Source organism: Calothrix sp. NIES-2100, from assembly GCF_963875285.1.
Classification (GTDB): domain Bacteria; phylum Cyanobacteriota; class Cyanobacteriia; order Cyanobacteriales; family Nostocaceae; genus Aulosira.
In genome coordinates this window covers 8,173,476-8,288,818 of the sequence record NZ_CAWNLA010000001.1, presented here as the reverse complement: position 1 = coordinate 8,288,818, position 115,343 = coordinate 8,173,476, and the positions used below count along the sequence as shown (strand labels likewise).

Sequence of the window (115,343 nt, the reverse complement as noted above, 5' to 3'; positions counted from 1 at the left end):
AGGTAATAGGTCAGTTCCCTAGAAGTAAAATCCCACTTCCCCTCTTCTGTAGCAATACATCTACTGACACTCATGCCTAGTATTTTAAATAAAAGTTTACGTTTTTCTCCTGGGATAAAAGCGTAAATTTTACCTGCCCAGATCAGGAAAGTAGATTGGCTAGAATCTAGAGAAGAACGTGTTTTCACCCAATGCAGGGCATCTAATTCTTGACTCATCAGAAAAATAATCTCACATTTATACTTTCAGCCTTTAATGTAATTTAAATGCTCAAAAAATGCTTCCAAGTCTGATTTTCAGTGTTTAGTCTCAAGATATGAGCCTTGTTTTATACAAAAAAACTAATCCCTTTCCCAACTCCAATTGTTTGAGAGCGATCGCACCCAACGCCATTAGCTTTGTAATATAACTGGTTTTGGATGCCAAACTCTCAGTTGGCTTTATTCGATACCTTTGACAAAGATTCCTGAGTTCAGGAATTGTTAACACTCTCAAACCCTTACCAAAGACGAAGGACTTTTGACAAATGACGACATTCACTAGTAGTTTCAGGCTACCGACCTACTAAAGTGATTCGGTCCCATCATTTTTACGCAATTCTGCCAGCTTCAGAAACTGTTTTCCGTTGGGAGACAGCAGATTTTATCAGAGTTGTCAAAAATGCTGCCAATCAGGCTAACTTAACTGTTATTGGTGAGCTTGCTTATGCATTCCAGCCACAGGGAGTTTCAGCGGTTATCCTACTGGCAGAATCTCACGTAGCATTACATTTTTGGCCGGAGGAAGCAAAGGTAACCATCGATATTCATATATGTAACTATCAACAAGACAATCAACAAAAGGCGAGGTTGTTAGCCCAGCTATTAACGATACAAATTACTGAATCTGACAGTATGTGTCACTGGAATTACTTATATATCAGCGGATAAACCAGAATTCTGGTTTTTTGTAAATAGTCTATGGGCATTGGGCATGGGGCATTGGGCATGGGGCATGGGGCATTGGGCATGGGGCATTTGTCCTCCTTGTCTCCCTTGTCTCCCTCATCGCCCTCATCCCCCTCATCCCCTCATCTCCTCTACCTTATTTTCCACAGTATTAGCCATTGTTAGAGAAATCGAGTTCTGGGGTGATGAATCTAGCAGTGGTGGTTGTGGCGATCGCTCAATCGTGCGATCGCTGAGGTAAGATCCCACAATCTTGTCGTAGTTTGAAGCTACAGCTAAAAAAGCCCCACCCAAAATATAAATAGGTAATGGCAGATTAAATTCCTTTACCCAGTCAAACAGTTCTGCCAAAGCAAACAACACAAAAAAGCAAGCTAGCCAAACCCTCATTTTTTTCTCTCCCTTGCACAAGTAACTCTACTACTAGGGTAGAGTTGCTTGCATGATACTTGATTTTTTAATTTAACGTACTAAGTAGAACAACGTGAAAAAACCAAACTCATTAGAGAAGTCCAAGAAAACGGAAGTATGTCACGAATAATCCAGTTGCTTCAAATTTCTCTAAAATCTAGCTGAATATCAATCTCTGCGTCTCCTGCTTTGAGCATCAGAGGATCATCATCTGACAACGGACTATGTCATTTGACGGCAATTTCATCTTCCTAAAGTTATAAATGCAGAAATAACTAATTTATTAAAATAGCTTACTGCTAGCTAATAAACAGCAGTTATCTAACTGATATATCCTCACTCTACTGCAAGCACTATTGTGCTGATTGACGTTATTTAAATATGACAGTTTAACAACTGGTGTAAATGTTTATGACAGCAAGTTACAACATCTGATTACAGTGTTGTAGTGAAGATGGTAAGATTTGGGTTCGGAAACGCCAAAATAGCAACTATTAGCTGATTCTTCTAGAGCTTACCCAGAGCCAACAGATGGAAAAGCGATGGCGAATCTTTTTAATTTGAACTCCTTGATTGAGTTTATCAATTTGTATTGATGCTTTTCTTGGCAAAATTGCAAGCTGATGACCAATAAGTAGCAAATTAATGTAATCTAATGGAATAGGCAGCAAAAAGGATGAACTTGAGTTCAGCCGCAAATTAGCATTTAGTCTGTCATAATAAAATTCTTTATTGAAAGACTAAAGAAGCGAGCGATTAATAACCTGTGCTTAATCTTACTCTCCTAGAGCAGGTGGGTAGGGTGCAGGTAGATAATTATTGTATAGATTGAGAAAATGTATGCATTTTATGTTTTAATTTGCATACGTTGTTTGTCTGGCAAATTTAGGTTGCTCAAGAAGTGTGTGGGAATATTGATAGTTAGGATAAGCCAGAAGCCATAAGGGAAGAGGGTTTGAGATTCCTTCAGTTTTTCACATCCTGGGGTTTATTTGTGCATACCGACTTAAATTGTGGACTGCCAAATCTGCCAATGCATTAGCTGTCTTTTGAAAAATCCTGCCAACTAGATGTCTACATTCGACGATAGCCAAATTGTCATAAAAACACCATCGATTTTTGAAAAGTTACATCTTCTGATAAGATGCTGTAATAACCAGGTACTGAAAATTTTTGGAAAAAAACTAGTATTAACTAGAGATTGATGAAAGCCTAGATGGCAAGAAATTATTAGTATTATGCTTTGAGTTCTAAGAATTAGAAAATCACATAAAAATAGGGGTTTCAGTAACGTCATGTTTGTAATTAGGAGAAGTATGATGCCTAAAAAAATCGGCTCGGTTTGATAAAAAACCTTAAATTGACCAAAAAATCTTTGTTGTTCCTTGATGCCTTCCGATGACATCTAAAATTTCATGGTTGAGGCATAATAGCCTCTTATGTGCATTTTTTTCTTTGGGTATAGTGGCTTACGAAAGCATTCCCACTATTGCTCAAATACCTGTAATCAGAAATACGGCTGGTGCAGGAGCAAATGGTTTGCCAAATCGACAGTCAAACGAGGTCAGATTAACTGCTTCTCAAGCTGTTTTGGAAATTATTAAAACAGGTGACAGATCAGCCGCAGAACCAGGTGACACAGTAATTTACCGCCTGACTATCAGAAATACTGGTCAAGGCCCAGCGAGGAATCTCAGCATTACAGATAGGCTACCTTTAGGATTGCGATTTATCTCCAAATCGCTAACAGGTTCGATTGGTAATACATCCGTATCCTTAACTGCTAATGCTGGTAATAATCGGGCGGTAACAATTTCCCTCAACCCGACAACAGAGTTACCAGCCAAGGGAACCTTGAATGTTGCTTATGCGGTTGAGGTGACACCAGATGCGGTTCGGGGAACTGGGAGAAACTTAGCGCAAGCCCAAGCTGGTACTTTGACGAGTAACCAAGCCAGCCATGTGTTGCGAATTCGTCCAGGGATTCTATCCGATTGTGGCACTATTATTGGGCGGGTGTTTGTTGATAAAAACTTTGATGGCGAACAGCAACCGAATGAACCGGGTGTACCTAACGCCGTAATTTACATGGATGATGGCAATCGCATCGTTACTGATGCCAATGGCTTATTTTCTTTAGCGAATGTCATATCCGGCTATCGGTCAGCAACATTGGACTTGACTAGTTTACCAGGATATGGATTAGCACCAAACAATTACTTTATTGAAAGAAATAGCCAATCACGGATGGTGAAATTAGCACCGAGTAGTTTGGTTCGGGTCAATTTTGGGGTTACACCTGCATTTACAGGGGGTAAGCGATGATATCTAAGAAAAATTTGGGTATGGTGGGCAAAACCAGAAGCGGCTGTCCACAAGGAGTTGGTATTCAAAAGCAGCAATTATCTATTTTGCGCTTGGCGGGGAAAAGCAAGGGTAAAAGAGTGATGTTCCTGGCGTTTTTGGCATTCATAGCACCAACTTTTGTTGGTATCAAAGCCACTAACAACCAAGCCTTGGCTACAGAACCAGAAAACAGTCAGCCCCAAATAACACCAGAGGAACAAGAAGAGGAGCAGATAGTTGCTCAAATCTTCCCCTCAGCCACCTCATCTCCTGAAACAGATGGTGCGATATTTTCCGAAAATCCAGCAAGCCAATTTCAGCAAAATTCCCCTTCTTTAATTGCGCAACCAACACCGCCAATCCAAAACCCGACACCAACGAGTTTGCCTCAGAATGCAAACAGGAAGGTAAAAATCGAAATTTTACCAGTAGGTGACCCAAGAGTCCAAGCGGATGGACGCTCGACAATCAAGCTACAAGGGCAAATTACCGATGAACAAGGGCAACTGCTGACGGAGGATTTAGTAGTAACTTTAACCAGCAGTGCAGGTAAATTTGTCGGTGCAGATCAAGATAAAGACCAAGGCGGGTTTCAGGTACGTGCCATTGGTGGGGAATTTACTGCAACTCTGCAATCAGATATTAAACCACAACAAGTGAGAATTCGGGCAGCAGTAGAGAACATCAAAACGCGATCGCCCCAAATCAACCCAGGCGAATTAGCCTTTCCCCAACAAACCGACACCTCAATTCTCGACAAGGTTGGGGAAGCACCAATCGAGGCTTACACCCAAGTAGAATTTACTACCTATCTTCGTCCTTCACTGGCAACAGGGATAGTCAATTTACGCATTGGGCCTGGTGGAACCAATTATTGGGGCAGTTTTCGCGACTTTCTCAACCCCGACAAAACAGGGGGAACAGAAGTAGACTTAAGTGCGGCTGTCTTTGCTACCGGGAAAGTTGGGGATTGGTTATTTACAGGTGCATTTAACAGCGAACGCCCCATCAACCAAGACTGTGAAGGGAGAAACCGCCTGTTTGGGGGAGTTCAATTTTGCGAACAGCAATATCCCGTTTACGGTGATAGTTCCACAGTTACACCCACTACCCCCTCAATAGATAGTTTTTATGCTCGCTTTGAGCGGACTGCCGCCATCCCCGGCGCAGATCCAGATTATGTCATGTGGGGGGACTACAATACCGAAGAGTTCTCGCGATCGTCCCAACTGTATACAGCGACATCCCGTCAGCTACACGGCTTCAAAGGTAACTACAACTTCGGCCCCTTACAAATTACTGGGTTATACGCCAACAACATTGAAGGCTTCCAACGAGATACGATCGTCCCCAACGGTGTTAGTGGTAATTACTTCCTTTCCAAGCGGCTGTTAGTTCCTGGAAGTGAAACAGTTTATTTAGAAGCTGAGGAAATTAATCGCCCCGGTACAGTAATTCAGCGTCAACAATTATTTCGCGGCCCCGATTACGAAATTGACTACGATCGCGGCACACTTTTATTTCGCCGTCCCATCCTCGCCACAGAACTCAACCCTTTTGGCGCTACCTTAGTCAGACGAATCGTCGTTACCTACCAAAACGAAGGCGGACAAGATTCTAAACTCTATGGTGGACGACTGCAATATAATATTTCCCAAGATTTAGCCAGCAAATCATTTTTAGGTGCAAGTTACCTCCAAGAAGACCAAGGAAGTCAGAATTTTCGCCTATTTGGTGCAGACTTTTTACTATCTTTAGGCGATGCTGGGAAAATTATCGGGGAATATGCCCGTTCTAACGGTAACTTTGTGGATGGTCGCGATTTTAACGGTTCCGCTTATCGCTTAGAAGCCTTGGGCAAAATTGGCGAGAGTTTTTTAGGTCAAGCTTACTACCGCGCCGTCGAACCCAACTTCAACAACAACTCCACCTTTAGCTTTACACCAGGACAAACACGCTACGGCGCATCAGTGCTGGCGAAAATTACTGAAACCACTAGCTTTACTGTAGGCTACGACTTTGAAGAAAACTACGGTTCGGCGGCTACTGGGATAAATAGCACCCTAGGCTTTTTTGATTTATTCGATCCTCAACCCCAAGCCCGTCCGGGAGAAGCAATCAACAATACCCTCAAAACCTTCCGCGCCGGGATATTGCAAAGATTTGGGCCAGCGGATGTGAGTTTAGAGTATGTCAACCGTTCTCGCCAAGATAGAATTAGCGATCGCTTTAGTGGGACTGCGGATCAATTAGTCTCCCGTTTGAAATTCCCCTTAACTGAATCATTAACCTTTCAAGGGCAAAACGAACTAAATTTAAGCAATAGCGATCCTCTATATCCCAACCGCACCACCTTAGGATTGGACTGGAAAGCCTACCCAGGAGTGACATTAAGGCTAGCGCACCAATTTTATGATGACAGCAGCTTAATTCCTGGTAACTCCATCACAACCCTAGATACGATCCTCGATCGCAAATTGTCAGAGGATACGAGTTTGATTGGGCGATATTCGGTGCTATCAGCATTTAACGGTTTGCAAGGACAAGGTGCTGTTGGGTTGAATCATCGCTGGGCGATCGCACCGGGATTAAGGGTGAATGTCGGTTACGAATATATATTCAAAAACATCTTTAATGGTACAGCGGCTGGTTCCCAATTTGGTCAATACTATGCAGTAGGGCAAACAGCTTCCTCATTGGGGCTATATTCTGGTTCCGTTTATAGTGTAGGATTCGAGTATACCGATAATCCCCAATTCCAAGCCAGCACCAGGTTTGAGTATCGCGATGGAGATGAAAGTAATAATCTCGTAATTTCGGCGGCGGCGGCGGGGAAACTCTCACCAGCAATAACCGCATTAGTTCGGTATCAACAAGCCGGTGAAGCCAACGTCTTTCTTCCCTCGACTGTGGGTGTGGTTGCAGAAGGAGTCAGATTCCAAGAACTAGGAGATACTTCTAACCTGAAACTTGGTTTAGCCTACCGCGATCCGAGTAACGACAAATTCAACGCCTTACTCAAATATGAATGGCGGCAAAATTATGACTCCATCCCCGAAACCCAATTAACCGGGAGTACAGCTACAGGACAGATCTTTTCCGCAGAAGCCATTTATGCGCCTAATTGGCGCTGGGAATTTTATGGTAAATACGCCCTGCGAAATGGGGTAACTTTCTTAGATGGCGATCGCTATGATGCTGATGTGAATTTAGCCCAGCTACGGGCGACTTACAGACTGGGTTATCGTACCGATTTAGCTGTGGAAGGGCGCTGGATTGGGCAAACCTCCAATAGCGGTACTAATTACAACGAATTTGGCGTGGCTGTGGAGTCTGGGTATTATTTAACTCCGGATCTGCGAGTGGGTTTAGGCTACAGCTTTGGTAGCGTCGATGACCGAGATTTTACTGGTTACCGTTCTGAAGGTGGTATTTACGTAAATATCAGCTTGAAGTTGAATGAACTTTTGGGCGGCTTTGGATTACAAAAACCTGTACCTAAGCAAGAACAGGAATCGGAGGTAGAACCGCTAGCCCTCTTCCAGCCTACATCCCAGAGTGAACTGATTAAGCGTCTCAAACAGTTAAAAGCGATGAAGTAGCAGCCCTCTTTCAAGGTGTAAAGGAGTGAGTGATGTCTAGGTTGAAAGAAAAAAAAGGGAAAATTGAACCGCAGAGGACGCAGAGGACGCGGAGAAAGGAGAGTTTTTTCAGGTTTTCGGGTATTTGGCCTTTGACTTTTTGTCTTTTAGGTTCTGAGGTTGCTGTTAGTCAAACATTACCTGCTGCGCCAGTTTCTTTACGGGTAGTAGTTAACAGTAATCAAGATGGTAATGTCCAACCTGATGAACAGATAACTTTGCGGGAAGCTATTGAACTGGTAAATGGTACGCTAACAGTTGCCCAACTTAGCAGTGCGGAAAAGGCGTTAGTCCAACCGCTGACTGGGGGCGGTTCGCGAATTGAGTTTAGTTTGCCTGCAAATGCAACGACGATTCTGTTACAAACACAATTACCAGATTTGGCGAGTCCAGGGTTAGTGATCGATGGAGCGACTCAGCCAGGATATGATGCTGCAACTTCCGCGACAGCAGAAATTGCCATTCCGATTCCAGTGGTAGCGATCGCACCTGCACCAGATAAAGAAATATTTCGCGGTTTAACTGTTGTTGCTGATGGTGTGACGATTCGTGGCTTGAGTCTTTACGGCTTCAATGCCAGTGCCATTAAGCAGCAGTTAGGAAATATTTTAATTTACGATGGTGTCCCTAAACCTGTAACTTTAACTACACCACCAGGGGATATTGTCATTTCCCATCGGTTACCACCGCCCAATACTACCCAGCAGCAACCGCCTAACAGCAATTTTCCTTTCTATGAAAAGGATGTGCCACCAAAAAATGTGGTGATTGAAAATAACTGGTTAGGGTTGACTACAGAGGAAAAAGTACCACAAACAACATCTGCTTTCGGGATTTACGTATTTAATTCCCAAGGTACAACTATTCGCCGCAACCGAATTTACTACCATGATGGCAGTGCAATTATTACCTCGGTGCGGGGGGAAAATACTTTAGTTCAAGAAAACATCATTGTCGGTAATGGGATTTCTGGGATGCCTGATGCCTTAAGGATAGAAGGTGTGGTGAGCAAATCCCGCATTACAAGTAACTTAATCTGTGCCAATGATGGGGCAGGGGTGTATTTATTCAAACCCCAAGGTGATGTGCAAATCCGTGATAACCGCATTACCTATAATGGCAGACGTTTGCGGCGGGCAGCAGTTTACTTGATGGGTAGTGACCATCAAGTAACAGGTAACGAAATTTCCTATCAAACTGGGCCAGGGGTAGTGGTATCAGCTTTTCCCCAAACCGAACGTAACATTATTCAAAATAACTCGTTTGTGGCGTTAGAAGGTTTGAGTATTGACCTCAACGCCCAAAGAAATTTAGATGTGAGTGACTTCCAAAGGGGAGACGGGCCGAATCCTAAACGCAACTCAGGAAATCGCCGCCTAGATACAGGTAACGGTGCGATTAATGCCCCAGAATTCAAAACGCGGGAATTTTTGCCTAGTGGTAATAGCGTCACCTTAGAAGGTAAAGCCGATCCGGGTTCGGAGGTGACAATTTATCGCCTAGAAGATTATCAACAAGGTAAACAAGCACTTTATGAACCTGGTTATGGTGCTTTGAGCCAACCATTAGCCAGCGCCCCTGTTGATGCCAGCGGGAATTTCACCATAAATGTGGCAAATGTGCAAGCAGGAGAGATAGTCAGTGCGATCGCCACCGATCCGAAATATGGGACATCAGAACCAGCGATCGCGGCTTTTATTGGGCCGAGAAACACTTCCCCAAACCTCACACCCAAAAACCCGCGTTCTACACCAATTCCCCAGTGTACTTCCCGTCCAGCGCCACCCCCACCGCCCACACCACCCACACCACCGCCACCAGAACCCCCCACACCATTAAAGATTAGGGCACCAAGAAACGTTCACTTTGCCTTAGATAAATCCTTTATTAGTCCCGCGAGTGCGATCGTCCTAGATCGGGTAGCACAAGTATTAAAGCAATATCCCGTGATAGTCATCGAAATCCAAGGACACACTGACCCAAGAGCGAGTAATGAATATAACCTAGCCCTAGGCAGAAGAAGAGCCTTAGCCGTGAGAAATTACTTATTGCGTCAAGGCGTAGCCCCAGAACGCATGACAATCCGCACCTTAGGTGAAAGTCAGAGAGTAAGTGAAGGTAGTAACCGCGTAGATTACGCACGCGATCGCCGTGCCGAAATCATTTATAAAGATGTCAGAGGCATAGACATCACCATAGAAGGCCAAGAACAAGACCTGCAATTAGAACCAGAAAGACGTAGATGAGGAAGCAGGGGAGCAGGGGAGCAGGGGGGCAGGGGAGCAGGGGCGATAAGGGGACAAGGGGGACAAGGAAGATAAATAAGGAATACCCAATGCCCAATGCCCAATGCCCAATGCCCAATGCCCAATGCCCAGTTAATCTTATTTAGGAAGCCAGTAATGAAACCTTTATTTAAAAATCTAGTTAGACCCTTCAGAGGTACATTCCTGACGCTGCTGTTTACCGTACCCCAGGTTCCTCTAATAGGAAGCCTTTCTAGTCAAACAGCCTTAGCACAACAGACCCCTAGCTGCCCAGCAGGTACAAGATTAGAAAATCTCAATTGGCAGGGCGAGAATTTTCAGCCAGGGAATTTCAATCAGACTCTTAATATTGGTGGTGCCAATGTTAACTTCAGAATGGTGGAAAATCCACTAGGGATCATTAAGGATATAAGCCCCGAGAACAGCCCTGGCGGTCTTGGTGCTGTGCCCTACGGGATTGCTCCAGGCCCCTATGGTGGCATTAATAAACCGTATTTACGCTGGGGGATCGACGCTAGGGGTTCAAACCTGGGAGGTAATGCCACATTGATTATTACTGCCGATCGTCCAGTTATCTTCGGATCTCCTCTACTGTTTTTAGACGTAGACAGAGACAGAGCCAATGAGCTAGAGGAAGGACGAAGATACCAAGACCAGATTACAGTCACAGCATCCAACGCAGGTGTAAATGTACCCGTTACCCTGGTGCGTGGTAATAATATTAGAGATGATGTTAACGTCCCTCCTCCCCCCAGTGTTACCGAAGTTGTTGGAAATGTGGCGCGGGGGCAAAATCCTAGAGTTGAACCGGGAAATGTACCCCCCTCAAATTCGGGGGGTAATGTCGCCGCTACATTCGCAGGTCCAGTTACTACCATCCAAATTATTTACGAATCGGGTCCGCTATACAAAAGCCCTAATCCAGGTCCAGGACAGGATGAGACAATTGGTCTTGCCACCGATATCGGTGTCTGCGTACCAACGGCCTTAGGTTCAATTGGCGATACTGTTTTCAATGACATTAATGCTAATAATGTTCAAGACTCAGGTGAACCGGGAATTGGCGGTGTTGAAGTCAAGATCAGAAATAGCACCGGACAAGAATTTGTCGCTACTACTGATGCTAACGGTAAATACAGCTTTCCTAATTTAATCGCAGGTCAATACACAGCTACTGTTTCTAAACCACCGAGTGGATTTACTCCTACTCTCACACAACCCAATCCCATTACCCTAGGTGCCGGACAGAATTACTTAGACGCTGATTTTGGTTTTACACAACAACCACAAGGTAGTTTGCGGTTAGTCAAACGAATTACTGCGATCGCTAGAACAAATGGTCAGCGCACTCAATACAATGATGTTATCGATGACCCCAACGATCAGAATGATAATGCGCTCAACCCTCCTCCTGTTGGTCAATTTGATGTCCAAACACCGGTGCAAAGCGGTGATGAAGTTGAGTACACAATTTATTTCCGCACAGAGCAGTCATTAGAAAATATTAACTTATGTGACTTAATTCCTACGGGCACAACCTATGTACCCAACAGTATTTCTGTAACAGGTGGCGGTACTGGCGCAGATCAGGGAAGATTTTTCTCTCCCCTAACACCGATAGATCAGATTCCTGAAAGTAGTGTTTGCGGAGATCGCACTAATCCCAACGGTACAGTGATTGTCAAATTGGGCAATATTCCTACTGCTCAATCTGGATCTGTTAGCTTCCGCGTCAAAATCGATTAACTCAAGTATGAAATTACCCTATGTGTAGCTCGCACAAAAGCTTGAAAAATTCCTTGATGATTTGGATCGTTAGCTGAAAGCTCCGGATGCCATTGTACACCCAGCGCCCAAGGATGATATTCGCATTCTACTGCCTCAATTACTTCATCTTCTACAGCATGAGCAACAACACGCCAACCAGGAGGTACTTTGTTTACTGCTTGATGATGCCAGGAAACTACAGAAATGTGAGTATTTTGGACACAGTTAGCTAACCGGCTTGTCTTATCTATCCTAACTGTATGTTCTGTCGGCAAACGCCTTCCCGGTTCAGGTTCTAGACGATGTAAGACTGACGTACCATATACCTCTGGTAAGTGAGGAATGAGCGTACCACCACAGACAACAACGAGAATTTGTAAACCCCGGCATATACCCAACACAGGTAAATGACGCTCTAGGGCAAGCTCGGCTAATTGTAGTTCAAAAGCATCACGCTCACAATCTACAGAATAAATACTGGGGTGGTCACAACCGTTGTAGCAAACAGGATCAATATCTCCACCACCGGAGATAATTAAACCATCCAGCGGCTCTAAGAGTATGCTGGGGTCAGTTTCTCCTGGTGGTAATAATATGGGAGTACCGCCTGCTGCGCGGACTGCATCTAGGTAATCTCTTGCTAAAGAAAATGGTAATGCTCCTTGCCGACCGCAGGTAGTAATACCAATCAATGCTTTTTGAGATTTTCTACTCATCGTTATTCCTTTTTCACAAATCTAGCCGAAAATTTTAATCGGCTTTACCCTCCTTCAACATTTGATCTAAAAGTTTTCTTGCAGGTTGTGCTTTAGTCAAAGCTGTTTGATGATCGCTATAAGCACGAACAAGGCGAGTTAGACCGTTCACACCTACCTTCAGTTGCTCTAGATCTTCACCCGTAACCAGTTCTCCATCCAGCATCCGCCCAATCAAAGGTTTGATGTCACCCACTTCCTGCCGTACTTTTTGCAGCTTTTCTAAAGCACTCAGTAAGCTTTTGAGTGAGTTGACAATCTCATCAATATTCTGAGTATCTTCTTCCACTAGTGCAGAAGAATCTGTAACTGTCGCCCCATCTTCATTGTCTGAAACCTCAGGTAATTCCTGTGCAGAAGTTTCACTTTTAACTGCGTTTGGCTTTGCCATTAACTCTTCCTCAAGAAATTTACCCCAGTGTATCGTGGTTATTGGTCATTGGTCATTGGTCATTTGTCATTGGGCATTGGGCATGGGTAAGAAAACTCCCCACACTTCCTCATCTCCCGGTTGGTGAGCGAAGTCGAACCACATCTCCCTAACCCCTAGCCCCTAACCCCTAGCCCCTATCTCTGGTATAGCTTCACCCTCATGTAAGTAAACAATAAAGTTCTTTACTGCCAAAGGCTGAAAGCCTTGTTATAAGGTAGTCTATATTTTCCTAAAGTTCTTTACTAGACGAGAACTGGTACATCAGACGCTCTGGATTGCAAACAATAAAGTTTTTTACTGTCACACAGGTATAAATGCTCATTCGGTCTATCATAATAAAGGCGATCGCTTCACTTTGTTCTGTGATGATTTTAGCTATGGCGTATGTGAAAATTAATTTGATACAAAGCAGCGCTCTAAATTGCTCATCTAAATGCATAGTAATGGTACAGTCAAAATTTTATTTTTAGCCGCAGATCCCAGTGATGCTGCGCGATTGCGCTTGGGTCAAGAGTTACGAGATATTCGTGAGAAATTGCAACTCGCAAAAGAGCGAAATAGATTCATTCTCGAGTCCCGTGAATCTGTACACCCAGGGGATATCAGCCAAGCTATATTCGATGTTGATCCGCAGATTGTACATTTTTCTGGACATGGAAGTAATACAGGTGAGCTTTGCTTTGAAGATTTACTTGGAAAACTGCAACCTGTACAGCCTGAGGCTCTAGCAGCACTCTTTGAACTGGTAGCTGACCAAATTAACTGTGTAGTCTTGAATGCTTGCTATTCCGAAGTTCAAGCCAAAGCTATTGCAGATTATATTCCCTATGTTATTGGCATGAGTCAAGCCATAGGAGATAAAGCTGCGATCGCTTTTGCTGTTGGTTTTTATAAAGCTTTAGCAGCAGGACGAACAATAGATCAAGCTTATAAGTTTGGTTGTGTTGAAATCAGATTACAAGGCATTCCAGAACACTTGACTCCTGTTATATATTGCCGATCAACATCCAATCAGGTGGAGCATACACCCTCACCTCCTCCAAAAAATTTGTCCTCAGCTAGTTTAACTGCTAAACAAAGACGAACCTTACAGGAAATTGATGACCTTCAGCAACAGTACGATTTATTAAGTGAAAAATTAAGTCGCCTGCGGCGAGATTTCACCATTGAATCCAGTACGTCTGTGAAGTTTCAGTTAGAGAAGGAAATTGAAAAGACTCAAACTGAGCGAACTCAAATTAGTCAAAAAATCGAAGATTTAGAAAATAGATTGTAATAATAAATAGTAATTACTCAATAGTTGGGTATTAAATTAAACCTCACAGATGTCATCAGTTCGGCACTTACAGCAAAAACTGAAAGAACTTCAACTACAGTATGATCTCCTGAGCCAGAAGATTGAAAGCTTACGGAAAGATGCTGCAATTCAAGCAGGGACTTCAATCGCTTTTCAGCTAAAGAAGGAAATTGAGCAAAATGAAGCAGAACGCGATCGCCTGCTCACGCAAATTGAGAAGATTGAGAAATCTTTTGAGAGTGAGCGCATCCACGGTGAGTTGTTTCGTCTCAATTACACAGCACAGGTACGCTTCTTTCGAGAAGTTATTGCCCAGAAACGCATAGGAGCTTTCCTGGTTCATGGAGAGCCAGAACATGGTCAAATCTGGCTACTGAAACGACTGTTGCAGGGAATTCCTGACAGTACAGCCAATCCCATGATTCAGTTTCACCTTTCACGTAGGGTATTGAGGACTGATATTCAAGCCTTATGGAGAGAGCTAGGTCGTCACATGGGTGTAAAAGATTACTCATCAGAACAGGAAATTGCCCGAAATGTTGTGGCTCAATTGAAAACTCAACATATTATCCTGGTGTTTCACGATCTGGACTGTATTGATGACACCTACGTACATGAATTAATGCGGGATTTCTGGTTGCCCCTGGTAGACTCATCCCAGATAATTGACCCCAGCCATGAATTTTTTCTACTCATGTTTTTAGTTGATCAAGATGGTTGTGTCAGCACTTGGAATCTGGAGTTTGTAGACGAGATCGATTCAGCTTGGAAACCCCATACTCCCATTCGCTTACCGATGATTGACCCTTTATGTGAGCGAGTTTTAACGAACTGGATGGAAAATGCAATTGATGTACTACCAATCCAGATCACTAAAAAAATTGACTATACAGTGCAGGTAATTTTGGAGAAGAGTGAAGGCGTTCCAGAGCGTGTGTTTGCCCAAATTTTTAGTTTGTGTGGCTGTAAGTGGGAGGAGGAAGAAACCCGGTGGCTAGAACTTTAGATAGAAAGAATCTGAAATACACAGGTAAGAAGCAACCCCAACCAGGAGAGAAAGATCCACAGACAGGGCAAATATTGTATCCTTACCTACCAAGTCAGAAACTAGTAGAGGCTGTCAATTTAGCGATCGCTCTCGAACGTCCTTTGCTACTGAAAGGAGAACCGGGTTGTGGTAAGACTAAATTAGCTCGTGCTGTAGCTTACGAATTGGGTTTACCTTATGAAGCTTGGTATATAAAATCTACCAGTCGAGCCAAAGATGGTCTGTATACTTATGATGCTGTTGGCAGGTTGCGGGATGCTCAACTGGCTGCTGCTAAAATCGATGAAGAAGCCACAGCCAAAGCAAAAGATGCTGATGCTTACGTAGAATGGGGGCCTTTAGGACGCGCCTTTGACAACGAGCAAAAAACTGTGTTGTTGATTGATGAAATAGATAAGGCTGACATTGATTTTCCTAATGACTTGCTGCTAGAGCTTGATGAGAAAAGATTTGAAGTTACAGAAGTAAAACAAAACAGCCCTATTAAAAAAATTCAGGCTCAGGAAACACCAATTGTTTTCATTACTAGTAATGATGAAAAAGACTTACCGGATGCTTTCTTGCGTCGTTGTTTATTTCATTACGTTAAATTTCCTGAGCGTCAGCAATTAGTAGAAATCGTCAAAGCTCACTTTGCGTTTTCACAAGTGGAAGTAGTGAACGCAATTATTGATCGCTTTTTGGAACTACGGGAACAGATGCGGCGAGACAAAGGTGAAGCTGGTAAAAAGGTCAGCACTAGTGAACTCATGGATTGGGTGCGGATTCTTAAGGATCATCCAGATGATGAAATTTTAACTAAATTGAAAACAGAACTTTTGTATCCTGGGGTGTTGCTGAAGAGTTGGGATGATTACCGCCGTTATGGTGAGCAATCAATATCAAACACAGAAGCTTAAATTATGAAAGCTCCCCAAGAAGAACTACCACTGCTGGAATTATTTACACGACTACGGGAGGCAGGCTTACCTTTAGGTATTGATGAATACTGTCTGGTTTTGAAAGCTTTACAGCAAGGCTTTGGGACGGCCGATCAAGAAGCCTTGGCAGAAATGTGCTGCACCTTGTGGGTGAAGTCTCCAGATGAAGAACATCTGTTTAAATATCATTTCCAGCAGGTAATGAAAAACCAACTTGATGTCAAGCCTGCTGTTGTTAACGAAGAGACAAGGAATCAAACTACTGTTTCTGATAATCCCACAGTCTCAAAGTTAGAAAGTGTAGATCAGCAATTACCTGAACCATTGAATAGTACAACCACCTCATCAGAACTGATGCAGGTAGAAGATGAAATCCAAGTGGCGGGAGCAGTACAAATTACCACTCAAAATGCTGAAGAAATTGCTGTAAATCGCTTCAGCCAAACTGATGAATATTTTCCCGTGACGCGGCGACAGATGAAACAAAGCTGGCGACATCTACGCCGTTTTGTCCGCCAAGGTTTACTGACAGAATTAGATATAGAAGCAACTATTGAGCAAGTTGGACGACTGGGGATATTGATAGAACCTGTCGTAGTTCCCAGTCGAATTAATAAAACTGAACTATCATTGCTGATTGACCACAAAGGATCAATGGTTCCCTTTCATGCTTTATCTCAGCGTTTAGCGGAGACAGCCTTAAGAGGTGGACGCTTGGGCAAAGCTAGTATTTACTACTTTCATAACTGTCCTACTAATTATCTTTACCATGACCAGACACGCCAGCAAGCTGAAACTGTCACTGATTTTCTGACTCAACTACGTCCAGAGCGTTCTGCTGTCTTAATTTTTAGTGATGGGGGAGCTGCACGAGGCGGTTTCAGTCTGGAACGGTTGGAATTAACCCAAAAGTTTTTAGATCAATTGAAACAGCGAGTTCGTTATATTGCTTGGCTCAATCCAATGTCAACAGAACGCTGGTTTGGTACAACAGCCGGAGAAATTGCCAATTTAGTACCGATGTTTGAAGTGAGCCGTCAGGGGTTTGATCGAGCGATCGATGTGTTGCGAGGGCGGGGAAGCCATGCACAATTAAGGTAGGGTAAGTCATCCATTTAACTGGGAGTATTACAAGGGTAGAAAGCATGAAGCCAGAAGTTGCTAGCCGTCGAATTAAATCTTTTGGTCAACGTTTCGGAGAAGCACATCTTTATCTGGCTTATCATGCTGCTTTTCCCTTGGCTCTGACTCCCGATTTACTCTACCATCTGTGGGCAAATTTTCAACAAGATATTCATGGTGAATTGTTGAATATCCCCTGGCTAGCTGTGGCGGATCTGCTGCTTTCTGGCCTATGTGATGAAGTCGGCTATGAACTCTATGAAATGAAGACAACAGTAAGAGATTTACTGTTAAGAGAATTGAAATCAAATTCTCGCTTTGGTGAAAAGCGGATTAATGAGTTGTCTGATTTTTTGCTTACTTATGTACGAGAACAGATTGATAGTCACGATCCTGATATACGCGATTTTGCTCAAGCTCAACGATGGACAGCATTAGCATATACACAACCAAATGAAGCTGCGCGTGAATTAGCATTAACTCTGAAAAAATTGAACTTAGAAGAGAAAGCAGAGTGGGTTCGTATAGCATCTATGCTAGAAACTTTTGCAGAACCCTTAGCAGGATTTGCACCTCTGATGACTTATGCTCGTGGAATGGCTAGCTTGGTCTGCGGAAATCAAGCAAAAGCGGTCAATGAGTTCAGTCAAGTGACTAACAAAGGGGAAAATCTAGAAGTTGCAGGGGTAGAATTATTAATTCCTAAATTGCTGCCCAGAAAAGCAGTTGTTTTAGAAAATCCAGAGGGGCAAGTTCCTTTAGATTCAGCTTACTATGTTGAGCGTCCACCGATGGAAACAGATTGTTACCAAACAATTCTGCAATCTGGTGCTTTTATACGGATTAAAGCACCCGGACAAATGGGTAAAAGTTCATTAATGTCACGTATTCTTGACCATGCCAGAAAACACGACTGTCAAGCTACGTCTATCAACTTCCAGTCAGCAGGTACAGAATTTTTGGGCGATTTGGATCTATTTTTACAGTGGTTATGTGCCATTATTAGTGATAACCTAAATCTTCCAGAGAAGATAAGTGACTATTGGAAAGGTGTTTTAGGGAGTAAGACTAAGTGTACAAATTACTTCCAGAGATATTTGTTAGTGAAAATTGATCGTCCCCTCGCCTTGGGTTTAGATGAAGTGGATGCAATTTTTAAACATCCCCAAATAGTATCAGATTTTTTCGGGTTGCTGCGTTTTTGGCATGAGCGTGCTAAAAATGAATCAGTGTGGAAAAAACTCAGGGTAGTAATTGTGCATTCTAAGGAAGTGTACATTCCTCTAAATATCAATCAATCACCTTTTAATGTTGGTTTACCTGTAGGGTTACCAGAATTCAATCAACAACAAGTCCAAGATTTAGTGCAGCGTCATGGATTAAGTTGGTCTAATTCGCAGGTACAAAAGTTAATGATGTTGGTGGGTGGACATCCTTACTTAGTGAGAGTGGCACTTTATGAAATTGCACGCGAGAGGATAACTTTGAACCAACTCGAACAAATCGCACTCAAAGAAGCCAGCCCCTATAGTGACCATCTACGCCGACACCTATTAAATTTACAAACAGATGTCCAATTGCTAGAAGCACTTAAAGAAGTTGTAATAGCAGATGAGCCTGTCGATGTAGGAACAACAGCAGCGTTCCAACTCCACAGTATGGGCTTGGTGAAATTCCAAGGAAATAAAATTATGCCTTCGTCTGATTTGTATCGTAGATATTTTTGCGATCAGCTATTTGCAAACTTACAATAAAACATTAAATACAATAATAATAATAATTTATTAAGTAAAATATAGTAGCAAAAATTAGCTATTTGATAAGTTAATTCGTAGATTAAATTTTATCTCGAATCGCAAATACCTTAGATCATAATTGGAATTAGTAAAAATTTTGAATTTTTCAACAATACGAAAACGCGCTCACGCCCTGAAATCTCCGAAAGTGATCGCTTCGATTGTCCATCGCAGATCCGACTTTGGTATTTCTCCATAAAGCGATCGCACATTGCACACAACATAGCCCTGCCTAAGCTAAAAAAGCGATCGCTTCACTTTACTTATTCAAGAATCAGGATCACTTAAATATTTTGACCTACTGAAGATACTCAATTAGACTTCATGGTTAACTTTTTTGTTGAAGATAAAGTAAATTAGCGCAAGACTCTAAAGCAGAGTTAATAGCATTCTGAATTAATGGCAACTCTCTTGTTTGTGGATCTAGACTGGCACGATACACAAGTTGCCATCTTTTGGGATAGACATTTTCCTTACAAAACATATTTGCCGCCCACATAACCCTTCTCACTGCAAACTCTTCTTTTGTTTCGACCAGTTCAGCTAATAATCTTGCTGTCAACGGTAGTTGTGAGAGGTGTTTTTTAACCCAGGAACTTGTAGGATGTTCTAAACAATTAGCGATCGCTGTTTTAGTAATCCACGTAGGACGTTCATCATCTTCTTTCAATTGCTGTGCCGCCATCTTGACAGCTGCCATTGTTTCCAAATCTCGCCTATACCAATCCACGATAGGGCTACCATTGTTTGATTGTAGTGGAGGCAAATGCTGTTTTAGCCACTCTCTGTCATATTTATATAGATGACTATAAACTGCTGGTATCTTGCTTCGTAATTTTGTTCTTCCTACACCAGGATTTGCAGCCATTATATCCAACCATTGCTGACGGTGGTATTCTGAATTATGTATTGGGGTAAGAATAGGTGAAATTATAGAAGTCTTAAGTGAGGGATATACCTCATTCATTTTTGCCATAATATTAGGTCGAGGCAAGGTTAAATTTAACCTATTTGCTTGGCGAAGTACTGTTTTGACGGTAACTCCGAGACTTTGGCTGATGTCTTTGAGAGTAATTGAAGGATCTACCCAAAATTGTTTTAACGACTCTTCCCAAACAGAACCGTAAACCTTGATTTTCGAGAATCGAAACTGATCATCTAATGGCTTATCGGAAGCTGTTCTGTAATAAACAAAACCACAGTTACAAGCAAATGTAGCAGTTAGTTGAGAGTTTTTATGATTATCTGTAATTTCATATTCCCTTATATGTAGTTTTTTGAAGTGTTTACAAACAGGATTAAGGCATGGCCAGGGAGCATTTCCAAAGGGTTTATGCGTCTGTTGCAACTGCAAAAATTCTTGTGCTGTGTATCCCAAAAATTGAATGAATAGCAGATGCCGTAAAGGGTGATGAACCATTTGAGGGTAGCGTACTAATTTAGCCAACCAGTGATCGCGGCTTTTCTCATTTAGGGGGCATTGAAGCGAGTTGATAATTATGGCAGGGTAGTAGTTTTTAAAGATTCTCAATAATTCTTGAACACGAATCCTACCTGTATAAGTCACTAATTCTCGGTTATTTTTTACAATAGAGAAATATTTTTGATATAAGGCTTCTAAGCCAGGAACAAAACGGCAATCATTCAGAAGCCACTCTATATCCCTAGCGATCCTCAACAAAACTGTGTGTGTGTTATTGGAGGGGTCTACTGGTCGAGGAGATACCGCCTGAATTTTCTGTTCTAAGGAAACGAATTCAGATATGCGTTTGCGATTGTGAGTAAGTACGTTACTTTCTTCTAAAAAAATTCCATGAGTTGGACAAACCTCCACACCTGGTAATTGATGGAGACGATGCCAATAGCACTCACCAAACTGCTTCTGATCCTTTTCCATACACACTGGACAAAAGCGCAAGTAAGAAGGCATTTCAATAAACCCAGCGACAATTCCCAAGCGTGTATGAATTTTGGAGCCGTTATTCCCAGACATCTCTTGCCGAATCAGTTTAAGTCTGTCTAATGGGAGGAAAGGGCTGTAAAAAGGCAATAGAGTGTGATTATCTATTAATTGATCAACGGTGTAAGCATGTCCTGGTGGTAAATTATTAATCAGCCTTTGTAATTTGCTTGGTAAGTCAAAGATGGCAATCGCATTTTTTGTTTTAAATAAATCTAGTACAGTTGCAGTTTGGCTAGAGTCGTTCATTTGCTCTTGATAGCGGGCGCAAATACTATATAACAACTCATCTGGGTATGGTGTAGGAAAAAAGCCAAGCATTGAATTAACTAGATTTATGTAATTAAGTTTTACAATGTAAATTTAAATAAGTAGCTTGGCGATTAATGGTATCCTCATTAACGCCAAGTTCCTGCGCAATTTCTGAAATATTCATTAATTGATTGTTCCAAAGATTCTTCAATGCGAATTCCCAATAATTACTATATTTAACTTTAATTTTTTTTACTGGTAATACATAATTACTAATATCTTTATCTTCAACAGGAAGCTTGAAGAAATTTTCAGATGTGTATCCTAAAAATGTAATTAATAACAAGTAATATAAAGGATTGTTTATTTTACCATCAAAAATAAATATATCTATAAGCCAACAATTTATTGATTTATCTGGTAATTCACAATGAAGAGCTTCTAAAATTTCAGGAGAGTAGAAATCTATAAAATCATTCAGAAATTTCTGTAAGAAAACTTTATTTTTAAAATCCAAGCTTTTATATTTAGAAAAAACCAAATTCAGACAACGTTTTCTCATAGAATCTCCAAAGGAAATTAGATTACTTTGTTTTAATAGCCAATCTGCATTTTTGGCAAGATTTATGAATATTTTATAATTGTGATCTGATAATTTTGGAGAGTGTTTTATATCCGTAACTTTAGCTTTATCTGCCAATATTAATAATTGATTAGAATAAAAAGTTGCAACTTGACTGGTTGCCAAAATAACTCCGTGAATATGGCAAATTTCTACGCCTGGTAATTGATGTAATCGATGCCAGTAGGATTCACCAAATTGTTGTTTATCTTCTATGAAACATTCAGGACAAAATCTGAGATAATTATGATGTGTTATTCTTGGTTTGTAAAAAGTAAATTTTGTATAATCATTTTTAATTTCTTCCCTAATCTTTTTGATTAAGTAAGGTGCATAGAAAGGACTACAGAATGGCAATAATGTATGTAAATCAATTAACAAGTCTGCTGTATAACAATTTCCAGGTGGTAAAACTTGAATCAAATAATCTAAATTGTTTGCCATATATACCTTTATAGAACTAAGCATTCTGCCAAAAAGTTCTTTAGATGTATGTGATGCATTTGGATAACTCATCCGGTCAAAGTACCTTGCAAACATACTATAAAATAGTTCATCGGAATAAGGATCTGGGAACCATCCAATCATTGTACTATTTCCTATAATTTGTATTCAGTCGGAGATTTTATATAACCTGTTTGCTTCAAAGCTTCATATGCTGATATGCCTTGGGAAGCTTTCTTTTCAATCATTTCTGTTAGAGTATATTGACAATTTATTTTTTTATTAATTGTCTTGGGATTTTTACCTTTTTTGATATTGGATATATGGTCAATATCATTTTGCTCTTTATTGATTTCTAAATTATTTAATTCAGATATTTCTTTTACCTGCTCAAATTGCTGATTTTGATTTACATCGATACCTATTTCCGGTTGATTATCATCAACATGATTGTATATGATTCTATTTTCTGAATCTGCTATTTCTTCGAGAAATGGTTCAATATCAATTGGCGTAACATCATCACAATCCATGAGTAATCTTAGCCTATTATCAGTATTTTTCTCTTTCAAAGCATTTAAAACTTGTCTAGCCGTACGAAGAGAATCTTTGGCAACTGACTGAATAATTGAAGGTGTAATTATCTCTCTACCAGTTGAAATTGCCCGCACTTGTGCTAGCATATAAAGTTTAGCAGCAAAGTCAGTAATACCTTGAGATTCGTAATAAAGGACATGGCTCAATTCTGGAGTGAGTGGGCAAGGTTTTTTCACGTATTGATATCGCCACAGTGCTTTAACAAAAACTTGCCAAGTATCATCTTCCTTCATGGAGTCCCAAACCAAGTCACCCTGACCTGTGCCTCGACGAATTTGACGAAATTCACTGTTTAAAACTGACCAAGCTTTATAGGTTCCTACTAAAATCACAGGTAAGCCAATTGTATTAATTAGTTGTACAAAAAAACTGAGCATTTTTTGAGAACCACCGCTTTTAAGACGACTAAGGTTTTGAACTTCGTCGATTACAAGTAATCCTAAAGATTGGATTGATGCTATGCGTGCAATATTAAGAATCATGTCATCTACAGTTTGCTGTCGTCCATTAGCATACCTTTCGCAGTAATTCGTTCCTAAAAGGTCATCAACCGCTAGGAAAAACATTTTGCAAAGACCTTTAATTGAACCATCGTGAGGACAATCAAGCTTCAACCAGACTATTTGTCTTAAAGTAAAATTTCTACCAAGATAATTATTGTGATTAATAATTTGTGGATAAAGCAATAAATTTTCTTCTATTGCTGTAGTTTTACCAATACCGCTAACGCCGATGATGACCATACTCTTTGCTGTTGAGCGGTGATGTCTCGGTATAAACCTATTAGGCTCAATTGAATCGATTGAATGCTTAATATTTCTCCAAAATCCTGGTAGTATAGGATTTCGTGCTAAATACCCTATCCTAATAATGCGCGAAATTCTCTGTTCTAAATCAATGTGGATACCCAGAGGTATAAAGAATTCTAAAGTATCTTGAATATAATGAGAGCGCAAATGATTTGGCTCATTTCTTATATCTTGGCTGTATTGAGGAAAATATGCCAGACTCTTTACCGCCTCTGATTTTGTCATAATTTGTGGTAAAGCTTCAATTAATGGATTATAACGATACTTAGGAATTTCCGGATCGCGATAGATTGCATTAATTTCTTGACCTCTGAGTAATATAATTGGAGGCTCATAATTTTCAAAATTATTCATTTTCCCAAAGCTCCTCAATAATTTTATTTAACATTTCAGTTTCTTGGGGTATTGGTATATAGCTTTTATTATCTTCTGGATGATGACTATCAATTGCCAAAACAGTCGAATTTATTGCTATATCATCCTGTTGAGTTCTTAAGTCGCGAGCATTTTTTTCTCGTTCGTCATATTTTTCAGATTGTTTATTAGCTCGTATTCCTTGAGTTAGATATTTTTTACTTTTACCTTCTCGAGCTTTCTTAGCTTTCTTTTGCGCAACTTTTTTAGATTGGTCTAAATGAGCATTCAGACTAGCCTTTGCTTGTCTTTGCTTATGTTTAGTTTCCTGATTAGCAAACTCTTGTTCTGCCAAGTGATCCATAATTTCTTCCAGGCTGTTGTCTGAAAAAGTTTTGCTAGCTGGCAACAGTTCACAAACTTCCATTCTTTTGCCACCATCAAGAAGTAAGTAAATTACTTGCGGCTTTCGAGGATCATAAGCTATCGGAACGTTCCAATTACCTTTTAAACCTGCCTTAATAAACCAATGTTCTCTGTTTGCAGACTCACAGGTGTAGCGCAGGCGATCATGTAAATTAAGCCCCGGAACTCGAAAACAAATACCACGGCGAGTAACACTAGCATTTGCCCTATGTAAAAGATTTAAACGAATAATTTCAGGCGTTTCCATACGAGGGCGACCATAATTACGAATTCCCCACTCCCACAATTCACATGGAGTAAGCTGTACATGATCTTGAATCATGTGTTTTGTGGTCGGGTAATTGTCCAAGCAGGAGTAATTGTTGTAGTCAAGAATAAGGCGGATTATTATTATCCGAAGCTCGTCGAGAGTATAAACAGCATCTAACCGATAATCTCTATTACCTCTTTCCTTGGGTTTGTAAACTGCCCCAGGTTGCCAGTGAATGACCTCATCATTAATTAAGCGGAATAGCCTTTCTACAATAGGCTTCCAGTCTGGTCTATATGGTGGTGTGGGTGATATTTCTATATTGAGAGTTTTAAGTGCTGCCTTAGAATTATCACTTAAGTATTCGCTACCACGGTCTGTTTTAAGTTCTTTACAAAGATGATGACAAGGCCAGTCTTCTGTTGTAATTTGAATACCAAATTCCTGACAAAACTTTACTTTATCTGTAGTAGCATTTTCGAGAGCTAAAGAAGCTCCTAGCCAACTCGGCCCCTCAAGGGAGACGCTAAATCCTACAATCATCCTGGAGAATGTATCTACAACTAAATAGAGGACAGGTCGTCCAATTATGCGACTTCTATCTAAAGAACTAACTAAATAAATATCAGCTATGGTAGAGTCAATTTGCCAAAGCGCACCCGGAAAAGGAGCTATCTCGCTTGAATCACCAAGTACCTCTCGGTAACGGAGGTTGAATTTTTTTTCACCTTCACGGTATATAAGTGATTTTTCAAGGTCGCGGTATTTATGATACCAGTAGCAAAATTGTCTAAATGAAGGACATTGTTCTTCAGGTAAAAGAAGAGGAATTTCATTTCCATCTTTATCTTTTATTTTTAAAGAGAAATTATTCTCACACATCTTCTGATAAGCATCTTTGAGAGTTAATTTTTCCTTTTCATGATATTTTTCAGCAGATTTAACAATAATTAACTCTATTTGCTCATTTACATTAATACCACTGGCTTTACCTTTTAATTTAGTTCCCTTACTAGGTGCTCCTAATTTTTTACTGCTACTCCGCCTTTTACCTTTTCCGCCACAATTATCATAGTTAGGCAAAAGTGCATTTAGTTTTTGTCCTCTTTGCCAGTACCATCGTAAGAGCTGATAAATTGTTGGCTTATTACTTCCTGTCAAGTCTATTGCTTTCTTTACTAATAAACCCCGTTCAGAAGGTAAGTAAGCTAAATATCCACTTTGAATAATTAAAGATATTTTGTTCCATGCGTTATCTCTAAAATGACGGTGGCTTTCAGGAATTAAATCTTCAGAGCGGAATAGATATGCGTATGGATCATTATTTAAAATAAAAGCTTTTTCTTCTAATAATGCAGATTCAATTTCTTGAATTTTTTGTAAAACAGGAAAAGCTTTGTTATGATTAATATCAATGGTAAATACATGATTGCTAGATGAATCAATGCACAGCAATCTGATAATGTGTAAAATATTTCCACAATCATCATGCATTTCAATGAGCATATTATCATACAGATTCATCAAGAATTCCTCGCTTTCTCACAGTCAAGATTAGGAGGAACTAAAAACTTCAGTTTATGTCTGAATTGAGTTTCGATTAGTTCATTCATATCAATTAGCCATTTGCGATTAGCAATGAGATAGCGAACAACTCTAATGCTATTACCAGGTTCTAAGCCAAGTCGGTAATCACAATCAGATGTTAAATCTAATAGTGAAGCTTTTTCTTCAACTACATCTTTAGTAAGTCGAGTTGCAATTTGGCTAATCAATATTTCTGAAAGGGGTGAAAGGTCTTCTATAAAGAAGCAGTCATGTAATAATCCTAGATTTTTTACTAAAATTTTTGGAATTTCTCGCTCAGTTACTATACCCCAAGTAATATTTTTAGCTTCCCAGTAACGACGTTCAATCTCTAACTTTTCTAAAGTCCGTTTTTCCTGCAATTTATCTGAAGGTTTGACAGTCCTAGCTTGATCAATAACTCCCATATCCGGAGTTCCAGGAATAGTAATAACAAAGTCCGTTGTCATCACGTTAGGTTCTCCAGTGTCAGGATTTACTGGGTGCTTGAAACCACACTGTTCAGCAATCACCAAAGTTTGTTCAATATCTAAAGGAAACTGCTCTCGGATATCTATGACAATAGGCGACCATTCTAGTAAGTAGAAATAGTCACTTTCAATTTGGCTGAGTAAATGATGTTCTCGACGAGTTTTCCAACCTACACTTTGTAAAGCAGAACCTTTAGAGGAGAAATCACTTATATGAATTGCTGGTTTGTAATCAATTCCTCTACCTTGACCACAGCCTTCATCGACACGCTTATTAACATTCTTACGGTTTCTTTTACGAGTCTTATTTACCATTTTGATGAATAATATTTAAATAGGTGTTACTTTTGTTTCAGTTCTCTTGCACAAACTTTGTCAGCAAAATCTCCCCTGGCTAAGAGTCTGGGATTATACAAATCAAGCTTTCATTAATAGGCTGAGATTAATCCATTCAGCAGAACTGCTTTTTATGATTGCGAATTCTATCCGCCAATTGTTGGTGCAGAATTGAAATGCTGACCTGGTCGCTCTAAACTTAAACGACACCACATGATACGACCAGAGTCAGGACTCATAGCTGTTGTGAGCCAAGGACGTACATAATTCCCATTATTATCAATGATGCAAATCTCCATTAAAGAAGTTTCTATTATCTCAGGCTTTGGTTTAGAAAAAAAAGATTTACGTACCATAATACCTCTCGAATTTATGAACTAAAAACAACTTAGAACTAATAGTTTGTGCTTGTAAATTAGTATTTTTACCGCGAACTTTTAAAAAAAAGTTAAAATAAATACTACCAATTTTTATGTGTATTATCTAAAAGGGTAAATGATACACTTAATATAGCCTCTAATATAGCCTCTAATTTTCATAGAAATGATTAGTAAGCCTTGTTTTAACTGGTATTGACCATTCTGATTGTTATTGAAGGTGTTATGATTGAAAATCATTGTTCAATCAAAAAAGCATATTTCAATTCCTTTAGTCTTTATGACAAGTGAGGGAAATAAGCCGATTTTTTTTGTTAAGAATAATTAAATGTCTATAGCAATGCAATAGCTTTCGTTATTACGGCAATCGTTCTATTACAAGAAAAGGCTTATCATACAAGCATTTGATTAATTTACAATTGATATTTTTTTAAGAAGAGTAGTGTAATATTGCAGTACATCAAGATGGAGTAAGTTTATTTTATACTCAGTGTTTGCTCAATGGATTTTAGCGCCGATTGAATATCTGTGTTCAAAGCATCTACCTCAGTTCTAATCGTAGTCATACTCTTAGCAACTTCTGCTAAGGACTTTTTGATAGTTCGGATGCGTCCCAAAGCTGTGCGAATTTGCTCAAGCTGTTGTTCAACAGCAGTCACATCTATTTTTGATTGACTAGTACGCAATTGATTGACTCGTTGTTGAATGACTAGAAACCGAATCGCAATAATCAAAAATGACTGTGTTGTAGCAATCCAGTAACCACCTTCTGTAACGCCCTCCGCCCAGTCGCCAATTTCTTGGGCTAATCCATCACGGGAATAACTCAAGAAAATTGCTGCATTTGCAGAACGCCGCAGCATAGCCTGCTGTAAGTGTTGAGCAATTGCTTGGCGACCAAATGGCTTGGATGGTCTGTTTCTCGCTTCAATCACAATCGACAGTTCTATCGCCGCTAGGGATTTGCTCGTGAACCTCACAAGAATATCGCCTGTATCGTTATCGTTACCGATATGCTCTACCTCGATTCCATTAGACTTTGACCAAGTTTGCAATTCAGTCACAACTAACTGTTCATAGCTAATGCCTTTTGCTGTTGTCTGTTGAAGTGTCTGTTGTGCTACCTGTTGGTCACGAATTTCTCTAGTCAGTTTTTCTACTTGTTCAGCCAGGGGTTTGATAGATTCACCCACCACATTTTTCACCGCTACCGCCAAAGTACCGTTCTCTTTGGTGACATTTGCCAATGCGGCTTTGAATGCACCTTGAATTGAATCGGAGCGTTTGGCATCTAACAAATTACGTAAGGTTTGAAGAAAGCGACCGACAACAGAAGTTTCCTTAGCAGGGTCGATATCCTGTGTTAGCAAGATGCTGACGTTGTTGAGTTTTTCTGTGAGAATGGCAGCAGTGTAATTGATTTGGTTTTGCAGTGGGGCGAGTAATTGACCATCATTTGTGCCAATTTGATTGACTAACTCTTGCCCAAAAGACTCAGCAATCACTTTGACAGCTTGCTGAAATTCTGCCAATAATAATTCCATCTGCTGCTTGACTAATTCGTTGCTATGGCGAGCTTGAGTGGTTTGCAAGCACAGAAATCCCAATTCCAAAGCATCGATACAAATCTCTTCATATTCTGATTGCGGAAATTGTTTGAGGTAGCTGATGGCATTTGTCAGGGGTATTGCCATGCGATAAATCAGGACATGGTTATCTGTAATTTCAATACTAGAGGGCAGATAGTAAGAGTCCTGAGTGGCTCGGTTCATGGAACAGTTGGTAGCTGGTGACGATAACAAGCACCCTACTACCTGCTTTTTACCAGGGTCAAGCAGATGAACAAAAGTTTTGTCAATTTGCAAAAACTGGGCGATTAATTTGGGGGTTGAGAATGATGCCACCTCTCCAATAGCGGTTGAATTACCTCGGCATTGGCAAGTAAAAAATCAGCCACAGCCATAATTCTCTGGTATGGTAATCCGGCAGTACGGCGACTGGCTTGTCCACCTAACCAGTGATAGGTGGTGGATTTTGAGATGGCGCAAATTTTGGCTAGTTCTTCATAACCTAATCCCCAACGGTAACTAAAGTCTTGGGGAGACATGAACATTTGGTTGTGGAGTTCTAGCAATTCCTGGGATTTTTCAGCCTCAGACATGATTGCCCCTAAGCTGTTCCAAGGATAAGGAGTCTAGGGGTTCGATATCTTCCTCAAAGGCGAAGTCGCAACAGCAAACTTCACGGGAGGGACTGCGTTCATCTAAAAGAACTAAGTAGTGTAAGCCAGTAGCGATAGAACTGGCTTCGTGAGTGTAAATAACTCCAATGACGCGACCAAAGTCGCCGTTGGGTACTTGAAACCAGCGCACCCATTCACCTAGTTGGAATCTCTGCTGGGGTAATTCCCTGGGAATAACCTCTGGCATTGCTACTGGCGGTATTTGAGAAAACACATCGGGCATAGTAATCTTTTTGGTTGCAAATTGACCATCAACCCTAGAACTCAACAATAATTCTGATAAATGATATTAAAGTTTTGCCTTGCCAAATGGCAATAAAAACTTGCCATTTGGCAAGTGATTTATTTATGAGGATTTCTACGCTGCTTTTGATGATAAACATCCCGCAGCTTTTGCAGGTATTCTGGTTCAGTTTGGATTGCTGTCCAGATGTGATGTGCTAATGCAAGGCGCTGTTTATGTTTCTCACTTGGTATCCTCTTGTCAATGCCTTGGGAAAACCAGTGATTAACCGTTGTTAGCGAGCAGTCACAGATAAAAGCCAGTTCTTCTCGTGACACATCCCAATGTCTCAGAAACTCTTCGAGTTCCATTGGATAATCTTTTAAGGGTTGTAGATATGAATTCAATACATCCCAGTGTCTCTGAGTTGGAATTATTGGAGCAATACCCATAGCCATCCTGATTGCCAAATGGCAAGTGATTAAGGCAATCATATTTTGACGTATGTTGGCTTTGTTGGAAATACAAATTACAACCAGAACAGTACTTTTATTGTTTTGACTTTCTAAGCTACGAAAATATAGTTGCTAATTTGTGATAAAAATCACTCTTTATCAAGAAAAGTAGGAGATAGTGGAGGTTTCGCCAATGTATTGCTTCCATTGACTTTGCAAAACGTGATAAGGCGTGAGGAACAAGCAGACGAAGTGGTTAGGGAATTTTTGCAGTTAATCGGAAAGATGTACTAGTAGCCCTGTTCAGGAATTATCAAGCTTGCTGAAAATGGGATCGCTATTTGTTCGCAGACGGATAAATTATGATCGCACTTCATTCCCCTATCTATTCCAATCCTGGCAAGGTTAGCTGAACTGCTTCTGTTTCTTGTTGACTGACTTTGGTATGAAGATATTCAGCAATGTCACCTGTAGATTTTGGTTTTGCCTGTTTTACGTCTATCTCCTGGGATAAGGCTGATACTGCTTCATCATCGAAGTCAGAAGATGTAAGTTCACCACGAAAGGCACGATGCAGCAGGGTTTGAAATAAGTGTTCTGCTTGGCGTTCGGCTTCTCTTTGTTGGGTGCGGAAGCGTTCAAATTTCTGGACGATTTGGGCGAATTTTTCTTGGAGGGAAAGAGGCGGATTTATCACTTCAACACTATTGAGTCCACTTTGGTTTATTCCAGATATTGTTGATTCTGTTACATATTTGAGAACGTGAGCAAGGCGCACTCTTTCATTTGATAAATAGTAATATATATATACAGGTAAAAGCTTTGATTGATTTACTCTAAGACGAATTATAGATGATTCAAAAACTAAAGGTTCTTTTAGTTGCGGAACACGACAGGGTTTAGCAGCACCTTCGTAGACTAAAGACCGTCTTGCCACAAGTAAATCATTTTCATCAATTGAATATTTTTTAATATCTTTCTGACATATATTGACACGTTTTAAATTTCCAGTGCTGACTATTCCATAGAACAAGTCAGACATATGAACCATTTCAATTCCTGCTATAGATTTATTATTTTCATAGTTGTCTTTTGGCACATATAAGCCATTCTGTGACGGAAATTCCAAGAGGTTGCCAAGTTGCGTTATTTCCCAACCCATTGGATTCACAAAAGGATCACCAAATGTTTCCAAGAAGACGGATTGCAAGAACGTGTCGCTGAGTTGTAGGGCATAGCGGCGGGTGCGGCGCAGGCGATCGCATTTTTCCAAGACTGCTACAATCCGCTTTTGTTCTGCTAAGGGAGGCAGTGGTATTTCTACATTTTTTAATTTTGTAAGGCTAAGAAATGTTCTAACGCTATCAGTAATCTCTTGTTGTAATTGTTTTTGTACAATTTCACTATTTATACAAATTTCTAAATATTTAGAATCTACTTTGGTTAAATCTGGCGTAATTTTATTGAAGTTTTGAGACATGATTGCGTAGGGTAAAGATTCAGGAACTAGACAAGCAAGACCTGAAGAACCTACTGCTACAACAACTACATCACCGGGTTTAACTGCACTACGAATCAATTCTTGAGCTTTTGCGTGACTTACGAACTTTAAATCTTGTAAGGTTAGTTGACCGCTGGATACATTTAAGCCTCTTAATATAGGCACTCCTGCACTTTGGTAATCTGCTGATGTTAAATTTGAACCGAAAGGCCCACTAGAAAGTGCATAATGAGATTTATCAGCGACTTCCTCCAATTTGACCCATTGCCAACCAACAGGTAGCTGCTTCTCAAAAATTGTCATTTTATTAAAAAATTACTTTACTTCTACATAACTCATCAATTCTTGCACTTCTCCCACCATCACTTCCTCTAACTTCAACAACCTGTCCAGCGTCACTTGTGGCGAATCATAAAACGCCTCATCCTGCTCAATTTGACGATAACGACTTGCTGACAAATCATATTTATTTCCCTTCACCTGCGCCTTACTCACCCAAAACTGACGATTTAATTGATTAATCTCTGCTTGCAAAGGTGACATTTGCTCATGAAGTTGTGCCAGTTTTTGCCTATCCGCTTCCAACGCCAGACGGGTTTCCTCATCATCGGCGGGTGCAATCGCATTTTCAAAAGTCAGGCGGTTAATTTCCTTGTGCAGTCGTAACCGTTCCGCCTTCAAAGGTGCAATTTGCTCTTTCAACTCGGCTAAACGCTCCTCCCTTTGCTTAGTGAAATCAGCATTAAACCGATTCCGCCAACAATTAAGAATATCAGGAATATCGTTCTCAGCTACAGGTTGGCGCTTATCATCCAGAGAAAAGCCATCATGCTCCATATCGTAGAACCAAATGCGATCGGTCGTTCCCCCACGAGTAAACAGCAGCACGGCTGTAGACACACCCGCATAAGGTTTAAACACCCCGCTAGGCATTGATACCACCCCATCAAGGCGATTTTCTTCTATAATCTTTTTGCGAATCTCGACGTGCGCCTTACTGGAACCAAACAGCACCCCATCCGGGACAATTACCGCACATCTACCACCCATATCTAAGACGCGCAGAATTAGGTGCAGAAATAGCAATTCTGATTTTTTGCTTTTACCCGCCAGAGTGGGATGAGCATCACCAGGATCGACTGCTCCCTTAAAAGGCGGATTCATCAATACTAAATCTAGAGTTTTTTCATCATTAAAAGATTTAGACAGTGTATCCATATAAAAGAAGCGGGGATGCTCAATACCATGCAGCATCAAATTCATGGAACCGATGCGTAACATCGTCATCCCAGAATCATTATCGTATGCAGTCAAAGCTTGAGTTTGCAGAAACTCCGCCTCTTCAGGAGAGAGCATATCCCCAACTAGGTGCTTTTGCCCTTTGTCGTCATACAATATTTCTGGACTGGTGTGTTTTTCCAAAATATATTGATAGGCATTGACAGGAAACCCACAAGTACCCGCAGCTAAATCGCCAATTCTATCAGTGGGTTTAGGCTCCAACATTTCCACCATCATCTGGATAATATGGCGGGGTGTCCTGAACTGTCCATTTCTCCCGGCAATACTCAGCTTTGATAATAAATACTCATACAAATCCCCCTGCACATCCTGATTCTGTTCCGAGATTTTCATCTCATCAATGGCTTTGCAGGCTTCAATTAATAAATTGGGCTTATTAATTTTAAATTCCGCAGTTTGCATATACTGACTGAAGGAATTTTTAATTTCATTAGGTTCTTCCTGAGTTTCAGGATTATCCATTTCATTGGTTTCTTCCTGATTTTCAGGGTTACCCATTTCTTTCAGCCAGGGGAAAACCTTATTTTTTACATGATTTAATGCCTTGTCAGCGGTCATTTTTGTCCATTCTCGCCACCGCATTTCTAGGGGGACAAGAGCGACATATTCCTGGTTTCGCCGTTTAGCTTGACGTTCCCGATTATCCTCAGTCTCATCCAACCGCTTCAGGAAGAGCAAGAAAGAGAACTGCTCGATCGCATCCATAGGGTTGGATAAGCCACCAGTCCATAGCTTATCCCAAAGTAGGTCAACTTTTGATTTTAAATCGGGGTCGGTGAGCATACTCTATGTTTCAGTTTGATTATATAGGGACATTGCTAATTCTATAAGTAATCGTCCTGCCTGAAAAAAATTATCACTGTTGTAATTTTCAACGTTTACAAATATTGAGCCATCATCATCAAGTATGTAAAGATAATCTTCATGATATATTTCAATCGGAAAATTATCACTTATCTCTACTTCAAATTGATCGGGCAAATATTTAAGATTCAGTGTATATTCTTCCAAATCTTGTAATTCCGGATATATCAATAAGCCTTCTATATAATTGTTAAAACCTATTTTAATCAACTTGAGTTCTTTGAATTCTGTATTTTTACTTTTCGCTATTGGTGAATTTAATAATATATCAACTAAATCATTATAGACATTTTCTTTTTGATTATCAGTTTTTAAGTTATCTAGTTCTCCTGGTATTTCTTGATTTTTTATATCTAAAATACTTTTTGCAAAACTAGATTTGTTACTACTTGGAGGTTTTCTTGTTAAGTTTCTTTTGGCTATATTTAGATATTTCTCTATGATTTGGTAATAATTTTCATATCCATCATTGAATAACTTATCTCTAAATATTATTTTTGCCTTAGCAACTGCCTGTTCTACAAATTTATTCTCACTAATAAAATGCTCGTTTTCTTTAGCAATATCTCGCATACAAATCGAGACTATTTCTGTGATAGCAGTCAATACATCTACATCTAATTTCTCATCTTTTAATCTGGATAATCGTTCTTTATTACATATTTCATCAATGATAACCTTCGTTTGTTTATATATTTTAAGATTACCCATTTTTTGATTAATCATATGTTTTATGTTAATTGGTACTTCAATTCATAAGGTTATATAGTTAGATTTTTAACTATATAATATTTATTTCTGTAATATAGGAATTATAATTTAATTCATTATTAAGATATACACCTATTAAAAAACCTTTGAGTCGTCTTTTATCTATTCCAGCAGAACTTAAAGTTTCGCGAACCATTTCCACCAAGTATTCATTATCTAACTTATTTAGTAAATCATCTTCTTTATGACTAGCAGAGCCTTTTGCTTCTACTAAATAAGTTTCTTTACCATTGGTCATAACTATATCTACACCATCTCTATATGGTCTTACTAATTTTCTACAGCCATATATCTTTTGTAAGACTAGTCCAGATACACCTTCACCTATAGCAGAAACAGCACTAATATTGGCAGCACGTTTTCTATCTACAACTGCTGGGTAGAACAAAGGAGGATAGCCTGGTTCAATAAAAGCTCTTTTTGCATATTGAAAATAATACCGCATATCGTCAATAGGTCTATATACAGCTTGTTCAGAATATTTCTCTATAATTCTTCTCAAAGTAAACTCATTAATTGTGATAGAGAAAATCTTTTTGTAACGATTAATTGAAATTTGTTTATCAATTTCTTCCAGTACTTGCTCTCGAAATTTAGTTCTTTTGCTTAATGCTACTGGAGTTAACGAATCAGGAATACTTATTGCTCGCTGTTCAACAGATATATTTATCATAATAATTAACCCTCTATAAACTAATTATGGTTAGCTTTTTAAGCCGCTAAATTTTCTGTAAAACCTAACAGTTTATCTACCTCATCCTCAGAAAACAATCGTTCTACCGCATTTCTCCCAAACCTCGCCAAAGCACCCTCATATAAATCAGCAACCTCTAACCTGCGCTGCTGCAAAAATACACTTTGCACAGCCCGCAAAAAATTAATCTGAGTCGCATTGTATTGATGTTGAGCTATATATTCCTCAAACTGACGCTTCACTACCTCCTCATAATCAGGAATCGCATCCAGTTCTAGAAGATATCGCAGAAACGCCAATAAACTCCCCACCTTCAACCCGTAAGCCTTGCGAATATTCGACTCCGAAAGCTGGGTATTACCACCCCCCAAACCTTGCCGCAAAGTCCGTTCTAACTCTACTAATTGCCAATCTGTCACTGCTTCCCCTTGGCGAATTGCTGCAACTGTGGGGTGATTTTCTACGATTTCTGTAATCTTGCCTTCCACACGTTTTTTGTACTCCTCCACATACACCTGTTCAGCACCCTCACCCAGAGTAATGAAACCACGAGTTTCCACAAAATCAGGCAAGTCTAACTCTAAAAACACACTGGGGCGTTGCCGTCGATTCTTCATCTGATCGGCTAAAGTAGCAATTACCTGATTTAACTGTGTTACTGTTGCAGTTCTCAAATTAGAAGACAAGCACAACCTACTTGATGCTTGGCGTTGGCTATCTTGATGCACAAAATCTGGTAAGCGGCTTACATCGTCAGCAATGGATTGTAATGTATCAGGCTTTGCGCCCTCAGTCTGAATTTCCAACTTCAAGCGCTCAACTTTGCTAGTAAAGGTTGCTGCTGCGACATCTACCCCAGGCACAAATCGCAATAATGGTGCAACTTTCAACCGGAGAAACTTCAACTTCTCTGGGGTGATGTATATCCAGAATGAATCTGTCCAAGCTGGCTCAATATCTGCCCATTGCTTTTTGACAGTAAAAGCATCGCTGGGGATTTCGGCAATTTGCGATCGCAAACTCGCAATTACTGCTTGACAATCTGGTGACTCTTGCTCACCCAAATACAACTCCAGCAGATCCAAGCGCGTATTAAAAATTCGCTGAAGTACAGGAATAGTTTGCGCTACTACTGCTTGTGGCTGCGCCTCAAATTCGTTTTCCCAAAAATCGATAATCAAAAACTCTTGCTTAGTACGATTTGGCAACAACTCCAAACGTCTACAAGCCTCTTGGCTGCGGGTTCCCCGCCCAATCATCTGCCAGAGTTTTATTTGCGAGTGTACTGGCTTCATAAACACCAGATTCATAATCTCTGGTACGTCTACCCCGGTGTCCAGCATATCAACGGAAATCGCAATCCGAGGCATATCCTCATTTTTGAATTTGCGTGTCAACTTTCCCTTGTATTCGGTTTCATGAGTAATTACCCGCACCAAATCGGAATACTGGGGATACATTTCCTCAAATACCTCACAAAGCCGTAGGGCATGAGGCTGAGTCAGGGCAAATACAATTGTTTTCGCTGGTAGTTGTCCCGACTCGTCTTTATGGCACTTATCTAATATTTCTTCCCATTGCTTTCGCAAAGTATCTCTATTACTGACAGTTTTCTCTAACTCTGTCCCCGAATAATCCAGTTCATCAGGGTCAAGACCTTGTTCTATCAAAGCATTGCGGTCTTCTTCACTGAGATTTGCTCCTTGAATTCCCTGGCGTTGAAATTTCGTTTGTGCCCCATAAAGGCTAAAGTTGACTAAATATTTCTCATTAACTGCTGTGGTGAAGTCATAGAGAAAGGTAGGCGTACCATCAAAGCAGTGAAAGGTGTTAAAAGTATTGCGATCGACAAAAGTTGCTGGAGTAGCCGTTAGCCCAATCATTCGGGCATCAAAGTAGTCCATCGGCTCCTGAAAGCGTTTAAAAATTGACCGATGTGCCTCATCAAAAATAATCAGGTCAAAAAATGCTGGGGTGAATTGTTGATAACAACGCGCTAAAGTATGCAGGGTGACTGTGTACAGGCGTTTTGTCTTGTCGATATTGTGGGTGAAAATGCGATCGCATGGTTCATTAGGGATATGCGGCTTAAAACCATCGGTCAAAGCTTGGTCTACCAAATTATCGCGATCGGCGACAAACAAGACTTTACGGGTTTGGTTAGCCTTCAGAAACAAGTCAATAATCGCCATTGTCGTGCGCGTCTTCCCCGTACCCGTTGCCATAATCAACAAAGCACGACGCTTCCCTTGATCAAACGCCTCACAAACCCGCCGAATCGCCTCTTGCTGATACGCCCTTCCCGCAATTTGGCTATTAATCGGTACTTCAATCAGGGGTATTTTATTCTGGCGGAGGTAAAGCAAATTTTCTAAATCTGCTGGCGAGAAAAATCCCGCAACTTGCCGTTTAGCAGAGTTACCCACATCCCAGAAATAGACTTCTACACCATTTGTCAGGAAAGCAAAAGGACGAAAACTTTGATGCTTCTCAATTTCCGTAACGTAATGTTCTACCTGTGCTTGTGCTATCTGAGGATCGCGGCTTTGCCTTTTCGCTTCCACAACAGCGATAACTTCCCCATTGGGCTGATACAAGCAGTAGTCCGTCACGCCATTCCAAGGTGCTGCATCGTAGCCATCTACCGGAATCTCAATCTTCACCTGATCGGGATTTGTCAGGTTCCATCCCGCTTTTTGTAACGCTGGATCAATTAACTTTTCTCTGGTATTGGCTTCACTCAAAGACATTACAGCATCCTAGAACAGGGACTTAGCAAGAAGGGTCAGGGTTTTGTCTCCTTATTAATGTTCCCTCAAAACCCTGTGTAAATCACATCCAAGTATATCAACAAGTTCAGGGTTTTCTTGTAACTGTAAGTCTAGTTTGCTACTGTGTATGCAAATTAGTAATTTCTACTGCGATGTTGGATGGCATGATAATTGGCCATTATCGTAGGCATGGTAAAAGTTTAGTAGTGTGTAGTGATGCGATCGCGATCCAGTTCCAAATCCCAGATAAGGCGATTGCCCTAAGTTTTACCAATTCTCTGACTACTTGATTGCATATCTAGGTATCCAAGCACCAACACAGTAGAAGCGATCGCAGTTCTATTCTAATAGAAACAAGCAGTTGATTCAGTAATCAAGTATAAATTCAATTTTCATCAACTTGAAAGAATATATACTATAAGTACTTTTACTCTGTGACAGTTAGTAAAGGACTTTACGAGCCAGTAAAGAATTTTACGAACCAGTAAAGAACTTTATTGTTTACTTACACTCAATAGCATTGCTCTTAACATCAGATACAGACACAAAACCATCTGCTGCATCTTTGATAAAACCAGCTAGGGGTACTGCAATTAGCAAACCCAATAAGCCACCAATATAAGTTCCTACTAGTAAGGAAACGATCACCCATACAGGTCTAAGTCCTGTAAACCGCCCTAAAAGCCGGGGTGCGATCGCCTGATCAATTAACTGGTCGATGACTATAGCTACAGCAAAAATCTTTACTGCTAGCCAAAAATCATGTGAGGCTATGATTAAAGTCACTATCATCAAGCTAATAACATCACCAAAAGGAATCAAGCTGAAAATTCCAATTCCCAACCCAAAGAGTAAAGCAAACTGCACCTGAAACCCTACAAACATTAAAGTTTCCGAAACTCCCATCAGCAGTGATAAACTCACTTGACCAATTAAGTAATTTTGAAAATTTTGTTGCAGAGAATCTCTTACTTGTTGAGCAAAATCCCAAGGGAGTTTTTTAAATATTCCTTCCCAAATTCTTTGACCATCAATTAGTAGATAGAAAGTTAATACCACTGTTACTATAACTTCAGAAATGCTATCAATAGTATCTATAATAATACTTAATAAATGCTTCAATATATATTCTAATTCATCAGGTAAGTGATTATTTACTTGCGTTAATATTTCCCCCACATTAATTTTTAACTTTTGGCTCAAACTCGAATCTGTTAAAGTTTGGAATTTTGCCTCATTAGCATCAATCCATTGGGGTAGCAATTTAGCTATTTCATGAAATTGGTCTATGACAATCGGGGTTAAAATAATGCTTACAACAATTATAATTAGCAAGACAGGTATAAAAACTGCTCCTATTGCATAGCTACGTTTAACTCCCTGTTCCTGGAGATTGGAAACAGGATAGTTTAAAATGAAAGCAAACAAACTTGCTAATACCAAAACTGTAACTATTGGTTGAAAATAATCGAAAAACTGAAATGCTAGCCAACCATTAAGAAAAATCAAAGGAAATATTAGAGTTAAAATTAATATTTTAATTAATTGATTGAGTGAGATATTCATAATTATTTATCAGTGGTTAGGCAAATTCAAAGTTACGCTTGTAGGACAAAGAACCAAAAATTAAATCAGGTGTAATTAATTTTTTTGAGTCCTGCAAACTACTTAATAGTATAATGAAATGTATATGAAGAAATATAAATTATCAGCACGGCACATTAAATTGTTGACAGTGCGTTGTTGTGCAGTGTAACGCATCCTACATTTATTTCTTTATTTCATACTTCATCCTTCTACTAGCTTTCTTTAAAAGCTAAAAATTGTTCTTCATTAATCCGTCCCGCTTGATACAGAGTTTCTGTAATTTCGGAAATAGTTAAAACTGCGTAACTTTGGTAACCATTTTGCCTTAACTTATCTTTTACCCCCTGTTCATGGTCGATAAATACTACAAGATCATTAACATTTAGTCCCGCAGATTTCAATTTTTCTGCACCTTCCATCACACTTTTACCACTAATCAGAATATCATCCACAACCACAACAGTTTCACCTGGATGGAAGTTTCCCTCAATTACCTTGCGAGTTCCATGTGCTTTAACTTCCTTACGCGGAAAAATCATTGGACATTGTAAGCGTAAAGCTAAACCTGTGGCTGTGGGTAAAGAACCATAAGGAATACCAGCTATTCTATCAAAATTTAGGTTTTGCAAAATATTTTCATAAGCATTCAATACTTGATTAAAGACTTGAGGATTAGAAATAATTTTCCGTAAGTCTATATAATAAGGAAACGTTGCTCCTGAGGCTTGCACAAAATTACCAAACATAATGCAGCCAATATCATAAAGTTGTAAAATTAAATCTTGCTGCGGGTGTTGATTTAAAAAACACACGTCTGGTAGCCACACAGTACAGGTAGAATTATCGTCAGCAATATTAGTTTTAAATTGATTAATTTCTGCCCGTAAAGATTGGATTTCCAGCGATAATTGGGGGCTAGATAACATATCTTGAGGTACAGGAATCAGCAACCCATCACCGCTATCATTCAAGCCTGCTGCTAAAATTTGATTAAGATTGCTACCCTCTGCCCAAATACTACGAGCCATAATCATTCTTTCGGGTGCAATTGCTCGAATCAACCCCAAAACATCAGGATTTGTAGTTCCCACTTCTAATCCTAATTGCTCTGGAGTCCCCCAATTTTTTGATTCTTTTACCACCTGCAAATATAAAGGTGATTCTTTTGTCGGATATTGCTGTAAATTTTCTGCTCCGGGATTAGATGTACAGCACAAAATAAATACTGCATGATCGGGATAAACTAAAAATGGTGCCACATGATCTTGTCCGGTATAGGGGCTGAGTGTAATAGCATCAACTCCCCATTCTGTAAACACAGTCCGAGCAAAAATAGTACTAGTATTTAAGTCACTATGTTTAGCATCCAAAATAATTGGAATGTGGTTAGGAATAGCGGTTAAAGTTTTGTGTAATAGTTCTAAACCAGGAATACCTAATGCTTCATAAAAGCCTAATGTTGGCTTATAAGCGCAGACAAAATCAGCAGTTTCGGCAATAATAAATTGCAACCAATTCCACAAACCAGTCATGATATCTTGAGATTCATAGCGCGTGGGCATCATTTCTGGATTTGGATCAAGCCCAACAAAGAGTAAGCTTTGATTGCGGGCAATATTATCATGTAGTTTATCAAAAAATTTCATAGTTAATTTGTTATTTGTCAGTTGTCAGTTGTCAGTTGTCAGTTGTCATTTGTCATTTGTCCCCCGTGTCTCCCTTGTCCCCCTTGTCCCCCTTGTCCCCCTTGTCCCCCGGTTGGGAAATCTCGACTCCGCTCGATTACCGCGCAGTCGAACCACATCCCACTATGCATGGTGCTGACTTTTTTAAAGTCCTGCAAACCATTCGTAACCTTGGTCTTCCCAATAACCTTTAAAAGGTGATAAATAATTAGTGAGCGTAATTTGAGTCACCCATTTACTTTGCTTATATCCTAGTTTAATCGGCGAAGCTAAACGCAAAGGGGCACCATTATCAACTGGTAAAGGTTCACCGTTTTTTTGATAAGCTAATAAAGTTTGGGGATGTAACACCGATGCTATATCCCAACTTTCATAGTAGCCGTCGGCTGATTTAAAATAAGCATACTTGACATTAGCTTTAGGTTGGGCAAGAGCAATTATTTCTTGCATACGTATACCACCCCACTGCACGATCGCCGCCCATCCTTCTACACAAACATGGCGAATAATCATCGACGTTAGAGGTAAAGTCTGAATTTCTTTCATGCTCAGACTGAGAGGATTATTGACTTCACCATCAACAATTAAACGATACTTTTGTTGGTCTATAATGGGAGTAGCTCTAAAGGTATTAACTATTAACGCTTCTGGTTGAATTTGGCTAGGGGAAAATTCCGGTACAGGCTTTTGAGGATTAAATATCAACGCTTCCACCCTTTGATTTAGCGGTTCGGAAAGTTTACCCACCAAATCTTCAAAACTTGGTGTACCACAGCCACCAAGTAGAAAACTCACGCCGGATAATCCAGAAATTTGTAAAAATTGACGGCGTGTCAATTGCAGACGATGACTGCGAATTAAACCCATATTCAAAAATCCTCCGACAGCCAGAACAGCGATTTCACCAAAACATAGATTCTGTAAGTTGCTCACCCCCAGCTTTCCGTCCTAGTAAATAATGCGCGATCGCAAATACAATCAATATGGGGACTGAACAAAAGTGAGCAATTCGCAGTCCTTGCCAACTACCAAATATATTTACTATCCAATAAAATTGTGCTGGCTTATACATGCCTATCCCAGTAAATATTGCTAGGAGTAAGATAGGGATAATTGCTGTATAAACAATGCGATGCCAAGCATAAATCAGCCGTCGAGAATTGTGACTTTTTTGTAACGCTTTGAAATCGTTAACACCCACAAATCTATGTCGCCAGCGTCGGGTAATTAAAATGTAAATTCCATACCACAATAAGTTCAAAGAAAATAACCACATGGCGAAAAAATGCCAGTGTCTACCCCCAGCCAGCCAAGCCCCTAATGTAAATATGGGCGAAATGTGTAAACCTGCTCGTCCACCAAAAACTGGATTAGCATTATAAATTTGCAGTCCACTGGTAAGCATGATGAACAAGCTAATGATATTTCCAGAGTGGAAAACCTTAGCTCCTATTGCTTGATTTGGTAACTTGCGTCCTTTAGAGGGAATGGTCGAACTCATATAGCAATCCTAAATCATTCGTGAACTACAATATCTTCTTTTTCTGTAAGAAGTTGCAGATTTGAGAGCTTACTGATTTTCACAAATCAAATAGGGCTGTTATGGTTGGGGATTCTTTCGCCAAGAAACCGCAAGACTTCTCAAAGTTAAGAGAGTTACTGCTTGTGTTTCTGTGGTTCAAAATTTTTGCTCACACAAAATCAGAGGCAGGAAAATATGAAAAACTCCACCCACGGATCGGAGTTTTGGGCATGGGGAATAGGGCATGGGGAAGAGTCACCAATGCCCAATGCTCAATGTCCCAAGCGACGGGAAGAACAACCTCGTCAAGCCGCAAGGGGATGGAGTTTCCCGTCGCTTACATAAATCAAAGCGTCTTCCCCTACCCAAGTCTGAGTTTTTATCGTACAGCTATTTGCTTTATACTTAATGCAAAAAAATAATATTTAGTCAAAAAATAATGTAATAAATCGATACAACATATCAGCTTTGGGAAGATTTGTACACTCCAAAAAGAAAGATGATCTCTATGGAGAGTATGTCTAAATTATTTATATATGGTAAACACCTGGTATATCTGGAGGCTTGGTCAAACCAAGCCTTTTTTATGTTTTTAGTATTTAAACATACTTATAGAATATTTATGTATCGTCAAATTTTGAAACAGCTAGGATTTTAAGCAAGTAGTTTTCTAGCAGGTTTTGGCATATTTGGATACATCCCCTAGGATGATGATCTGTTATCAGAGTAGCTCTAAATTATTTTAGTACGTTGTTAAGCACAGCAATGATCGAGGTTTGGCTCGCGACCAAACCTTTTTCTCTCCAGAAGCCAGGTGATTTTTTATCAGTTTTATGACTATTTGCACACATCCTCTAGGATGATGAAGTCTCAGCAGAGTAAGTCTAAATTAGGCTTGGTGTAGTAAATGCTTGGTATATACAGAGGCTTGGTTAAACCAAGCCTTTTTCATGATTGTCATTAGTCATTAGTCAATAGTCATTAGTCCTCCTTGTCCTCCTTGTCTTCCTTGTCCCCTCTGCCCCTCATCTCCTTATTCCTCACATAACTAGCAACTCACTACCAATCTTTGTGTTGGCTGTGGCAGTTAAAGGCTGGGAATTTTGGTAAAATCTGGTCATAATATCCATTCAGAGGAGCGCTCACCCAAATCTAGGGGAATGCTCACCGCTTTACCTAGTCGCGGACGCTCGCGTGTTTGTATAATAAATGTCTGTACCTGGGAAGCGCCACCCAAAGCATGAAGATAATTGGCAATGCTATCTAGATGGGCTTGGTACTCGTCCTCGCTCAAGGGAAAAGAGGCTTGCTCTAGATATTTCCACATGACTTGCAGAAATATTTTCCCTTGGGAGCGCCGCAACTGCACATCGTAAGAATATCCCCACTTATCAACCAACAGTTGACGTAATTCCTGTCCTGTCATAGGTTGTCTCAATTAGATTTTACATTTAGTTATGATGTTAAGTTCCGTAACTCAAGTATGATAAGGATATAAAGAAATGTAATGCTAACAGAAAAGATGCTAGAAATATCTTGGAACAGAGAAGTATGGCATTTTTGTGGGCGTTAGCATTTCGACTTAGATAAGAGTTGCTCACCTACTAGTACTCTTATCAAAATGCTTAACAAAATACACAAAGAGCGCGTAGATTATGGCTCAATTTTCTGAATCAGCAGACGTGCCCGATATGGGGCGTCGTCAATTCATGAATCTGCTCACTTTTGGCACTGTCACTGGAGTAGCTCTGGGAGTATTGTATCCAGTAGTCAAGTACTTTATTCCGCCAGCAGCCGGTGGTGCAGGTGGTGGTGCAACGGCAAAAGATGAGCTGGGCAACGATGTTAGCGTCAGCAAATTTCTAGCAAGCCATAATGTAGGCGATCGCGCCCTAGTTCAGGGACTCAAGGGCGACCCCACTTATCTTGTTGTAGAAAGCAAAGAAGCGATCGGCGATTACGGCATTAATGCCATCTGCACCCACCTCGGTTGTGTTGTCCCCTGGAATGTGGCGGAGAACAAATTTAAATGTCCTTGTCACGGTTCCCAATACGACGCAACTGGCAAAGTTGTCCGGGGCCCTGCACCTCTGTCTTTGGCTTTGGCACATACCAATGTCCAAGACGATAAAGTCGTCGTTAGTCCTTGGACTGAAACCGACTTCCGCACCGGCGAAGAACCTTGGTGGGCTTAATTATTTTTGTCAATGGTCAGTGGTCAGTGGTCAGTTGTTGACTTTCCACTGACAAATGACACATGACCAATGACAAATGACTAATGACTAATTCATGAGAGAATCGTTGCCCTTATAGAGATGAGAAATGCTTCAACAGCGAGGTTAACTCGCAGTACCAGAGCAATAGTCAAAACATTGCTCATCGCGATCGCTACTGTGACATTTTACTTCACCAGCGATTTAGCCCTGCCACAATCTGCTGCTGCCTATCCTTTCTGGGCCCAGCAAACCTATCCAGAAACCCCCCGCGAACCGACTGGGCGAATTGTTTGCGCCAACTGTCACCTAGCGGCTAAGCCGACAGAAGTGGAAGTTCCCCAATCAGTGCTACCTGACACTGTGTTCAAAGCTGTGGTGAAAATCCCCTACGATACCAGCGTCCAGCAGGTAGGTGCTGATGGTTCTAAAGTCGGCTTAAACGTTGGTGCGGTATTGATGCTACCCGAAGGCTTCAAAATTGCTCCTGAAGACCGCATTTCCGAAGAACTCAAAGAGGAAGTTGGCGACACTTACTTCCAAACTTACAGCGAAGATAAAGAAAATGTCGTCATCGTCGGCCCCTTACCTGGTGAACAGTATCAGGAAATTGTCTTCCCAGTTCTCTCTCCCAACCCCGCAACTGATAAAAATATCCACTTCGGTAAATATTCAGTTCACGTAGGTGGTAACCGGGGACGGGGACAGGTTTACCCAACTGGTGAAAAGAGCAACAACTCTGTTTATAACGCTTCTGCTGCTGGTACAATCACCAAGATTGCCAAAGAGGAAGATGGAGACGGTAACGTCAAATATGTACTGAGCATCAAAACCGATTCTGGTGAAGTTGTCTCTGAAACAATTCCCTTAGGCCCAGAACTGATTATTTCTGAAGGGCAAACTGTAAAAGCCGGTGATGCTTTGACTAACAATCCCAACGTTGGTGGATTTGGTCAACGAGATGCAGAAATTGTATTGCAAGATGCCAGTCGCGTCAAATGGTTGATTGCATTCATCGCTCTTGTGATGATGGCTCAAGTCATGCTGGTGTTGAAGAAGAAGCAGGTTGAGAAAGTCCAAGCTGCTGAGATGAATTTCTAAATTATTTTTGAATTCATTTATTTTAAGACAGGCAGATTGCCTGTCTTTTTTTATCACAAATCAGCAGCAAACAGAGAAGCTATAGCAATTTGCAAAAATAATGCAACAAATAAATTGTAGGGGCGGTGTCTCCCCCAGCTTGACGACAATGCATGTGTTGGAAACATTATTTGAATTGATATTAGTGTTCACATGTCGAATGAAGAATATGAAACTATTTGCAATGCTATTCAATTAGGTCTTCAAGCTCTGGGAGTAGAAAATTATCATCAAGTCTATTCGTTCATAACATCTAACTAATAATAAAATTACACCTGACAAATTTACTGAATAATTCAAGTGCTAAATTAAATTTAAAACCAGCTAAGTTGAGGTATCCAGCCATGACAGCCTCAGTAGAATATATTCCGATTACGCCAATTGAATATCCAGAAGAGGACGGTAAGCCAATGGCTGAAGGCGATTTACAGCGTAAGTATTTGGTTTATGCTACAGATGTTCTGGAAATTTATTTCCAAAACCGTCCTGATGTTTACGTTTCTGGAAATTTATTTGTCTACTACGAACAAGGAAATCCAGAATCAGTTGTGGCTCCAGATGTATTTGTGGTATTTGGTGTTGATAATAAGGAACGCCGCTCTTATAAAACCTGGGAAGAACAAGATAAAACCCCAGATTTTGTTTTAGAGATTACTTCAAAAACCACCCGCAGCAAAGACCAGGGAGCAAAGAAAGGAATTTATGCGTTTTTGGGAGTGCGTGAATATTTCCAATATGACCCTACAGGCGATTATCTCACGCCCCAACTCCAAGGTTTACGCTTAGTCGAGGGCAATTATTTCCCAGTCGCAGCCAATACTCTGACAGATGGTACAGTTTCTTTAACTAGTGAAGTTTTGAGTTTAGAGTTACGGCTAGATGCTCTTAAACTGCGCTTTTACGAATCAGTAACGGGTCGAAAACTCTTAACTCATGAAGAGGAAGTTACAGCACGACAAGCCGCAGAAGAGAAAGCGCAAAAATTAGCCGCTAAACTCCGAGAATTAAATATTGACCCAGATAACCTTTGACATCTCCCCTCCTTGAAAGAGATGGGATTCTCAAAGGATGTCACGCCTCGGTCTCAAAACACGAGGCTTCACTTGTTTTACTAATGACAGTCTCAGCACTGGTGTGGATTACCCTACTTTCCCTATCGGTAAGCACGATTGTTTGCATATTGCAAGTTTTGTAACGCTAAAGTTATATTTATTTACACAATGTTACATAAATTAAACAGAGGTCAAAAATGACTATCTTAACTGCATTATTGGTTGTGGGTTGGTTAGCAGTTTCAGTGATCGGCACTCAGGCGTATTTTATGGGAGAGCAAAGCAAGCCCATCCACGAGCGTAACTGGCGTTCCGAGTCTTTTGAAAAATTGGCGAAGTCGATTACAGGCCAAGATACCGACTATAGTGAACGTACTCCTGCCTATGCAATGAATGCCTATATCAGCCGCAATTTGCCCCGATAATGGCTGATGAGAATTAACACAAATACAACCCCCAGCCCTATTTTTGGGGGTTTGCTTTACAAAAACTTCAAATGATTGACGTAATGTGAAGAATCAGTTAAATTTATTAATATAAGCTTACAAAGCTAACAAACAAAAATATTGAAACTACGACAACGCTGAAGAAAATCTGACATTTGGGTATTTCGGAGCTTTCTTCTTTTACCTCGGCAAGCGCAGCCGAGGTTTTATTTTGGTCAATGGTCATTGGTCAATGGTCATTGGTCATTGGTCATTGGTCATTGGTCAACTGTCAACTGTCAACAGTCAAAAGTGTTTACAACTGACAACTGACAACTGACAACTGACTAAGGACTAATTTAGGTAGATACCCTAAAGACATTAAGCGTTAAGCAAGTAAAAATTGATTTGTATTAAGCATCTGTAATCACTCCAGAAAGCTCCAGAAATACTGAGAGACAATCTGGAGTTTCTTTATTAAGAGCATGGTAACATAAACGAGTTTGCAGAAGCGATCGCCCAAATTCAGTATAAGTACTGCAATTTAAAAACCACCTGTAACTAATTAGTCTACAAATATTAACCCAATCTGACTTTGGGGATTATATTGGGCTAATAGGTAACTATCATCAATCAATTAACCACCAAAATGGCATTGAGAGCAACTATTTTAAGTAAAATTTCGCAAACAATGTAACTTTTACCCTGCATAATGTGTAGTATGCCATGAGATATCTTTCTCAGGGCTGAGTAGCCAATTACCAATAAGCAAAACGTATATTAAACTGATTACTATAACGGCATGACTTATATTAAGAACGCCTTTGAAGAATTTCTGCGCAGTATCGAAGGCTTTGACCAATTACCTAATGAGGAAATCGTCAATCTCTCACAACAGCTACAAGCTTGGCGCTACCGTATAGGTCAAAAGATTATCGGGAAAGAAGTAATTCCCGACCGAATAACAATCATTTATGAAGGACAAGTACGCCTTTTAGGATACGATCCGCAAACGCAAATGCCAGTAACCTTGAAGTTACTGCAACCAGGAGAGTTCCTAGGGGAAATCGGGTTTTTGCGTCAGGTTGCATGTGAAACAGCGATCGCATCCACAGAACTAGTCTGTTTAACCTTCAGTACAGTTGAATATTTACGGCTACTCTCTTCATACCCAGCTTTTGCTAATCTTCGCAAGAACCGCCCGCATATTATTGAAGTCTTTGATGTCATCGGTTGGCAATTAGAAAAGCAAGCTTTAGCCAGTGCTAATCTCAAAGAACTCTCAGAACAAGCTTTACCAGAAGCGAAAGTACATTACCTCCCTCCCGGAAAAAGCCCATTTAACCAACTAAATTATCAAAGTAGCTGGTTTGTCAGTGGTAGCGGTACAGTCAAGAGTTTCGTCACTGGTTCGCGCTTACAATTGATTGATGGTGGAAAAATCGAAGTTGAAGGGCCAAATTCTGTACGTCTAGTCGGTTTAGATCCATCAGATTTGTACTTCCTGGGTGATGAGCCGGAACCAGAGCCAGTAACTGACAGCCAACCTCAACAGAGATTCTCACTCGACTCAATAGATATTCCCTACGCCTCTGTAGAAGAAGTTTCACAACCAGCAGTTGGCTCAAAAGGTAAACAAAAAAACCAAAAATTTCCGTTTTACCGGGGAAATGGGGAAATAAATGCCACATTTGCCTGTTTCCAAATGCTCTTGAAGCACCTACAAATTCCGTTTCGCCGGGAAGTAGTGCGCCGCATCTTAACAGAGCAAATGAGAAAACAAGGTACTCTCTCATTTCAGCTTTGTGCTTATCTGTCAGAGTTAATCGGACTCAAGGCTCATCTGGTAGATATCCCCGCCACCTCGATCACAAGGATTCCTACACCAGCATTGGTTCGCTATGGTGATAGTTATGCAGTGTTATATGCAGCAGATGCAAATGGTGTAGTTGTAGGTGTCCCATCTCAAGGCATACTCCGCTGTAAACCAGCTGAACTAATAGCTGGATTAGAGGTTGATGAAAGCAAAATGCCGCCTCATGTGCGGGTATTGCTGGTGTCGCCTACCAAAGAAACCCCCCAAGAACGGTTTGGGTTACGGTGGTTTGTTCCCTATTTATCACGTCACCGCCGTGTACTAATAGAAGTTTTTGTCGCTTCATTTTTTGTGCAATTGGCAGCCTTAGCTAACCCACTAGTTATTCAGCTAATTATTGATAAAGTCATAGTTCAAAATAGCATTAATACGTTGAATGTATTGGGAGTACTGCTATTAGTAGTCGGTATATTTGAAGCAGTGTTAACCACATTGCGGACATACTTATTTGTCGATACTACCAACCGCATTGATATGAGTTTGGGGTCGGAAATTATCGACCACTTACTTCGCCTACCACTACGATATTTTGAAAAGCGGCCAGTCGGTGAATTGTCAACTCGGATTAACGAATTAGAAAATATCCGGCAATTTCTCACAGGTACAGCTTTAACAGTGGGATTAGATGCAGTATTTTCGGTGGTTTATATCATCGTCATGCTGTTTTATAGTTGGCAACTCACCCTAGTAGGTTTGGGCACAATTCCCGTGTTTGTGATTATCACTTTAATTGCTTCTCCCACTGTTAGTAGACAGTTACGGGGCAAAGCCGAACGCAACGCGGAAACTCAATCTTATTTAGTTGAGGTGATGTCCGGGATTCAAACAGTGAAAGCGCAAAATATCGAATTGCGATCGCGCTTTTCCTGGCAAGAACGTTATGCGCGTTATGTAGCCGCTGGCTTTAAAACTGTTGTCACCTCTACCCTAGCTAACTCTACGAGTAACTTTCTCAATAAACTCAGTAGTTTACTAGTTTTGTGGGTAGGAGCTTATTTGGTACTGAAGGGTGAATTAACCTTAGGGGAATTAATCGCTTTTAGAATTATCTCCGGCTACGTCACCAGCCCAATATTGCGTTTGGCTCAACTGTGGCAAAACTTCCAAGAAACAGCCTTATCTTTAGAGCGGTTGAGCGATATTGTTGATACCCCAGAAGAAGCAGAAACCAATCGCGACAACATCCCCTTACCTGCGATTGTCGGCTCAGTGAAATATGAAAATGTTTCCTTCCGCTTTGCCGCTAGTGGGCCGCTGCAACTTTCTAGTGTCAGTGTGGAAATTCCGGCTGGACAATTTGTCGGCATTGTCGGACAAAGTGGATCTGGGAAAAGTACGATGATGAAATTACTGCTGAGACTTTATGATGTCGAGGCGGGCAGAATTTTAATTGATGGTTATGATATTGGCAAAGTAGAACTATATTCATTGCGACGACAGCTGGGTGTAGTACCGCAAGATCCACTGTTGTTTGACGGTACAGTTCAGGAAAACATCGCTTTAACCAACCCGGAAGCAACAACCGAAGAAATTATCGAAGCCGCTCGCATCGCCGTAGCCCACGAATTTATAATGGGGCTACCTAACGGTTACAATACCCGTGTGGGTGAAAGGGGTGCAGCACTGTCCGGTGGACAAAGACAAAGAATTGCGATCGCGCGCTCGATTCTGCAACGACCAAAGTTATTAGTCTTAGATGAAGCAACTAGCGCTCTAGATTACCCCACAGAGCGACAAGTTTGTCTGAATTTAGCTCAAGACTTTAAAGGAACTACGGTATTCTTTATTACTCACCGCCTGAATACTGTGAGTAATGCAGATAGAATTATTGTGATGGATAGTGGCAGAATCACAGAACAAGGAAGTCATCAAGAGTTAATGGCTGCTAAAGGGCATTATTTTTACCTTTATCAGCAGCAAGAAGTCAACCTGTAATCAATCAGTTATCAGTTTTTCAGGCATAACTTAATCACTGATAACTGATAACTGATAACTAAGTAAGTAGGCGATTGCACACAACTATATTACAAAAGGTAAACACGCTGGAAACTCTTAGCAATGACAAATAACTAATGACAAATGACGACCCTAGCCACTATTTTCATTACGCCGACCTAACTTAAATAAACAAATACTAATTCAAAATCTAAAATCCCTATGACTCAACTTAATGGTAATAACTTTAACAGCACAAATGGCAGCGGAAGGCAGAATAACCAAGTACAGACAGATTCACGACGAGTAATCACAACTGATGCCAAACCTGTAAAAGAGTCTGCATTGAACTTCCAAGACGCTAACTTTGAGCAAGCAGTTGTACTGCGTCAATCTCCAGTTTGGTCACGCACAATTATGGCATCCCTCATGGCCTTAGCTGTCTTTGGGATTGCTTGGGCTTGTTTAGCGAAAATCGAGCAAGTAGTACCAGCCGCAGGACAATTAAAGCCAGAAGGAACAGTTAAAGACGTGCAAGCTCCTGTAAGTGGAGTGGTGAAAGAAGTTTTTGTCAGAGATGGTCAAGATGTCAAAGCTGGAGATTTACTACTGACTTTTGATTCTATAGCCACCCGTGCTGAATTAAATAGTTTAAATCAAATTCGCGCTGCAATAAATCAAGAAAACCAAATTTATCGCCGCTTGATGGGAGCAAGTTTTGCCACAACATCTGAATTAGAATTTTTGCGTAGTAGATTACCGCAAGACACAGCTTTTCTGCTGAAAAGTCGAGCAGCGTTAGTTTCTGAAAATGAATTGTTACGGAATCAATTGAAAAAAGATGGTGCAGAATCAGGACTAGGAATTGATGAGCAACAACGTCTATCAGTAGCCAAAAAAGAATTAGATTCGCGCTCTTTAGCAGCACAGTTGGAAGTTGAAAAAACTCGGAAGCAACTATCGCAAACTACATTCAAAAAGCAGGATACTCAAAATAGTTTAGCTATCCAACAAAAGATTTTATCGAAAATCAAAATCTTAGCAGAAGAAGGTGGTATTTCGCAACTTCAGTATCTTAATCAGCAACAACAAGTACAAAATTTGAGTGCAGAAGTAGCGCAGTTAGGAGAAGAAGAAAAACGCCTCCAATTCGATATCCAAAAAGGACAGCAGCAGTTAACAAATACCGTAGCAGCTTCCGATCAAAGCATTTTAGAAAGAATCTCTCAAAACAAACAGCGGATTGCTGAGATCGATAGCCAATTCATGAAAGTGATCCTGGAAAATGAACAGCGTTTGGCAGATGTTAATAGCAAAATTGCCCAAAGCAGGCAGAATGTCAAATACCAGGAACTGCGCGCTCCTGTCAGTGGGACTATTTTTGATTTGCAAGCGAAAAACGCAGGATTTGTGGCTAATCCCACGGAAAAACTGATGCAAATTGTGCCTAATGAAAAATACATTGCAGAAGTTTTCATTACCAACAAAGATATTGGTTTCGTGCGGAAAGATATGAAGGTTGATGTCAGAATTGATTCCTTTCCTTTCAGCGAATTTGGTGATATTAAAGGAAAAGTTGTCGAAATTGGTTCTGATGCATTACCTCCAGATCAAACACATCAGTTTTACCGCTTTCCAGCACGAGTTAGTTTAGATAAACAATCATTAACAATTAAAGGTAAAACAGTCAACTTACAGTCTGGTATGTCGATCACTGCTAATATTAAAGTTCGCGAAGAACGTACAGTGATGAGTCTATTTACTGAGTTGTTTACCAAACAGGTTGATAGTCTTAAGGAAGTACGTTAGACAATATATACTCATCTGGCTGGTCATTGATTTAGGTCGGTTTTGATGTGTGCAATTAAAGGTGAAATCAATGTGAATTGCTGGGACTCAATTAGTACAGCCAAATAATTAAGTTTTGCCTGAATTTTTGTCAGGACTTTAGTCCTTGATTTTTTGACTAAAGTCCTCTCAAAAGACCTCTTACTAGCTTGCTTCCCCGCAGGGGTACACTACAATTCATCAAAACTAATGGGACACACCATTAGCTTGTTGATGGCGCTTTCAAGCTTTTTGCTTGTATTGCTTGGAGCGTTTTGTATCTTTTAATTCCTCTGCTGTTTTGGCGATCGCTAATTCTGTGTTTCCTAAATTGAGCGAAACAGTTTTTTCCTTTTCCCCCCTTTCCCCTGTTTCCCAAAACATTTCTTAATATAGTTAGTGTATTTCCGTTGGTCTACTGAGTTGAGTTTGAGGCTGTGGTGATATCAACCATTTTTCCCCGACTGAAGCCGTCTCTCCCTACAAAAAATGTTCCATTTCCGACGGACTAATCGCACTCTGTGTCAAATTCAACCCCAAAATTTTCATCCTGTAAAATTCGTTCTTTGAGTGAGAAAGATTGTTTCTTATGACCACAATTTGAGCAGCGATCGCGAAATCATATCGCCCACTGAGTACAGACTATAGTGAACATTGCTATGTCTTTACAATAAGGTGGTTCAAATACGTGAAATGGCACAATCACTATATGCAGCATCAAAATAATGACATAGACTGTTAGAATGTTTACTCTCAACGCTATTTCTAAATTTTGAATTTTGAATTGTAATTATGGTTCATCCTCAACGCATCGAACCCTCTCCCGGACAAGAGTCAGTTTGGGATTATCCTCGTCCACCACGCCTTGAGGATACCAACAAACATATTCAGATTATTTTCAACGGGGTAACGATTGTAGATACGCATTCTGCCAAGCGTGTTTTAGAAACTAGCCACCCACCTTCATACTATATTCCTCCAGCCGATATCAAAATGGAATACCTTTTTCCGACACCACAATCTAGCTTTTGTGAGTGGAAAGGACGCGCTCTTTATTATAATATTCGTGTTAGTGATAAAGAAGTCCAGAATGCTGCTTGGTTTTATCCCAATCCTACGCCAGCTTTTGCATCTATGGAAAATTATGTAGCTTTTTACGCTCATATAATGGATGCTTGCTATGTTGATGGGGAAAAAGTACAACCGCAACCTGGGAACTTTTATGGGGGTTGGATTACCAGTGATATAGTTGGGCCTTTTAAGGGTGTTCCTGGTAGTTGGGGATGGTAATAATGAATGATGAATTATCTTGATATAAGTTTAGTGTGAGCGGAGAATTTAGACCTCAAGCAAAACAGGTTTCAATTTTATGGCAATTTTGAATAGGGAATTTTCCAAGTCTCTGATGAAAGTAGAAGTTGTGCCCCATGATCCAACATGGCGTGGTAAGTTTGAAGATGAAGCCAAGCTGATTGCCCTAGCACTTGGTGATAATGTAGTTGATATTCATCATATTGGTAGTACTTCAATTCCTACCATCCATGCTAAACCTATCATTGATATATTAGTTCAGGTTAAAGACATCGCCAAGGTAGATGAGCAAAGTTCAGCGATGACTGCATTAGGTTATGAAATTATGGGTGAGTTTGGTCTTCCTGGTCGTCGTTTCTTCCGTAAGCATAACGATCAAGGAATTAGGACGCATCATGTTCACATCTTCAAGATTAACGTTTTTGAAGTCCAAAGACACCTAGCATTTCGAGATTACATGATTGCACATCCCGATGATGCACTCAAATACAGTGACTTGAAGCGTAAATTAGCAAAGCAGTACCCAGAAGATATCCAAGGATATGTGGATGGGAAAGACGGATTTATCAAGGAGATGGAAAGAAAAGCAATACAATGGAAGCGATCGCTTAAACTTAGCTAACACCAATTTTCTGGAAGTTGGCTAGCAGATATGATGTTCTAGTGAAGACTGTCAATTATCATTTGTCGTTGGTCAATAAATTCTAGATTTTGGGTTATAGAGTATGAACTATAGACTATTTCCAGTTTCTCATAACTCCTTGAAGACTGCTATTGAGGGGTAATACCCCTCTACATATTATGAATATAGCCGTGTAAAATGAAACTGGGTTTAAAGAAATATTTTGATTTTAATCCTGCTCAGATAATTTTGAGTAGGATGTTTTATTTATATTAATTATTTATTAATCATAATTTAGTGCCGATTATTAAAAAAAATAAGCGATTGCCAACAAGATTAATATTTGTAAATTATTTGGAAATTGTCCGGATGAGAAAATTGATATATTAAATTACATTTTTGATTGAAATTATTGCGTCCAAGGTACGAGCAAGAAAATTAAATTGCTAAAGTCTGTATATTTACTGAGGAATAAATTAAGTAAAAGGCAGGTTGTCCTACCTTTTACTTAAGCTTAACAATCCATCTCTCTAAAATATCTCATTATTTAGTGACATTGCTATGACAACATTATGTCATCAATGCGGCCGCAGCAGGCTATGGGATTCCGCTGCTAAATCTTACAGGCTTCTGTCATTTCATCGATGCCAAATCTGATAAAACTCTAAATAATCCATATTGTCTGCACAGTGCCAAATAAGTTTATAACAGTCTCGGCATCGTTCTACTTCATAAGTGGTGAATTGCTCACAGCAACAATTTTTCAAAGATGCGATCGCTTCTGGTAACTGTTCATGGAGAAGGATTTCTTTTAAATTTTCTGCTGTACGTTTGCGAAGTGTGTCACTGGTGGTTGATTTGAGCAGCTGCAATAAAGTTTTGAGTGCAACCAAATTACCAGGATTCAGCTGCGCCAATTTATAAGCCCTTCGTCTTTGGGTATCTTCATTTTCTGATATGGCGATACCTTGGAGTAATTCTGCAATCTGGGAATTGAGAGAGTAATAATTCGATGATGGGGGTTTGGCTTTTCGCTTACGTCTTCTATTTTTGGGAAATCCTGAAGGGACAGAAGTTACGAAGTGAGATAACTTATCGCTATGAAGGGTGGCTAAATTTTCTAGTGCTTGTCGGCTTTGGGATGGATCAGTTGCAGATGCTGCGATTTTCTCTAGTGTGGAGATAGCAATAATATTTTTCGTATCGATTTTGCCTAAACTATAAGCCACTTTGCGACGGGTAGATTCACTCTTGGTAGAGGCGATAATTTCCACCAAAGCCGCGATCGCAATTTTATTACCTGGATCAACTTTTCCTAAACTATACGCCGCTGAAAAGCGAAGTGATTCATAGCGAACAGTTTGGAGAATTTTTTCTAATCCGGCGATCGCAATTTTATTACCTGGATCGAAGACTTTACCCAAGCTGTAAGCCGCATTCCAAATGTCAAACTCGTTTTGGCTAGAGGTAACGAATTGTTCTAAAGCTGCGATCGCTTTTGGGCGATCGGTTTTTAATAACGCCACCCGCGCACATTCTACAATTGGTGCGGGATATCTCCACGGCTTTTGGTTGGGAAACTCGCAATAACCAAAACGCCACTCTATTAATTGCTGAACAATTTCCAGAGCTTTTTGGCAATCTGTAAACTCAGCAATTCCTTGTGCTGCCACAAAATAAGCTTGATAACTATAATACCCCCCACAATCATCAGCAAATTCAATTAATGCTTGGATAAATTCTTCCTTGTGGGCTTGGGGAATGTCATCCCTACCCAACCACAGTAAAATTACCTCTCGCCATTGGGGGGCGAAAATGCGGTAACTGGGGGATAAGGGAGAATGAGGGGGGATATTACTGTTATGTAATGTATGATTTAAAAAAAAATGCCAATCAGTAATAGCTTGGGCAGCAAAATACTCTTGAAAGGTTGTATGGTAAAAAGCATAGACTTTTTCGCCCTGAGTTTCTGATATGCCTACGTGATTCAACCAGCCTAACTGTAGTGCTAATTGAAACAATCCATCATCAGCAGCGCCTAAAACTTGAGAGATAAAGCGATGTCGCAACCGAAACTTAGTTTTTTCTTGAGAAATAGCTAAAAGTGCCAATTTTCCTAAAGCCTGATTTAACTGTTGTCGCTGGGTGGAAGATGTGGGAAAGCGATCCTGTTTCCATTCGTAAATTGACTCGACAAACTGCTCATATAGCATTGCTTTGGTTGTCGGTAATCGTCCTTGCGCTAACCCCCAAGTGCGGCACAATAGAGCTAATCGCAGAGGATTTTTCACCGCATCCTTCAGCCGTCGCCGTTCTGGTTGCTCTAACTCGGCTTGTAAACTCACTGCGCAATCTGGATTATCCTGAAACCACCGCCGAATAAACTGTCCGACTTGGTTGCACGAATTATTGGAACTTACAGAAAAATTTTCACCATAGCTATCACCATAACTAAAATTGAGGTTGCGATAGGTGTGAAAAGATTGCAACGCATTCTTACCGCCATCCCAAACATTTAGCCGACAAGTCAAAATTACCCTAGCATCTGCTACCCAACCGATGAGATAACTGGCAATTTTCGTTAAAGCTTGGCTAGATTCCAAAGCCATTTCATCGACTGCATCCAAAAATAACCAAACTCGCCCTTGATTAAACTGTTCGCAGAATGCTTCCTCAATTTCTGCTGTGACACGTAGCTTGCGAATCGCCGCAGGTAGCCAATCTTGAATTAAGTACTGCTCTAAAGTTTTACCTTGTAAGTCTGCCAAATCAATCCAGATGGGCAAATCTTCAGTATTATCTAACACCCAAGCAGCAATCTTTTGTAGCAAAGTAGTTTTGCCGGCTCCTGGTTCGCCGACAATCGCAATGCGCTGGCTTTCTTGTTCTATTAGTAGTTGTTGCAGAAATTCCTGATGATTGAAAATATCAGTAATTTCCGCATCTTCCGGTTCATATAATCGCGAACCGTCTTGCGGACTCACATCACCACCGTAACGCCGACGATGTTTGCGTTCCACTAATTCCAAAGGGACATACACCTGTTCCAATTCAAAACTGACACCATCAGCACTAGTGAGAGGATTAGTTGTCAACCGTTGGTGATTTTGCGCCGTTAAAGCATGACGACAAAGTTGCTTCCAGTCTGGGTGTGAGGGAGATGAGGAAGATGAGGGAGAAAGATTGCTACCTTGTCCCCCTTGTCCCCTTCCCCCCTTATCCCCTTCCCCTGCTACCTGCTTCGACTTCTGTGGGCGGCGACTTTCCCATTCAATATCAAATTGTTGTAAATTGGCTTCTGTATCTAGGCGTTTATGCCAGAGATTGAGGGTAAAATGCCAAGTTTCCGAACCACCGCGAGATGGGCGATTATCTTCTAAAATTTCTAAGAAATCTGCAAACCGATTTAAGGCTTCTTTAATTTGTTCGGCGTTTAATTGACTGTCCCCTGGTGCTAAAGTTGTCAAAGCTTGCAAAAATCTGACCTTAGTCCTGATAACTAGGCGATGTTCAGACAACCAACGAGTTTGGATTTGGGGACGGAGAGCATCTAAAGTAGCTTCATCCCTACAGTCTAGGGCATCATTAGCATAAGCCAATAACACCTCCAATAAGCGCCGCGATCGCTTTTTTGCTTCTGGGCCATAACTCGGTCTTGCCATCGCTGTATTTTTAAGACTGGACAAAGTTCGGAGAATTATCTCAGTCTAGCAACTTCCCCATGCTGTCTCAGTCTCATTTTATTTTGGAGAATTTGTCTGCACCTTGAAAGGCGTACTGACTATTGCCCTAGACAAATATAGTATTTTGTGATGTTGCTAAAGCATCTTGCACCACAGCAATCAAATCATTACCCTGGTAAATTAGCGAGTCTAATATCCCTGTATTACCATATGTACTAGATTCATAGGTAAAAGTGTATTCATTGACATAGAGAGAGCTTTTCAACTGAAGCACATCGCCTTGAGAGGCGTTAAAATCGGTGATCTTGGCATAACTTGGGCCAATGTAAAGATAAGTCGATGCGTCTCCCAAAACAAATCTGTCAGCCCCAGTATTACCTGTCAAGGTATCTATCTCGCTGCTAGTGACTGAAGAACCTCCGCCAGTGAGGGTATCATTACCAGAACCACCATCGAGAATGTCATTCCCACTATCACCATAGAGTTTGTCGTTATTGCTACCGCCTTTGAGAGTATCGTTATTATTTCCGCCATAAAGTAAGTCATTATCAGCACCACCTATTAGCAGATCGTTACCGTTTCCGCCTTGAAGAGAGTCGTTCCCATCAAAACCAAGTAGGGTATCATTGCCATCGCCGCCATTGAGAGTATCATTTCCTGTCTGCGGGCCATGATTGGGATTGATCACTGCTGTAATGGGTACTTTAGCGTTAGCAGCAGCTACTTCATCCCAAAGATAGCTGGAACTATACCAATTAGGATAGGCGTAGAGTGGCAGTAAAACATTTAGATTGCTAGCAGCAGGCAAAGAATCAATATAATCTATCTCTTGTTGCCAGTAAGTAGGTAGTCTATCCCAAGGATTTCCATCTGCGCCATCGTCTGTAACATAGACATAGCCAACATTGCGATTCACAGCCAGGTCGATATAGTTTTTCATTACCGCTGGATCGGCTACAGAATACATCAGGCTGGAAAATCGGTTGGAGTTATAGCCGCTAGGTGGGTTTGTGGCTTCACTCCAACCCGTGTTACTCTCAAAAATGACTAAGTTGGCATTAGGTAATTTGGACAAATAACCTGTGTCTGGTTTAGTACCGTGATTGAGAATTACTTTGTTTAGTTTGCTGGTTTTGATGACATAGTCGTGTAACTCTTTGTAGTAGTTCACCTGACTAGCATTAGAAGCAGCTTCATCAAAAAAGATACTATTGACGTTGTAGTAGTCTTGGTATAAATCGATATCAGCTTTAACTTCTTCAATATCGCGTTTACCGTAATCTGTCCAGACGTAGCCTGCGATCGCCACACCAGCAGCTCGCAAATCCGCCAAACCTTTAATATAGTCACTATTGGGAGTACTTCCCCCTTTCAAAAGCTCGCTTTGATTAGTACCATTGAGTACATCATTCCCAGCACCGCCTACAAGTTCTACTTTATTGGTAGCTGCTAGGGAGACATAGACGTTATCTAGCCCAAAACCGACAATATCAGCATGACCGTCGCCGTTGACATCAGCTACTTGGCGAGGAGTGGCATTTTGACTTGTCCATGTACTATTGCTCGTATAGTTGTTTATCCCGACTCGGGGAGTAGCAAAAGTACCATTGCTATTAGCTAGCGAAATATAGACGTTATCTAGCCCAAAACCGACAATATCAGCCCGACCATCGCCATTGATATCAGCTAGTTGGCGGGGAGTGAGATTCTGACTCGTCCAATTATTTTTAGGTGTAAAGTAGTTTTTAATACCAACAATAGGATTAGCAAAAGTGCCGTTGCTTTTACCGAGGAAAACCCAGACATCAGTTGCAGCAAAACTGACAATATCGGCGCGACCATCACCATTGACATCACCTAGCAAGCGGGGATAGCTATCTTGACTGACCAATCCCCCATTGTTAGCGGTAAAGCCAACAATGGGATTGCCAAAGGTGCCATTGCTGTTGCCTAATGAGACATATATGTTATCTAAGCCAAAACCGACAATATCGGCGCGACCGTCGCCGTTGACATCAGCTAGTTGGCGGGGATGGCTATCCTGAGTTATCCATCCGCCATCGTTAACTGTAAAGCTATCTGAGCGACCGATAAAGGGATTGCCAAAAGTGCCATTGCTATTGCCTAATGAGACATAGACGTTATCTAAGCCAAAACCGACAATATCGGCACGACCATCACCATTGACATCAGCTAGCTGACGAGGATAGCGATCCTGAGTTGACCATCCACCATCGTTAATTGTAAAGATATCCGAACGAGCAACAATCGGATTGCCAAAAGTGCTATTGCTGTTACCTAGTGAGACATAGACATCATCTAGACCGAAAGCAACGATATCGGCGCGACCATCACCGTTGACATCAGCTAGCTGGCGGAAATAGCCATCCTGAGTTGTCCATCCGCCATCGTTAACTGTAAAGATATCCGAACGACCGATCAGCGGTTGAGCAAAGAACGGTTCTTTCCATAAGTATAATTTGGTGATATTGAGTGGTGTAATCATGCTTTTTGTTTATTGTTCATTTATTGATATAGCGGTTCTCAATTGCATAGAATACAGATCATTCGTAGGGGCACAGTACTGCTGTGCCCTCCTGTGTATTGCATCCAAACGAGAACCGCTATAAGTGAAAGCAAATCATTTTTGAAGTGAAGTTTTTTATAAATTATATAATGTGGGATTTTCCCGAAATAAACCACATCTATTTTGAGAACCATAGTTTTAAAAGTAGTGGGAGCATCTTGCTCCCTGCGCTTCGTAGCGGGCATATTGCCCGCACTACTCCAGGTTTCAAAATGGACGAGGTTTAAATATAAAGCGTCTGAAATTATTTAAAAAATATTAATTTTCACCTCAATCAATTCTCAATTGTTGATTTTTGTACATGTTGCTTTAAAGTAGATTTCTTTATTTTAAGTGAAAATCTCACAAGATCCTCTCCTACTAACTATGAACGATGGATAAACCTAAGCTTTAATTAGTGTACCAGTTGCCTAAGTCCGAACTGTTATATTATTTTTTTGTGAAGATGTAATTCATATTAATAAAGTCAGCATAAAGAATACCAAGGATTGCCAGTGAGAGATGAGCATGATGAAGGGTTTAGCAATGCTAAACCCCCTACGAAAAATGTAATTTATAAAAATAAACACATCTTTGGTATTTTTGTCAATACTAAAGTTTAATTGATTAGCCCTTTCAAGGTGGATAAAAATTATCTCACCATGAATTATTCTGTGTCGCTGTGGTTAAATGAATTATTTTTAAACCGCAGATGACGCTCCAGAGCGCAAAGAGAAAAAAGATTTTTTGAGTCACATTAAAAGGGCTGATCAATTTCAAATTTTGAGAGAATTGATATCAGCGATTTATTTTTCTGGGGGTAAATCAATACTGTAAAGAGTGTCACCTTTCAAGTTATGCAACCCTACTGTCATCACGGTTGTATAACTATTAATTTTGACTGTACCAAAGAATTGCAAACCTTCACTGGGGGGACGATTTGCTTTCAAATCTGGGGGAATGCTGAGAAACTTCACTTGCGGGCCAAAGGTATTGTCAAGTTGGTTAGGCCCAAAAGTTCCAGCGTTGAGAGGCCCAGCAACAAATTCCCAAAAAGGCTTGAAGTCGGTAAACTGTGCTTTACCTGGATCGTAATAGTGGGCGGCGGCGTAATGTACGTCAGCTGTTAACCAAACAACGTTCTTGATATAGTTGCGTTTAATAAACCGTAGTAAGTCAGCAAGTTCAAGTTCTCTTCCTAAAGCTGGGCCATCTCCATTCGCCCAAGCTTCAAAGTCAGTGCTACCATCTCGAACTACAAGCCCTAAAGGCATATCACTAGCAATTACTTTCCAGGTAGCTTTTGATTGCTGCAATTGCTTTTTCAACCATCGAATTTGTTTTGTGTCTAAAAATTCTGTGTCTTGACTTTGTACTGTTTGGCGATTATTGGTGTTTTTCCCTCGATAGGTACGCTCATCAAGCATGAAAATTTCTAGTAATGGCCCATAGCTGAAAGAGCGATAAATTTTTGTTTTATCTGTTGGATCGCCGTTATAGCGAATAGGCATATATTCTAAAAATGCTTGTCTTCCCCTTTGGGCTAGTAAAGAAGCATCTTTAACTGTGTAGCGATTGTCATTAAGAAGAATTTCTCCAGGATACCAATTGTTAGTTACTTCGTGGTCATCCCACTGCGATAGGATGGGAACTTCAGCGTTAAACCGTCTGACGTTTTCATCCATTAAATTGTAGATATAGTTGCCACGAAATTCTGCGAGAGTTTCTGCAACTTTCGATTTTTCTGGTGTGGTGATATTTTTCCAAATTGTGCCGTCGTCGAAGGTTACTTGCGATGGAATTGGGCCATCAGCGTAAATATTATCGCCGGAATGGATGAAAAAGTCGGGATTCATTTTCCGCATGGTTTCGTAAATTTTCATCCCGCCGAAATCTGGATTAATACCCCATCCTTGACCGGCTGTATCTCCACCCCAAGCAAAGAATATATCTTTTCTATTTTTGGCGGGAGTGCGGAAAGTACCTGTAACGGGAACGCTGGAGATTTTTTTATCAGCTAAATTTTGGAAAATTACCCGATAAAATATCTGTTCACCTGGGGGTAAGTTGTCAAGACTTAGCCGTGCTGTAAAGTCGCTATCTTCTAAAGCATTCGGCCCGATCGCACGCTGCACATTACGAAAAGATTCGCTAGTAGAGTATTCTACAATCATCCTTGCGGGGCGATCGCTTTTACTCCAAATCAGGGCGCTATCATTGCTGATATCTCCGCAGGCTACACCATAAGGTACACCAGGACGCATCTTTTCCGATGTAATGATTGCAGGCGCTTGGCCGAAAACTCTTGATTGGGATAAAAGATTGCTAGCGACAATTCCACCGCCTGTGATAGCTGAAGTTAGCAAGAATTGGCGACGGTTTAGCTGCTGTGAAGGTTTGGATTCCATAAAATTTTCTGAGTTGTTGACTGTTGACTGTTGACAGGTAAAACTTATATTTTTCACAACACAAATAGGATTGCTAGAGCAAAATCTAGCAATTACAAAGTTGGAATTTATCACGATTAAGTAGGCTTATTAGTAAACTTTCAGTTATCCACAAGTTAAGGATGGGAAACATCCCAAGGTTGATGTAATAACCTCAGGTAGTAAATTGCGTGATTGTGCTGCGCGATCGCATCTGTAATTTAACTCGTTATTTTAACTTTACTCCCCGATATATCAGCCATAACCACAGCCATCCTAAGCCACTACCAATAAAATAATAGGGAAAATCTGCCCAAGTGAAGACAGCACCAAGTAACATTTTTCCCCACCAAAATGAACGTACCCAAACTAGAAATGGTGCTTGCCACAATTGCATAAACTCCACTAAGCAAGTAATTACTAATACCCATAAAGGAATTTGCCAAACTGCTCGGCGAGTGGGAATAAATATAAAGACGAATAAGCACCAAAATATCTCATAAAAAATCCCGCCTACCTCTTGGTTCAACCACCAAACAGAATGCCGATAGTGGCTGTATAAAAGTCCAATGGGCAGAACAATAGCCAGAGAAATAATAGTTCGCCAGCGAATTTTTGTAAGTATTGGCATTATTTAGGGTTTCCAATAAATTATTTATAGCCATAAAAAGACAATATTTTTATGGCGCGAAGCTGTGTCATCTATAAACAAATTTAAACCCTCTCCTGTAATCCAGGGGAGGGTGCTTAGAATTCCACTACCAAAAAATTGAATTGTTGTAATACTCCAAATCGGCTCTAAAAAGCGCCCATTAATATCCCTATAGTAAATAGCACAAACATCGCCATTGCTATTAAAACAATGGTGGGATAGGGAGCATGATTAATTTTGTCTAGATATTGATTTTTCTGACGGTCTTCTTCAGTTAAGGGTTTAAAACTCATTTCTCGCATGATATGATCCCCTCTGTTACTTCAGTACGTTTATGAAAAACTTCAACTCTTCTAACTATTTTTCATTAAACTACAGTTCTGATAATAATTACGAGCAAGGATAAAAATGTCTAAAAAAGTTTATCTAGTTTAATTGATTACAAAAAAAATCAATATTTGAGACTAATTGATACAGTTCATTACAAATCTACAAAAGGGCTAGAGCGGCTGACTACAAAGATAGTTACTTTCTACGGCGCGTAGCTTGCCACCGTAGGCATCGCATGGGGGAAATTCACAAAGATAAAGTTGGGGGATTCCCCTAGCTTAACTCACCTACCCTAGCTGTATAAAGCTGATTAGACAAGCGTTTGGGCTGTTTTACTCTCGATTGGCTGAGGGGAAATTCCTTAACATATTCTCAATATATAGATGAAGCACTTAAACACTATGTTAAAACTTACTTACACAGAAAATAGCTTTAGCTTAGAATATCTCGAAGTATCTTTGACAGATTGGGTAAATCAAAGAGTTATGCTAGCTTTGCATTCTGCAACTAATATTTACATCGAATCTAGTCAGGCAGCATTTCTACTTACTTGTGAATCTTCTCATCTGGTGGATTTAAAGAAATTAAATCAAGCAAATATTGTAGAAGTTTGTTCTTGTGATGCTTCGGCGGTAGAAGTTATTCTCAAAGGTACTTGGATAGCTTCTCATCAAGATAGTGAAGTAGGTATTTTTGTCACTTCCCTGAGCAAATCTGCGGAGTTATTGCTTGAGCGACTCGCGCAAACTGAACAATTCTGTTACGCTTGATTCTTAAGTTTTTCAGTCTTGCTGTTCGCGGGACTCTGGTGTGACTTCCGAACCCGAACTGTGAATTCGTCCTAGTCAGTCGCGCCGCCTTTCCCCGAACAGCACCCTAAATAATTCGTAATTCATAATGACGCTCGTTCCTCGCTACCGCTTCGCTAACGTAATTCATAATTATTTATAGTGTAGATTTATCTCAAAGTTTTCAGTCTTGCTGTTCGCGGGACTTGAGTATGACTTCCGTTCCAGTTTGTCAAATTGTTAAACTAAGTCGTGCTAATCTTTCCCCGAACAGCACTCTAAATAATTCGTAATTCGTAATTCGTAATTCGTAATTCGTAATTCGTAATTTATTATGGCTGCTGATAATAACCGCGTTGAACAGGTGGCGCGGGAAGATTTGGTAATGTTTATTAATGCTTGTCTAGCTTGCACGGGACAGCGTGAGTTTTATGATGATGCTTATGGTCAAAGAGTATCAATTGATTTTTTACACGATTATATTCTCGGTAATTACCGTTTACTTTATGCACGTTCTTTGGCTGCGGGGATTAATCATTTCAATCAAGCGCAAATTATTCTGAAGCTGTTGGCGACGGGAAAAGATACTTTGCCAGAAAATAAGGAAGAAGAGGGTGCTTTAATTGCTCATGCGCTGAATGCTTTACCACCACAACGGGCTTGGGGGGTTTTACAGCAGTTGCGTCAGCTTCGGATTAATAATCGGCGCAGTCGAGCGATCGCACGCGACTACCTACAACAGCGTCGTGATTTAAGTTTCCATGCTGTTAAGTATCGTCCGAAGGTAAGAGCGATCGCATCCCATGCGCACCTGAAACTTCAAGGTGAATTGGGTACTTTTCTCTTCCGCAACTGGAAACAAAGGGTTTACGAAACTGAGTTGTTTGAGAAATTTCGCCAAGCGCACTACAGTGCAGAAGCAATTTACGAGCTACCTTTCACTGTAGCGGAGGGATTAGCAATTAAACACAAGATTAAGCGCGATGTGTTTTTAAGCCGCATTCAACAGCAAATGACTGTGGGGGAAAAGTTGCGGTTTCAAGGTGCAGCAGAACGCACCCAAAAGGTGGAAATTGACTTAGATTTGGGACGTTTGCCTTTAACTAAGTTGGCTTTGTATATTCTATCTTTACCTCTGGAAACCAGAACACAGCGATGGGATATTTTTCATCAAGCAATGGAGCGATCGGCGCGGTATGTGTTAAAAAAAGCACCGTTAAAGCTGGGAAAAGTTGCCGCTGTTTTAGATTGTAGCTACTCTAGTTCTGGTTCTAGTGAAAAGCGCCGCCGTCCTTTGGGTGTGGCTTTGGCTACGCACTATTTATTACAAGCAGCAGCAAAGGAATATCGTCCTTTTTGGACAGTACCCACAGAAAATGCATTGCAAGTACGCGCCCACGGACAAACTGATTTAGCTACACCACTATTAGCCGCTTTGGGTTCTGGTGCAGACTTGATTGTGATTGTATCTGATGGTTGCGAAAATTATCCCCCCAAGGGTGCGGCGGAAGTTTTGCGGGTATTTCGGACTAAGTTAGATCCTGGGCGGCGAACTTCCATCATTCATTGCAATCCGGTGTTTAATTCTGAAGATTTTTCTTTGCGCAATCTCAGCCCAATTATCCCCACAGTGGGATTAAGGGATGCAGAAGATTTACCAACCATGTTAGGATTTGCTCGCTTTGCTGATGGTTCTGCACCGTTGTCTGAATTAGAAGCATATTTGGCTGAACGAGTGCGAGAAATGCTGAGTGGAACATGAAGGTTGCAGTTTTGAACTCGGAAGTTGCAGTTCTGAACTCGGAAGTTGGGGTTTTGAACTCGGAGGTTGGGGTTTTGAACTCGGAGGTTGCAGTTCTGAAGTCGGAAGTTGGGGTTTTGAAGTCGGAAGTTGCAGTTTTGAACTCGGAAGTTGCGGTTTTGAACTCGGAAGTTGCGGTTTTGAACTCGGAAGTTGCGGTTCGGAACTCGGAAGTTGCGGTTCGGAACTCGGAAGTTGCAGCTTTTTTGTTTCACGCAAAGGCGCAAAGGCGCAAAGAAGTCTTTAGTAGGGTGTGTTGTCGCCAAGCGCAACGCACCGTCAACAATATAAATGAATAATTTTGATAAATAATTTTGAAATATGGCAAGCAAACAGAAATTATTAACCGATATATCTTTAAAAGGCTTGGAAATTGCACCTTCGCAGATACGGGGTGCAGTGCGGATTGTACCTTTACTGCGGCGTGAGGTGCGGGGAGATTTACGGTTAGTGCGGCGTGGTTACAACGAAGATATTACTGTTGTTTCCTTGGATGGAAAGATGACGGAACCTGGGATGAAATATTATTCCTATGTGCCTCATGGGTTGGTGATTTCTTGGAGTGATGATGGTAGCCCCATTGCTAGCTTTGGCGGACAGATGTTGAAGCCAGACGATAAGCGTTTAGATTGCGGTTGTGCAAGTGTGCGGTTGATGCATCGCATGGCTAAGCGGGAATCTCAGAATCAACTGAGATTTTTACCCCTGCATTTGGCGATGGAAGGTTTTCTGTCATTGTTTTTTTCTGGCCCAGATATTGCTTGGAGTGAATATTCTAAGTATGCCCTGTCTCACGGCTTAGGTTCTCGTTCGGAAATGTCTTTTAGTGGACGTTATATTGCGGGATTGGAAGATGCTTTGCGGGTATTTGAGATTCATCCTCGACAGGTTGGGGTGTTGGTATTTGTGGCTGAGACTTTAGCATCGGCTTTTGTGGTTCCCACGCCAGAGGATTATCGCGCTTTGCACACCAGTTTACTAGAGGACTTCTACGGCGAGTTGATTTATGAATACAGTTTGATGTTTAACACGCCTTTGCCAATGGATGTATCTGTAGATGATTCTACAATTAATAGTTTGGCTTCTTTGCGAAGTGCGATCGCGCAAATGCGATCAAATTGGGCTGCTTTTCAGGGGTTCATGGCTGAAGGACTGTTGCAACGTCAGCTAAATTCCCAGCGAGTATATACAATGGGGCCGTTTGTTTTACAAAGATTTATCACTAATCTGCTTCCCAAAGAGGAAAATCATATTGGGGAAGCGATCGTCCGAGAAAATGGCGAATTAGAATATCTCAAAACTTACCGCCTTTCAGCTGCCCAAACCCGTCGAGTTTATTTACTCAGTCAGTTACATTTATATAACTGGAACTTAGATGCTACGGCGAAAGCACTGGGTAACACCCGCGAGGAATTTGTAACGCGCTTGGAAACAGCCGGCTTTGGCTATTTACTCAATCAACAAGTGCGAGATGCTGCTAGGAAAAAGCGGAAAAAATAATTCGTAGTTAGAATCAGTGCTTGCTCTAAATCATTGGTATACAGTGCCAGCTTGAGTGCTTATGGACAGCGGATTGTCACCCCTATAATTAAAATATATAGCGGTTCTCTGTCAAGTGAGGTACACCGAACCCCACCCCCAACCCCTGCCCCTAATCCCCAAAGGGGGCCCCGAGTTCCCCGCAAGCGAGGAGGGGGCTATGATGTACCTCATGTTATTAGGAAATGCTATAGCGGTTCTCAGTTGAAATCTGGAACCCCTCCCTGCTTGCGGGGAGGGGCTAGGGGTGGGGTGATAGGGTATTGCATCCCAACGAGAAGCGCTATAGAAAAAACACTAGACGAAAATTAGGTGTAATATGCAGGCTATTTTTTGGAGTGTAGAAGAAGTTGCTCAAAGAGCCAAACAATTTTATGAAAATGGGATTCGCCAACAAGTTGAACATGGCGATAATATTGGCAAAATGATTGTGATTGATGCGGAAACAGGCGAATATGGAATTGATAAAAGTGGTGTTGAATCAGCATTAAGGTTAAAGCAGAAGAATCCCATCGCTAGATTATTTACTATGCGAATTGGTTATGATGTTGCGTTTAGTTTTGGTGGTGCTTCTATGGAGCGTACAGTTGAATGATTTATGGAAGATTGATAGGTGATAAGGCAATAGTTCCAGTGATTTTTCGTTTACCACAACAACCAGATTTTTCGTTGAATTTTACCATCGATACTGGATTCAACGGTTATCTTACCTTACCACCACAAGCAGTCAGTGCAATGAATCTTCCTTTGTATTCCAGTACACCTATAAAATTAGCTGACGGTAGCGAAGGTTTCTCAGCTATACATTTAGCAACTGTTCTTTGGGATGATGTAGAAAAAGTCGTCTTGATTTTAGCTTCTGGTTATCAGCCTTTATTGGGAGTTGCAATGATGGAAGGATATCATCTGGAGATAGATTTTGAAGACAATGGTTTGGTTTCGTTAGAACAAATACCAAGCTCGATTGTATAGATTCTTAATAGATAGATTGTCAATTAGATAATTATCACAGCGATCGCTCTCTTCAACAAACTGGATTTCTGCCTGATGCTACAATATCCGCGATTGTCAGTTGTCAGTTGTCAACAAAGCAATAGTGATTTATCTCCGTTGTCCCCTCTGCCTTCTGCTTTCTCTCCCATATCAAGCATACTGCTGGAGTTGAGCTAAATCATGAACTGCCTTAGCTAATTCATCTAAGTTAATCGGCTTGTGTAGATAGTTTTGATAACCTGCTAAATATGCATATTGCCGATCCTCATCCATCACATAGGCGCTAAGAGCGATCGCTCTTGTGATTCTACCTCGCTCTATGTCAAGTTTTTTAATTTTTCGCAGTAAGGAGTAGCCATCTTCATCGGGTAAGCAAATATCGCTAATCAGGACATCTGGTTGGAAGCATGAGAGGATTTCTAGCGCTTCCTCTGCTGAATTCGCCGCCATAACCTCTGCCCCCTCAAGTTCAAACAAAATGGTGAGTAGCTTTGTTGTATCAAGGTCATCATCAACAACAAGTAAGCGTAGTCCCTTGAACGAAATGGGTTTGTTATCCATAATTTCGACCATTATGAAAGTTTAAAATCTGGAGTAGCGATTAAATTTCCATGCTCACTCATCTTTTATTTAAACGCTTGTAGATGTGCTTGTCTGTCCGCTCTCGCACATAGAAATGTAAAAATTTTTATCGCTGTTTGCATACAGACAAATTACCCCATAACCGAGCAAATTCGGTTTTTACTACCCGGTAACACTCGCAGGAAGCGGCTTCTAAAGCCTGCTTATCCAGGATAGTAATCTGACCACGGTGGTAACTGATAATTCCTGATTGGCTGAGGGTATTAGCAGCGACAGTAACACCAGAACGCCTTACGCCCAGCATTTGCGCCATAAATTCTTGCGTCAGCGGAAATTCTTGAGATCCAATCCGGTCAGAAACTTTCAGCAGCCAGCGGGCGAGGCGCTTTTCTAGGCTATGGACACGGTTACAAGCAGATCCTTGTGCTAGTTCGCTGAATACAGCTTGTACATAGCGCAGCAGCAGGCGTTGCAGATATCCACCCTTGTCAAACTCGGTTTTGAGTACATCTGCATTGATCCGCATTCCATCGCCTGGTACCTGCACAACAGCTTGGAGGAATGAAATATTGTCTCCCAAAATTATGGGAATACCCGCCATACCTTCTTGACTAACTAAAGCCGCTTCCACTGTTGAACTATCATCCATAATGATAACTAAAGAAATTACTGCCTGATGGGGAAAGTAAGCGTATTTGATCGGCTCTCCTACTTCGTAAATAACTTGCTGGTTTGAGAGTGGAACTAGCTGCAAATGAGGCACAAGACTTTCATATTCGGAAGGAGGTAAAGCAGCAAGTAGCTGATTTTTCGGATGTATTAAGGGATTGTTTACTGACATTAAAATTTGCCTTCATTTAATTGCCAATAGAAAAATCTACTCAAGGCAAAAAAGAAGAATTAAAAAAAATCTTAATGTCCAAAGTTATTTTCTAAAGCGTTATTTCTGTCACTTGAATCAACCACGGCTTTAGAGGAGTAGTATTATTCTTCCCTCTTATTAACCTTTACTTTATAATTCATTATACTGTATTTACTATGGCGAATTGAAATGTAAAATATTGATGTTTGAAAAATCACAATTTATTGTAAATATCAAACAACCTCTTAGTTACAGCAGTTTTCCATTAATTAGACCACGCAGTAGGGGCACGGCAGCGAGAATCTTCTGGTACATGTATAGCGGTTCTCACTTGGATGCAATACAACCAAGGGCGGGGAAACCCCGCCCCTACAGGCTTTGCGATTTAAAACTGTACCTCACCGATCCGAAAACCGCTATAATAATCTTACTGGTGCCGTGCCCCTACGAAAGGATCTGTGGTTCAATTAGCACCGAAACTGCTGTCAGGAAGTTGATTTGGAGCAATGTACAAGTATAAATACTAAATTAGACGCGAGATCTCGCGTCTAATTATTGTGTCTGACAATGGCTATTAGTAATGAATCCCAGCTTGTTTAAACCTGTGTAAAGCTTCACCCAAGCGATCGCAGTCGGCAATTAAACTGATTCTGACATACCCTTCGCCAGCAACGCCAAAGGCATTACCTGGGGTAACGACAACGCCAGTTTGTTGCAATACATCTAAGGCAAAATCTGTGGAACCAACGCCCTCAGGACATTTCACCCAAAGATACATAGTTGCTTTGGTTTTGGGAATATCCCAACCTAACTTTCCTAACCCTTCTATGAGGAAATCGCGGCGGGTGCGGTAGCGTTGTTGGACTTCATGCAAGTATACATCGGGTAGTTGCAATGCAGTTTCGGCGGCTGTTTGCAAGGCGGCAAATATACCATAATCTAAGTTGGTTTTTAAAGTCCGCAAGCCTTGAATTACATGGCGGTTACCGACTACAAACCCCACACGCCAACCCGCCATATTATAGGTTTTCGATAAGGTGTGAAACTCTACACCAATTTCTTTTGCACCGGGAATTTCTAATAAGCTAGTGGGTTGATAACCGTCAAAAGCTAATTCGGCATAACATAAGTCATGCACTAAGAGAATTTCATATTTCCGGGCAAAAGCCACGATTTCCTCAAAGAATTCGCGGGGTGCAGTGGCAGCTGTGGGATTGCTGGGATAGTTGAAATAGAGGATTTTGGCTTTTTGGGCAACTTCTTCGGGAATCGCCCCTAAATCAATTAACCAGTCGTTTTCTGGTTTGAGAATCAAGCTGTAAACTTGTCCGCCAGCGATTACCGGGCCGCGAAAATGGGCGGGATAGGCGGGAGAAGGGACAAGAACTAAATCCCCAGGATTAATGTAGGCGATCGCTAAATGAGTTAATCCTTCTTTAGAACCGAGTAGCGGTAAGGCTTCGCTATCGGGATCGAGAGAGACACCGTAACGGCGATCGTACCAATTAGTAATAGCACGGCGAAAACTAGCAGTTCCCTCAAAGGGCGGATAACCGTGATTGGCAGGATTTTGCAATGCTTCTATTGCTGCTTCTACCACCGGTTGTGGTGTCGCGCCATCTGGGTTTCCCATGCCCAAATCAATTAAATCTAGCCCTTGTTCCCGCGCTTTTGCCTTTAGCTCATCTAGACGGGCAAATACATAGGGTGGTAGCTTCTGTATCCGTTCTGCTGGAACAATCCAATCCAAACTCATTGCTCAACCTCGTCACTTACTCCCCTAACTGAGACGCGATTTACCGTGTCTCGACTATCTACTGGTGCAGTGGTAGAAACCATCGCCGCCATTAACTGTTCCAGGGCTACTTTAAACGGTAGTCGATGGATATCGGAATTCGGAATTAGGGCGATTTCCGCAGCGTTTTGCAGTTGGGCTAGGGTAATATTGCCCAATCCCAAATCACTCAATTTTTGTGGTAGTCCAATCTCTGCATAGAATTTCAACAATTGTTGCCTTGCAGCTGCTGCTAGCTGATTGCCCTGTACCATTTCTTCTAACCGCAGTTGCACTAAAATTCCATAGGCAACTTTTTCACCGTGAATACTGCTATGGCCAGCAACATGAGTTAAACCATTATGCACGGCATGGGCAGCAACGGTACGACACTGGGCACCTCCGAGTCCGCCAATCACCCCAGCCATTAACACTGTAGCATCTACAACTTCGCGCCAAACTTCACTACCTGGTTCTTGCAAAGCGGTGACTGACTTTTGAAATAAGATATCCCGCAAAACTCGTGCTTGTTGAACTGCGGCAATAGTGAGAGTTTGTTGTGAATGTCCGCTACTTACCGAGGCTTCGTACCATTTAGCGATCGCATCCCCAATCCCTGCTACTAAAGTATGCTGTGGGGCAGTTTGGATCAAATCGTAATCGAGGATCAGTAAATCTGGACAGCGAGATAGGGCGACATCATAAAGAAACGCCCCTGTTTCAGAATACACGTTCGATAGGGCAGACCAAGCCGCGCAGGTAGCCGCTGAGGTGGGAATGGTGACTACTGGTAATTGCAACTGATGGGCGACTAATTTCGCTGTATCCAGTGCTTTACCACCACCAACACCGATAATCAAATCAGCTTTATGTTCTTTTGCGGCTTTGCGTAAAGATTTCAGACTAACTTCACAGCAATCTGCACCATAATCAGCTTGGGCTATGTGTAGCTGTTTTTGTTCTAAAATCGGTGACAAACTTTCTTGGGTCATCCCCAAAGTGCGTAGACGCGAAGCGACTTGTCGTAAGACATCGCCTGCCACAATTAAGGGACGACTTCCCAGTTGGGCAATCTCTGCTGCTGCCGATTTTAATACACTGGAGCCACGAATTACTTTTGCAGGCGCGATCGCCAGCGTCAATAATGAACTAGGTGTTTGAGTAGACAAGGGTTGAGTAGAAATTTGATTGGGCATATAACTAGTTTGCCAAAACCTTGATATTTCTTAACAAAATAAAAGTGATATAAGTTAGGCTGTTTGCCACTATCAGCAATCCTGATGCCTCAACTAGTAGAATTGGGGAATGACATCAACTAAGCCAATTGCCAACTGGATGAGCAGTTTGACAGTATAGCTCAATTCTCTATTGCCCATTATCCTTAAATTCCGAACTATCAAAGTTTTGAATAACCGTATAACTAATTAACAATACCACTCCCAGAGAAAGAAGGAAAAGGCTTTGGTCATGTGGGGTTTGGGCTGAGGAAGAACTAATAATTTCTTCTGTCACCATTACCCATCACCAACAGGCTGATTAACTTTTTCTCATCAATGGCATCGCTAGATTAATATCTTAAACTAAAAAAAATGATTATTGTATACTGAGATACAAAAACATAATTGTTTTAATGATAACCGAAAAATTAGATTCTGCTTACTGGAATATACTGACTAGATGACGCAGCATTAGTTGTGCAAAAAGCTTGTCAGACATAACAAATATCAATTCGATGGCGGAGGAATATGCACTTGATGAGTGGTGCAAAAAACACAATATAAGAAAATTCCGGAAAAAAGGAGAATGGGAAAGGGGAAAAAACATTTAACCCACATCTATTTTGAGAAGCATAGTTTTAAAAGTAGTGGGAGCATCTTGCTCCCTACTCTTCGTAGCTACTCCAGGTTTCAAAATGGACTAGGTTTAACCAAATGCAGTCACCTTTTCCCCAAACCAAAGTCGAAACCCAACAAACCCATAAATGTTGGGTTTCGCAAACCTGTTCTACCTTAAGAGGCTGAGGTTGAGTAGTTCTTCGGGAGAAGCCAAAATGTCAATAGCCAAAAAGAAAATTTTGCCTTGAGGATCGATCAAGAATCGCCATGCTAGGTTTATTCCCACATTGTCACCAAACCAGGCAGTTTGCACTTTCCCTGTCACTTTAATTTGAGTAAACTCTTCTGCTGCTGACTCAGATACACCTTGCTCAGGGAGCAGCTTGAGTCCGTAGCATTCTTCACGCATATACGAGAGGATGGACTCTTGACCGACAATTGGTTCATGGAAAGGGGGTTGTAGTCCACCGTTTTGAGCAAATAAAGCCACAGATGCCTCAAAGTCAAAGACGTTCATGTTCTCCATGTAGCTCAAAACAGTCACGTTATCGATTCCCTGAATCTTGACTTTAGTTCGCGGTGCGATATTTTTAGGTGGAATAACAGGTTGTGTGATTTTTTGAGTACCATCCGTTGGAGAATATCCCATATTGATGACAATCTCCTGAAATACGCTCAGTTGCTGCCCACCTTCAAGTTGACGGATCGCTTGGAGAACATCTGATGCCTTCGCAGACATTTTATAACCTTCTGGAATGGGAGCAACTATTCCCTGTTTCATCCACTCGCTTAACTGATACCAGAAGCCCAGCTTGATATTCGTGCCAAAAGAGGCATAGGTATGGCAGATATCTGTATCAGTATGATTAATTAAATCGCACATAACTTGCGTTTGCTTTAAAGCAGGCATTTGCTTAATTTCAGTCAGGGTTTTTTCTGCGAACACCATATTAGCTGCTCCCATAGCAGCGGGAGTGATTGTAGCTCCCATCTCGGTATAGGCAAACCAAAGTAAAGCCAACTGATCCTCACCAATCAGTTGATTGAATGATTCAACAATAGCGGGAACTGCATTAGCAACTTGAGTATTCGGAAAAATCGAGCGTGCAGAGTCGATAGTAAAAGACATTGTTCAAAATCTCCAGAACGAAATTAGATTAATTTGTTGATCGGGTTTAAAAAAAAGTGATGCTGTCTTAAAAAGAGGGGCTAGAGAAGAGAGATTTTCTTGTTTGGTTGTGGGTTTTTCCCCTGAGGGGCTAGCCTGGAAATGCCACAGCTAACTGCTTTTCAAGACTTAGATCGCCATCTGTAGAGGTATGACCTAAAATCCGTTGAGCGATCGCATATGAAGACTTTTGGCAAATCACTAAACAGGCAAGCACAGTCAGGAATTCATCAAAATCCAGGGGTTTGGCAAACAACATGTCAAACCCAGCAGACAGCGCACGTTTACTCATCTTTTCATCAGCATAGCCTGTTACAGCAATGGCTAGCACCGCTTCCCCTCCCTCTCCGGCTTTGGTTCTCAATTGGTGAATCAAATCAAAGCCATCCTCCTTTGGCAAAGCCAGATCACTCACGAGGACATCAGGCTGCCATTGCCTAAAGATTTCTAGAGCCACCTGGACTGAAAACGCTGTTTGCACCTCCACACCATAAATTTGCAGCAACAGCGTCATCAAATCGCAGCAATCGACATTATCATCTACAACAAGTACTCGCAGCCCTTGAAGGGATGAAAAATTAGTAGGAAATTCATTATTTGTATACATGACAACTCCGATCGCGATTTAACAGGCAAGTAGTTGTAAAAAGTCGATCGCCCCAAATAGGTTTTAACTGGACAGTGAATGATTTCTGATTGATTCCCCTGTATTATGACAAGTGACTGTTTGATTTATGGGGTTATTTGATTAACTTCGACAGGAAAAGTAAAGAAAGTTTCAGATCTGAATTATTTCAATATTCTTTTACTAAAAAACATTCACAAATTAGTGGGTAATTGTCTATAAATATAAATAGTCACTGCCCTATTGCTAATTTTTTATACCGTAAATAAGTGGGTGGGCTTAATTAAATGTAAGACCTCTCTCCAAACCTCTCCCCTTCCCTCTCTTCTCTCAAGGGGAGACGCGCAAGGGACGTAGGGAAGGGGTTGGGGGTTAGGTCTATCTTATGTTTAATTACGCCATTCTACTTACTTGAAAATGCTGGATATCACTACCTTTCAAAACTTAGATCGCCGGCTTAACGACATTATTCACCACTCACTAGAGCGATCGCAGATGAAGACTTTTGGCGAATTGCTAAAATGCCAAGCATAGCCACTAACTCATCAAGCTCCACAGGTTTGGGCACCCACAAATCAAACCCAGCTAGCATAGTACGTTGATGCATCTGTTCATTTACACAGCCTGTCATCGCAATAGCTGGTACGCATTTTCCTAGCTTTGTTGTAAGTTTTCTGACTTGATGAATCAGGACATAACCATCTTCTTTTGGTAAAGCAATATCACTGACAAGGATATCAGGTTGCCATTGCATAAACGTTTCCAGGGCTTGCTGGACTGAAAATGCAGTTTGCACCTCTACACCATAGTTTTGTAACGTCTGTGTGATCAAATCACAACAATCGACATTATCGTCTACAAAAAGTACTCGCAGCCCTTGGAGAAATGGAGAAGTAGGAGAAAATTCATTATTTGAATACATAGCGGCTCCAATTGGGATTCCGTGTGTAATTAGTGCTAACAACTCTCGGTAATCCCAATACGAGAGTTATTTAGGTAGAGGGCAATAATTTCGCATTATTTTCCTTACTTCTACAGCATGATAGGTTGCTGTTTTATTTCTTGGTTTATTTGATTAACTACGAGATAAACGGTAAGAAAATGGGCATTGGGCATCCCTTCTGGTGCGTCCGCTACGCGAACGGCTCCGCTCAGGGCAAGTGGGCATGGGGCATGGGACATGAGTTCCCTTCTTCTTTGTCCCCCTTGTCCTCCTTGTCCCCAGTCCCCATTATTCAATCGACATCGCTATCGCTAATATTGATCACTTGAGAAGTTTTATCTGCCGATTTTAAAGACAACTGCTCATAGATTTGTTTAGGAGGAGTTCTTAAATTCCAAACAATTCCCAGCCATGCAAGTAGCGTCAGAATGTAATGAGTAACATCTATTTCCCACCAATAGAATCCTTGACGTTCTGAAGCTGGATAGAAATGATGATTATTATGCCAACCTTCACCGAGAGTAATTAAAGCTAAAAACCAATTATTGCGACTACTATCGATTGTGTTAAAACGACGATCACCAAAGATATGGGCAAGAGAATTAATTGTAAAAGTCGAGTGATAAAGCAGTAAAGTACTTAAGAAAAATCCCCAGGCAAGCATCTGTAAGCCATTGGTTTTTAGCTGAGGAATATATTGCTGAAATACTATACCAATTACAGTTAATATGATTGCTAGAACAATAGGTACAATCATGTGAAAACGATTTAACCACTGCAATTCGGGATATTGTGCAAAATCTCGAACTTTCTTTTCATCTGTTTGGGAATATTTAGGGCACATCACCCAGCCAATATGCGACCACCAAAAACCATGAACAATAGGTGAATGAATATCTTGTTTTGTGTCTGAATAGTGGTGATGATGACGATGATGTGCTGCCCACCATAGTGGCCCTAACTGGGCAGCAGAATTACCGATCACAGCCAGAATAAACTGAAACCAACGGGTTGTTTTATAAGTGCGATGTGAAAAATAACGGTGGTATCCTGCTGTGACTCCAAACATCCGAATGAACCAGAGTGCAAAGCATGTAATCAAAGCAACCCAACTAAAACCTACCCAAAAAATTAACAGGGTACCAATATGAATGGATATAAAGGGAATATTACCTAATATATCTATTTTATATTCTTGTTCAGATAACATAGAGAACCTCAAAAAACATAACTGACCCTAGAATTTAGCCATTAGGTGCAGATAACCATGCAACGATAGATGGGGTACTTCTAAAGCATGAAAGAGCGGGGCTGGAAATTAGGTCTTGGCAAATGTTGGAGACTTATAATATAAGTTCATCATATTTGAATTTGTTACAAAAATATATAAAAGTAATCTTAAATCCCGAAAATTTGCCATTTACAGTCGTTTACTTATACACAGAAGCCAAAAACTCAATATTCATCAGGTTTTTAGAGAATAGATTCCACAAATTGACCCCTATTTTCAGTGGGAATAAATTTTAAATGGTTTGATTTCGATACAATTAGAATACATCCTTTGGCGTGTGTATAACTTCACCCAAGGGGAAGATTCAATAGCATAGAAAAACCTAGAAAATCCATAGTGTACATAAAAATTGAAATTCTAAGTTTTAAATATGAGCTTTTTATTTTATGGTCAGGCGATCGCTCCAAGCATCACTCACAGGGATTCAACAGGCTAAACGAGCATTCGCCCTTAAGGGATGGACGCAGGAAAATTTGGCAGGTGAAGTTAATTTAAAGACTAGACAACCCATTTGGCGGTTTTTCACGGGTCGTCCGGTTGAACGTCATATATTTTTAGAAATTTGTTCTGTATTAGATCTGAATTGGCGAGAAATTGCGGATAATCCCCCAGCAGAATTCTCAGATCCCGGAGAACGCGCTCAGGCTTCTGTCTTGGTTATTGATGCGTTGGTGCAAAAAGTGCGATCGCAACGCCGAGAAAAAATTCAAGACCAATGCGGTATCTTACAGTTATTGGACATCAGCCGCCCTGTTGGCATCGATGACATATATATTGATGTCAATATTTTGGAGGAAATTCCCAGCCTTCAGTTGTTTGAGATGTCTAACTTACAAAACCTGAATCCAGAAGAATTTGACCGCATTGGAATAGGTGAAGTTTCTCAACAACAAATATCAGGTATACAAGCAGTCGAAACCTACTCCAAGCTGAGGGTGCTGGGTAAACCGGGGGTAGGAAAAACCACATTTTTGCAACATCTCGCCATTGAGTGTAACAACGGTGCATTTGCGGCGAACCAAGTTCCTATTTTCATCACACTGCGGAATTTTGCTGAAGAGTGTCGGCGCAACGGCGAATTTAGTTTATTGAACTATATCCGCCAAGAATTTCATCGTTCGGGAATTTCCGATCCGTCAGTGATTGAAACCTTGCTTTTAGCAGGTAGAGTGTTGCTGTTACTTGATGGGATGGATGAAGTTCTCAACCAACACAGCAATGCTGTCTTAGGAGAAATTCGCAGATTTTCGGAAAAATATCACAAAAATCGCTTTGTAGCCAGCTGTCGAACAGCGGCTCAAAAGCTCAGGCTGCGAGGCTTTACCGATGTTGAAATTGCCCCGTTTACCCAAGAACAAATCATTGCCTTTGTGCAAAAATGGTTCGTAGTATTCACCAAAACAAACACTCAGGGTGGTCTGGCGCAGTCACAAGAGTTTATTAAAAAGCTAGACTTACCAGAAAATTGGCAATTTCGCCAACTCATCGTTACCCCTATATTTCTGCATCTTGCCTGCTGGGTGTTCCACGGTCAAGAAAAATTTCCGGCTAAGCGGACGGAGTTTTATAAGCAAGGGCTAGATCTTCTTTTGGGCAAATGGGATGAAGCCAAAGGTGTGGAACGGGACGAGGTTTACCAAGGGTTTTTATTACCACAAAAGCTCAAGTTATTGAGTCAGATTGCGGCGGTAACCTTTGAGCAAGGTCAGTACTTTTTTGAGCAACGCGTAATTGAGCAATATATTAGCGACTACATTCAGAATCTGTCGGAAATGACCATAGATGCAGAGGAACTGCAACTAAAAAGCGAAGGGGCGCTGAAGGCAATTGAGGCGCAACATGGGCTACTGGCAGAACGGGCACGAGGCATTTTTTCCTTCTCTTATCTGGCGTTTCAAGAATACTTCACTGCGAGAAAAATTGTTGCCAGCCATAACCTAGAGGCATTAGAGCAAGCGCTAGGAGGACTAGTGAGTCACATCACAGACCCTCACTGGCGCGAAATCTTCTTGTTGACCGCTAGTATGCTCAGAAGTGCAGACTCCCTGATGCAGTTGATGAAGCAACAAATTGATGCGCTAGTAGCTCAAGACCCTTATCTACAAGAGTTTTTATCCTGGGCTAGCCAAAAATCTCGTACTGCTCCCACAGCACCCAAGGATGCAACAGTGCGAGCATTTTACCTTGCCCTTTCTCGGACTCCTCATGTGGCTGCTCACTTTGCCTTGGCTTGCACCCTTGACCAAGGGATGTTTCTGGATGCAGCGTTGGATAACCTGCTACTAGGGAGTGCAATTGACCACAGTCAAGATTTTGCCTATGCTTATGCCTGTGGAGATGCTCTCTCGAACATTTTGGGCATTGTTCTGGATGCTGGATTGCAAAAATCCTTGCAACAACTCAGAGATCAATTGCCGAATTCTCATCAAAATGGAGAAAAATTTCAGGCATGGTGGCGAGCAAACTCTTCAGCCTGGGTTGAACAATTAAAGATGACGATCACGAATTATCGTAATATTCACCACCACTGGCAGTTTAGCCCAGAACAACAACAAGTACTGCAACGTTATTATGATGCCAATCAGCTATTGCTCGATTGCCTGAATAGCAATTGTGAGGTGACAGCTGCTATCAGGCAGGAAATTGAAGCAACTTTATTGTTACCTCAAAAGGAACTTGAGGATAGGGAATGGCAATAGAATTTGTCGGTTGATCTCACAACAGAAAACACAGATAAATCTAGATTTTATCTGTGTGTGACTCAGGTTAATTTTGGTTTAATTCAGATTTTGGTAAGTAGCTCAACCTAAATAAATATCATATGCTTTTGTCATTGCGAGGAACGAAGCAATCGCTGTGGACTGGGATTGCTTCGTCGTTCCTCCTCGCAATGACATCTTACGTTTTCTTTGGTTGACCTACTTAAGAGGATGTTTTAAAAGTTGTCGGTGATGTATCAAAAACTTTTCGATCCCCCTAAATCCCCCTTTTTAAGGGGGACTTTAAGAAGTTTTCCCCCCTTTTTTAAAGGGGGCTAGGGGGATCTTGATACAACTTGATACTTTACAAACAACCTCTAAGAAGTCTAATACATCTTGGTGGTTGTGATGTATCGACTAAAAGTAATTGCTATCTCAGCAATTATTTATGCAGGCATTAAAACTGTATCAATGATGTGGATAACGCCATTATCAGCCGCAACATCTGGTGTTGTAACTGTGGCATTATTTATTTTGACACCATGAGAAGCGTCAATTTTCACATCTTCACCTTCAACCGTTTTAGCTGATTTCATTTTAACTACATCAGCCGCTAGCACCTTGCCAGAAACGACATGATAGGTCAGGATTTTTTTAAGTTTGGGAATGTCCTTCAGCAATGCATCTACTGTACCTGCGGGAAGTTTAGCAAACGCTGCATCAGTAGGTGCAAAAACGGTGAATGGGCCAATACCTTTGAGAGTCTCTACTAGACCAGCAGCTTTAACAGCAGCAACCAAAGTACCGAAAGAACCAGCACTAACAGCAGTATCTACAATGTCAGCCATGTGATTTACCCTAAGTTTTGTGTAATCTCTTTACAAGTTTGAGTATGACAGGCTGTTGTTTCAAATCATGTTTCATCTGGCGTTTTAATAGCGTATAATTTGTATAATTTATCCGAAAGATTTAAATTTTATAGGAATATTTTTAACAAGATTAACTAAAATTATCTTTTCGGCAATACAATAGTATTAACGCTAAAAATAACCATATTTATTTAACAAAATAAGTACAATAAATCGGCAGAAAAAACTCTGCTTTGGGTAATAGATTTTTCTAAAAAATTTATTACTTTTTTAGAAAAAATTAGCGATTATATATGTCTAAAGATAGATATATATGCCATTCGTGATTTAGCTAAATTTGCTTAATATTTACAGCAAGTTGAGCGATAAAAACCACAATAAATAATCAGAGGGAAAAATGCCTAGACTTGTAGGACAGCGCTCTAATACAGGAGCAAACATCACAGTCCTCATCATCCTGCTCGCCATCTTTGGGGTATGCCTGGAATACTTTGGCGTGATTGACATTGTTCCTGGTTTTGGGCAAGAGGGACGATATTTTCAGCTAAAAATTCAGCCAAGCAACGAACAAGTAATCGAACAACCTAATCAATAATAACTGCGAGGGATAAATGCGTAAAGGTAGTGATGTTATCGATAAAGTGGTCGTCACATACGATGCGGGTAAGAAAATTGAGCGAATTCTAGATTTAATTTTTGATCAAAATCGCAATCAAATTTTGGGCTTTTTGGTAGAAGAGAAGGGACTGTTTCGGGATGCAAAGGTAATTCCCTTGCAAGAGGTGCAAGCTATAGGCTTAGATGCGATCGTAGTTAACTCAAAAGCATCTGTTGTTGAAGCACATCGGATTCCGGCAATTAAAGAGATTTTGCACAAGGGTATCGTCCTGAGAGGAACGAAAATTCTCACCACTGAGGGACTCAACCTTGGGGGACTGGTTGATTTGTTCTTTGATGAGCATAGTGGACTGGTGGAAGGATATGAAGTTTCCGGCGGTGTGTTTGCCGATGCTTACTCTGGGCGATCGTTTGTTCCTGCTCCCGAAACACTGAAAATTGGTGACGATGTTGCCTTTGTGCCGCCAGAAACTGCTCAAATGATGGCAGAACAAGTTGGTGGTATCAGAGGCGCTGTGAACGCAACTGAGGATAGATTCCAAAACTCGGCTGATAGTGCCAACCGCAGACTGCAAACAGTCGCTCAAACTGTGAATGAGCAACTGCAAAACTCAGTAGAGAACGTGAACCGCAGGCTACAGGAAGTCAGCCAGAATGCAACTGAGCAATTGCAAGCGGCTACTGATGCTACTAGCAGCAAACTGCAAGACTTCAATCAAAATGCGACTACTTCACTAACAAACAATTTGGTTGATCCGGCACAGCAAAAGCTATATGTGATTGGCAAGCAAGTTGAACGAGATGTGCTGACTCCAGACGGGAGTATACTTTTACTACAGGGACAGGAAGTTACACCCGATGATGCAGAAGTAAGCGATCGCCTGGGTATCCTTGATGAACTTTATCGAGCTACAGGTGGCAGTTTGACTGCAAACATCAGCCGGAATCTGCAAGCAGCAGCAGAATCTACGAGCAATCGCATTGGCAACGCAACTCACAGTAGCGTCGCTAATCTGCGTCACTCAATTGATGGGCTGGCTACACAGGTAGCGATTCAGCAAGCAAAAGGGCGCAGAGTCCTGCAAACAGTGCGGGCTAACGACGGCTTAATTATTGCCGCATCTGGGCAAATTGTGACCGAATCCGTCCTCGAACGTGCCCAGACTTACGGTAAAGAAGCAGAATTACTCAACGCTGCTGGTTTAGATTTGGCAACCGCAGTTCGTTCTGGTGCAAGTGAAACATGGTTAGAAACCAAAGTTCAAATGCGCGACGGGGTAAGCGTCGCCCAAGAGAACCTCAATACTTTCTGGCAAACCTTGAAAAAGCAGTCTGAAAAGTTACAGGGACGCAGTGCCAGGGCAATGAAAAAGCAACGGATTGAACAAGCACTAGGTCGTCCGGTTACCCGTGTCATTCTTGACCCACAAGACAACGTGATTTTGAATGTGGGCGAACTCATTACCCATAGCGCCGTCCGTCAGGCTGAAGAAAGTGGAGTGCTGAATATCTTGCTGAGTTCAGTCTATACCAAGGAACCAGAAATCTCTGACCAGGAGTTAAGAGCTTCAGAACACGGAATGGCAGCCCTAGTGTATCACGGTAATGGGCGATCGCAAATTGAACCGAAATCAATTTTAGTCAACTAACGTGAACTAAGCTTGATGCTTTTTAGGCAGGTTGAATTTAACGTGAGGCATAACGAAAAGAATTTGTTATGCTTCACATTTTATGGCCGATATTTCTAAGCGGTGGGCTTTGGCAATTGCGCAAATTTTTCTGGGTAAATTTCCACAGTTATTTCCGCGTTTTCACGACTAACGAGCGATCGCTTGATTTGTCCCAAGTATAGTGGCACAGAAACCCCTGGTTCTGGATGAATCAGAGTCCGGGCACGAATTGTCAGTTGGTTGTCAGTCTTTGAACCTAAGCGGCCATAAGAATACAGATTACTCGCTGCTTGACGTAAAGTTGCTTCTAATGCTGAAGGCGTAATATCGGGTGAGGTTGCAATTACTGCGTGTGTAGCACCATTATCATAAACTAGAGTGAACCGCACCGCACCAGGAATGACAGTGCGACTCAAAGGTACTAACGAGAGTGCAAATAAACCACCTGTCAGCACCAGCATAAAACCAGTCGTACCCACCAGCCGAAAGCGAATGCCCCATTTAAAAATTAAACCCAGCACTGTCAAGGCGGCAAATACCAACGTGGCAATACCTGACCATTGGGTATATTGAAGGAAGTTAGCTGTTGTGAGCATAAGATTGGCTACGGAAGCGTGATTTTTCGATTACTGACAAAACCATTCTACCTAGTGGAGCGATCGCTCAAATCAACTTAGCCCCATCTGACTTAAGTAAGTAGGCGCGATTAAACCGAACTAAGGGTAAAAGGTTAAAGGTTTTTCCCCTTTCCCCTTTCCCCTTCTAAATATAGTTATGTTTTCTCCTCAACAGCTACAGGTTTAAGGATGATAATCTCAAACTCTGACAAGAAATCACCAGACTACCATCTTCAGAAGTTGAAACCTCTACTTTATATTGCGGTAGACAAGTTTCTACTGTATTACCTTTAATAATTTTCATTTCTTCTGCAAGGATGCAACTTGTAAACTGTCCTTTTTCATTAACAGAGAGATAATTTTGACCTTTACATCTAAAATTAGATGTATCTGTGTTCAGACTGGAAATTTGCAAATTTATATCCTGGCTAAGGATACAAGTTGCCAAGGAACCATTGGCATGATTAGTAATAGTGCCTGTTTCACAGACAACTGAAGCTTTTGCAGGAAAAGAAATTGCAAAATTTAAGGTTAATAAACCTAAAGAAGTTGTGACAACTGATAACCATGAAGAGAATGTTTTCATACACAAATTCTGAGATTTTTGGGTGCAATATTCTTGATGTGTTTATCACAACAGAATGATAAAAAAAAGGCATCTGCAAGAGATGCCTATTATGCAGGAAAACCCCCAGAAGGGTTATCCGTACACCTTCCCAACAATCAGCAACAGTGACTAACTTGGATTAGCCACACTCACAGACGTGAATATCGTAATTTTATTAACTGTTAACAATAAATGACTCCGGTATATACACTGAAAAATCTGGGCAAGGCTAATTTTCTCTAGCTCTCAATTTATCATCTTGGTTGTAGCGATAGACTAATCCGCAAACCGCAGATAACATCAACCATGACAGTGTATTCAAGCGGAAATCGTAGAGAGTGACATCAACAGTATTAGATAGTAACCACCCGAATAAGGCGACAATATATGTGAAAAATATCAATCTATCTTCGGGAATTGGGAATTTTGATTTTTGCAGTAATTTAACCGCTGCAAACAAAATCCAGCCAATTAAACCACAAAATAACAGAGTACTAGGTAGACCAGTTTCAGCCGATAGCATTAAAAATAAGTTGTGGGGATGACCTAGAGAAATCTGCATTTTCGCTTGGTATAATCCGGTGAAATTGCGTAATCCCCAGCCCGTCCAAGGATGTTGCTGAGTTAAAACCCAAGCAAATTCCCATTGGGTTTTGCGCATTAAAGCAACAGGCCTATCGGGATACATATCGTCGTTTAACCGCGCCCAAAAGAAAGCGGGAACGAAGCGGCGAAAAAATTGGGCGAATGGTGAGGGAGCAAACGCTGCTAACAGAATACAGGTAACGATCGCAGCAACACCCCCTACGAGAATCCGCCAACCTTGGTAAAGTGCATAAGCTAAACAGACAGAAATTGCGATCGCCCAGCCATTACGTGAGTTGGTAAAAATTAAGGCTATGAAATTGAGAATTCCCGTAATACTCAGAAAGATGAGGGGTACTTTAGAGTGTTGGTTTGTTCTCTTAATTAACTGCCATTGCTCTAGCCCTAAACCTAAGCCTAGAGTAAAAACTATGACTAAATAAGTACCTAAGGTATTAGCGTGCATTAAAATTGATGACATTCGACCTGGTGGTTCGCCTCCAGGTGCGATCGCCCACTCTAATACCACCCATAAAAACGTTAAATTCAGAGTCCAGCCTAAAAAGAACTGTCCCCAGCCCAGAATAGTTATGGGCACAGAAGCAATCAGCAAAATCCAAGCCATTTGCCGTAATTGGGCGATTTTTTGAAATAGGGCACTCAATCCGGCAAAAACGATGAAATAGGGTACAAAATTAAATAAACCGACAAATGCAGGGGTTTTGTCATAGGCGAACCCAGCAGTAATAATAAGCAATACACTCAGAATCGCAAATCCCCAATTCAGGGGACGGCGGATAATTTTGCCCCATTGGCGCACCACAGTAATTAAGGATGCCAAAACTATCAACACAGCCCCTAAAAAGGGACTCAATGGGAAAAGAACAAGTCCCACTTGAGTCAAATTCCAAGGCAATTGTAAAGCTGGATTTGGATGGTAAACAGCTTGTTTCAAGCTAGCTCCCAAGATTCACTACGGGTCAGACGAATTTGCGCTAAAGCAAAGATAGTCGGAATAATTCGACCATAGTTAGTGGCGATCGCCCTCCACCCCAAATCTGCAAAGAACCAAGCCCACATAACTGGCCCAATAAATGCAAAAACACTACGCACCGCGCCATAACGAGCTGCATTGACAGTCATACCGCGCCGTGCCATTTGCAGGGCTACGTAATTTTGAAACTGCGTAGTTGTAGCTGCTGTTCCTTGAATAGCAGCTTCTTTAGCTACTTGATAGGTAGCAAAGTGTGTAGCAAATTGGCAAGCAATTTGTTTAAGTACCAGTGGTTTAATAACGGAAGTCACAGCTAAAGCACTACCACCTTTGAAAATTAATCCTAAAGGGTCACGTTGCAATAAAAGTGGTAGTGGTTGTTTGGCTTCTGATTTCATCAGGTGACGCTGCACCTGTACAGTTAATTTTTGCTTTTCTTGTTCTGGCAATTTTCTCCACACATGCCCTAATAGATGCAAAAATACTTCTGCTTCTAAATCTACTGTCGCCAGTTGCTGAGAATAGGGTATTTTTAAATACTTACATACTTGAATTAATGCTTGGCGGTAAGTTACCTGGTTGGTGCGTCCCCGCAAGACCGTCATCCCATCTGCTGCTAAAAAGCGAAAACGCTCCTCAAGTGTATCTAACCAAGCCTTGCGGTCTTGGCTTTGGACTTCGATTGGTTCTGGTGTGTGAACATAGTCTAAGGGATTGAACTTACGACTAAACAGAATTGCCGTTAAATCCTGCAATTCTTCTTCAGTTGCTAGCTCTAGAGCCGCCCTGAGTTCATCCAATTTCCCTTCCTCCCTTCGGTGCTGCTTTCTGTACCCTATTCTACTATTAGGTTTCAGCAGTCATTTAGTAACGTTTGTTGCAAGATGGTGAATTCATCAACAAATTGCCTGACATCATCCAGTGCTGGATCGTGTTACACCACATCTGGCGGTATTAACTGTAGTCAAATGTAGTAATTATGAACTTGGTTGAGAATAACTCAGCATTTTGGCAATATTCTTCACATATAGGCAGCAATTGCCCAGCCAGAAATTAAGAGGAATTGCCTTGTGCGCAAGGCAATGTCTCAACTTATGTACTTCATTGCGCTTAAGAGCGGGACGCTTCTCTGCGAGAGGCTGCGCCAACGCGCTCAGCGTAAAGCCTACGGCATAGCTTCTCTACGAGACGCTTCTGGTGCGTCGGCTGACGCTCCTACGTCGCTACCGCTGACGCTCGAAGACTCGCTAACGCTGCGCTAACGCTAACGCCAACGCGAACGCTTAGGGCGCAGCCTCTCCAACAGGAGAAGCTATGCCGTACCCCTGGAAGCAAGCTACGCGCAGCGTCTCGTTCCTTGGGAGAAGGCTTTACGCGAGTCATTTCAATACGGTTCGGTTAAGGGGGAAAGGGAAAAGGGCCCATTCAAACCTTTCCCCCTTACCCCTTAACCTTTTCCCTTTCCCAAAAGGGAGATGAAAATTGCTTATCCAAACGGTATTGCGAGTCATGTGTCATCTATCAGTAGTCAGTTGTTGAATGTTGGAGTTTAATACCCCGTTTCCAGAGTGGGCGGTATATATTTCTTTGCTACTGACCACTGACAAAAACTCCACCCACAAAGGGATGAAGTTTTTTCTATATCCGCTCATCTACTCATGTATTTTTTGCCTGATTTTTTATCAGTTGTATTACTTATATCTTGATGCTAAATGGGTACAATAACAATTTAAACTAATATCATTTTTTTCCAAACATATCACTGTTAGTAAGCTTTTTGAGGAATATTCAATAAATACCCTCAGATTTTCCTCAGAATTAGTACTTATAATTGAAGTTTAAAAAGTATCATTTTGCGATTTCATTGAACTGGCACTTATTGGTAGCTTTTCTATCTTTAGCTCAATTAGTGTAAGCCGCACAAGAGAACTCAACTGCTGATCTCTGATTCAAAATCTGAGGGGCACAGTTTCTTGTGATTGGAGAGGTGGTGCTATTGAGTGACCAAAAGCCTGATGTAGAGGGGCTTGATTCACAAATTTTCTTTGTTAGGGAGTGGCAAAAAGGATTAAAACATGATTAGCATCGTCTCTACCCCAATATCTTATAGGTCTTTAAAATACCGCTTTGGTCTCAAACCTCTGACATTCGGCTTTTTTCTAGTTGCCATACTAGGCAACTACGAGAATGTTATCGCCCAAACACCAAATCCTCAAAGCTTACCACCAGGTCGGGTAGAAGAAGTCCCAGTGACACCATTACCCTCGGATGTACTACCGCCATCACCAGAGAATAATCAATTGCTACCGTCGCCCACACTACCAGATCAGTCAACTCCGGGACAGGATGACGCTAATGCCAAATTTCGGGTTGATCGCATTGAAGTTGTGGGGAGTACAGTTTTCAAACCAGAACAGTTTGCGGCGATTACAACTCCTTTTGTGGGTAAGGATCTGACATTTGCAGAGTTGTTGCAAATCAAAGATGCAATTACCAAGCTTTACACCGATCAAGGTTATGTCACCACAGGGGCGTTGATTACACCGCAGACAGTAGAAGCTGGAGTGATCAAAATTCAGGTCATTGAGGGTAGTCTGCAAGAAATTAAGATTGTTGGTAACAGACGATTAAACAGTCAATATATTCGATCGCGCATTCAATTGGGTGCAGGAACGCCTTTAAATGTACCCCGCTTAATAGAAAAGCTGCAACTACTCCGTCTTGATCCGCGCATTCAAAATTTATCGGCGGAGTTACAGATGGGTGTACGTCCGGGAAGCAATATATTGCAAGTCGAAATCCAAGAAGCCGACACCTTTAGACTAACAACTAGTTTAGATAATGGGCGATCGCCTAGTGTAGGTAGTTTTCGCCGGGGTGTGGATCTGCAAGAAGCGAATTTACTCGGTTTAGGTGACACTCTGAGTTTAGGCTACGCCAATACCGATGGCAGTAATACAATTAATCTCAATTACACACTGCCGATTAATGCTCACAACGGCACTCTCTCCTTTGGTTTTAACCAGGGTTGGAACCGTGTGATTGAAAAACCATTTAGCGTTCTCGATATTCAATCAGATACCACTTCTTATGAATTCAGCTATCGCCAACCACTGCTGCAAAAGCCAACCCAGGAATTAGCGGTAGGGCTGTCGTTTTCTCGCCAGGAAAGCCAAACTGAGTTAGGTATTGATAACATTGGCCCGTTTCGACTTTCACCTGGTGCAGATGAGCAAGGAAGAACCAATATTTCTGCCTTACGCTTTTTTCAGGATTATACCCAGCGTAGTACTAGCCAAGTTTTTGCAGTGCGATCGCAATTTAGCTTTGGTGTAGATTGGTTGGGAGGAAATGTCAGTGAAGATGAGCCAGATACCCGCTTTTTCTCTTGGCGAGGACAAGCCCAGTGGGTGCGACAGTTAGCACCAGACACGTTATTTTTAGCCAGAGGCGATGTCCAACTCTCCGCAAATTCTCTCGTACCGTTAGAGCAATTTGGTTTAGGTGGACAGCTAAGTGTCCGGGGCTATCGCCAGGATGCATTACTTACAGATAACGGGATGTTGTTCTCAGCAGAATTTCGGTTGCCGATTGTCCGTGCCCCTAAGCTGGGCGGAGTACTACAATTAACACCATTTATTGATGTCGGCACAGGCTGGAATGTCAAGGGCGACAATCCATCACCAAGTACGTTAGTGGGTACTGGGTTAGGGCTATTGTGGAAACAGGGCGATACCTTCTCAGCCCGGTTTGATTGGGGGATTCCGCTGATATCGGTGGAAGGTGAAAAACCTAGCCTTCAAGAAAATGGGCTGTACTTCTCACTCCAGTATTCACCCTTTTAACCCTTGATGAAGTACCCAAATATCGTATTGAAGTACCTACGTATTGTGAAGTGTTAGTTAAAAAAATATTCAGGGAACCCTAAGCATACAGTTGTAATGGAGATGGGGGGATGAAGGTAACTTTTGTGTGCTTGGGTGTAGCCTGTGGTATCTTAGCTGGTAGAATGCCTTTACCAGCAACGGCTCAGGTAACATCTGATGCTACAACTAACACCATTGTCAATCCCAGTGGTAATAATTTTAATATTCTTAACGGCACTGTTAAAGGTAATAATTTATTTCATAGCTTCAGTAATTTCTCTGTACCTACAGGTACTTCAGCAACTTTTGATTTAACTAACACACCAAATATTACAAGTATATTTAGCCGAGTTACTGGTGGTAGTGTTTCCAGTATTGATGGCTTGATTCAAACTCTCAATAGTAATAACCCGGTAAGTTTGTTTTTGATGAATCCTAACGGGATTATATTTGGGCAAAATGCCAGTTTGAATATTGGCGGGTCGTTTGTGGGGACGACAGCGAATAGTATTAAGTTTAGCGATGGTAGTGAATTCAGCGCAGTGAATCCAAGCGCGAAACCGTTGTTGACGATGAGTGTACCCATTGGTTTACAGATGGGGCAAAATCCAGGAGCAATTAATGTGCAGGGACAGGGAAACCAGTTGTTCGATCTTATTGGCTTTGGTACACCTAGTACCATCAATACCCCTCCCGGATTACAAGTCAAAGCAAATAATACGCTGGCGTTGATTGGTGGGATCGTAAACTTCAGTAGTGGCGTTGTTACCACAGATGGCGGCGGACATATAGAACTGGGCAGTGTCAGGGCTGGGCAAGTGGGACTCAAACCCACTCCTACGGGTTGGGTTGGCGATTATTCGGCTGTGCCGCAACTTAACGATATTCATCTGGCGCAACAATCGCTGCTGGATGGCAGTGGCAGCAACGGCTCTATCCTATTGCAAGGACGAAACATTAGCTTGACTGAGGGGTCTGCTTTATTGCTCCAAAACCTGGGAACACAACCGTCTGGGGGAATTACGGTTAATGCCACAGGCTCCCTCAACTTGGCAGGGAATACAGCCAATGGTGAATTGGGAAGTTTCATTCAAACCGTCAATTTAAGTACAGGTCAGACCGGAGATATTACTATCTCTGCTGCCCAGCTATTCCTCCAAGATGGAGCCAGAATTATAACTGACACTCTGACTGAAACAGCAGGTGCGAATCTGATCGCAAATGTGAGCGGCACGACCGAGGTCAGTGGCTTTAACCTCGCTAACCCAGCCCTTTATACGGCGCTTGAAACACGTTCAATAGGTGACGGCAATGCAGGGAACATCATATTATCCACTAGGAATCTCAAGATTCTTGATTCTGGTGAAGTTATTTCTGTAGCCATACTCTCTGGAGACACTGGCACAGTCCAAGTGAATGCGGCAGAGCAAATCCAAATTGTCGGTTTCAACCCGCTGTCATTTTCAGAAAGTACGCTATCTACCTTTACTCAGGGTTCTGGTAATGCTAATAGCGTAGTCATCAACACCTCTAGATTAGTAATTCAAGGAGGAGCCTCTCTGGGGGCTACTACCCTTGCCTCTGGTTCAGCCGGTAGTGTGGAAGTGAACGCTTCAGAGTCCATTGATATCCAAGGGCGGGGTACCGAAGGTATTGCGGCTGGGGTAGTCTCTCGCATCTTTTCAAACGCTGAACTTCTTAGTCCAGAAACTCAAGCAGCGTTTGAACTACCTGCCATTCCCACTGGTAATGCGGGTTCTCTCACTATCAATACCCCATCATTACACATTGCTGATGGGGCAGCTGTGAGCGTTAAAAATGATGGCCCAGGACTTGCAGGGAATGTGCAGATTAATGCCAACAATCTGGTTCTAGACAATAAAGGTAGCATTGTTGCCTCTACCGCCTCTGGAAACGGAGGAGATATTCACTTAAACCTACAAGATAATCTGCTGATGCGCCACAATAGTCTGATTTCTGCCACTGCTGCTGGTAGTGGTAATGGCGGAAACGTTACGATTAATTCTCCCGTGATTGTGGCTGTTTCTTCAGAAAACAGTGACATCATCGCCAATGCTGTGCAAGGGTCAGGTGGCAATATCGCCATTAACACGCAGGGTTTATTTGGTCTAAAATTCCGCGACCAGATCACCCCGGAAAGTGATATTACAGCTAGTTCTCAATTTGGTATTAACGGTACGGTTAATATTAATAACTTTGGTGTTGATCCAAATTCCGGTTTAGTTGAATTACCAGCAAATGTCACCGACCCATCCCAACAAATTGCTAGTGACTGTTCTGCAAATACTGGCAGTAGTTTTGTCGCCACGGGAAGGGGTGGAATACCGCAAAATCCAACTCAAGAAGTGAGGAGCAATGTCTACGATGGGCTGCGCCTACGCCCTTGGTCTGATATCCGCGATATCTCTGCATACCGGAAAACGAGATCTCTCAGCGTACAAATCCCCCAATCGAGAGAGATTTTTGTGCAAGCCACAGGTTGGCGACGTAATACTGATGGCAAAATCGAGATATTTGCCGATAAATCTTCTGCTGTGGTGCAACAAGCATTAACTTGTGCTGCGGTGACTCAAAGTTAATTTTCATGGAGTTTATTTGCAGTGTTAGTCAAAAAAGTCTTGTGGGAACCCTAAATACATACTCGAAATGGATATGGTGTAATGAAAGTACTTTCTGTGTGCTTGGGTGTAGCCTGTGCTGTCTTAGCAGGCAGAATGTTGCAACCTGCCATAGCCCAGGTGACATCTGATAATACAACCAACACCCAAGTCAACTCTAATAGGAATAATTTTACTATTTTTAATGGTATAGAGAAAGGTCATAATTTATTTCACAGTTTCAGAAATTTTTCGGTGCCTACAGGTGGTTCAGCAACATTTGATTTAGTGAATACACCCAATATTACAACTATATTTAGTCGGGTTACAGGTGGAAATGTTTCCGATATAAATGGATTAATTCAAACACTCAATGCTAACAATCCAGTCAGTTTGTTTTTAATGAATCCCAACGGAATTGTATTTCGGGAAAATGCCAAGTTAAATATTGGTGGGTCGTTTGTTGGGACGACGGCGAGTAGTATCAAGTTTAGCGATGGCGGCGAATTTAGCGCCGTAAATTCTACAATATCACCATTATTAATCATGAGTGTCCCCATCGGTTTGCAGATGGGTAGTTCTGCAAGTCAGATTCAGGTGCAGGGTCAAGGTAATGATGCTATTGTACCGACCAATAATTTAGGAATAGTTGCCAGTCCGGGAAAGACAATTGCCTTAGTTGGAGGAGCTATCAAATTTACAGGTGGTGTCATAACTGCACCTGTGAGTCGACTTGAAGTAGGTGCTGTGGGGAGTGGTACGGTGAATTTAACACCCACACCCGCAGGATGGCAATTAGGTTATACAGAGATTGCAGATTTTGGCGATATACAATTTACAGAGCGTTCCTCGTTGTGGAATCCCTATCCTGTGGGCAATCCGTTTGGGGGTATTCAAGTAGTGGGGAGGGATATTACCTTAAATCAATCCCAAATAGCCGCAGCAACTACTGGTACTGAACAGGGTAGTAATATTACGGTCAATGCAGTGCGATCGCTCTCTTTAAGTGGAGTTAATCCTAATGCTTACGCTCCCAGTGCTTGGATTGTCAATCAGGTGGCGCAAGGGGCTACAGGAAAAGGCGGAAGCGTGAATATTCAAGCTGGGAATATAACTTTGCTCGATGGTGCAGCCATTGAAACTCTCAGCCTGGGTGCAGGAGCAGCAGGAAAAGTCAATGTCATCGCAGATACCATTACTGCTAGTGGTACCGTTGCCGTAACATCTCCCTTACTTCTATTTAGTAATAGCAATAGCCGCATTGCCAGTGAAACTTACGCATCGGGAGACGGGGGAGATGTCAGCGCGATCGCGCGTAAACTAACTCTTGCTGATGGCGCAACAGTGGAAACAGCTGTCTTTCCCGGAGCAACCGGAAAAGGGGGAGATATTTCTGTTCAGGTTGCAGATGAGATTTATGTAACCGGACTTGCTCCTTTTCATCAAAGTGGTATTGCTGCTTATACATATGGGATTCATAATAGTGGCAATATCAACGTTTCTTCAGGGACATTTAATCTGATCAATGGAGGACTAATTATAACTTTTACTTCTCGCTTGCCAGGTTTAGCAGGCACGGGTATTGGTAATGCTGGAGATATGGAGGTAGTAGCACGAGAAAGTATTAATCTAGTAGGAACATCACCAATTTCCCCTATCCAGAGCAGCTTGATTGGCAGTGTGACTACTGGCTCTGGTACTACAGGCAATTTGTCCATCACAACACCGATCCTATCGATGCAAGATGGCGCTTCTTTAGGAGCCACTACCTTACCTGTGATTGGTAGCTTGGGAGATCCCAACCAGGGTAATAATCTAGGGAACAATGGCAACATCAAGTTAAATATAAGTGATCGCTTAATCGTCAGTGGTATTAATCCTTTTACTGGCGACAGCACCCTCTTAGGCAGTTTCACTGGTGGAAATAGCAATACTGGGGATGTAACAATCCAAACGAATCAATTGCTTGTTCTTGATGGCGGTTTAATTGGCAATACGACGTTTGGAGTCGGTAATGCAGGAACTTTAACAATCCAAGCACATGACATTCTGATAGATAGTAAAAATAATTTAACTGGTGGGATTGTAGCTAACGCCCGCATTTTGAATGAAAGTCAACGCCAATTTTATGGTCTGCCAAATTCTCCCACAGGCAACACAGGTGTTTTGAACATTGATACCGATCAGCTAACCCTTCGCAATGGAGGTATTATTAGCGTCACCCATCAAGGCATTGGCAATGCAGGAGAGTTAAATATCCAAGCCAATCAAATCTCTTTAGATGCTGGAGAAATCAGCGCTACCACGGCATCAGGAAAAGGTGGCAACATTAATCTAGCAGTAAAAAATACACTCTTGAGCCGTAATGGCAGTAAAATTAATGCCGAAGCAGGTGGGATAGGCAATGGTGGAAACATTAATATGTCTTCTCCTTTGATTGTCGCTGCCGAAAATAGCGATATTATTGCCAATGCTGTGAATGGTAATGGCGGTAATATTCAAATTAGTACTCAAGGTATCTTCGGTCTGCAATACCGCAACCAATTGACCAGCGAAAGTGATATTACCGCCAGTTCTCAATTTGGCATCAAAGGTACAGTAGATATTCATAATTTTGGTATTGATGCCAACTCTGGTTTAGCAGAACTACCTGCAAATATTACTGACTTCTCACAGCAAATTGCTACAGGATGTGCAGATACTACTGGTAGTAGTTTTGTCGCGACAGGACGAGGTGGGATACCGCAAAATCCAACTCAGGAAGTGGAGAGCAATGTCTACGACGGGCTGCGCCTACGCACTTGGTCTGACATCCGCAATCTGACTGCATATCGAACAAATAACGCAGTTACCGCACAAATTCCTCAAACCCCTCAAATGCTTGTTCAAGCAACAGGTATCCGCCGTCGGGCTGATGGCAAAATTGAATTAGTCGCAGCTCAAAGTGCCTATGTAAAACCATCTCTAACCTGTGCGACTATTTCTAATAATTAGATTCTCAACTTTTAAAAAGTCGGGTGTTTTGAATTAACAACCAGGAAACTGCGATCGCCAGAGACAAAGGATTAATATATTTATTTGATATTTATTCATAAATGTTACTAATCCAAATATTTTGGGAATCCTCAGACTATGAGCTTAATAGAGTATTAGTACCATGAGAGCGATCGCCTTGTTTACAACATTCGCAACAGGATTATATACTTTAGGTTTCCTATTACCTGCGATCGCTCAGGTGACATCTGATGGTACTACCAATACCATTGTCAACCAAAATAATAATAATTTTAATATTATTAATGGTATAGAAAAAGGTAATAATTTATTTCACAGTTTTAGAAATTTTTCTGTACCGACGGGTAGCTCGGCAAGTTTTGATTTAACTAACACACCAAATATTACTACTATATTTAGCCGGGTGACTGGTGGAAATATTTCTTATATTGATGGTTTAATTCAAACTCTCAACAGTAATCATCCTGTAAGTTTGTTTTTAATGAATCCCAATGGCATTTTATTTGGGCCAAATGCCAGCCTAAATATTGGCGGTTCGTTTGTAGGAACGACGGCGAGTAGTATCAAGTTTAGCGATGGAACAGAGTTTAGTGCAGTCAATTCTGCAACACCACCATTATTAACGATGAGTGTGCCTGTGGGATTGCAAATGGGAGCCAATGCTGGAGAGATTCGTACCCAAGGAAACACACCACCCAATTTCCTGTACGGTTCCCCACAAATGTTCAAGGCGGAAACTGTAGCGTTAATAGGTAGTAATATCGATATTAATCAGACCTACCTGGCTAATCCTGATGGCAAAGTCGAATTATGGGCATTGCGGAATGCTGAGGTAGGTTTGAATCATCAAGCAGGATTACAACTAACTAGTCCTACTGCTGCTGATTGGGGAAATATTTTGCTCAGACAGTCCTCATATATTCAGACTAACGGCATGAATGGAGGAGCAATCAACATTCGGGGGCGAGGGTTGACACTTCAGGATGGTTCGCAAATAAGTTCCAGCACTGGAACCTTAGGAAAAGGGCAAGGGATTAGCATTAAAACTACAGAATTTGTAGATTTGTTAGGTGCATCTGCTGCAAACCAATATCCTACTTCTGGTCTACACACTAGCGTCACTGGGAATCAAGGTAGAGCCGGAGATATTACAGTCGAAACAGGGCGTTTACGCTTAGCAAATGGAGCTTGGATTGAGTCTACTCTTAGTTCTCCCTTCGACTTTATATCCTTTAACCCCATCGCCAGTAATGACTCAAGAACGGGAGATATTAATATTAAAGCTTTAGATGTGGAAGTTACTGGTTACAATCGATTTCCATATTTATTTCTAAATTCTGATTTAGGTTTATACTTTGCTAGTGCTATTACTACTTTAATTAGCGGTGGTCACTCGAATGAAAATGGCAAGGTAACTATTGATGCTCAAAGGGTGAGTCTGCGTGATGGTGGTTTTATTAGTGCAGATTTAATCGGCTTTTATATCCCTGGTTTTTCTGAGTCTCCCACCATCGGCAAGTCTGGAGACATTGTGATTCGTGCATCTGAAAAACTAGAAATTTCGGGATTGGGAGTTAATAACTCAAACAGTGCTGTGATTAGTTCGATTCAACCTTTTACAGTAGGGCAAGCTGGCAATATTTTGATTGATACTGGCCACTTGACGCTGTCAAAGGGTGGGGCTGTGGCTAATGATGTAACAGGAAGTGGCCAAGCTGGAAATATAGAAATTCATGCTCAGGATGTAGAAGTTAGCGACCCAGTAATTGATGATTTTAACCAAGCGGTCAGTGGTATTACTGTAGGAGTGGGTAAGGATGCTGTTGGTCAAGGTGGGACAATTAACCTGACAGCAGATAGTTTGCGTGTGTTTAACGGTGGACAGATAACTTCCGCCAATCTGGGTCAGGGATATGCTGGTAGTGTTAACCTAAACGTTAAAAATATTGACGTACAAGGAACTTCCCAAAGTATAATTAATGGTAGCTATTTGCCCAGCGCGATCGCCGCATCCTCAGCTACGAACTTGGCTGCGGGGTCTGTAAATATCACATCAGACACCGTGTATGTTAAAGATAATGCGGTAATTACTGTTAGTAATACAGGCAGTGGCGATGCAGGTAACCTGAATATTAATGGCAATAACATCTTCCTCGACAATGGCGCAAGCCTGCGTTCTGAGGTGAATGGAGGTGGTCAGGGTAACATCCACCTTAATGTCAATGATGTTCTACTATTACGGCACGGTAGCAACATCATCACCAATGCCCTTGGTGATTCCACTGGTGGCAATATTAATATCAATGCGGGTTCGATTGTAGCAGTACCAACTGAAAACAGCGATATATCTGCGAATGCTCTACTAGGAAGCGGTGGCAATATCCAAATTACGACTGGGGGCATCTTTGGGCTAAAATTTGGCGATCAATTGACTCCCGCAAGCGATATTACCGCCAGTTCTCAGTTTGGGTTCAATGGTACAGTTCAAGTCAATACTATCGGTGTTGACCCCAATTCCGGTTTAATAGAATTACCAACTAGTATTACCGATCCATCCCAGCAAATTGCTAGTGGCTGTTCTGCAAATACTGGTAGTAGTTTTGTCGCTACGGGAAGGGGTGGTATACCGCAAAATCCCGCACAGGAAGCGAGGAGCGATGTCTACGACGGGCTGCCCCTACGCACTTGGTCAGACATCCGCAATCTGACTGCATATCTTACAACACAAGCTTTACAAGCACAAATACCCCAATCGCGAGAGATTCTTGTCCAAGCCACAGGTTGGCGACGTAATGCTCAAGGAAAAATCGAGATATTTGCTGATAAATCTGCTCCTGGTGTGCAGCAAGCATTAACTTGTGCTGCGGTGACTCAAAGTTAATTATGTGATCAATCATGCCCTAAATGGGAACACTAACTTTAAATCCGGTAAAGGAAATTGTTGGTGATGAAAGTAGTTCCATTTCTATTTATATTAACAACTGGATTATTCACTCTAGGGATAATGCGATCGGCGATCGCTCAGGTGACATCCGATGGTACAACTAACACTATTATCAACTCCAACGGCGATCATTTTACTATTCTCAATGGTATTGAAAAAGGTAATAATTTATTTCATAGTTTCAGTAATTTCTCAGTGCCAAATGGTGGCTCAGCAACATTTGATTTAGTTAATACACCCAATATTACAAATATATTTAGCCGGGTGACAGGTGGAAATTTTTCCGATATTCAAGGATTAATTCGCACAGTAAATAGCAATAACCCGGTCAGTTTGTTTTTAATGAATCCTTATGGAATTGTGTTTGGTAAAGATGCGGCATTAAATATTGGCGGTTCGTTTGTGGGGACGACGGCTAACAGCATCAAATTTGCCGATGGTGCTGAGTTTAGTGCGATTAATTCCCAAGCTAAGCAACTGTTGAGCATTAATGTTCCCATTGGGTTGCAAATGGGTAGTAATCCTTCATCAATCACCGTTCAAGGCACAGGACACTCCTTGAGCAATCCGGGTGGACAGCCTCCGATCATTGTGGCTCCCAGTGCTACTGAACTGCGAGTACAGCCAGGAAAAACCCTAGCTTTGGTGGGCGGTAATTTGAATTTGAATGGTGCAACTCTCACTGCCCAACAAGGACGAATAGAATTAGGCAGTGTGAGTGGTGCAGGACTAGTTAGCCTGACACCAACTGCACAGGGCTATACTTTGGGGTATGAAAATGGGCAAAGCTTCGGCGATATTCAGCTAGCACAAAAATCACTATTGGATGTGAGTGGAGTTAATGCGGGTTCTGTAAAGCTTCAAGGACGAAATATTGAGTTTACCGATGGTTCACTAGTACTGTCGCAAAATTTGGGTTATTTACCTGGCGGAGAAATTCACCTGCAAGCATCTACTGCAATCGATATGATTGGTTCAACCGATGCGGCAATTTGGAGTGGGATTCGCAGTGAAACTTTCGGTATCGGATCTGGCAGCAATGTTAACGTCATCACTCCCAAGCTAAGACTCCAGGAAGGCGCAGGGTTGAATACTACAACTTTAGGAACGGCTGTGAGTGGTAATATCCAGATTGAGGCGGCAGCAATTGAAATATCTGGCTTTTCACCAACCAATCCTACTGGTGTTAGTAGTCTTAGCACTGGTAGCTATGCTTCTGGAAACGCTGGCGATGTCTTTGTCAATGGCAATAGTTTAGTAGTCTCCGATGGAGGCTCATTATCTTCATTTACATTTGGCAGTGGCTCCAGCGGTAAAGTTACAGTCAGCAACAAAAATACCACCGTTATCGGCGAAAGTATTTATGGAGTATACAGCAACATTAGCTCAACCACGCTGGCAACTGGAAACGCCAAAACCTTGACTCTGGATACTGCTAGGTTACAAATTCTTGATGGGGGAGTAGTTGCCGCAACTACATTCTTTGCAGGTAATGGGGGCGATCTGAACATTAATGCCACGGAATCAATCGAGATTAGTGGGCGCAGTCAGAGTAATAACAGCAGTATCAACTCATCTGTTCTGCACTTACCTACGCAATTGCAGCAGATACTATATCAGAAATTTGGTCTACCAAATCTACTAACAGCCAATGCGGGTAATGCGAACATCTCCACGCCCAACCTGATATTGACAGATGGAGGTACTGTAAGTGTCACTAGTCAAGGTAGTGGTAATGGCGGCAATCTCAATCTCACAGCCAATGCCATCCTATTAGACCGTCAAGCAAGCATTCAAGCACAAACAGAATCAGGTAATGGTGGTAATCTGGCTTTACAAGTAGGGCAGTTATTAATGCTGCGTGACAATAGTGCGATCGCAGCCACAGCAGGCGGTAATGGTGATGGAGGTAATATTAATATCAATGCACCGATCATTGCCGGAATAGAAAACAGCGACATTATTGCTAATGCAGTCCAAGGAAGGGGTGGCAATATTCAAATCACTACTCAAGGGATGATCGGATTGCAGTTTCGTCCCCAACTCACCCAAGAAAATGATATCACTGCCAGCTCCCAATTTGGTGTTAGTGGCACAGTCCACATCAATAACATCGGCGTTGATCCCAATTCTGGCTTAATTGAACTGCCTGCAAATGTTACAGATGCGTCACAGCAAATTGCCTCAGGCTGCGCCAGCGATCAAGGCAGTAAATTTGTCGCCACCGGACGGGGTGGTATTCCGGAAAACCCAACGCAGGAAGTGAAGAGCGATGTTTACGACGGACTGCGCCTACGCACTTGGTCAGACATCCGCAATCTGACTGCATATCGTACAACACAAGCTTTACAAGCACAAATACCCCAATCGAGAGAGATTCTTGTCCAAGCCACTGGTTGGCGACGTAACGCTCAAGGAAAAATCGAGATATTTGCTGATAAATCTCCTCCTAGTGTGCAGCAAGCATTAACCTGTGCTGCGGTTTCTAGATAATATATAAGAATCATCAAGGGAAATAATAATTGCCGACTGTAGGGTTATGTCTGGTGTGTTGTCTGCCAGATTTCCGCTTTGGTTTTGCATACTGTCTGCCATTAGTATCAAACTATCTGGTTACTTTTTTATCATTGTCCGCTCGACAATCGGGCGGACATTACCGGACAATTACGGGTTGTCTGCTGAAGTTTTAGCAGACAATTGAAGTGTAATCACACAAAAAATCAGCTTATGTCAGAAATTGAAGACTTGGGAGTGAGTGTAGAAGAGTATTTAGATGGATTGGCAGCAGGTATTGACATTTTGGAATTGAAGCGATTAGAAGCAAGGGGAATTCCTACCCATTTAGCTTTAGAATTGATGGCGATTACACCAAAAGTAATCAATGGTACGGCCACCCCTGAAGAAGTTGTCAGGGGACTAATGATTTTGACCCCATCTCTGAGACAACAAATTGAATAGTTGAGAAAATTACTACATTAGTTCACTTTGGCTTGTCATCTTCTATTAGTGCCTTTAATTGAGTCAGTAATTTCTCGACCTTTGCCTGTTTCTTGGAGTCATCCCAGACTTTAGATTTCTTTAAGCGGCGGAATGTCTCATCAGCTAAATCTTTTATTGATGAGGTTGCTGGCTTTGACTGTTGCTCAAGTTGTGGGATTTGGCGCTTGATTTCAGTTCGTGAAAGATTATAGGCGATCGCATCTTCTAAAAGTGGTTTTCTGGTTTCCTCATCTTTAACTCGTGCGATCGCTTTGGCTTTACTTGCTTCCAGTTTCCCCTGACGCAATACATCTAAAATGTCTTCGGGTAAATTGAGCAGTGGCAGAAATGGGTTCTATATGGGAAGAGAAATTATAAACTTTGTCCCGTCGCCCAAAACAGAATTAACTGTGATTTTACCACCGTGTTTTTCTTCGACAATTTGACGGGCGATCGCTAATCCTAATCCCGTACCTTTACCGACTCCCTTCGTAGTAAATAAATGGTCAAATATTTTTTCTTGGACTTCTGCACTCATGCCTTTGCCGTTATCAACAATTGATATTTTTACGTATTGATGCTCTATGATTGATGTTGTGATTGTGATGCGATTAGGATAAGCTTTAATCTCTGCAAAACTCTTACCAATATTTGCTTCTTCTAACGCATCAATAGCATTGGCAAGAATATTCATAAACACCTGATTTAATTGCCCAGGAAAACAATTGACTAAAGGTAAATCACCATAGTGAGTAATTACTTCAATTGCTGGGTGTTTTTCGTTGGCTTTGAGGCGATGCTTGAGAATTAAAATTGTGCTGTCGATTCCTTCATGGAGATTAAATTGTACTTTGTAGTCTTTGTCAGTGCGAGAAAATGTCCGCAAGCTAGTGCTAATATTTTTCAACCTGTCACACGCCATGACCATTGCATCGATTGTTTTAGGTAAGTCCTCTAACAGAAAATCTAAGTCAATTTCCTCCGCATGGTCTTGAATTTCATCACCAGGATTTTCAAGAACTGCTTGATAGAGTTTGAGATGTTCAGTCAGATCAGCTAAATTGGGTCTAGTTTGTTTGAGAGTAGCAGCAATAAAACCAAGAGGATTATTCATTTCATGGGCAACGCCAGCGACTAAATTACCCAAAGCTGACATTTTTTCACTTTGGATAATTTGTAATTGGGCTTGTTGTAGTTCTTGTTCTGCTTGTTTGCGATCGCTAATCTCTAACAATAAGCCGTCCCACAAAATCGTTTCATCAACAAGTTTTTGAATGCGAGCTTCCCCATGAATCCACTTAACAATTCCCGAAGGTGTGACAATTCGACCTGTCCATTGCCAAGGAGTCAAAGTTTGCATTGAGTCAGCAATCGACTGCTGGTAAGTAGCAGCATCTTCTGGATGCACTAAATCAAGAAGAGTCTGCACATTGGCGATCGCTTGCTCGGCTGTAATTTCGTATAATTTATAACAATCTGCACTGATGTAAGGTAGAGATATTTCACCATCAACAGACACACTAAATTGATAAACAACCCCAGGAACATTATCTACCAAGTTATGAAAGCGAGAATTACTGGCGCTCAATTCGACAAAAGATTGCTCTAACTTTTGGGCATTTTCCTGAGCAGATTCATAAAGTCGGGCATTTTCTAGAGAAATGGCAGCTTGAGCGCAAATTAAATTGAGTATTTCGACGCGTTCGCCCTTGGCGTTGGCGGAGCCATCGCTTGTGAATGCCCCTGTGATTAAACTATTTTCTAAATATAAAATACCCAACAACTTACCTTGATGCAAAATCGGGCTGCACAAAATACTTTGAGGCTGTTGATGGATAATGTATGGGTCATTGGCTAAGGTGGTATCTGCGATTGCATCTAATAAGACAACAGTCTGTTGACTGTGCTTGACTTTGTAAATGAGCTTATGGGGAATGTCTTGGCTCTCTTCAACCTGAAGGTTCTGCAATAGCACTGGGTTTGTTCCCTGGGTAATTGAGCCTTGAATTAGCAAGCGCGAGTCTCGCAACAGCATTAACACACATTTATCAGCCCCAGCATTTTCGATGATGATGAAAAGTAACGATGAAAGTAGTTTTTCTAGTTCGATTTCACCAGAGATCGTCTGACATGCTTTGAGAATTGCTTTTAAATCTAGAGTCTCTGAGATACTGCTGCTAGAAGCCGAAGAACTGCTTTTTGTGACAGTCCCCAAGGCGAAGATAGTTTCGTTAGTTGAAATAACAGAACGGCTTTGCTGTAATATGGGGGCGAGTAATTGGGGATAGTGTTTTTCTAAGTCAGTGACTTTGGCTTTTGCTCCCCAACGCGCATAACCATAATAAGCTTCAACCATGTACTCCCCGGCAATACGCTGTTTACCCCAATCTAGGTAGAACTTTGCTGCCAGTTCGTTAGCAAGTGCTTCTTCTTGGATATATTCGTTGGCTTTAGCTCCAGATATTGCCCGATCGTATAGTTCACTGGCTTCGACTTTGTTTCCTAAGACTCGACATTTTTCCGCCGCTACCAAATCGAACTTATGCTGATGGTTCATCGGTGCATATTGCGCCCAGTGCTGCAACTGAGTTTGGTTTTTTGCCACCCTTTCTAATGCGGTTGATACTTCGCCTGAAAGTTGAGTTAATTGTGCTAGAGCTATTAAAGAATCATAGAAATAAAATGCAGGTTCGGCAACTGTTCCTGCACCCGCCATGAAATAGTTTCTGCATTCAAGGGCATTATTATTAGCTGGCTCAATTTCTCCAAATAAAAAGCAAAGTGTCAACTTATATGAGTAAAAAATATATAGTCCACATATATCATTTGCAGACCGCAGCTGAGGGAGAAATTCTGTTTCTTGGAGAGCAGATCCAGATAAAATAGTAGGATACTCTGCAAAACCTAGTAAATTTAAAATCACTTGCCGATAGATGAGACAGTAATTAGCTGTTCCCAATTGCTTCAGTTGTACTAAAGCATTGTAGTAAGTGCGTGTATCTTGCTCCAAGTTAGCAAGGGGTTGACCACCCCAAGAAGAAATCCAACAGAAATTGTGAACGGCATATCCAGCGTATTCCAGGTTTCCAACTTCTAGCCCAAGGGTATAACTCTCACTCAAAAGGGGTAACATTTCTTTGAGGTGAGATTTGCGGTGGAGGATATAACTTCCTAATAGGAAAAATACTTCCAGTTTAGTTGCTTTATCATCGAATTTTGCAGTCAAATTCAATGCTAACTGACCAAATTGAGCAGCTAAATCTATATTTTTCTGCACATTACAGAGAACGAGGCTGTAACAAGCATAGTTAGTAGCAGAAACAGATATATTGCCGTACTGCAAGAATAATTTGACTAACAAAGTAGCTAGTAATGGATACAAAAGAGATCCACAGGTGTAAGCGGCTGCCATGATGCTACTGGCAATCTGGGTAATGGCGATTTTGTTGACATCCGTCATTACAGGTAGGTGGAGAAAATCTGCAATTTGGCGATCGCCAATTAGTTCGCTAATTTCTTGGATTGACTTTTGAATATCTGCGGGTGTAGGTGATGCGGTTATAGTCACACCCAACTGTTGCAGGATCTGAATGCCGATCTCCAGCACTTCACTAAGTTGACGCTGGGAAGTCTTGGCTTGAATCCTAATGCGGTAAACATTAACCTGTTCGAGTAACGAATGTGCCTGTTCGGTAACAATATCAATCAACTGTTCCATCGCCTTAAAATCGCCATTTAGCATTGCCACTTCTGCCGCTAATTCATGCCAAGCGAGGGTCATTTCATACTTTTGTTGCCAAGCTTGTTCTCCCAACAAAGACAATCCCACTGCTGCATATTCCTGCGCCGCTTGATACGCGGTAGCAGTTCTGGCTTTGCGACAGGCAATGAGGTTCAGTTGTGCTAGTTCATTTCTTTGTGTTTGTTCGTTAATTAAAGAAGTTCCATAATTTAATTGATTAACGATTTCAAAAATACCCTCAACTCTTGCTTCTGGCGAAATCTGTTGCAGCAACAGTTGTCCGATGTCGTAATGAGTCGTCTGTTTTTGGTCATTGGGAATCAGAGAATAAGCCGCTTGCTGTACTCGGTCATGTAAAAATTTGTATGTAACAGTCTGTTGATTTTCTGATGTAGGTGCTGGGGTTCCTTTCCCAACATAAAACTTATAAACATCACCAATTGGTAAAATCAATCCTTCCTGTAATGCTTTCCACAGACAAGCTGCTGTTTCGATTTGAGATTGTTGTGAAACAATTGCCAAAGTCGCTAAATCAAAAGAATTGCCAATACAAGCAGCTAACTGCAATACTTGTTGAGTTGATGGCGGTAGTTTTTGCAATTGAAAACTCATAAAAGCCACAACATCATCTGTAACAGCTTGCGCCGTCACTTCTGCTATGTCACATTGCCAACAACCTAACTCAAAGTCAAATTGAATCAGTTCATCTTGATGCAATGCTTTGAGAAACTGGGTAGCAAAAAATGGATTTCCCTGAGTTTTTTGATAAATTAACACAGAAAGTTTCCATACCAAATCTTCAGAAGCTTTGAGTGTCTCAGCAACTAATTTATTGACTTGTAATTGACTTATTGGTGCTAAAGTAATTGTATTCATCGTTGCTTGTGATTTAGCAATTTCACTCAAAGTCAACATTAATGGATGTCCAGGATTGACTTCGTTATCACGATATGCACCAATTATGAATAGATGACCTGTATCAGCCATTAATAGCTGCATTAATTTTAATGATGCTGAATCCGCCCATTGTAAATCATCTAAAAATATTACTAGGGGCTGTTCTGCACTGGTAAAGACTTGGGTAAATTTTTGAAATAATAAGTTAAAACGATTTTGGGCAGCAATTCCTGATAATTCTACTGCTGGTGGTTGCTTGCCAATAATTGTTTCTATTTCGGGAATAACTTCAATAATTACTTGTCCATTTTCGCCAACAGCATCTAAAATTTTATTTTTCCATCGTTCTATTTGAATATCATTTTCAGTTAATAATTGCTCCACTAAATCTCGGAAGGCTTGCACAAAGGCGCTGAAGGGAATATTACGTTGTAATTGGTCATATTTGCCTTTGATAAAATAACCACGCTGGCGTACAATTGGTTTATGTACTTCGTTAACAACGGCGGTTTTCCCAATTCCAGAAAACCCAGCAATGAGCATAATTTCTGTGGCACTCTGACTAACTCTATCAAATGCGTCAAGGAGACTTTTAACTTCGGCTTCTCTCCCGTAGAGTTTATCAGCAATGATGAAGCGATCGCACAGATCCCTACTAGCAATATCAAAACTTTGAATCTCACCAGTTTCTTTTAGCTGAATTAAACATTTTTCTAAATCAAATTTCAATCCTAATGCACTTTGATACCTATCTTCGGCATTTTTTGCCATCAATTTCCTGACGATTTTTGAGATAACTGAAGGGATATCTGGATTAATTTCATGTATTAATGGTGCTGTTTTGGCAATATGAGAATGTACTAATTCCATCGCATCATGAGACTGGAATGGTAACTCATCTGTGAGTAATTCATAGAATGTCACACCCAGGGAATAAAAATCTGTGCGATAATCGATTCCTCGATTCATTCTCCCGGTTTGTTCTGGAGATATATAAGCAAGTGTTCCTTCTAAAACGTTGGGATTGACTAGGGTTTGGTTTTCTCTGGGTAATAATGATGCAATACTAAAGTCGATTAATTTAACTTGTTTGGTTTGGGGGTTGATTAATATATTGCTGGGTTTGATATCTTTATGAATAATGCGCTCATGATAAAGTAAATCTAAGATATTGCACACAGCGATCGCTATCACTAAAAATTCTTCTAAAGATTGTTGAGTTTCTCTAGTTTCCCACTCCTTAAGAGAAATCCCCCCAAAGTCTTCCATAACTAGTGCATAACTATTTTGGCAAGGTTCTAGACTGTAGGTTTTGACTATCAGAGGGGAGTTGAGATTTTTGGCAATTGTGTACTGGTTGCGAAACAACAAAAGTTCGTTAAAGCTGGGATAAGGATTTTTTAGTAATTTAACGACTACTGGTTGTTGATCAACTTCTCGATAACCTCGATAAACTTGGGTTCGGGAGCCATTATAGAGTTCTTCGCTGATGCTATATCCGGGAATATTCTCCAGAAAAGTACTAGTCATACCCTAAATCTTTAAAATGTTTGGATTTAGTATTCCCAAATCATTAACTCAATTCTCTATGTAAAAGTAAAAAATTATACCATTATTACAGATTTTCTGTTACGACTTACAAGCAATGCAGCATTCCACTAATGGGCTAATATGTAACTTAAAGGATAAAGTGGCCGTTTTTCAAGGATAAAGTGGCCGCAGTTGTGACTTAAAGGAAAAGATTGCCGAAAATTAAAGGATAAGCTTGCCGAACCCAGAGCCTAATTAGCTTCTGTTTTTGTCATGGCGCGATCGCTTTGCCCGTGGCGATCGCCTTGAAAGGCGGGTACTGTTCTTTAATTCAATTCAAGTGAAAATTCATCAAAACAATAGCAACAGCCGTCCTAACAACGGCTGTTGCATGGCTTTTATAAAAACTCAGTTTTTGAGTTTTTATTTAGATTTAAGCGTTGTATTCTCAATACCGTTGCCAAAATAAGAGCATGAAGAGGTAGGGCGTTTCGTAGTAGAGTTATTGTCTCTCACAACGACAACTCAAAAGCTTGAATATCGGATTGATGAAACGAATCCAGATCATGTACTGACTTGGGAGGAAATCAATCCATCTATCAAGATACAGCGATGATATGACACATATAGCATCATTCGGCATCCTGGTTATCTGAGAAAATTCGTAATTTGATATCTTGCATCTACACCCTATAAGGGTGAAGCTATACAAACAAAACCTGCCTACGCAGGCTGGTAAAGTTGATTTTTCGTTTTATTGAGAAAAATTTATGTTTATTGAGATAAACTTATATCAATATAAATACTTTGGTGCAAGATGTGAGTAATGGAAATTGGTGCAGGTGAAGCGATCGCTAATTCGGTGGTGTTGTTATATGATGTCCGGCAAATTACCCTTAATATGTCATTGCGAGCGGAACGAAGTGGAGCGTAGACGCGGAGCGGCTTCTCGTTCGCGTAGCGTCTCGTAGAGAAGAGTAGCAATCACTTGGACTCTCTGCGATTGCTTCACTTCGTACCCTACGGGAAGGCTGACGCTCGTTCGCTCTTAGCGTCTCCCCTTGAGAGAAGACTCGCTCTAAGCGAAGCTATGCCAAAGGCTTTACGCTGCGCTAACGCCTACGCAATGACAGGTATTTGAACGGACATGATATTACTTGTTGTCAGCTTAAGGTTGCGATCGCATTTCTATCGCATTCAAGCAGAGGAAGAAATGCTAGAAACTAGATTTGGAGAACAATACAAGCTCTACAAGGAAGCGTTGTCCGAGTAGATCCAGAGGGAGAGAGATGTCTGCGCAATACCTCAGAGACAGAGGATTTGTGCTTGATTGTAATTCAGTCGCAAGTGGGTTCTGATCAAGACCATACCATTGAAGATGTCTTTGGTGTTCATAAGCAAGTTAATTGGGTTGGCAAACAACAGATTTAACAAACCGCTGAGAGTGGACTATCTGCATTGTTACAGTTGCCATTGCTTGGTAGTTGATGTTGGAGCAGCGATCGCATCACCATGTAAAAACTGAAAGCTGGACATAAAACCCGGGAATTGTGTTTAATTTCCGGGTTTCACAATCATGTCCGCCTGATTCAGTGATAATTCCTGCGTCTATGCAGAAACGAGAAAATCCTTTCTTTTGATCTTCTGATACGCTAGTCGCTACAAGTTGGGAAACCGCAAGGGCGTGCTGGCTCCCTATGCTGTCTTGTGATCAATCACTCACAAGATATAACTGGTAGGCTTTCCACTGCAATTGCTGTCAAGACCGATACAAAATTTTATTAAGTTTCTTTACTTTTCGTTACAAATGGTTAATACTACTAATTAGATTTACACAAATAACGCTGTAAACGTCAGTTAAGCGTTGAGCTTGATCATCAATAAACTCCTAATTAAGGTGAACCTATGCCCTTTACCATCGATTCAGCTCGCGGTATCTTTCCCGAAACACTGACTGCCGATTCAGTCCCAGCAACCATTGCTCGCTTCAACCAACTGAGTGCCGAAGATCAGCTAGCGCTCATCTGGTTTGCTTACCTAGAAATGGGTAAAACGATTACCATTGCTGCTCCTGGCGCTGCAAATATGGTATTTGCAGAAAACACCTTGAATGAACTCAAGCAAATGTCTTTCCAGGAACAAACTCAGGTGATGTGTGATCTAGCAAACCGTGCTGATACACCCATTTGTCGCACCTATGCAATTTGGTCTGTAAACATCAAACTTGGTTTTTGGTATCGCCTGGGAGAATGGATGGAGCAGGGTATTGTGGCTCCCATTCCCGAAGGTTATCGACTATCGGCAAATGCAGCAGCAGTCTTGAAAGCAATTCGGGATCTAGACGCAGGACAGCAAATTACCGTTCTGCGTAATTCTGTAGTTGATATGGGGTATGATACTAATAAATTAGGCAGCTATACCAAGGTTAGTGAACCTGTGACTCCGCCGAAAGAAAAAGCTAAACGGACTCCTGTCACTATCGAAGGCATTGATAATCCCATCATATTGAGTTACATGGATAACTTAAATGCCAACGACTTTGATGCTTTGATTGAGTTATTCACTCCCGATGGTGCATTGCAACCTCCTTTCCAAAAACCGATTGCAGGTAAGGAAGCAGTCTATCGGTTCTTCCGAGAAGATTGTCAGAACCTCAAGTTAATACCACAGCGAGGTGTTTCTGAACCCGCAGAGGATGGTTACACTCAGATCAAAGTTACAGGTACAGTGCAAACTCCCTGGTTTGGCGCTGCTGTGGGTATGAACATGGCATGGAGATTCTTGCTCACTCCTGAGAATAAAATCTTCTTTGTGGCGATAGACTTACTAGCATCTCCCAAAGAGCTACTGAATTTGGTTCGCTAGTACTAGAAGAATCTTCTTTTGATTCTTACCTAAAAACAGACTTGGAAAATGAGGTGATAGGGTGATCAATCCTAGCTCTGGGCAAAGCCCTACACCTCCACAAATTATAAATCTGCGATCGCACGCAGTTCGCTATCGAAGATTGTGGGCATAGCTTTGTTGCCCACAATCTTCGATATGAAAACTCTATTATTAAATGAATTTGCTCTCTTGGCGGAGAGTATTTTGGGATGGGAGCATGAAGGTAAACGAAGTTAGCTGGTCTGATTTAGAACAAGAAGTTGCTCAAGCCGCCTTTCAAAAAGCATACGAGCGAGAAATAAACGCCCTGATTCAGGAAGTTCGCGACAACGCCGTTCAGATTTCCGAATTGGAAGATATCTGGCGTTTGCATAACTTTCTGAGTGCCAAAAGACACGAGATTGATGGTAAGTATGATTACAACTATTCAGTTCTCGTTTTTGTTTTTGCAACTCTGATTAAACAGGGATGGTTACATCTGGATGAACTCAAGGGGCTGGATCAGGATAAACTTACTAAGATTGGCTCTCTTTCACGGATGTAGCTACTAGTAATATCAAGTCCGGTTGAACACTTATTATTAGGGCTGACGCGGGGATAGGGAGACACGGGGACGCGGAGACTTTTTTGATCAGCAGTTAGACTGGCGTTCAATTTGCGCGTAAATGCAGTCTTGTGCAAGCGATCTTGTTCTGATTTGACAGCAGATCAAAGAGGATAGCTTGACTATTGGATTGATGACAATAAAGGTTTGTCCGAAATTAACTTTGACAGGTTAGGCGAAACTACATCAGGGAAGCTGGCAAAATTACGGCGTACCCAATCCATACCGACCTCATTATTGAGTTTAATTTTCTGAGGTGTATCTGGATAAATTTTTCCGAGAATATCTGCATCTTGATCGACTACGACCTTACCAAACTTGAGATAGGTGCTGCCAAATACTTTAAAAGCAGGGTGCTTGGCTTGACCAAATAGCAAAATGTAAGTTCTTGTCCGATTCTCAGCTTCTGGTACAAAGATGTGACATTGGGCTGCTTTACCCAAGGGCATTTCTCCATGAAAAATCACCAGAGATGGGAAATGATTTTCTAGGTGCGCCTTAATGGTGGTGGGTAGCAAAAACAAATCTGGTTTTGTGAGCTTTTCTACTAAACTATAGGGCGCTGTAGGCAAGTCATAAAACGCATGGGAATGATGCCCATCATCAATGAATTGATGGAATTGCACTTTGGTAATCCGAAACAGGTCTCGGTGAGTGCCATTTTGATGATTGTAATCGTGCATATTCAGCAACATAGTTAGTAGATCTGTCTTTACACTTCTATCTGCGGTATGCCCAATAAAGTCTTGAGTGTTGGCAATCTCATTCAACACAGTGGGAATGGGTATCTTTGGCTCGTATCCTCCATAAGACCAGATAAAATCCCCTTGAATGATTAGTTCTAAGGGTTTTAGTAGCGGTAGTGTTTTCTTGTTCGATCCAGGTAAAATAGTACAGCCCGAACTATCAAACTTCAGAGCATGAAACGGACAAACTACGGTACTTATGCTCCGGTGTAGCCCGTCGTAGACATCGCTTTCGACTTCACACCATCCTTCTGATAACATGGCTCCCATGTGTGGACAGGCGTTGGGTAAAGCATGAATGTTTCCCACCGCATCTTTCCACATCACATAGTCATTACCATACAAAGAAATTTTTCGGGGTTGATTCACTGCCAGCATAGACTTATGCGCTAACAACCAGGGCGCACCGGGAAGCATAGACTGCATGGAGTTCCTCCGCAAGCTATAAAATTGTGAAATATCCGTCGTGTTTTTAAAATATGACAGAACATTCACATTTGTCAAGTAATCTTCGTCGTCAACCGAAACAGCAGCGAGGTAAAAAACGAGTCGAAAAAATTTTGGACGCGGCGGCGGCGGTATTTGATGAGATGGGCTATGAAGCGGCGACTACGCATCTAATTGCAGCCAAAGCAGGGACAGCCATCGGTTCTCTATATCAGTTTTTTCCCGATAAAGCTGCGATTTTTCAGGCGATGGAGTTACGTCATGTCGAGCGAGTTAAGGTTTTATGGGCAGAGGTAAACACACCGGAAATTATCGGGTTATCGCTGCGGCAAATGATCCATACCCTCGTAACTGCTGTTGCCCAAATGTTTGAGCAACCAGTATCACGAGTGGTGTTTGTGCAGTTTTTTATGAGGCGGGAGATTTTCCAGTCCATCGATGAAAGTCTGACTCAGGAAGCCATTGACTTTACGTCGAGTCTTTTGCAGCAGAGAAATTCAACCTTGAGTGAGGCGCAATGTAATCTGTTAGCAGAGGTTTGTGTTCACAGCAGTAATGCTCTGATTTTGTCCGCACTGCGTAACCCCGATCAACAGCATCGCCAACAACTAGTGCAGCAGATTGAGGACTTGTTGGTGTCGTATTTAGAGCCGTATGTGGGGGATGGTCGGTTGAGTGATGTAATGAAAGTAATGAAATGTCCTCATTGTCAATCACAGCAGTTGTCTAAAAATGGGTATCGACGGGGGAAGCAGTGCTATCTCTGCAAAGAATGTGGCAAACAGTTTGTGGAGAAATAAGAGCGATCGCTTATATAGAAGACGCATCTGAATTGATCGGACATGAGCAGAGGCGATGTCTGTCTTGAAAAGTGACGCTCCTGCGTCGCTAACGCTGCGCTAACAGATCTAAGGAAGCCTTATCTCCGACGCCAGTTGCTTTCCGACGCAAGGCGACACGCCACTCCCCTCAACGGGGGGAACCCCCGCACGGGGGTGGCTCAGGAACGCACTGGCTCGACTTTTCGCTACGACGGGCTACGCCGCAGCAAGCGTACCCCTCTTTTATGACTTTCGGGAGAGAATAAAGCATAAGACTTTTACCACAAATCTTAATTTCAACGATTCTGTTAGAAAATAACCGCTCAAATGCCTGTTCTATCTACAGTTGAAAATTTGCCTCTTATTTTTCTTTTTCCAAAGTGACACAAGAGGGGTACTGTGCATCAAAGTGTAATTTTGCCTACTACCTAAAGCTAGGAGCGATCGCCATAACATCAATAATTTTGCTTAACCACTTA

At 41.3% G+C, this 115,343-nt stretch carries 88 protein-coding genes and 2 pseudogenes (1 of these 90 only partly in view); 41 read left to right on the top strand and 49 right to left on the bottom strand.

What is annotated here, in order from left to right; translation table 11 throughout:
- Positions 1–218: the 5' end (the start) of a DUF1838 domain-containing protein gene (locus AACU32_RS33745; protein ID WP_096606409.1), read on the bottom strand. 589 nt of this gene lie to the left of the window's left edge; 218 of the gene's 807 nt are visible here — the first part of the coding sequence; it begins with the start codon at positions 216–218; the stop codon falls past the left edge of the window.
- Positions 219–569: 351 nt separating this feature from the next.
- Between AACU32_RS33745 and AACU32_RS33740 the strand changes: the two genes are divergently transcribed.
- Positions 570–929 carry an S-adenosylmethionine decarboxylase family protein gene (locus tag AACU32_RS33740; protein ID WP_096606407.1) on the top strand — a complete coding sequence of 120 codons (360 nt, stop codon included), beginning with the start codon at positions 570–572 and terminating at the stop codon, positions 927–929.
- 132 nt (positions 930–1,061) lie between these two features.
- Here the strand turns inward: AACU32_RS33740 and AACU32_RS33735 are convergent, their stop codons facing one another.
- Positions 1,062–1,337, bottom strand: a complete 276-nt coding sequence (locus AACU32_RS33735; protein WP_096606404.1) for a hypothetical protein — start codon at positions 1,335–1,337, stop codon at positions 1,062–1,064.
- Positions 1,338–2,756: 1,419 nt separating this feature from the next.
- Between AACU32_RS33735 and AACU32_RS33730 the strand changes: the two genes are divergently transcribed.
- The 4 genes from AACU32_RS33730 (at position 2,757) to AACU32_RS33715 (ending at position 11,358) form a co-directional block, all read left to right on the top strand.
- On the top strand, positions 2,757–3,683 hold the full coding sequence (locus AACU32_RS33730) for a DUF11 domain-containing protein (protein WP_096606400.1): 927 nt from the start codon (positions 2,757–2,759) through the stop codon (positions 3,681–3,683).
- Entirely contained in the window at positions 3,680–7,306 is a 3,627-nt protein-coding gene (locus AACU32_RS33725; RefSeq protein ID WP_339378506.1) for a hypothetical protein, read from the top strand. Before AACU32_RS33730 ends, AACU32_RS33725 begins: the two co-directional genes overlap by 4 nt.
- Before the next feature lie 122 nt (positions 7,307–7,428).
- Positions 7,429–9,591 (top strand): OmpA family protein, encoded by a 2,163-nt coding sequence (locus AACU32_RS33720; RefSeq protein WP_445223243.1) that lies wholly within the window; start codon positions 7,429–7,431, stop codon positions 9,589–9,591.
- Positions 9,592–9,708: 117 nt separating this feature from the next.
- A complete protein-coding gene (locus tag AACU32_RS33715; protein WP_339378505.1) occupies positions 9,709–11,358 on the top strand; it encodes an SdrD B-like domain-containing protein in 1,650 nt (549 codons plus the stop codon).
- Here the strand turns inward: AACU32_RS33715 and AACU32_RS33710 are convergent.
- The 3 genes from AACU32_RS33710 to AACU32_RS33700 form a co-directional block, all read right to left on the bottom strand.
- Positions 11,355–12,095 carry a gamma-glutamyl-gamma-aminobutyrate hydrolase family protein gene (locus tag AACU32_RS33710; RefSeq protein ID WP_096606394.1) on the bottom strand — a complete coding sequence of 247 codons (741 nt, stop codon included), beginning with the start codon at positions 12,093–12,095 and terminating at the stop codon, positions 11,355–11,357. The genes AACU32_RS33715 and AACU32_RS33710 overlap by 4 nt on opposite strands.
- 34 nt (positions 12,096–12,129) lie before the next feature.
- Positions 12,130–12,525 (bottom strand): hypothetical protein, encoded by a 396-nt coding sequence (locus tag AACU32_RS33705; RefSeq protein WP_096606392.1) that lies wholly within the window; start codon positions 12,523–12,525, stop codon positions 12,130–12,132.
- Positions 12,526–12,796: 271 nt separating this feature from the next.
- Entirely contained in the window at positions 12,797–13,006 is a 210-nt protein-coding gene (locus AACU32_RS33700; RefSeq protein ID WP_096606390.1) for a hypothetical protein, read from the bottom strand.
- Between AACU32_RS33700 and AACU32_RS33695 the strand changes: the two genes are divergently transcribed.
- From AACU32_RS33695 to AACU32_RS33675, 5 genes are read left to right on the top strand one after another with little or no spacing between them, the layout of a single operon-like run.
- Positions 13,001–13,843, top strand: a complete 843-nt coding sequence (locus AACU32_RS33695; protein ID WP_096606388.1) for a CHAT domain-containing protein — start codon at positions 13,001–13,003, stop codon at positions 13,841–13,843. The two genes, AACU32_RS33700 and AACU32_RS33695, sit on opposite strands and share 6 nt — an antisense overlap.
- A 49-nt stretch (positions 13,844–13,892) precedes the next feature.
- On the top strand, positions 13,893–14,870 hold the full coding sequence (locus AACU32_RS33690; protein WP_096606386.1) for a hypothetical protein: 978 nt from the start codon (positions 13,893–13,895) through the stop codon (positions 14,868–14,870).
- A complete protein-coding gene (locus AACU32_RS33685; RefSeq protein ID WP_096606384.1) occupies positions 14,855–15,811 on the top strand; it encodes an AAA family ATPase in 957 nt (318 codons plus the stop codon). Before AACU32_RS33690 ends, AACU32_RS33685 begins: the two co-directional genes overlap by 16 nt.
- Positions 15,812–15,814: 3 nt before the next feature.
- Entirely contained in the window at positions 15,815–16,933 is a 1,119-nt protein-coding gene (locus tag AACU32_RS33680; RefSeq protein WP_096606382.1) for a hypothetical protein, read from the top strand.
- A 44-nt stretch (positions 16,934–16,977) separates the two neighbouring features.
- Positions 16,978–18,708 carry an AAA-like domain-containing protein gene (locus AACU32_RS33675; protein ID WP_339378504.1) on the top strand — a complete coding sequence of 577 codons (1,731 nt, stop codon included), beginning with the start codon at positions 16,978–16,980 and terminating at the stop codon, positions 18,706–18,708.
- 370 nt (positions 18,709–19,078) lie between these two features.
- Here AACU32_RS33675 and AACU32_RS33670 read toward each other — a convergent pair whose 3' ends face one another.
- The 15 genes from AACU32_RS33670 to AACU32_RS33600 all read right to left on the bottom strand — a co-directional run bounded on the left by AACU32_RS33670 (position 19,079) and on the right by AACU32_RS33600 (position 38,036).
- A complete protein-coding gene (locus AACU32_RS33670; RefSeq protein ID WP_096606380.1) occupies positions 19,079–21,031 on the bottom strand; it encodes a TnsD family Tn7-like transposition protein in 1,953 nt (650 codons plus the stop codon).
- 22 nt (positions 21,032–21,053) lie between these two features.
- A complete protein-coding gene (locus AACU32_RS33665) occupies positions 21,054–22,172 on the bottom strand; it encodes a TnsD family Tn7-like transposition protein (RefSeq protein WP_096606378.1) in 1,119 nt (372 codons plus the stop codon).
- An 11-nt stretch (positions 22,173–22,183) separates the two neighbouring features.
- Entirely contained in the window at positions 22,184–23,788 is a 1,605-nt protein-coding gene (locus tag AACU32_RS33660; protein ID WP_339378503.1) for an ATP-binding protein, read from the bottom strand.
- A complete protein-coding gene (locus AACU32_RS33655) occupies positions 23,781–25,988 on the bottom strand; it encodes an integrase catalytic domain-containing protein (protein ID WP_096606374.1) in 2,208 nt (735 codons plus the stop codon). Before AACU32_RS33655 ends, AACU32_RS33660 begins: the two co-directional genes overlap by 8 nt.
- Complete coding sequence (locus AACU32_RS33650) at positions 25,988–26,836, bottom strand: TnsA endonuclease N-terminal domain-containing protein (RefSeq protein WP_339378502.1); 849 nt, start codon at positions 26,834–26,836, stop codon at positions 25,988–25,990. The genes AACU32_RS33655 and AACU32_RS33650 overlap by 1 nt, the downstream gene beginning before the upstream one ends.
- A gap of 167 nt (positions 26,837–27,003) precedes the next feature.
- Entirely contained in the window at positions 27,004–27,213 is a 210-nt protein-coding gene (locus AACU32_RS33645) for a hypothetical protein (protein ID WP_339378501.1), read from the bottom strand.
- 497 nt (positions 27,214–27,710) lie between these two features.
- Positions 27,711–29,138: a hypothetical protein gene (locus AACU32_RS33640; RefSeq protein WP_339378500.1), complete on the bottom strand. Its 1,428-nt coding sequence runs from the start codon at positions 29,136–29,138 to the stop codon at positions 27,711–27,713.
- Positions 29,111–29,395 carry a hypothetical protein gene (locus AACU32_RS33635; RefSeq protein ID WP_096606370.1) on the bottom strand — a complete coding sequence of 95 codons (285 nt, stop codon included), beginning with the start codon at positions 29,393–29,395 and terminating at the stop codon, positions 29,111–29,113. The genes AACU32_RS33640 and AACU32_RS33635 overlap by 28 nt, the downstream gene beginning before the upstream one ends.
- Positions 29,388–29,744 carry a hypothetical protein gene (locus AACU32_RS33630; protein WP_339378499.1) on the bottom strand — a complete coding sequence of 119 codons (357 nt, stop codon included), beginning with the start codon at positions 29,742–29,744 and terminating at the stop codon, positions 29,388–29,390. The genes AACU32_RS33635 and AACU32_RS33630 overlap by 8 nt, the downstream gene beginning before the upstream one ends.
- A gap of 74 nt (positions 29,745–29,818) precedes the next feature.
- A complete protein-coding gene (locus AACU32_RS33625; RefSeq protein ID WP_096608290.1) occupies positions 29,819–30,070 on the bottom strand; it encodes a hypothetical protein in 252 nt (83 codons plus the stop codon).
- A 469-nt stretch (positions 30,071–30,539) separates the two neighbouring features.
- Entirely contained in the window at positions 30,540–31,958 is a 1,419-nt protein-coding gene (locus AACU32_RS33620; RefSeq protein WP_096606368.1) for a restriction endonuclease subunit S, read from the bottom strand.
- Positions 31,959–31,970: 12 nt separating this feature from the next.
- Complete coding sequence (locus tag AACU32_RS33615; RefSeq protein ID WP_096606366.1) at positions 31,971–33,740, bottom strand: HsdM family class I SAM-dependent methyltransferase; 1,770 nt, start codon at positions 33,738–33,740, stop codon at positions 31,971–31,973.
- Positions 33,741–33,743: 3 nt separating this feature from the next.
- Entirely contained in the window at positions 33,744–34,547 is an 804-nt protein-coding gene (locus tag AACU32_RS33610; RefSeq protein ID WP_096606364.1) for a hypothetical protein, read from the bottom strand.
- 55 nt (positions 34,548–34,602) lie between these two features.
- On the bottom strand, positions 34,603–35,265 hold the full coding sequence (locus AACU32_RS33605; protein ID WP_096606362.1) for a hypothetical protein: 663 nt from the start codon (positions 35,263–35,265) through the stop codon (positions 34,603–34,605).
- 38 nt (positions 35,266–35,303) lie between these two features.
- A complete protein-coding gene (locus AACU32_RS33600; RefSeq protein ID WP_096606360.1) occupies positions 35,304–38,036 on the bottom strand; it encodes a type I restriction endonuclease subunit R in 2,733 nt (910 codons plus the stop codon).
- Between the two features lie 185 nt (positions 38,037–38,221).
- On the opposite strand from AACU32_RS33600, the gene AACU32_RS33595 reads away from it, so the two are divergent.
- The gene (locus AACU32_RS33595) at positions 38,222–38,347 is read left to right on the top strand and encodes a hypothetical protein (protein WP_339378498.1); all 126 of its coding nucleotides are present in this window, start codon (positions 38,222–38,224) and stop codon (positions 38,345–38,347) included.
- A 211-nt stretch (positions 38,348–38,558) separates the two neighbouring features.
- On the opposite strand, the gene AACU32_RS33590 is transcribed toward AACU32_RS33595, so the two are convergent.
- The 4 genes from AACU32_RS33590 to AACU32_RS33575 form a co-directional block, all read right to left on the bottom strand.
- A complete protein-coding gene (locus tag AACU32_RS33590; protein ID WP_096606358.1) occupies positions 38,559–39,623 on the bottom strand; it encodes an AI-2E family transporter in 1,065 nt (354 codons plus the stop codon).
- A 233-nt stretch (positions 39,624–39,856) separates the two neighbouring features.
- Positions 39,857–41,290, bottom strand: a complete 1,434-nt coding sequence (locus tag AACU32_RS33585) for a bifunctional orotidine-5'-phosphate decarboxylase/orotate phosphoribosyltransferase (protein WP_096606356.1) — start codon at positions 41,288–41,290, stop codon at positions 39,857–39,859.
- 183 nt (positions 41,291–41,473) lie between these two features.
- Positions 41,474–42,196 (bottom strand): molybdopterin-dependent oxidoreductase, encoded by a 723-nt coding sequence (locus AACU32_RS33580; protein WP_096606354.1) that lies wholly within the window; start codon positions 42,194–42,196, stop codon positions 41,474–41,476.
- A 34-nt stretch (positions 42,197–42,230) separates the two neighbouring features.
- A complete protein-coding gene (locus AACU32_RS33575; protein ID WP_096606352.1) occupies positions 42,231–42,830 on the bottom strand; it encodes a cytochrome b/b6 domain-containing protein in 600 nt (199 codons plus the stop codon).
- Positions 42,831–43,046: 216 nt separating this feature from the next.
- Here AACU32_RS33575 and AACU32_RS33570 point away from each other — a divergent pair, with 216 nt between their 5' ends.
- Entirely contained in the window at positions 43,047–43,196 is a 150-nt protein-coding gene (locus AACU32_RS33570; RefSeq protein WP_339378497.1) for a hypothetical protein, read from the top strand.
- 772 nt (positions 43,197–43,968) lie between these two features.
- Here AACU32_RS33570 and AACU32_RS33565 read toward each other — a convergent pair.
- The gene (locus AACU32_RS33565) at positions 43,969–44,277 is read right to left on the bottom strand and encodes a DUF3067 family protein (RefSeq protein ID WP_096606348.1); all 309 of its coding nucleotides are present in this window, start codon (positions 44,275–44,277) and stop codon (positions 43,969–43,971) included.
- 229 nt (positions 44,278–44,506) lie between these two features.
- On the opposite strand from AACU32_RS33565, the gene petC reads away from it, so the two are divergent.
- The 4 genes from petC (at position 44,507) to AACU32_RS33545 (ending at position 47,681) form a co-directional block, all read left to right on the top strand.
- Positions 44,507–45,046: a cytochrome b6-f complex iron-sulfur subunit gene (gene petC / locus AACU32_RS33560; protein WP_096606346.1), complete on the top strand. Its 540-nt coding sequence runs from the start codon at positions 44,507–44,509 to the stop codon at positions 45,044–45,046.
- A 120-nt stretch (positions 45,047–45,166) separates the two neighbouring features.
- Positions 45,167–46,165: a cytochrome f gene (gene petA, locus AACU32_RS33555; RefSeq protein ID WP_096606344.1), complete on the top strand. Its 999-nt coding sequence runs from the start codon at positions 45,167–45,169 to the stop codon at positions 46,163–46,165.
- Positions 46,166–46,548: 383 nt separating this feature from the next.
- Positions 46,549–47,235, top strand: coding sequence for a Uma2 family endonuclease (locus tag AACU32_RS33550; RefSeq protein WP_096606342.1), 687 nt, complete (start codon positions 46,549–46,551; stop codon positions 47,233–47,235).
- A 218-nt stretch (positions 47,236–47,453) separates the two neighbouring features.
- On the top strand, positions 47,454–47,681 hold the full coding sequence (locus tag AACU32_RS33545) for a photosystem II protein, Psb35-related (protein ID WP_096606340.1): 228 nt from the start codon (positions 47,454–47,456) through the stop codon (positions 47,679–47,681).
- A 106-nt stretch (positions 47,682–47,787) separates the two neighbouring features.
- On the opposite strand, the gene AACU32_RS33540 is transcribed toward AACU32_RS33545, so the two are convergent.
- A complete protein-coding gene (locus AACU32_RS33540; RefSeq protein WP_339378496.1) occupies positions 47,788–47,928 on the bottom strand; it encodes a hypothetical protein in 141 nt (46 codons plus the stop codon).
- Between the two features lie 555 nt (positions 47,929–48,483).
- Between AACU32_RS33540 and AACU32_RS33535 the strand changes: the two genes are divergently transcribed.
- Positions 48,484–51,492, top strand: a complete 3,009-nt coding sequence (locus AACU32_RS33535; protein WP_096606338.1) for a peptidase domain-containing ABC transporter — start codon at positions 48,484–48,486, stop codon at positions 51,490–51,492.
- Positions 51,493–51,714: 222 nt separating this feature from the next.
- Positions 51,715–53,301, top strand: a complete 1,587-nt coding sequence (locus tag AACU32_RS33530) for an HlyD family efflux transporter periplasmic adaptor subunit (RefSeq protein WP_096606336.1) — start codon at positions 51,715–51,717, stop codon at positions 53,299–53,301.
- Between the two features lie 261 nt (positions 53,302–53,562).
- Here the strand turns inward: AACU32_RS33530 and AACU32_RS33525 are convergent, their stop codons facing one another.
- Positions 53,563–53,703 (bottom strand): hypothetical protein, encoded by a 141-nt coding sequence (locus AACU32_RS33525; RefSeq protein WP_339378495.1) that lies wholly within the window; start codon positions 53,701–53,703, stop codon positions 53,563–53,565.
- Between the two features lie 408 nt (positions 53,704–54,111).
- On the opposite strand from AACU32_RS33525, the gene AACU32_RS33520 reads away from it, so the two are divergent.
- Both AACU32_RS33520 and AACU32_RS33515 read left to right on the top strand, forming a co-directional pair.
- Positions 54,112–54,609 (top strand): DUF427 domain-containing protein, encoded by a 498-nt coding sequence (locus AACU32_RS33520; RefSeq protein WP_096606334.1) that lies wholly within the window; start codon positions 54,112–54,114, stop codon positions 54,607–54,609.
- Between the two features lie 79 nt (positions 54,610–54,688).
- Positions 54,689–55,252, top strand: coding sequence for a GrpB family protein (locus AACU32_RS33515; RefSeq protein ID WP_339378494.1), 564 nt, complete (start codon positions 54,689–54,691; stop codon positions 55,250–55,252).
- 638 nt (positions 55,253–55,890) lie between these two features.
- On the opposite strand, the gene AACU32_RS33510 is transcribed toward AACU32_RS33515, so the two are convergent.
- The 5 genes from AACU32_RS33510 to AACU32_RS33490 all read right to left on the bottom strand — a co-directional run bounded on the left by AACU32_RS33510 (position 55,891) and on the right by AACU32_RS33490 (position 64,881).
- A complete protein-coding gene (locus AACU32_RS33510; RefSeq protein ID WP_096606332.1) occupies positions 55,891–58,914 on the bottom strand; it encodes an NACHT domain-containing protein in 3,024 nt (1,007 codons plus the stop codon).
- A gap of 127 nt (positions 58,915–59,041) precedes the next feature.
- Entirely contained in the window at positions 59,042–61,441 is a 2,400-nt protein-coding gene (locus tag AACU32_RS33505; protein ID WP_096606330.1) for a spherulation-specific family 4 protein, read from the bottom strand.
- A gap of 866 nt (positions 61,442–62,307) precedes the next feature.
- Positions 62,308–63,909 carry an alkaline phosphatase D family protein gene (locus tag AACU32_RS33500; RefSeq protein ID WP_096606326.1) on the bottom strand — a complete coding sequence of 534 codons (1,602 nt, stop codon included), beginning with the start codon at positions 63,907–63,909 and terminating at the stop codon, positions 62,308–62,310.
- Positions 63,910–64,156: 247 nt separating this feature from the next.
- Complete coding sequence (locus AACU32_RS33495) at positions 64,157–64,558, bottom strand: ribosomal maturation YjgA family protein (RefSeq protein WP_096606324.1); 402 nt, start codon at positions 64,556–64,558, stop codon at positions 64,157–64,159.
- A 167-nt stretch (positions 64,559–64,725) separates the two neighbouring features.
- Positions 64,726–64,881, bottom strand: a complete 156-nt coding sequence (locus tag AACU32_RS33490) for a hypothetical protein (RefSeq protein ID WP_339378493.1) — start codon at positions 64,879–64,881, stop codon at positions 64,726–64,728.
- A 429-nt stretch (positions 64,882–65,310) separates the two neighbouring features.
- On the opposite strand from AACU32_RS33490, the gene AACU32_RS33485 reads away from it, so the two are divergent.
- The 6 genes from AACU32_RS33485 to AACU32_RS33460 all read left to right on the top strand — a co-directional run bounded on the left by AACU32_RS33485 (position 65,311) and on the right by AACU32_RS33460 (position 70,009).
- A complete protein-coding gene (locus AACU32_RS33485; protein WP_096606322.1) occupies positions 65,311–65,679 on the top strand; it encodes an alr0857 family protein in 369 nt (122 codons plus the stop codon).
- A 352-nt stretch (positions 65,680–66,031) separates the two neighbouring features.
- Positions 66,032–67,459, top strand: coding sequence for a hypothetical protein (locus AACU32_RS33480; RefSeq protein ID WP_096606320.1), 1,428 nt, complete (start codon positions 66,032–66,034; stop codon positions 67,457–67,459).
- Positions 67,456–67,797 carry a hypothetical protein gene (locus AACU32_RS33475; protein WP_096606318.1) on the top strand — a complete coding sequence of 114 codons (342 nt, stop codon included), beginning with the start codon at positions 67,456–67,458 and terminating at the stop codon, positions 67,795–67,797. Before AACU32_RS33480 ends, AACU32_RS33475 begins: the two co-directional genes overlap by 4 nt.
- A gap of 22 nt (positions 67,798–67,819) precedes the next feature.
- Positions 67,820–68,998: an ARPP-2 domain-containing protein gene (locus AACU32_RS33470; protein ID WP_096606316.1), complete on the top strand. Its 1,179-nt coding sequence runs from the start codon at positions 67,820–67,822 to the stop codon at positions 68,996–68,998.
- 358 nt (positions 68,999–69,356) lie between these two features.
- Positions 69,357–69,632: a hypothetical protein gene (locus AACU32_RS33465; protein WP_096606313.1), complete on the top strand. Its 276-nt coding sequence runs from the start codon at positions 69,357–69,359 to the stop codon at positions 69,630–69,632.
- The gene (locus AACU32_RS33460; RefSeq protein WP_096606311.1) at positions 69,629–70,009 is read left to right on the top strand and encodes a clan AA aspartic protease; all 381 of its coding nucleotides are present in this window, start codon (positions 69,629–69,631) and stop codon (positions 70,007–70,009) included. Before AACU32_RS33465 ends, AACU32_RS33460 begins: the two co-directional genes overlap by 4 nt.
- Before the next feature lie 171 nt (positions 70,010–70,180).
- On the opposite strand, the gene AACU32_RS33455 is transcribed toward AACU32_RS33460, so the two are convergent.
- The 9 genes from AACU32_RS33455 to AACU32_RS33415 form a co-directional block, all read right to left on the bottom strand.
- Positions 70,181–70,591: a response regulator gene (locus AACU32_RS33455; RefSeq protein WP_096608288.1), complete on the bottom strand. Its 411-nt coding sequence runs from the start codon at positions 70,589–70,591 to the stop codon at positions 70,181–70,183.
- A gap of 127 nt (positions 70,592–70,718) precedes the next feature.
- On the bottom strand, positions 70,719–71,453 hold the full coding sequence (locus tag AACU32_RS33450) for a Crp/Fnr family transcriptional regulator (RefSeq protein ID WP_096606309.1): 735 nt from the start codon (positions 71,451–71,453) through the stop codon (positions 70,719–70,721).
- Between the two features lie 595 nt (positions 71,454–72,048).
- On the bottom strand, positions 72,049–73,230 hold the full coding sequence (locus tag AACU32_RS33445; protein WP_096606307.1) for an aspartate aminotransferase: 1,182 nt from the start codon (positions 73,228–73,230) through the stop codon (positions 72,049–72,051).
- The gene (locus tag AACU32_RS33440) at positions 73,227–74,444 is read right to left on the bottom strand and encodes an iron-containing alcohol dehydrogenase family protein (RefSeq protein ID WP_096606305.1); all 1,218 of its coding nucleotides are present in this window, start codon (positions 74,442–74,444) and stop codon (positions 73,227–73,229) included. Before AACU32_RS33440 ends, AACU32_RS33445 begins: the two co-directional genes overlap by 4 nt.
- A 169-nt stretch (positions 74,445–74,613) precedes the next feature.
- Positions 74,614–74,763 carry a hypothetical protein gene (locus AACU32_RS33435; protein WP_339378492.1) on the bottom strand — a complete coding sequence of 50 codons (150 nt, stop codon included), beginning with the start codon at positions 74,761–74,763 and terminating at the stop codon, positions 74,614–74,616.
- A 489-nt stretch (positions 74,764–75,252) separates the two neighbouring features.
- Complete coding sequence (locus tag AACU32_RS33430) at positions 75,253–76,212, bottom strand: orange carotenoid protein N-terminal domain-containing protein (protein WP_096606301.1); 960 nt, start codon at positions 76,210–76,212, stop codon at positions 75,253–75,255.
- A 130-nt stretch (positions 76,213–76,342) separates the two neighbouring features.
- Positions 76,343–76,858: a response regulator gene (locus AACU32_RS33425; RefSeq protein WP_096606299.1), complete on the bottom strand. Its 516-nt coding sequence runs from the start codon at positions 76,856–76,858 to the stop codon at positions 76,343–76,345.
- Between the two features lie 484 nt (positions 76,859–77,342).
- On the bottom strand, positions 77,343–77,798 hold the full coding sequence (locus AACU32_RS33420; RefSeq protein WP_096606297.1) for a response regulator: 456 nt from the start codon (positions 77,796–77,798) through the stop codon (positions 77,343–77,345).
- A gap of 313 nt (positions 77,799–78,111) precedes the next feature.
- Positions 78,112–79,029, bottom strand: a complete 918-nt coding sequence (locus AACU32_RS33415) for an acyl-CoA desaturase (protein ID WP_096606293.1) — start codon at positions 79,027–79,029, stop codon at positions 78,112–78,114.
- Positions 79,030–79,496: 467 nt separating this feature from the next.
- Here AACU32_RS33415 and AACU32_RS33410 point away from each other — a divergent pair, with 467 nt between their 5' ends.
- The gene (locus tag AACU32_RS33410; RefSeq protein WP_096606291.1) at positions 79,497–81,809 is read left to right on the top strand and encodes an NACHT domain-containing protein; all 2,313 of its coding nucleotides are present in this window, start codon (positions 79,497–79,499) and stop codon (positions 81,807–81,809) included.
- A gap of 446 nt (positions 81,810–82,255) precedes the next feature.
- Here AACU32_RS33410 and AACU32_RS33405 read toward each other — a convergent pair whose 3' ends face one another.
- Positions 82,256–82,657, bottom strand: coding sequence for a fasciclin domain-containing protein (locus AACU32_RS33405; protein ID WP_096606289.1), 402 nt, complete (start codon positions 82,655–82,657; stop codon positions 82,256–82,258).
- 418 nt (positions 82,658–83,075) lie between these two features.
- Here AACU32_RS33405 and AACU32_RS33400 point away from each other — a divergent pair, with 418 nt between their 5' ends.
- Together AACU32_RS33400 and AACU32_RS33395 are read left to right on the top strand one after the other, a co-directional pair.
- Positions 83,076–83,273, top strand: a complete 198-nt coding sequence (locus AACU32_RS33400) for a hypothetical protein (RefSeq protein ID WP_096606287.1) — start codon at positions 83,076–83,078, stop codon at positions 83,271–83,273.
- Between the two features lie 16 nt (positions 83,274–83,289).
- Positions 83,290–84,945 carry a PRC-barrel domain-containing protein gene (locus tag AACU32_RS33395; protein ID WP_096606285.1) on the top strand — a complete coding sequence of 552 codons (1,656 nt, stop codon included), beginning with the start codon at positions 83,290–83,292 and terminating at the stop codon, positions 84,943–84,945.
- Between the two features lie 95 nt (positions 84,946–85,040).
- Here the strand turns inward: AACU32_RS33395 and AACU32_RS33390 are convergent, their stop codons facing one another.
- The 4 genes from AACU32_RS33390 to AACU32_RS33375 form a co-directional block, all read right to left on the bottom strand.
- Entirely contained in the window at positions 85,041–85,562 is a 522-nt protein-coding gene (locus tag AACU32_RS33390; protein WP_096606283.1) for a Ycf51 family protein, read from the bottom strand.
- Between the two features lie 196 nt (positions 85,563–85,758).
- Positions 85,759–86,169, bottom strand: coding sequence for a hypothetical protein (locus AACU32_RS33385; RefSeq protein ID WP_096606281.1), 411 nt, complete (start codon positions 86,167–86,169; stop codon positions 85,759–85,761).
- Positions 86,170–86,419: 250 nt separating this feature from the next.
- Complete coding sequence (locus AACU32_RS33380) at positions 86,420–87,745, bottom strand: O-antigen ligase family protein (protein WP_096606279.1); 1,326 nt, start codon at positions 87,743–87,745, stop codon at positions 86,420–86,422.
- Entirely contained in the window at positions 87,727–88,569 is an 843-nt protein-coding gene (locus tag AACU32_RS33375) for a YaaW family protein (protein WP_096606277.1), read from the bottom strand. Before AACU32_RS33375 ends, AACU32_RS33380 begins: the two co-directional genes overlap by 19 nt.
- Positions 88,570–89,844: 1,275 nt before the next feature.
- Between AACU32_RS33375 and AACU32_RS33370 the strand changes: the two genes are divergently transcribed.
- The 6 genes from AACU32_RS33370 to AACU32_RS33345 all read left to right on the top strand — a co-directional run bounded on the left by AACU32_RS33370 (position 89,845) and on the right by AACU32_RS33345 (position 103,170).
- Positions 89,845–91,614, top strand: coding sequence for a ShlB/FhaC/HecB family hemolysin secretion/activation protein (locus AACU32_RS33370; protein ID WP_096606275.1), 1,770 nt, complete (start codon positions 89,845–89,847; stop codon positions 91,612–91,614).
- Between the two features lie 110 nt (positions 91,615–91,724).
- Complete coding sequence (locus AACU32_RS33365) at positions 91,725–94,235, top strand: two-partner secretion domain-containing protein (protein WP_096606273.1); 2,511 nt, start codon at positions 91,725–91,727, stop codon at positions 94,233–94,235.
- An 81-nt stretch (positions 94,236–94,316) separates the two neighbouring features.
- Entirely contained in the window at positions 94,317–97,247 is a 2,931-nt protein-coding gene (locus AACU32_RS33360) for a two-partner secretion domain-containing protein (protein ID WP_096606271.1), read from the top strand.
- Positions 97,248–97,410: 163 nt separating this feature from the next.
- A complete protein-coding gene (locus tag AACU32_RS33355; protein WP_096606269.1) occupies positions 97,411–100,149 on the top strand; it encodes a beta strand repeat-containing protein in 2,739 nt (912 codons plus the stop codon).
- Positions 100,150–100,215: 66 nt separating this feature from the next.
- Positions 100,216–102,705 carry a two-partner secretion domain-containing protein gene (locus tag AACU32_RS33350; RefSeq protein WP_096606267.1) on the top strand — a complete coding sequence of 830 codons (2,490 nt, stop codon included), beginning with the start codon at positions 100,216–100,218 and terminating at the stop codon, positions 102,703–102,705.
- Between the two features lie 234 nt (positions 102,706–102,939).
- Positions 102,940–103,170: a hypothetical protein gene (locus AACU32_RS33345; protein WP_096606265.1), complete on the top strand. Its 231-nt coding sequence runs from the start codon at positions 102,940–102,942 to the stop codon at positions 103,168–103,170.
- Between the two features lie 22 nt (positions 103,171–103,192).
- Here the strand turns inward: AACU32_RS33345 and AACU32_RS33340 are convergent, their stop codons facing one another.
- Positions 103,193–103,531 (bottom strand): hypothetical protein, encoded by a 339-nt coding sequence (locus tag AACU32_RS33340; RefSeq protein ID WP_445223242.1) that lies wholly within the window; start codon positions 103,529–103,531, stop codon positions 103,193–103,195.
- 15 nt (positions 103,532–103,546) lie between these two features.
- Entirely contained in the window at positions 103,547–109,360 is a 5,814-nt protein-coding gene (locus tag AACU32_RS33335; RefSeq protein WP_096606263.1) for an ATP-binding sensor histidine kinase, read from the bottom strand.
- Positions 109,361–109,628: 268 nt separating this feature from the next.
- On the opposite strand from AACU32_RS33335, the gene AACU32_RS33330 reads away from it, so the two are divergent.
- From AACU32_RS33330 to AACU32_RS33315, 4 genes are all read left to right on the top strand, one after another.
- On the top strand, positions 109,629–109,829 hold the full coding sequence (locus AACU32_RS33330) for a hypothetical protein (RefSeq protein WP_339378490.1): 201 nt from the start codon (positions 109,629–109,631) through the stop codon (positions 109,827–109,829).
- Between the two features lie 678 nt (positions 109,830–110,507).
- On the top strand, positions 110,508–110,633 hold the full coding sequence (locus tag AACU32_RS33325) for a hypothetical protein (RefSeq protein ID WP_339378489.1): 126 nt from the start codon (positions 110,508–110,510) through the stop codon (positions 110,631–110,633).
- Between the two features lie 632 nt (positions 110,634–111,265).
- The gene (locus AACU32_RS33320) at positions 111,266–112,225 is read left to right on the top strand and encodes an orange carotenoid-binding protein (protein ID WP_096606261.1); all 960 of its coding nucleotides are present in this window, start codon (positions 111,266–111,268) and stop codon (positions 112,223–112,225) included.
- 238 nt (positions 112,226–112,463) lie between these two features.
- Positions 112,464–112,790: a hypothetical protein gene (locus AACU32_RS33315; protein WP_096608287.1), complete on the top strand. Its 327-nt coding sequence runs from the start codon at positions 112,464–112,466 to the stop codon at positions 112,788–112,790.
- Between the two features lie 182 nt (positions 112,791–112,972).
- Here AACU32_RS33315 and AACU32_RS33310 read toward each other — a convergent pair whose 3' ends face one another.
- Positions 112,973–114,013 carry a Rieske 2Fe-2S domain-containing protein gene (locus AACU32_RS33310; RefSeq protein WP_339378724.1) on the bottom strand — a complete coding sequence of 347 codons (1,041 nt, stop codon included), beginning with the start codon at positions 114,011–114,013 and terminating at the stop codon, positions 112,973–112,975.
- Between the two features lie 62 nt (positions 114,014–114,075).
- Between AACU32_RS33310 and AACU32_RS33305 the strand changes: the two are divergent.
- Together AACU32_RS33305 and AACU32_RS33300 are read left to right on the top strand one after the other, a co-directional pair.
- Positions 114,076–114,678 (top strand): annotated as a pseudogene (locus AACU32_RS33305) (TetR/AcrR family transcriptional regulator); the annotation flags it as partial.
- Positions 114,679–114,735: 57 nt separating this feature from the next.
- Positions 114,736–114,837: pseudogene (locus AACU32_RS33300) on the top strand (IS1/IS1595 family N-terminal zinc-binding domain-containing protein); the annotation flags it as partial.
- Positions 114,838–115,343: the final 506 nt, after the last annotated feature.

Bases quoted from the DNA above. Each gene is read 5' to 3' on its own strand.
- AACU32_RS33655 (WP_096606374.1), bottom strand. From the start codon at position 25,988: ATGAATCTGTATGATAATATGCTCATTGAAATGCATGATGATTGTGGA.
- AACU32_RS33525 (WP_339378495.1), bottom strand. From the start codon at position 53,703: ATGTTTTGGGAAACAGGGGAAAGGGGGGAAAAGGAAAAAACTGTTTCG.
- AACU32_RS33605 (WP_096606362.1), bottom strand. From the start codon at position 35,265: ATGATAAATATATCTGTTGAACAGCGAGCAATAAGTATTCCTGATTCG.
- AACU32_RS33735 (WP_096606404.1), bottom strand. From the start codon at position 1,337: ATGAGGGTTTGGCTAGCTTGCTTTTTTGTGTTGTTTGCTTTGGCAGAA.
- AACU32_RS33705 (WP_096606392.1), bottom strand. From the start codon at position 12,525: ATGGCAAAGCCAAACGCAGTTAAAAGTGAAACTTCTGCACAGGAATTA.
- AACU32_RS33590 (WP_096606358.1), bottom strand. From the start codon at position 39,623: ATGAATATCTCACTCAATCAATTAATTAAAATATTAATTTTAACTCTA.
- AACU32_RS33500 (WP_096606326.1), bottom strand. From the start codon at position 63,909: ATGGAATCCAAACCTTCACAGCAGCTAAACCGTCGCCAATTCTTGCTA.
- AACU32_RS33490 (WP_339378493.1), bottom strand. From the start codon at position 64,881: ATGCGAGAAATGAGTTTTAAACCCTTAACTGAAGAAGACCGTCAGAAA.
- AACU32_RS33690 (WP_096606386.1), top strand. From the start codon at position 13,893: ATGTCATCAGTTCGGCACTTACAGCAAAAACTGAAAGAACTTCAACTA.
- AACU32_RS33365 (WP_096606273.1), top strand. From the start codon at position 91,725: ATGAAGGTAACTTTTGTGTGCTTGGGTGTAGCCTGTGGTATCTTAGCT.
- AACU32_RS33575 (WP_096606352.1), bottom strand. From the start codon at position 42,830: ATGAGTTCGACCATTCCCTCTAAAGGACGCAAGTTACCAAATCAAGCA.
- AACU32_RS33650 (WP_339378502.1), bottom strand. From the start codon at position 26,836: ATGGTAAATAAGACTCGTAAAAGAAACCGTAAGAATGTTAATAAGCGT.
- AACU32_RS33645 (WP_339378501.1), bottom strand. From the start codon at position 27,213: ATGGTACGTAAATCTTTTTTTTCTAAACCAAAGCCTGAGATAATAGAA.
- AACU32_RS33610 (WP_096606364.1), bottom strand. From the start codon at position 34,547: ATGATTAATCAAAAAATGGGTAATCTTAAAATATATAAACAAACGAAG.
- AACU32_RS33385 (WP_096606281.1), bottom strand. From the start codon at position 86,169: ATGAAAACATTCTCTTCATGGTTATCAGTTGTCACAACTTCTTTAGGT.
- AACU32_RS33510 (WP_096606332.1), bottom strand. From the start codon at position 58,914: ATGGCAAGACCGAGTTATGGCCCAGAAGCAAAAAAGCGATCGCGGCGC.
- AACU32_RS33415 (WP_096606293.1), bottom strand. From the start codon at position 79,029: ATGTTATCTGAACAAGAATATAAAATAGATATATTAGGTAATATTCCC.
- AACU32_RS33460 (WP_096606311.1), top strand. From the start codon at position 69,629: ATGATTTATGGAAGATTGATAGGTGATAAGGCAATAGTTCCAGTGATT.
- AACU32_RS33660 (WP_339378503.1), bottom strand. From the start codon at position 23,788: ATGAATAATTTTGAAAATTATGAGCCTCCAATTATATTACTCAGAGGT.
- AACU32_RS33335 (WP_096606263.1), bottom strand. From the start codon at position 109,360: ATGACTAGTACTTTTCTGGAGAATATTCCCGGATATAGCATCAGCGAA.
- AACU32_RS33670 (WP_096606380.1), bottom strand. From the start codon at position 21,031: ATGCTTGGCTTTTTTCCTACACCATACCCAGATGAGTTGTTATATAGT.
- AACU32_RS33505 (WP_096606330.1), bottom strand. From the start codon at position 61,441: ATGATTACACCACTCAATATCACCAAATTATACTTATGGAAAGAACCG.
- AACU32_RS33355 (WP_096606269.1), top strand. From the start codon at position 97,411: ATGAGAGCGATCGCCTTGTTTACAACATTCGCAACAGGATTATATACT.
- AACU32_RS33725 (WP_339378506.1), top strand. From the start codon at position 3,680: ATGATATCTAAGAAAAATTTGGGTATGGTGGGCAAAACCAGAAGCGGC.
- petC (WP_096606346.1), top strand. From the start codon at position 44,507: ATGGCTCAATTTTCTGAATCAGCAGACGTGCCCGATATGGGGCGTCGT.
- AACU32_RS33680 (WP_096606382.1), top strand. From the start codon at position 15,815: ATGAAAGCTCCCCAAGAAGAACTACCACTGCTGGAATTATTTACACGA.
- AACU32_RS33700 (WP_096606390.1), bottom strand. From the start codon at position 13,006: ATGCATTTAGATGAGCAATTTAGAGCGCTGCTTTGTATCAAATTAATT.
- AACU32_RS33615 (WP_096606366.1), bottom strand. From the start codon at position 33,740: ATGCTCACCGACCCCGATTTAAAATCAAAAGTTGACCTACTTTGGGAT.
- AACU32_RS33395 (WP_096606285.1), top strand. From the start codon at position 83,290: ATGCGTAAAGGTAGTGATGTTATCGATAAAGTGGTCGTCACATACGAT.
- AACU32_RS33425 (WP_096606299.1), bottom strand. From the start codon at position 76,858: ATGTATACAAATAATGAATTTCCTACTAATTTTTCATCCCTTCAAGGG.
- AACU32_RS33635 (WP_096606370.1), bottom strand. From the start codon at position 29,395: ATGTCTGAGGCTGAAAAATCCCAGGAATTGCTAGAACTCCACAACCAA.
- AACU32_RS33480 (WP_096606320.1), top strand. From the start codon at position 66,032: ATGGCTGCTGATAATAACCGCGTTGAACAGGTGGCGCGGGAAGATTTG.
- AACU32_RS33595 (WP_339378498.1), top strand. From the start codon at position 38,222: ATGATAATTGGCCATTATCGTAGGCATGGTAAAAGTTTAGTAGTGTGT.
- AACU32_RS33665 (WP_096606378.1), bottom strand. From the start codon at position 22,172: ATGATTGGATGGTTCCCAGATCCTTATTCCGATGAACTATTTTATAGT.
- AACU32_RS33360 (WP_096606271.1), top strand. From the start codon at position 94,317: ATGAAAGTACTTTCTGTGTGCTTGGGTGTAGCCTGTGCTGTCTTAGCA.
- AACU32_RS33435 (WP_339378492.1), bottom strand. From the start codon at position 74,763: ATGGTGACAGAAGAAATTATTAGTTCTTCCTCAGCCCAAACCCCACAT.
- AACU32_RS33565 (WP_096606348.1), bottom strand. From the start codon at position 44,277: ATGACAGGACAGGAATTACGTCAACTGTTGGTTGATAAGTGGGGATAT.
- AACU32_RS33515 (WP_339378494.1), top strand. From the start codon at position 54,689: ATGGCAATTTTGAATAGGGAATTTTCCAAGTCTCTGATGAAAGTAGAA.
- AACU32_RS33325 (WP_339378489.1), top strand. From the start codon at position 110,508: ATGATATTACTTGTTGTCAGCTTAAGGTTGCGATCGCATTTCTATCGC.
- AACU32_RS33540 (WP_339378496.1), bottom strand. From the start codon at position 47,928: ATGACCATTGACCAAAATAAAACCTCGGCTGCGCTTGCCGAGGTAAAA.
- AACU32_RS33405 (WP_096606289.1), bottom strand. From the start codon at position 82,657: ATGGCTGACATTGTAGATACTGCTGTTAGTGCTGGTTCTTTCGGTACT.
- AACU32_RS33370 (WP_096606275.1), top strand. From the start codon at position 89,845: ATGATTAGCATCGTCTCTACCCCAATATCTTATAGGTCTTTAAAATAC.
- AACU32_RS33430 (WP_096606301.1), bottom strand. From the start codon at position 76,212: ATGTCTTTTACTATCGACTCTGCACGCTCGATTTTTCCGAATACTCAA.
- AACU32_RS33390 (WP_096606283.1), bottom strand. From the start codon at position 85,562: ATGCTCACAACAGCTAACTTCCTTCAATATACCCAATGGTCAGGTATT.
- AACU32_RS33710 (WP_096606394.1), bottom strand. From the start codon at position 12,095: ATGAGTAGAAAATCTCAAAAAGCATTGATTGGTATTACTACCTGCGGT.
- AACU32_RS33475 (WP_096606318.1), top strand. From the start codon at position 67,456: ATGAAGGTTGCAGTTTTGAACTCGGAAGTTGCAGTTCTGAACTCGGAA.
- AACU32_RS33625 (WP_096608290.1), bottom strand. From the start codon at position 30,070: ATGGAACTCGAAGAGTTTCTGAGACATTGGGATGTGTCACGAGAAGAA.
- AACU32_RS33310 (WP_339378724.1), bottom strand. From the start codon at position 114,013: ATGCTTCCCGGTGCGCCCTGGTTGTTAGCGCATAAGTCTATGCTGGCA.
- AACU32_RS33350 (WP_096606267.1), top strand. From the start codon at position 100,216: ATGAAAGTAGTTCCATTTCTATTTATATTAACAACTGGATTATTCACT.
- AACU32_RS33455 (WP_096608288.1), bottom strand. From the start codon at position 70,591: ATGGATAACAAACCCATTTCGTTCAAGGGACTACGCTTACTTGTTGTT.
- AACU32_RS33345 (WP_096606265.1), top strand. From the start codon at position 102,940: ATGTCAGAAATTGAAGACTTGGGAGTGAGTGTAGAAGAGTATTTAGAT.
- AACU32_RS33545 (WP_096606340.1), top strand. From the start codon at position 47,454: ATGACTATCTTAACTGCATTATTGGTTGTGGGTTGGTTAGCAGTTTCA.
- AACU32_RS33315 (WP_096608287.1), top strand. From the start codon at position 112,464: ATGAAGGTAAACGAAGTTAGCTGGTCTGATTTAGAACAAGAAGTTGCT.
- AACU32_RS33585 (WP_096606356.1), bottom strand. From the start codon at position 41,290: ATGAAATTTTTTGATAAACTACATGATAATATTGCCCGCAATCAAAGC.
- AACU32_RS33470 (WP_096606316.1), top strand. From the start codon at position 67,820: ATGGCAAGCAAACAGAAATTATTAACCGATATATCTTTAAAAGGCTTG.
- AACU32_RS33420 (WP_096606297.1), bottom strand. From the start codon at position 77,798: ATGTATTCAAATAATGAATTTTCTCCTACTTCTCCATTTCTCCAAGGG.
- AACU32_RS33570 (WP_339378497.1), top strand. From the start codon at position 43,047: ATGAAAAACTCCACCCACGGATCGGAGTTTTGGGCATGGGGAATAGGG.
- AACU32_RS33675 (WP_339378504.1), top strand. From the start codon at position 16,978: ATGAAGCCAGAAGTTGCTAGCCGTCGAATTAAATCTTTTGGTCAACGT.
- AACU32_RS33410 (WP_096606291.1), top strand. From the start codon at position 79,497: ATGGTCAGGCGATCGCTCCAAGCATCACTCACAGGGATTCAACAGGCT.
- AACU32_RS33715 (WP_339378505.1), top strand. From the start codon at position 9,709: ATGCCCAATGCCCAGTTAATCTTATTTAGGAAGCCAGTAATGAAACCT.
- AACU32_RS33730 (WP_096606400.1), top strand. From the start codon at position 2,757: ATGACATCTAAAATTTCATGGTTGAGGCATAATAGCCTCTTATGTGCA.
- AACU32_RS33520 (WP_096606334.1), top strand. From the start codon at position 54,112: ATGGTTCATCCTCAACGCATCGAACCCTCTCCCGGACAAGAGTCAGTT.
- AACU32_RS33530 (WP_096606336.1), top strand. From the start codon at position 51,715: ATGACTCAACTTAATGGTAATAACTTTAACAGCACAAATGGCAGCGGA.
- petA (WP_096606344.1), top strand. From the start codon at position 45,167: ATGAGAAATGCTTCAACAGCGAGGTTAACTCGCAGTACCAGAGCAATA.
- AACU32_RS33450 (WP_096606309.1), bottom strand. From the start codon at position 71,453: ATGTCAGTAAACAATCCCTTAATACATCCGAAAAATCAGCTACTTGCT.
- AACU32_RS33495 (WP_096606324.1), bottom strand. From the start codon at position 64,558: ATGCCAATACTTACAAAAATTCGCTGGCGAACTATTATTTCTCTGGCT.
- AACU32_RS33440 (WP_096606305.1), bottom strand. From the start codon at position 74,444: ATGCCCAATCAAATTTCTACTCAACCCTTGTCTACTCAAACACCTAGT.
- AACU32_RS33535 (WP_096606338.1), top strand. From the start codon at position 48,484: ATGACTTATATTAAGAACGCCTTTGAAGAATTTCTGCGCAGTATCGAA.
- AACU32_RS33320 (WP_096606261.1), top strand. From the start codon at position 111,266: ATGCCCTTTACCATCGATTCAGCTCGCGGTATCTTTCCCGAAACACTG.
- AACU32_RS33400 (WP_096606287.1), top strand. From the start codon at position 83,076: ATGCCTAGACTTGTAGGACAGCGCTCTAATACAGGAGCAAACATCACA.
- AACU32_RS33465 (WP_096606313.1), top strand. From the start codon at position 69,357: ATGCAGGCTATTTTTTGGAGTGTAGAAGAAGTTGCTCAAAGAGCCAAA.
- AACU32_RS33445 (WP_096606307.1), bottom strand. From the start codon at position 73,230: ATGAGTTTGGATTGGATTGTTCCAGCAGAACGGATACAGAAGCTACCA.
- AACU32_RS33485 (WP_096606322.1), top strand. From the start codon at position 65,311: ATGTTAAAACTTACTTACACAGAAAATAGCTTTAGCTTAGAATATCTC.
- AACU32_RS33620 (WP_096606368.1), bottom strand. From the start codon at position 31,958: ATGACAATTTTTGAGAAGCAGCTACCTGTTGGTTGGCAATGGGTCAAA.
- AACU32_RS33550 (WP_096606342.1), top strand. From the start codon at position 46,549: ATGACAGCCTCAGTAGAATATATTCCGATTACGCCAATTGAATATCCA.
- AACU32_RS33580 (WP_096606354.1), bottom strand. From the start codon at position 42,196: ATGGGTTTAATTCGCAGTCATCGTCTGCAATTGACACGCCGTCAATTT.
- AACU32_RS33695 (WP_096606388.1), top strand. From the start codon at position 13,001: ATGCATAGTAATGGTACAGTCAAAATTTTATTTTTAGCCGCAGATCCC.
- AACU32_RS33600 (WP_096606360.1), bottom strand. From the start codon at position 38,036: ATGTCTTTGAGTGAAGCCAATACCAGAGAAAAGTTAATTGATCCAGCG.